The organism is Neolewinella agarilytica (assembly GCF_900110645.1).
Taxonomy (GTDB): Bacteria; Bacteroidota; Bacteroidia; order Chitinophagales; family Saprospiraceae; genus Neolewinella; species Neolewinella agarilytica.
This window is the reverse complement of record NZ_FOFB01000010.1, coordinates 115,343-207,107: the sequence shown is the minus strand read 5'-3', so window position 1 is coordinate 207,107 and position 91,765 is coordinate 115,343. Positions and strand designations below refer to the sequence as shown.

The following is a 91,765-nucleotide window of genomic DNA, read 5'->3' as shown; positions in this document are numbered from 1 at the left end:
AAAATTCGGCAGGATTCATTCTAGCGGCCAATATTCAGATGGTTCTTTCGTCGATCAGTAGAAACCGAGACTCAAATTTTTAGACATGCTCTAAGCTAAATTTGTCTACTACCCATCGAATTGGTTGAGTCGTTCCCTCTTGTTCCTGCTGTCACCAATAGTGTAAAAAGCCTCGGATAAACTACTTCTCCGCCTACGTTTTTTATCTTGCTGGTAACAACACGAGTTTCAGGTTGACGACTTAACCACTTCTTGCTGGGCGTAGCTGACAAACTTTAAATGAATATGAAATCTGCAGAAAAAGCTAATTGGAAATATCAGGTACTAGAAGGTGTCTGCTATATAATTGCGATAGTGTCTGTAATGGATAATTCAGTTTTCTCTTTTGTAGGGGAAGGGGTGGGAGTGTTGATAGCTATTGTATTTACTATTGCAGGTATTCACTTTAATCGGAAAAATGAGGCTTCATATAATGCAAATATACTGGTGGTTGGGATTGTAGTAATCTTGTCGTTTGTCGCTATGCTGCTGTATTCAAAATTTAAGTGAAAGCAGAACTGACCTGTTGTGTTATTCTGAGATTATTGTCATGAACGTAATTGCCCTGGAAGAGAAAACTTAAAGTGGCGGAAAGAGCTTTTTTGTGGAAATTTTCTCCCACTTCTCTGTAAAAAAGAGTAATGCCAGCATTTAACACTAATTGGATAGTCAAATACACGTGAGCGAAATCCCCACCAGCCGTGAAAGAAGTGTAATAAGGATTCGTAGATCAGCTGCGCTGGACGTTCGCTGCGCTTCCTTTTAGTTGCTACTGAAACGTCATCTAGCAAATCCCGTCAACCATTCATCCAGCTCCAGGCGAATGATTTCCACCCTGAGCCAAGCCTTGTAACTTTTGATGGCTAACTGGTCTGTCTCCGTTTTTTGTAACATCTCAACGAGTGGATAACTCAGGTCAATCGAACCTTCATTTTTGTATAGAACGGCGTGAGCAGGCACCAAAGGGACATCGTTTTCTGCCGTGAATTGGTGAATTCTTTTGGTGACGGCTAAGTTAACGATGGAGTCGAATGTGGGTTTAATATTATGGAGCAGGTAGTTGGCACCTTCCAGAAGGCGTTGCTCTTCGAGAGATCTCTTTTGAATCTTTTCGAGGTTTTCCTGCGAAAACGGCGAAAGACGGCATTCTTGCATAGATGTATACCATGCCTCTACCGCCTCAATTTTGTTTTTCCATAAATACTCAAGCTTAACGCGATCTTTTTCAGCCGATAACCCTGCTGGCCAATTGGCCACCAACGAATCAATTAGCTTCTCTTCGTCATAAACATAGAAATGTTGGCCCACGCAGTAGGAGGTCGTGGAAAAGGAGAAGAATAGCAAAGCAAGAAGTCTGTGTACCATCTTACAAGAATAGCGTAAGCACAGGAGAATGACGTAGTCAGGAGGACGGCTTAATGCTTCCTTAACCGAAAGAGATGGAGCAACTGCCCGCAAAGGCCGTGAAGCGGTGTGTCAATCCCGTACGGTAGCCTGCCAGACTACCTAGTTGCCAGACTACATTGTCACCTAAAAGCGAGGCACTCCATCGCCCGCTACGCGGCGATTCCGTACCGTCGCTAAGACGCTGGCCCGTCCTTATCAGGACTAGTGATTTGCCATGGCGTCAGGATTGGTCTTTAGCCCAAAATTAGTGAATCAAATAAGCGAACGTCCGCTTTTTCTCCAGCTGAGAAGCGGCGTGCCTACCTCATGCGGCAGCGACTACCAAACTACAATACTACCCGACTACAATACTACCTCACCACCAACTCCTCCCGATCCGGCCCCGTAGAGACCATACTCACGCGGGTGCCCAGCTTTTCTTCCAGGAACTGTACGTAGTCGATACAGGCTTTTGGCAGGTTGGCTTCTTCCTTGACGCTGGTCAGGTTACTGTTCCAACCGGGGACGTCGGTGTAAACCGCCTCGTAGTTTTCATGGACGAGGTCGAAAGGCAGCTCATGGCTAAGGCTTCCGTCAACCTTGTAGGCGTCAGCGACTTTCAGCGTTTCAAATTTGTTGAGTACGTCGACCTTCGTGACGACCAGCTGCGTCACGCCGCTAAGCATGATGGTGTAGCGGAGTTGTACAAGGTCGATCCAGCCACAACGGCGTGGCCGGCCGGTGGTGGCGCCGAACTCCCCGCCTTCGGCGCGGAGGAATTCACCCGTTTCGCCGGTAAGCTCTGTCGGGAACGGACCACCGCCCACCCGGGTACAGTAAGCTTTCGTAATACCGATCACTTCGCCGATCTGCTGTGGCGCGATGCCCAGCCCGGTACAAACCCCGGCGGTGATGGTGTTAGAGCTGGTGACGAAGGGATAGGTGCCAAAGTCGATGTCGAGCATCGAACCCTGAGCGCCTTCGGCCAAGATTTTGTCACCACGCTTAATGGCGTCGTTGATCCAGTATTCACCATCGACGAACTCCAGCGTCTGCAGTCGTTCCACGGCTTTGAACCAGGCTTCTTCTTCCTTGGCCAGCTCAAACTCCACGAAGGGGTAGAGGCCCACGAGTTGCTTGTGCTTTTCTTTGAGTTCTTCGTAGCGGTCCCGGAAGTCAGGGGCTTCGATGTTCCCTACGCGGAGGCCGTTACGGCCGGTCTTGTCCATGTAGGTAGGGCCGATACCTTTGAGCGTGGAGCCGATTTTGCGGTCGCCCTTGGCGTTTTCGCGGGCGGCATCCAGCAGGCGGTGGCTGGGCAGAATGAGGTGCGCTTTGCGGGCAACAAAGAGGCGCCCGGCATAATCGACACCGGCGGCGTCGAGCTGGTCGAGCTCCTTACTCAGCGTAATGGGGTCAATGACCACACCGTTGCCGATGATATTCTTCAGGCCCGGGCGGAAGATACCCGAAGGCACCGTGTGCAGCACGAATTTTTTGCCGTCAAAAATGAGGGTGTGCCCGGCATTGGGGCCGCCCTGGAAACGGGCGATGATATCATATTGAGGGGCGAGAACATCAACAATCTTGCCCTTTCCTTCGTCTCCCCACTGGAGACCTAATAGTACGTCTACGGCCATTTGAATAGTTGGCTTTAAGCGACTTTTTCCGGAGAATCCCGAACAGTAGCCGCTGGAACGTGCGCAAAGGTACGTTAGGTGGTTTGTAGAATGTCTGGTTTCAGACATTATTTATCCACGCTAAAGATTGAGCGCTGTCTTACATTGGCCATTGTTAACATTCATCGGGTCGTCAACTTACTCCATGGAGGACACAATATGACATTCCAATTAATCCACATCTACCCCTAAAGCGTTATCTTACCAGCATAAAAAAATAAACGTATGTCTGCTTCAACTCGCACCATTCCCCTTGTCAACCTGTCCGATTTTGAAAACGGAGACGCTGCCACTCGTGCAGCCTTCATCAAGAAACTGGGGGATGCCTTCCATGGTATCGGTTTCGTTGGGGTTACGGGGCATGGTATTCCTAAGTCACTCATCGATGACTTCTACGTAGCGGCGAAGAAGTTCTTTGCCATGGATACGGACGTAAAGCGGAACTACGAGATCGCTGGCGCCGCCGGCCAGCGGGGCTACACCAGCTTCGGAAAAGAAAAAGCCAAGCAGAGCAAAGTGGCTGACCTGAAGGAATTCTTCCAGATCGGTCAGGAAACGCCCGCTATGAGTGCGGATGAGCGTAACCCGGACGTAAAAGAGGTGCCCGAGTTTATGGCGCTTGGCCGCCGTCTTTACCGTCAGTTCGAAGAAAAAGGCAACAGCCTGCTGCAAGCCATTGCCATTCATCTGGAGTTGCCGGAAGATTACTTCTCCAACTTTACCAAAGACGGTGTAAGCATCCTCCGGGCCATCCACTATCCACCCATCACCAGCGAGCCAGCCAGTGCCATTCGCGCGGAACAGCACGAAGATATTAACCTCATCACCCTGTTGGTGGGCGCCAGTGCCGGCGGTCTTCAGCTACAGAACTCCGCTGGAGAATGGCTTGAAATCGTGCCGGAGAACGACGAAATCGTCATCAATGTAGGCGATATGTTGCAACGACTGACGAACAACTACCTCAAGTCCACCACTCACCGCGTAGTGAACCCGCCCCGTGATCAGTGGCACAAGCCACGCCTGAGTATCCCCTTCTTCCTGCACCCCCGCCCGGAAATGAGCCTCAACGTGCTGGACAGTTGCGTAACGGCGGACAATCCGCAGCACTACGAACCCATCACAGCGGGGGGCTACCTCGATCAACGACTGCGGGAAATTGGCCTGAAGAAGTAAAGAGGAAAAAGGATTAAAGGGGTGAAGGATTGAGATGGAAAGGACTGAAGGTGAAAATATTGTCAAGACTCCTTTTCCCCTTACTCCCTTTAATCCCTTACTCTTTTACCCCCTTTCTCTCTTCATATTCCCGTCAGAAAATGAGCATTCTGCAGTCAGAATAACAGAATGACCCGCCGAAACGTTATTTTTGTACTCTAACCCAATCATTCCGACTTTAGCAGCTGATGGCTGACTCATCGTCGACAACTGTATAAGGAAATGTATAATTCCACTCTTCTGTTTATCAATGCTATCGGGCCTGAGATGATTCTCATCTTTTTCGCCATCCTCCTTCTTTTTGGCGGTAAAAAAATTCCTGAGCTGATGCGTGGCATCGGTAAAGGCATCCGCGAATTCAATACGGCGAAGGGAACCATTGAAAAGGAACTCAAAGACGGCATGGCAGAAGAAGATCAGCGCGCCAAAGACGCCCGCGAACTCAAAGAACTCCGGGAGAGAGAAGCTCGCCGCCAGCGGGAAGAATCGTTCATTACCCGTGACGAAAAAAGCTAAAGCAGCCGTGGCCTGTTATCGTGTCCGGTTTTTGGGCGCGACCGCAGGATGCCATGTTTGTTGAACAAGCAAGGAAGCCCCCGGCCCTGACTTCAGGTTCGGGGGCTTGCTGTTTACCTATACCTTTATGGATATTCAATCCGTTATTTTCCTCGGCGCCACCGGCGCCGTCGGCTCAGAGGCCCTCCGCGAATTGCTGACCATCCCGTCGGCACAAAAAATTACGCTGCTTGGCCGGCGCGAAGTCGCCGGCATGCCCGCCGGCCGTGTCCACCAACATCGTATCGACATCTTTGAGCCTTCCTCTTACGCAGGCCTAATCTCCGGCCACGAGGCGGCCATCTGTACGCTGGGTGTTGGGCAGCCGTCAAAAATGTCAAGGGAAGAATTTCTCAAAATCGACAAACAAGCCGTTATTGATTTTGCCCGGGCTTGCCGCCAGGCAGGTGTCGCTCACTTTGAGCTCCTGTCTTCGGTAGGCGTTGATGCTTCGTCGTCCTCTTTTTTCCTGCGCTCAAAGGGAGAGCTGGTGGAGGAACTCAAAGCACTCGGATTTCCGAGGCTAAGCATTTTCCGACCCTCCATGATTCTCACCCCAACTAACCGATACGGCGTGATGCAGGGGATAACCCTGAAGGTCTGGCCTTTACTTAAACCTTTGCTCTTCGGCGGCCTGAAAAAATACCGCGGGGTGAAAGTCGCTGACCTGGGCGGAAGCATGGCCCGTAATCTCTTCACCTCCGGTTCGGGATATGAAGAACTGGAATGGGAAGATTTTCAAGCCTGACCCCGACTGTTCCCCAAGCATTTTACCTTTACGCTGAATATGACAAGCCGCTCTTATCAATTATCTGACTTGCCGGAGGTAGCTAAAGCCCTTCTGGAGGCGTTTGGCCGGCAGGCCGTCTTTGCCCTGATCGGCGATCTGGGCGCCGGCAAAACCACGCTGGTGGCGGAGATGTGCCGTCAGCTTGGGGTAGCGGAGCCGACGAGCAGCCCCACGTTCAGCATCGTCAACCAGTACAAGGGGGCGGATGGCCCCGTCTATCACCTGGATTGTTACCGACTGGAAAACACCGAAGAAGCGCTCAATGCTGGCCTGGAGGAGCTTTTTGAGGGCGAAGGCTACCCCATCTTTGTGGAATGGCCGGCTGTGATAGAACCTCTTTTGCCTCCGGGCGTTGTCTTCTTGCAACTACGGCATGCCTCCGAAGGTGAGTCGCGTAGTCTGACGATTTCCACCGGTCACCCACCCAACAATGAGTAGTAAGGATAAGAAGAAGGTCTCCCTCCCAGAGGAACTAACCTCCGGCTATGGCCAGACCCAAACGGAGACGCTCGCCGTGCAGCATAAGCAGGAGAGTCTTTTTATTGGTATTCCCAAGGAAATTACCCTGCAGGAGAAACGGGTGGCCCTGGTCCCAAGTGGTGTCGCTAACCTGACCAGCCGTGGCCACCGGGTATTGGTGGAAACGGGTGCCGGCATCCAGAGCAACTTTACCGATCATTCTTTTAGTGAGCAGGGCGGGGAGATTGCCTACTCCGCACAGGAGGTGTACGAAAAGGCAAAGGTTATCCTCAAAGTAGCACCGCCGACGCTGGATGAGATCGAGATGATGCAACCCGGGACGGTCCTCATCAGCCCGCTACAGCTACCTACCATCAGCGCCGAATATCTCTACCGGCTGAAGAACAAACGCATCATCGCCCTGGCGATGGAGTATATGCAAGACGAAGAGGGGAGCTTCCCCATCGTCCGGATCATGAGCGAAATGGCGGGGATCTCTGCCGTACAAACAGCCGCAGAATTACTGTCTACCACTACCGGCGGGCCTGGCGTTCTGTTGGGCGGCGTCTCCGGCGTGCCCAGCGCAAAGGTGGTTATTCTGGGCGGCGGAGTGGTCGCTGAATTTGCTACCCGTGCCGCCCTGGGCATGGGCGCAGAAGTGCGAATTTTCGACGATAACATCCACAAGCTGATGCGGCTGCAAAACAGCGTTGGCCGCCAGCTGTACACCAGTGCAATGAATCCCTACTACCTGCGCAAAGAGCTATTGAGTGCTGAGGTAGCCATCGGTGCCATCCACGCAGAGCATGGTCGTACGCCCATCGTGGTGAGCGAGGAAATGGTCCGTTCCATGCGGCCGGGCTCCGTCATTATTGACGTCAGTATCGATCAGGGGGGCTGCTTCGCTACCAGTGAAATGACCACGCTGCAGAAACCCACTTTCCGCAAACACGACGTGATTCATTACTGTGTGCCCAACCTAGCCAGCCGGGTGGGGCGGACGGCAAGCATCGCCGTCAATAACATCCTCGTCCCGCTACTCCTGCGCGCCGACGGTGCTCGTTCGTTCGAGCATTTTATCCTGCGGCAGGCCGGGCTGCGTCATGGCGTGTACACCTTCCGGGGCTGCCTGACGAACCCTTACCTCGGCAAACGATTCGATATGCGCTGTACGGATATTGATTTGTTGATGACCAGTGGGCTCTAGGGTAGACCGTAATGTTGTAGACGGTAGATTAGGCGGTATTTTTTTCTGCCGGCTACAATCTATAATTCTACCAGCTACCTCTCTACAGTCTGTAATTCTACCGTATCTTACCCCGAGAGAACCACTCAGAACATGAATGACTTTTTTGACCTCATCGGTACCTTTTTCGCACAACTGGCGAATGAAGAGAAAATATTGCTAGGTATACTGGCCCTGCTTTTATTTGCCTTTGGGGTGATTGTTGGTTGGATTGTGCAAGGAACTAAAACGCGGCGATACAAAAAAGAGCTGCTGCTCTTGCGCAAAGACCGGGATGAATATGAGGTGCGTTACCGCGCCGCGGATACCAAGCAAAAGGCCATGGCCAAAGAACTGGAAGCCATCAGCCGGGAGAAGGTTGATGCATTGGACCGGATTCAGGCATTAACAACCGAGGTAGGGCAGCGGGATGCTTCTCTGACGGAGCTGCAACAGCGCAACGAAGAGCTGGTAACAACGAATCAGAGTTACGCCACGACGATCGAATCCCTTAATGATCAGGTAATCGGGCTGAAAACACAGAATGAGCAGTTAATTGCGGGCGGAACAACGGGAAACACGGGAGAAGGACAGGATGTGCCGGAGGGTGAGGGAACTTCAAGAGGCGTGGCGGGGCCCGCAGGTGCAGGGGGGAGTTCTTCCGGCAGCAATGAATCGTTGAATGCTTATATCTCCGTCACGGAGTCTCGCTTTCAGACGCTGGAGAACCGGCTGCTGGCCTTAGCGGAGGAGAACGCCGCGCTGCGCGGCGCGGCGGCAACGACGTCCACGGCCACTCCAGGCTTTAGTTACCAGCCGCATCAGCCGGTTATTAACCAGGACCAGCCAACCGCCGCTCAGGCAGAGCCGCTCGTCATTCGGGCGGATACTACCGAGCCAGGCGTCCGTACCGGACTTAAGGGAGATACGGAAGTCATCGTGCAAACGACCCCTTCGGTACACATACCGGTTATGTCGGGCATAAGTGAAGACCATCACGATGATCTCACCCGCATCAAAGATATTGGTCCGTTTCTGCAGCAGAAGCTGAACGAAGCAGACATCTACAGCTACGAGCAAATTGCTAATTGGTCCGAAGCAGACGTGATGACCTACACCGAGCTGATCGGTTACCTTCCTGGTATTATTCAGCGAGACGATTGGATTGGCCAGGCGGCAGCCCTGGCCGCTGAGCCCGACCATGCGCCTGAAGCTTCCCCTGCACCCGCGGAAGCGCCCGCCCCGGAACCTGTTGAAAAACCGGCTAAAGAAGTTGCGGACGATAACCTGCGGATAGTAGAAGGCATTGGTCCTAAAATCGAGTCTGTTCTCAAAGCCGCCGGAGTTGACAGCTTGCATACGCTCGCGGCAACGCCCGCCGAACAACTACGGGAGATGCTCGATGCTGCGGGCTCTCGTTATAAATCTCATGACCCTCGCTCCTGGCCCGTCCAGGCAGGCCTGGCCGCCGACGGGAAGCTGGCGGAACTCAAAGCCTGGCAGCAAGAGCTTAAAGGAGGGAAATAGAGCCCTCCGGTTAACAACTGTGATACTTTTGTAATAATTTCAGGTCAACCCCTGCTTAGCCCTATTTGTCTGTAGACTACACAAACGAATTTTATTATGGCTGATCAACAATTATGGTTTGTAGAGAATATTGACCTTCAGAATATTTTTTGTCCTAAGAAAGTGGACATGGGGATGATAGAATCCAAGGACCACCTGTCTTTTGACGCGAACCAGTATGTGTATCTGCCGGAAGAGCCCGCCAAGAAAATTTTCCTGATCAACAGTGGCCGGATCAAGATCGGCACCTACGGTGCTGAGGGTAAGGAAGTCACTAAAGCTATCCTCACGCCCGGGGAAGTATTCGGAGAACTGGCGCTCGTGAATGATGGGAGCCGGCGAGACTTTGCCTACAGTCTTGAGCCTACTTCACTATGTGTTTTAGAAAAAGGAGATCTGGAGAATATGCTTCGGGAACGTAGTGAACTGCAACTCTTCTTTATGCGCCTCATCGGTAACCGGACGCTACAGCTCGAACAACGGCTGGAGAACCTGATGTTCAAAACCAGCCGCAGCCGAATTGTGGAGTTTTTGCACGAACTGGCGACCAGCCGTGGCCGCGCCGTCGGCTACGAGCGCGAGGTCCGCAACATGCTCACCCATAAAGAAATTGCCGACCTCACTGGCACCAGCCGACAGACGGTCAACGCCGTGCTCAATGATCTGCGCCGGCAAAACATCCTCACATTTGATCGGAAACGGATGCTGGTGCGGGATATGGAGAAGTTGGTGGCGGCGGCTTAGATTACAGCACCGAATACTGCAGAAAGTCCGCCTTCTCCGGGTAATCCGTTGTATAGTGCAGGCCCCGGCTTTCGTGGCGGAGGTTAGCCGCTTTGGTGACGAGGTGCCCGATCGTGATCAGATTGCGCAGCTCACAAAGTTGGGAACTGACGAGGCTGTTCTTGTAGAGGTCTTCCGTTTCGTTGGTGAGTAATTCCAGACGTTTGCGCGCGCGCTCCAGGCGCTTATTGCTGCGTACAATACCTACGTAGCTGGACATTACCTCCTTGAGTTCTTTAATACTCTGGGTGATGAGAACTTGCTCCTTCGGAGATTTTGTCGCCGTACGGTTCCAACTCGGGATGTCTTCCCGCACGACGTGCGTGTCTATGTTAGCCGCGATGGAGTGCGCAATCCGGTGACCGAACACGAGGGCTTCCAACAGGCTATTACTCGCTAGTCGGTTAGCGCCGTGCAGGCCGGTGCTGGTACACTCGCCGCAGGCGTAGAGCTGGTTGACGGAGGTTTTACCGTACTCGTCCACCTTCACGCCACCGCACATATAATGGCAGGCGGGCGTGACGGGTATCATGTCTTTGGCCGGGTTGATACCGATGCTCATACACTTCTCATGGATGGTGGGGAAGTGCTTAAGGAAGTGCTCTTCGTCGATGTGCGTACAGTCGAGGCACATGTATTCCGTTCCGCCGAGTTTCATCTCATTATCGATGGCGCGGGCAACGATGTCACGGGGAGCGAGGCTGCCTCGGGGATCGTAGTCTTGCATGAACTCGCTGCCGTCCGGCCGCTTCAGGATAGCTCCTTCTCCGCGAACGGCTTCGCTGACGAGGAAGGCCTGTGGGTCCCGGCCGGGATTGTAGAGGGCCGTAGGGTGAAACTGAACGAACTCCATGTTCTCCAGGTGGACCTTAGCCCGGTAGGCCATGGCGATACCGTCGCCGGTCGCAATCACCGGGTTGGTGGTACTGCGGTAGATCTGCCCGTTGCCACCGGCACAGAGAACGGTGGTGCGGGCGAGGATTTTGTCGATGGAGCCCGTCTTCCGGTTCAGGACGTAGGTGCCGTAGCACTCGATGCCCGAAGTGAGACGGGTAACGATGTGCCCCACATGGTGCTGTGTGAGGAGGTCGAGGGCGAAGAAATGTTCGTGAACGACGAGGTTGTCCAGCGTCGCTGCCTTCGCCGAAAGCGCGCGTTGAATCTCCCAACCGGTGAGGTCTTTGTAGTGGAGGATGCGGTTTTCGGAGTGGCCGCCTTCGCGGCCCAGGTCGTACTTCTTGAACTGGTCCGTGTCAAAGCGGGTACCCCATTCGATGATTTCCTCTACGCGGGTAGGGCCTTCTTCGACGACGATGCGGACGATGTGCTCGTCGCAGAGTCCCGCACCTGCGTCGAGGGTGTCGGCGATGTGTTTTTCGTAGTTGTCCGAGCCGTGGTCCCACACAGCGGCCACGCCGCCCTGGGCGTAGCTGGTGTTGCTCTCGCGCTCGTTCACTTTGGTGAGTACATCGATTTTCAGGTCAGGGCGCAATAACGCCAGTTTGATGCCGGTGCTGAGACCGGCGATTCCGGAGCCGATGATGAGAACGTCGGTTTGGAGCATGGTTGATTTTATTTACGGGCTAAGATATATGTTAGCGGGGGAATGGTTACACCCGTTCGTCGGAACGCTCGGAGACGCGGCCCAGCGGCTGGCGGAGGCGGTCGGACTTTTCTGGTGTGATGTACTCTGCTGTTCCGTAAACGTTTGGATAAGTATAGGAGTAAGATTCACGATGCCGTCCCAGATTCGTCCCGTCCGACCAAAATTTTTCTTTTCGGGCTGCCGCCCTATGAAAATTTATTGTTCCGACGAACGGGGACTAAATTTTCGGTACATTTCGAAATGTACTCACATGATTGTCTTTACCACTTCTATAATCAAGGTATTAACGGGCAGGCCATTTTTCGGATTGAGGAGAATTATGATTTCTTCCTCGGAAAGGTGAAAAAGCATTTGCTACCCAACGCTCATGTACTTGCTTTTTGCCTGATGTATAATCACTTCCATTTTCTACTAAGGCCGACAGAGTTTGGGGCTTCTCAGAGTAACAAGAAAGTTCCCGTACATGGTAAAAACATCGAGAATGAAATGTTGCCAATTTGTAATTTGAGCTACGGAGTCCAAATGTTGCTATCAACCTACACACGAGGATTTAACAAGGCTTACCATCGCTCTGGAAATTTATTCAGACAAGGAAGCAATATGAAACAATGTTGGGACCTCAGACCCTTGGAAGATGGAGGGCAGGGGACTATTCCCAATTCGTCTTATCCTCATACCGTGTTTAATTATTTGCACCAGAATCCAGTAAGTGCAGGAATATGTCTTGATACCGTGACTTGGGATTGGTCGTCAGCAAGAGAATATCAAGGGCCTTATGATAGAGGTATTTGTGATTTCGAAATGGCAGAATCCTTGTTAAGGGTTAGGAAATTCAGAGGATGAACGTTTATCCGAGCACCCGTTCGTCGGAACGCTCGGAGACGCCGCGCAGCGGCTGGCGGAGGCGGTCGGACGAATCTGGTGCGGACAGTATACTTAGTTCATGCAGATGCTGGCTCAAAGATTCAGTGTAGGCGGGTGCGGACTCGCCCCAGATTAGTCCGACCAAAAATTTAAATTCGGGCTATCGCCCTCAAAATTTATTGTTCCGACGAACGGGAGCTGGATTGATCCGTAACACTCCGCAGCACCTCCGCCACCTTCTCTGCCACCGCCTCCCAGCTGAAGTCCTGTAGGCGGCGCTTCCCGTTTTCGACCAGGCCGGAGGCCAGGAAGGGGGTGGTGACCAGGGAGACCATGCCCTCTGCAATGCTGTTTATGTCCTCCCCCTGCACCAGCGCTCCGGCGCCCCGTAGAATATCGTTGTCTGTATAAACTACCGGTACCTCGGCCGTCCAGGCATCCAGCACCGGGAGGGGGAAACGCGTGGAAAGGGAAGGGTAGAGAATGGCCCGGGCGGAGCTGAATATTTTTCGATACTCATGGTCAGAAAGTCGGGGGAGAAACTCGATGTCTTTCCGGTATTTAGCCTGCCTATGCGCCCTGCGTACCGCCTTGAGATGTTTACCCGTTTCTGGCTGGGCAACCAGTAGCCGAACTGGCTCCGGCACTCGCTGCCGAAAGCGATCATAGGCGGCAAATAAACGCTCCAGGTTGTCGCTTGTATGACCGATGGCCGGCGCAAAAAAGAAAGAATTTTCCTTGCCGTAGACTTCTTTGGTGATGCGGCGGGTGACTTCATCGGCAGGGTAAACAGGGGCTTCAGGAGGGCCGTAGCCTACTACCTTTATCTTGTCAGATTCAATATCGTAGAACTTCAGAATTTCTTCCTTCAGTGCTGAGTGCGATACGACAATTGATGCTGTCCCCTTTAGCGTCTCAGAGTAATATTCTCTGCTGTCAGGTGGAAGACGTTGCCACCAACGTTTCTTCTGAAAGAATTTCTTAAAATCGATATCTAAAACGCTAGTCACGCCGGGGTTGCGACCATACCGATAAAGGGGACATAAGGAGAAACAGAAATCTGGTTCACCGTCTCCAGGATTGTAAATATATTCTACGTTGCCAGTCAGCTGTTTGGGCAGACTGCTCTCACCATGAAGTATGAAAGTATGACCTTTCATGCTTTTTATAATTAAAGGAATGACGCACTGACCAAAAAGGCTTTCGGCTGGCCATTTTAAGTCCAGAGCAGTTGTCTCAATTTCAATACGCATGGTTAAAATAATGCTTATGGCTACTTATTTCTTTGACACCTCTACTCACTTTCCCCCTTTCATCCCTTCCCCCTTTAATACCTTACTACTCCCCTTAATCAGCTTCCTGAAATAATGCTTCTTCACCCCAAACTGCTTCCGTAATGCCCGGAATTCTTCCAGCGCTTTGGGCCGTTTTTTTGCCTTCACGGCGGTGATCATCACGTTCTTAGCTGTATGCTCCAGAGGGATGAATTCGAAGAGTTTTGTTTTATAGCCTTCGGCCTCGAGCAGCAGCGCACGCATGGAATCGGTGAGCATGGCGGCCTGCCGTTCGAGCAGGATACCGTGATCGAGCATGGGCTTGAGGCCGGCGGGTACCTCCATGTCCCGGCGGACCTGTTTCTGGCAGCAGGGGGCGACGACCATGATCTCGGCATCCGCCAGTAAGCCCTTGTGCAGCGCATCGTCAGTGGCCGTGTCACAGGCGTGCAGGGCGATGAGCATATCAATCCGGTCGGGGTTGTAATCGTCGATATAGCCTTCCACGAAATGCAGGCGTTGGAAATTGTTGCGGTTGGCGATATCGCGGCATTTTTCCACGAGTTTAGGCCGGAGTTCCACACCGGTTACGCTTACGTCGAGTGCCCGGGTGTTCACCAGGTGATCGTAGAGGGCAAAGGTCAGGTAGCCACTGCCGGAGCCCATGTCCACGATGCGGGCGCCGTTGGTCAGCGGGTGTTCCTTCAGCAGGGCATCGATGATCTCGACGAACTTATTGATCTGCTTAAATTTCCGTTTCCCGTCGCGCAGCACTTGCCCATGGGCGTTGGTAATACCCAGCGCTTGCAGGTAAGGCCGGTCAGCGGGGATGTCGCGGTGCTTCTCGCGGTTATGGTCGAGAACTGGCTTTTTTATTTTTAATGCGCCGGAGCGCGGGTTCAATGTTCTTCTTTGAAAGCGCGCGTTTCCCTTGCGGCTCAGGGAAAGGCTCAGCTGCTGGGTGGTGGTGAACAAATCTGCATTCCCGTAGTCTTCTCCGAGCGCGCTTTCCAGCAGGGAGATGCCCTGGCCCACCAGATGATTCTTTACTTCCTCCCGATCATCATAGCGGTGGGTGATCTGTAGCTGGGTGTTGTTCTTAATTTCCACCAGACGACCGTAGCGGTTCCGGGGCAGGTCCAACGCCTTATGGCGGGGTTTACTCAATGTAATTTTGATCAGCTCACCTGATGCAGCACTGGCTCGGGCGGTGGCCCAGAATTCTTTGAGGGAGGTAGCGGTAGTCATTGTATGGACGGTAGAGAGGTAGACGGTAAGACTGTAGTGTGAAGAACGGCAGAGTGGGGGATAAATTGGCTACTGGATTCTGCCGCAAAAATACGGCGGTAATCTGTAAGGCCTTATTATCAAAGGAAATGTAAGTGAGTTGACTGTTTGAAACAAATGTTGTTTTATTGATGGCGATCACTTATATTTGTTGTCACAACCAAAACACCCAATCATGACAGTACAAGAAATCGCTGACCGCCTGGTCGAACTTTGCCGTACGGGCCGCAACGACGAAGCCTACACGGAATTATTTGCCGAAAATGCCTCCGCCCATGAGATGCCGGGTTGGCCCGAAGCCGACACCCAGGGCCGCGCTGCCATGCTGGCTAAAAGCGCAGAATGGGCTAAAGACGTTAAGGAAGTCCACAAAATGGAAGTGACCGACCCGCTGGTCTACGCTGATTACTTCGCCATTGGGATGGGGATTGACCTGACAAAGAAGGACGGCGTGAGACGTTTCGAACAGGAAATGTGTGTCTACACCGTAAAGGATGGCAAAATCGTGAGTGAGCGATTTATTTATGCTATGCCGGGGTAGGGAAGTATGTTGGTCTTTTGGTTCTTTGGTCTTTTGGGCTGCCGCATTTGGGAGACGGAAAGGTATACCGTAGATATGGAGCTCCTTATGAAAGTGGGCAGTGCTCCAACGCCCATCCTGCCTCCAAAGCTCGGTAGCCCAAAAGACTAAAAGACCAACAAATCAAAAGACACTGTACTAGTACTTAATGTCCTTGTTCTTCACCTTCTCCACCGAAGCTTTTATTAACTTCTTTAGCACCTCCGTGTCCACATCGCTCAGGCGCTTGATGTAGAGGCAGCTTTTGCCCGTTTTGTATTTTCCGAGCCTGGCCAAAAGATCAGCTTCCCGTTCTACACCACTGATGAGGTAAATACTATGAGCCGCCTTGCGGGGGCTAAAGCCGGTGATCATCGTGTCACCTTCCCGGCCACTTTCATAGACGTAGTGGTAAGTACCGAAGCCGATAATGCTGGGTCCCCACATTTTAGGGGGCTCTCCCGTTATTTCCTGCATAGTGTCCATTAGCCATTGACCATCCGCCCGTTTCTTTTCGTCTTCGACTGCGGCCAGAAAATCTGCTGGTGCCACTGCCGTTGGTTTTGTCTTGTTTTCTTTTTTTGCCATTGCTAAGTATTTTCAATACAACAGCTTGCCCGGTCCTGGCCTGACAGCTTAATGCTAAAATTAGGCAAAGCAGCGGATATTCCGGAGCGTATGGCTTGCTTTACCAGCAAAGAAATTAGCTTGAGAGTAGGCTGCCATGTGTTAACGGCTGAACAAAAGCCTGGAAAAATTGCTATGTTTCCGTTCCTGTCCCGCCCGGATTCGGATATATGGGATTTTCAGCCTCACTAAAGACCAAATTCATACCATGAGAAGATTTCAGCAATGGGCCCTGTTGGCCATAATGCTTGCTTTGTGTACAAGTGCACTTACTGCGCAGCAAACCTACCCCTACAACGGGGTTTATGACCAACGCTCCGGTCATTTCGCCTTCACGGGGGCTACTGTACACGTTGGCCCTGACCGGATGGTGGACAATGCAACCCTCATTATCCGCAAAGGAAAAGTAGTGGAGGTAACTGCTGCTGGCAGTGTTCCTGCCGGCGCGGTAGAAGTAAAGATGGATGGTAAGCACATCTATCCCTCCTTCGTGGAGGCCTACGGGAGCTATGGGATGCCCGAGGCCAAGCGTGGAGGCGGAGGCTGGGGAGATCCTCCTCAAACGGACTCCAAGACGCCCGGTGCTTTCAGCTGGAACCAGGCCATGCGCTCAGAGACGGAAGCTGCCGCGATGTTCAAAGCGGACGCTAAGGCAGCCAAAAGCCTGCGCGACGCCGGCTTCGGTACGGTATCCACCCATCATCAGGATGGCATCAGCCGCGGCAGCGCCGCGGTTGTCAGCCTTGCCGATGGCAAGGAAAATGACCTCATTCTGAAGCGGCGCTCCGCCCACCACCTCAGCTTTAGCAAGGGGAGCAGCCGGCAGAACTACCCCAGCTCCCGGATGGGAACGATGGCTCTGCTGCGGCAGGCTTACCACGATGCAGCATGGTATAAAAAGCAAAACGGCGAAGAAACAAACCTCAGCATAGAAGCCTGGAACGACCTGCAGGCTTTGCCCCAGATCTTTGACGCCAGTGGCAACTGGCAGGACAACCTCCGCGCTGATATGATCGGCGATGAGTTCGGTAAGCAATACATCCTGCTTGGGGGCGGAGACGAATACCAGCGCCTCCAGGCGCTCAAGGAAAGTGGCGCTACCTTCATCCTGCCACTGAAGTTTCCTAAGACTTACGACGTGGCGGACCCCTTTGCTGCTGACCTGATCAACCTTGGCCAACTCCGCCACTGGGAACGGGCACCAGCGAATATGGCCGCCGTGGCTAAAGCGGGTATTCCCTTCGTGATTACCACTCACGGGCACAAAAAAATGAGTGATTTCACGGCCGCTCTGCGTAAAGCCATTAAGTCTGGTGCTGACGCAAAGGTCGCCTTTGCTGCACTCACTACCGGACCCGCTGAACTGCTTGGTATCGGAGACATGGTCGGTACCCTGGAAAAGGGTAAACTGGCCAGTTTTTTTGTAACGGACAAAGACTACTTTACCGACGAGGCGACGGTCTACCAGCACTGGGTGCAGGGAAAGCCCTACGTGCTGAAAGATCTGGATGTGGTCAGCCTCGCCGACGGTTATGAGTTGATGATCGACGGTAAATCCTTCAAGGGCGAAGTCAGTGGTAAAACCGGTAGCCAAAAGATGAAGATCATAGCCGCCGGTGACACTACGGGGGTGGAGGCTACAACTTCCACGGCGAATGGCCTGATGACGCTGCGCTTCAAGCCCGAGGATGCAGATGGTTTCTATCGCCTGGTTGGCGCGCCCACTACTGAAGGTGGCTATGCGGGCACTGGTCAGGACCCGACGGGAAAAACAATTAATTGGTCGGCCAAGGCGACCGACGGTGACGATGCTCCTGAGAAAAAGGATAAGCAGGAAAAGAAAGAAGAAGACGATAAGATGGAATTCGTCAGCCGGCTCACCTATCCCAATATCGCTTATGGCGCGGACGCGGGTGCAATGAAAGTTGGTAAATACCTGATCCGTAATGCTACTGTCTGGACGAACGAAAGCGAAGGTATTCTCGAAAACACCGACGTACTGATTGATAACGGCAAGATTGCCGCTGTTGGCAAGGGGCTCTCCGCCGGAGGGGCGACCGTGATCGACGGAGAAGGAATGCACGTTACGGCGGGCATCATCGATGAGCACAGCCACATCGCCCTGAGTAGTGTCAACGAAGGCAGCCAGGTCTCCAGTGCTGAAGTGCGGATGAACGACGTTATTGACGCCACGGACGAGAACATCTATCGTCAGCTCGCCGGCGGTGTAACCACCAGCCAGCTGTTGCACGGCTCGGCGAACCCGATCGGTGGACAGTCAGCCCTCATCAAGCTACGGTGGGGCAAAACACCGGAGGAAATGAAGTTTGCGGGAGCGGATGGCTTCATCAAGTTCGCCCTCGGTGAGAACGTGAAGCAGTCTAACTGGGGTGATCTCTACCGTAACCGCTACCCACAAACCCGGATGGGCGTGGAGCAAATTTTTGAGAGTTATTTCAGCCGTGCTAAAGAGTATGGTGAAGCGATGAAAGCCGGCAAACTGGTGCGCCGCGATCTCGACCTGGAAGCCCTGCTGGAAATTCTGAACGAAGAGCGCTTCATCACCTGCCACAGCTACCAGCAGGGAGAGATTAATATGCTGATGAAGGTGGCGGACCGCCATGGCTTCCGGGTTAACACCTTTACTCACATCCTGGAAGGCTATAAAGTGGCGGACCAGATGGCGGAGCACGGTGCGGCAGGCTCTACCTTCTCCGACTGGTGGGCGTATAAATATGAAGTGAATGAAGCCATCCCCTACAACGGTGCGATTATGCATAAGCAGGGCGTGCTGACGGGCTTCAACTCTGACGACGCCGAGATGGCCCGCCGCCTGAACCAGGAAGCGGGCAAGGCCGTCTTGTTCGGAGGCGTAAGCGAAGAGGATGCGCTGAAGTTTGTGACCCTCAACCCGGCGAAAATGCTGCACATTGACGATCGGGTAGGGAGTATCAAAGCTGGCAAAGATGCCGATGTGGTGGTTTGGAACAACCACCCGCTGAGCATTTACGCCCGCGCGGAGCACACCTTCGTGGACGGCATCGAGTACTTCAACCGGGCCAAGGATGCTGAGATGCGGAAAGCCGTACGGGAGGAGCGCAACGCCCTGATCCAAAAAAGTCTGGACGCTAAGAAGGGTGGGGCGAAAACCCAACGTCCCTCCGGCAAGAAGCGCCGGACGCTACACTGCAACTCGCTGGATCATATGCAGGAGAAGCATGCGCATTAAGCCTGTTTGTACCGCTGACTTCAGTCGGCGGATGAGATCAAATGACTAATCAACCACAAAACAATCCGCATAATGACTTGCGTAAATAATAAACAACGGAGCATTTTGACCTTGCTCTTTTTAACCTTTCTCTGCACCTGCGTCAGCGCCCAAAACCCAACGCCGGCGGCTGATCAGGATCGTCCTGTTGTGTTCCGTAAAGCCACCATCCACGTTGGTGACGGAACTGTATTGGAAGAGATGGACATTCTGTTCGACGAGGGTAAAATTGTAACGATAGAAAAAGACCTGCCCGCTCCGGCGAATGCAGACATCATGGATGCTACGGGGAAGCATATCTACCCCGGCATGATTGCCCTTAATACCCAACTTGGGCTGACCGAAATCGGTGCCGTTCGTTCTACTAATGATCAGCGGGAGACCGGCCGGATTAACCCGAACGCCCGTGCTTTAATTGCCTTCAACACGGACAGTCAGGTGATACCCACCGTACGTTCCCGGGGCGTTTTGCTGGCCCAGATTACGCCGGTTGGCGGCATGGTCAGCGGCCGTAGCAGTATGGTACAGCTCGATGGCTGGAACTTCGAAGATGCCGTAGTGGGTGAAGACGATGGTGTGCACATCAACTGGCCCCGGCGAAACTCCTGGAGCTGGCAAACGCGTACGATCAGTGAAAATAAGGAATACCCTAAACAAGTCGCAGGGCTGGAAAACTTCATGAAAGAAGCCGCCGCATACTGTGGAGCCGGCCGCACGGGCGAACGGTTGTTGAAGCTGGAAGCGATGTGCGAAGCCATCGCCGGCTCCAAGAATGTTTACCTGCATATGCATGGTCCGCGGGAAATGATGCACGCCGTACAGCTGGTGAAAAAAATGGGCGGAAAGCCGGTGATCGTTGGCGGCCACGAGTCTCACCTGATCGCTGATTTTCTGAAGCGGGAAAAGGTGCCCGTCATTCTGATGAGTACGCAGTCCTTGCCCGATTCTCAGGACGAAGGCGTTGACGGACCCTACGCCAAGCCGGCCTTGCTGGCTGAAGCCGGGGTGGAGTTTGCCATCAGTCACGGAGGGTACTGGGAGCAGCGTAACCTGCCCTTCGTGGCCGGGCAGGCCGTTGGCTTTGGGCTTGATTACGAGCAGGCCATTAAAGCTGTTACCCTGACGCCGGCAAGAATTGCGGGCATTGATAAAATGTACGGTAGCCTGGAAGAAGGGAAATCAGCTACCCTGATCGTTACCGCAGGCGATGTGCTGGATATGCGCACCAACAATATAGAGCTTGCTTTCATTGATGGCCGGAAGATCGATCTGGATAACAAGCAGGCGGAACTGAGCCGGAAGTTTATGGAGAAGTACCGGAGGGGGAAGTAGTCTTGTGGTTCGGTAGTCTGGTAGGCTGCCGCAAAAGGTAGATGTTACAGGCGTTACAGGAGCGATAATCTCGCTTTTGTAACGCCTTTGTTTTCAGGGGTGTCTCCAATATCTACCCCATGCAGCAGCCTGTAAGACCGCTGGAGGATAAGACTATCGAAAAGCCGCAACCGCAGGTGCAATGCGAAGTATTTGGAGCAATGTTTAGGGGCATTGTCGCAACTAAGCCATCACTCATGACCTCTTAACGGTATAAGGACAAACCCCACTGCCTATGTCCAGTTACCGAGAAAGCCTTCGAAATCTGTTCCGAAAGAACCCTTACAAGTTCCTGCTGGCTACCGCCTGGCGGTATGCAGAAGGCATGCGCGGGCGTTATCTGCTCATCTACCTGATGTTTACCGGGGTGAATCTGCTAGTATCGCTTCCTCCTCTGATTTTCGGTTTTTACATCAACTTTTTGCAGCAGGGTGAAGGAGATCCCCTGCGTGGAACCCTGATCTACGTAGCGATTTACATCGGCATTAACCTGGGCCTGTGGATGCTTCAATGGCCAGCGCGGCTAATGGAACGTCGGATGGCTTTTGATATCAGCCAGAAGCTGTTGATGGAGAGCTACGATAAGATCATCCACCTGCCCCTGGCCTGGCACCGGGAGCACCACAGTGGAGACACCATCAACCGTGCCCGGAAGGCCTACGAGGCGCTCAAGAATTTCTTTGATAACGGATTCGCCTATTTTCAGACGATCGCGCGGATGGTGTTTGCCATCGGGGCCATTGTCTGGTTTAGCCCCGTGTTTGGCCTGATTGCGCTGGTATTCGGAGTAATCATTCTGCTGACGGTACTTGGCTTTGATGAGCCGATCATCAAGGCCAATAAGGAGACTAACGACCGGGAGAACGAGCTGATGGCGGGCCTGTCCGATAACCTGGGGAACATCATCACCGTAACAACTCTGCGCCTGGGTAAGCGGACGGCGCAAGCCATCCGTAAACGCATCGGTAATGTGTGGCCACCCTTCCTGAAAAACACGAAAGTGAACGAAGCGAAATGGTTCTCCGTCTCGACGCTGGTGAGCCTGATGTACGCGGTTTTGGTAACCAGCTACGTTTGGAGTAACCGGGTGCCCGGTGAGGTATTCCTTGTGGGCGGACTGGTGACACTCATCGGTTATATCAACCAGTTCTCCGGCAGCCTGAGTAACCTGACGGCGCAGTACAACCAGATCATCCGGTTCCGGTCGGACCTGGCGGCCATTGAGCCCATTGACGAGGCACATGAGTTAGCGGCGCGGCCATCGGCCGCGGGGCCGATCCGACGCGACTGGACGGAGCTCACCGTCAGTAATCTCAACTTCCGCTACGCGGAGGATGGAGCCGGCATCCATGATCTGAGCCTGAACCTTGACCGGGGCCGGCGGGTCGCCCTCATCGGGCCCAGCGGAAGTGGTAAAACGACGACGCTGTACACGCTGCGGGGCTTATATCCACCGGAGGAGATTACACTGCACTTTAACGAAACCCAGCACCTGCGGCCTCGCCTGAGCTTGCCGAAGGACTCCGGCGCCCAGCTCTTTTCCCAAACGACCCTCATTCCCCAAAGCCCGGAAATATTTGAAGAAACCCTGCGCAACAACCTGACCATGGGCCTTGACCGCAGTGGCGAAGAACTCGAACGCGCCATCCACCTTTCTGTTCTCGAAGACGTGATCGAACAGGCAGACGATGGCCTGAACACCTTCCTCAGTGAAGGTGGTGCCAACCTGAGTGGTGGCCAACGCCAACGCCTGAGCATCGCCCGCGGCATCCTGGCGGCGGACACCTCCACGCTACTTCTGCTTGACGAACCGACGAGCAGCCTCGACCCCAATACGGAGATCATGGTCTATGAGCGCCTCTTCGCCGCCTTCCCCGACAAAACAATCGTCTCCACCCTCCACCGGCTGCACCTGCTGCGGTATTTCGACCATATCTACTACATGGAGAATGGTCGCATCCAGGCGGAGGGCACGCTGGAGGAACTGCTGGAGCGGAGTCAGGCGTTTAAGGCGATGTATCTGGAACAAGTGGGCGTGTAGCCGCGACTTTAGTCGCGTGCTAGCAAGCGAGCGCAACCTAGTCTCTTTTTGAGATGGCGTAGCTCAGGCCTAGGAGGGTCCAGCTGGGGTAATCAGGTACTTCGAACCTTTCTCCCCGTCGCATTGTGTAAGTGTGATATACTTTGGTTTCAAAAAAAGCTTGTTCTACGAATAAAGCCAATTTATTAGTTATTGAAAAAGCTAATTTTCCACTTAGAGTGAGATAAAAATTTTCAACGTTAGCAAGATCAATTCCATTCATTGGCGTATTGTCAATTTTTTCTTTACCTGAAACGAAAATGAAGGAACTGTTGAAACTAAACCTCATTTTTTTCCAATCTTGGCCTAATCCAAGGGTAAGTGCGAATTCATCAAGCTTTATTCTTTCGAAATTTGTAGTCCGATCTGTGTGGGTTTTACGGTAGTTTATAGAAGCAAGAATATATCCTTTGGAGGAGGGACTATTACGAACTTTTAGGCTTGACCCTAAAAAGTATCCCCAACGTTTAGAATATACAATTGAACCTCTAATAAACCCATCCCAATCCATCAGTGTAGCTCCTGACTGGACGTCTATACTCTTTACGCTGAACTGCGCACCACCCGTGAAAGAAAGGGAAAGTAGGAGGGAAAGGATCAGGAGTTTCATGTAGTAAAAATAGGGCTCAGGCTATTCTCTTTTTGAGATGGCGTAGCTCAGGCCTAGGAGGGTCCAGTTTGGGTAGCGAGGTACTTCGAAGCGCTCGCCTCTTTGAACCCAATAGTTGGTGTATATCTTTGTATTCAGAAGGGCTTGTTCTGTAACTATTGATAACCTTGGAGTTAGGTTAAAACCAATTTTTCCACTAAGTGAAGCATAAAAATTTTCAACACTATTTATGTCGCTTCCCTGGTTAGGAAAATTACTGATTTTCATTTTTTGAATAATAAAAATGGCTGACCCATTTAAGCTAAAATAGATCTTCTTCCAAGAAGAGCCTATGCCAATACTTGCAGCTATTTCATCTAGCTTGAATCGCTCGAAATTAGTCGTTCGGTCCGTATGAGTTTGGCGATATTTTAGAGCAATATTTAGAAAGCCGCGTTGTGCTTGATTGGGTTTTATTCGAAGAGTAATGCCACCAAAATACCCAGAACGCCTAGTGTAACTTCCAGGGATTCTTCTGTACAATCCATCCCAATCCATCAGTGTAGCCCCTGCTTGGAGGTTAATATTTTCAATACTGAGCTGCGCTTGACAAGTGAAAGACAGGCTGAGAAGTATTATGAGAACTAAAAATTTCATACGGGTAAATTGTAGTCTTAGTTCTTGATGATTGTGGTACTAACGGCCTGTTCTGTACCTGGAATTTTTGCAGAGAGATAATAGGTTTTTGGCTGAAGGGGAGTCACGGCTATTTCTCCTCTACCCGTTGACTTTTGAGTAGAAAGGACATTCCCATTGAAATCATAAAGAAAGACATCAACTTCGTTGTCCCTCGCGTACTCTTTCCCATCTTCATAGATGACGTAGCGGAGTAAATCAGTAACGGGATTGGTAATAGACTTGATGGTGAATTCTTTACAGCCCTGTACCCAATGAAAGCCTTCTTGCTGGGTGCGGCCGCATCGATTGGTGAGGGTCAGAATGTACCGGAAGCCATAAGAAGCGGTTGAGCTTAAATCGTCCGGATGTACCGCCAGCCAATTATCTCCCTGAGTAATATCGAGCGGAACGTTCTTGTCGGTGGGAAAAACCTGCCAATCGTAGGTTCCAATATCGGCAGGGTAGTCACCATATAGCACAAGCCCGCTGCATCCACGGTTTTCTGTTGTGAAGTTTTCCACGGTTGGGTTACCCACCCGTACGGTTCCTGCTACCCGGTAATCCATACAGCTTAGTCCGTTTTGGGTGGTCGCCTGGATGTCGAAAGAGTTCAAATCGTCATCTATCGACCATAAGCGGAGTGGGTTTTGGTTTAGACTTGAACGGGGTACAACACCTTCTTCTGAAAATGACCATTGAATGGGGCCTTGAATGACATCATCAAAGGTCATGGAATAATTGAAATCACCAAGGTTTTCTCCGGGGCAGAGTAATTCCGGTCCGTTGATGAGAGCATTGTCTGTTTTGTGTTCGAAACGGACCCAGTCGACTTCGAAGAATTCGTCTTCTTCAAAAACTTCATCTGCTCTGTTAAGGCCTGTAGAAATCACCAAGTCCATGAAAAAGGATCTCCACCGATTCCAGGTGACAATTTCCCAGACGTTATCCAATGGAACTCCGCTCGGGATTCTATCACAAGTCAGTGGAAATCGCTTGCACCCTTCCTCGTCAAAAGTCCAGTATCTGTGAAAAGTGAATACTTCTTCATTGTCGTATCTGATTATCATCTCGTACGGGGTCCATTCAAGTTGGTATTCTATAAATTTTCCACTATATTTTCCTTTGTCTTCAATTTTTTTCTGGTAGAACATGTGTTCGCCACTCTCTCCGGCATTAGGGCTTCTGTTTTGTAAATCGTAATGCTGTCCGACATTGCCGTCATCAACGGCCCATTGGTGAAAACTGGCCTTCATCACGTCGCAACTATTACCTAGGGACGAGTTATTGTTAAGGCATTGTTCGTAAAGGTCCACTTCTCCGGCCCAGCCGAAGAACCATACTGCACTTACGAAACTTTCATCAAGATGAACTTGAGGAGCTTTAGCCCTAATGGTGTATCTGCCCTTCGAAAGGCAGCCTCCTCGTAAATTTTGAGTTTCCCATTTTCTATTAGTATTAGTTGTTATAGTCCCAGTTCCGTTTCTAAAAGACCGCTCAACCTCAGAGCTGTCTGGCTGAATAAAAGTAACGGTGTTGTTCCCGGTGTTGTTGGTCCCAATACGAAGTCGTAGTAGGTCATCTTCAACGCTTACAAATTCGGGCAGTGCTAAGCTTTTGGCGTCCTCTTCATTAAGCGTGAGATTAAAAGGAGGGATGTCTCGATATCCGGTAATCCAATTATTGGTGTCAAGCTCCGTTCCTGCGAAGCCATCGAAGAAGGTGGTCACGTAAGGGCGTTCATCACACTCCATATCGAGCTGTTCTATTTTTAGGAAACTCCACTTCATTTGCCAGTCATCACTTGGCGAAGGGTCACTTAATCTGGTGTAGTGAATTTCTTTGCCATCCACTAATCCATCGTATTTATCTTCCTCAATAGGAACCGTGAATTCATGTGTCTGGCTTAGGGAACCGCAGTCAGTATGGTCGCTGTACACAAAGTTAGAGGAGGTGCTTTGCGCATCAATTGTCATTGAAAAAAATGAAAAAAGAATGGCAAGAAAACCTATTTTTGGTAGTTGGTAGTTGGTAGTTGGTAGGTGGTAACATAATGCGTGTTTTAGTACATTGCAATGATAATTAAAAGTTGGCTATTGGTGTGTGTTTATTCTGATTTTATTGTTCGAATAGATTAAAATATGGGTTGGGTGGCGAGTGGTCGTTTTTTATTTGGAGGTTGTTGCGCAAAGCAAAATACCTCGTCAACAGATAGGAGGAATATAGGTAGGCGGACTCTCCTGCTGACCCCAGCCCTGAAAGGGCGTCTGCTAGTAGCGATGGCTGACCAAGTCGGCGAAGCCGACGAGGGAACCCATCGCTCCAGGGGCATCGCCCCATGAGATATCTGGTGATACACACGATTCTCCCGCCGCAACCCCAATCCCCCAAACATTACCGACCTTTGCGCCGTCCTAAACGAAAAGGGCGCTTCAAGCTTATGAATATCGTCATTGCCGGAGCCGGAGACGTTGGCTTCCACCTTGCAGAACTATTGGTAACGGAAAACCAGAACATTACCCTGATCGACAACGATCAGGAGGTGCTGGATTATGCCGGTAGCCATCTGGACGTTATGACCATCCGCGGAGATGCCACCAGCATTGCCACCCTGGAGCAAGCCCGGGTAGGCGACTCTAATCTGATGCTGGCCGTGACCACTTCGGAGAAGACGAATATGATGGCCGCCATTATCGCCAAAAAATTGGGCAGTCGCCGCGTTATTGCCCGGGTCGACAATGAGGAGTACATGGAGCCGGAGCATGAGGAAACGATCTGCTCTTTGGGGATTGATCAGATCATCAGTCCGCGGCAGCTGGCCGCGATGGAGATTGAGCGCTTGATCAAGCAATGTTCCTTCACGGATATCTTTGAGTTTGAGGAGGGGAAGCTTTCGCTCCTTGGCATTACGCTGGAGGACGGGAGCCCTCTGGTAGGAGTTCGCCTGGCGGATATCAAACACCTGCGCTCTACGGTGGGTCTGCACCCCATTGCCATTTTGCGCGGGCACAAAACGATCATCCCCCGTGGATTCACACAGCTAAAGACCAACGACCATATTTACTTCATCACCAAGCCGGAAAAACAACATCTGGTGCAGGAGTTCGTGGGTAAAAAACAGCGAACCGTAAAGAACATCATGATTCTGGGCGGGACGAATCTGGCCATTTCCACCGCTAAGCGACTACAGGATAACTACAACATTACCATCGTAGAGAAGAAGAAAACGCGTTGCCAGGAAATCAATCAGCAGCTCAATAATGTCCTCGTCATTAAGGGAGACTACACTAATATTGACCTGTTGCAGGAAGAAGGGTTGGACAGCATGGACGCCTTCATATCTCTGACGGATAACAGCGAGACGAACATCATCAGCTGTCTGACTGCCCGTAACCATGGTGTCTATAAAACCATTGCTCAGGTGGAAAACAAAGAGTATATCCACATCAGCCAGAACATTGGCGTGGATACGCTGATTAACAAAAAACTGCTGGCAGCTAACAGTATTTTCCGTTTTGTGCGGAAGGGTAATATTGAGGCCATCACGAGCCTGCACGGCGTGGATGCGGAAGTCATTGAATACGTGATTACCAAGTCGAATCAAATGACCAAAAAGCAGCTCAAGGATCTCCATTTTCCGGATACTGCCCTCATTGGTGGTGTCATTCGCGGGGAGCAGACTCTGATTCCCAACGGAGAAACACAACTGCAACTCAACGATAAAGTCATCGTTTTTGCCCTGCCACAAGCGATTAAACGACTGGAGGAACTCTTTAGGTAGACTGATAGACGGTAGTTTTGTAGTCGGTAGACTATAGATCGCCTACAATACTACCGTCTACAATACTACCGACTACCGACTACCGATTACAACACTACCAACTAAAAATGATCAACTACCGTCCCATCGCCCGTGTCGTCAGCATCCTGCTTTGCATTGTGGGGGTGATGATGTGGACGGGGCTACCGTTCAGCTTATACTTCGGGGAAGATTCAAGGCCGTTGTTACTGGCGGGGCTTACATCCATTGCAATGGGCGGAGGTTTGTTTTTGGTGAAGAGCCCGAAAGGAATTCCGATTCGCAAGCGGGAAGGCTACCTGATTGTTGCCCTGAGCTGGGTGGCCATGACGCTATCGGGCATGTTGCCTTATCTGTACAGCGGGATGATTCCATCGGTGCCGGAGGCGATTTTCGAGACGGTCTCCGGTATGACGACAACGGGCGCTTCGGTATTAACGGATATTGAGGCGCAGCCCCGCGGGCTGCTCTACTGGCGTAGTCTCACTCAGTGGATCGGTGGGATGGGCATCATCGTCCTGACGGTAGCCGTTTTCCCCCTCCTCGGTATTGGTGGAATTGAGCTTTTTGCGGCCGAAGCACCGGGGCCGACGTCGGACAAGCTCCATCCCCGCATCAGTGAAACGGCCAAACGGCTGTGGTTCATTTACGTCGGGTTGACGGGCTTACTGACCGTCCTGTTGATGCTTTTTGGCATGAGTCCTTACGAATCCATTAATCATGCTCTGACGACCATGGCAACCGGTGGCTTCAGCACCCGCAACGCCAGCGCGGCGGCCTTTGGCCCGGCGATTCAATACTTGCTTATCCTGTTTATGTTCTTTGCCGGGGTGAACTATACTGTCTTATACCTGAGTCTGAAGCGCCGCTGGGCGGAAGTCTGGAAGAGTGACGAACTGAAGGCCTACATCGGTCTGGTGGTATTGCTGACCCTTATCGTGACGGCAAAGGTTTACTACGCTACGGGCGGAGCTGACTTTGAGCAAGCCTTTCGCGATAGCCTCTTCCAGATCGTGAGTTTGATCACGACGACGGGCTTCGTCTCGGCGGACTATACCAGTTGGTCTACCAGCCTGACGCTGATATTTTTCGTGTTGCTTTTTCTGGGGGCTTGTGCGGGCTCTACGTCTGGTGGGATTAAACTGATCCGCCACCTCGTTTTTTTCAAAAACAGTTACCTGGAGTTTAAACGAATTATTCACCCTTCGGCTATCGTGCCGCTGCGGGTAAATCGGGACGTTGTACCGGGGAAGATTATCACCCACGTGTTTAATTTCCTGCTGCTTTACCTGCTGTTGTTCGTTCTGGGTTCGGTCATTCTGGCAATGATGGGCCTTGACTTTATGACTTCCATCGGGGCCATGGCTACTTGCATTGGAAACGTTGGGCCAGGCATCGGGAGCGTTGGGCCAGTGGATAATTTCGCCTGGCTGCCCGCGCACATCAAATTGTTCCTCTCCTTCGTGATGATCGTCGGGAGATTGGAAATATTTACGGTGCTGGTGCTGTTTACGCCTTATTTCTGGCGGCTGAATTAGGGCGCGGACGCAGGTGCAAGGTGACGTTAAAGAGCAGTGTAATCATCCCCGGATGAGGACCTCCGGTCCGAAATACCCGAGCGCTTGCGCGAGTGTAACGTTAGCAGAGCTACATTCATGCACGCCGCGAGCGGCTGAGCTTTCGGAGCGGAGCTCCTCATCCGTGGACTGTCGGTGTCCTATTGCCATTCAAACGACCTGCGATCTTCCCCGGTTGAGGACCTCCGGTCCGAAATACCTGAGCGCTTGCGCGAGTGTAACGCTGGCAGAGTTACATTCATGCACGCCGCGAGCGGCTGAGCTTTCGGAGCGGAGCTCCTCATCCGTGGACTGTCGGTATCCTATTGCCATTCAAACGACCTGCGATCATCCCCGGCTGAGGACCTCTGGTCCTAAATACCCGAGCGCATGCGCGAGTATAACGCTGGCAGGGATGCATTCATGCACGCCACGAGCGGCTGTTTTTCCGGAGCAAAACTCCTCATCCGGGGAGCTACCCTCCAAACAAGTCATGAAAATCAGGATGAAGCCAAGTACCGGGCCAGTCTTTCCAGCTTTGCACCAGGCCAGCCTGAAAGGGGTTATTCAGGATGTACCAAACTACTCTGGTGAAAGTTCCTTCCCGCACATCGCGGTCAAAATAATTGGGCGCCCAGAAACTGCTCCCGCTGGTGCCAAGCAGCTTGTTGCATTGATTAGCCGTGAAGCTTTTATGTGTTTTCATAATGAGTGCGGGGTCAAGAGCAGACTCTCCTTCAGGGCCACGTAAAAGAACATGGACATGGTTTGACATGACGCAAATGGCATACACATACAAACCGTATTCCTTAACCAGCCAATGCCAGGAGTCGATTACTATTTTTGCAAGTTTCTCCTCTTTTAGGTGATACGGGCCATTGGATTTTTCGTGCAGGGCTTTTTCTAAAAGGTTTTCAATGCCTTCTCCAATTTCTTCAAGACATTGATCTGCAAAGTGTTTATAAACCTGATCCGGAAGCGCATTGATTTTTGCTTCTGCCTGGAGAAAGAGTGCCTCGCGCCCTCTCTTTAATTCCTGAATCACGGATACTGGAAGGCTGCCAGCTAATCGGTAAACAATATGAACGGGGACGTGACCGATAGGCCGGTGTTTCATCTGGCGATTTAAAGTGTACATATGAATAAAACTATGGTAGGTTTTGGACTTGAGCAAATATCCCTTTCTCGGCTTCCGCCTCGTGCTTTCGGAGCGGAGCTCCTCATCCGGGGATTATCGGTTTTCTATTGACATTCTAATTGTATGCGACGTTCCCAGGTTGAGGACCTCCGGTCCGAAATGCCCGAGCGCATGCGCGAGTGTGACGTTGGCATGGATACCTTCATGCACGCCGCAAGCGGCTGAGCTTTCGGAGCGGAGCTCCTCATCCGGGAACTTTCCCCTGCTCCTTTAAGCCTCTTCTTGCACCTGCGTCTGCGCCTGAAAAAGCAGGAATGAAATTTTTGCCTGTTTGATATTGTTAAGGTTGTACGAACTATTTGACTCCCTGACACCCTGACTCCCTGACTATAAACTTATCTTCGCACCCGCAAAAGATCAATATGGAACGCAGCGAACAAGAACTCGTCCGCAGAGACAACCTGGCAAAAATTCGTGAAATGGGCATCGAGCCCTTTCCCGCGCCTACCTTTCCCGTTACTCACCTCGCCGAGGAGATCAACGCAAAGGCGGAATTTGACGATGATAAGATGTCAACGAATTTTAAAGAAGTCACCATCGCCGGCCGCCTGATGGCCCGCCGCATTATGGGGAAGGCGGCTTTTGCCAGCATTCAGGACAGTTCCGGTCGCATCCAGATTTACGTTAGCCGAGACGACATCGCCCCCGGCGAAGACAAGGCCCTCTATAACACCCTGTTCAAGAAGCTGCTCGACCTGGGTGATTTCATCGGTGTTACCGGCCACGTGTTCCAGACCCGGACGGGAGAAACCTCCGTTCACGTCAAGGAATTTACCTTCCTGGGCAAGAGTCTGCGTCCGCTGCCAGTCGTTAAGACGGACGACGACGGTAATGTTTACGATGCTTTCTCCGACCCCGAGTTGCGCTACCGTCAACGCTACGTTGACCTGGTGGTGAATCCACACGTGAAGGAAGTTTTCCTGAAGCGTACCAAGCTCGTCACCGCCATCCGGACTTTCCTCGACGGTATGGGCATGGTAGAAGTGGAAACGCCGATCCTGCAGGCCATCCACGGCGGGGCGGCTGCCCGCCCTTTCGCAACTCACCACAATACGCTGGACATTCCGATGTACCTCCGTATCGCCAACGAGCTGTACCTGAAGCGCCTCATCGTCGGTGGCTTCGACGCAGTCTATGAGTTCAGTAAGAACTTCCGCAACGAGGGGATGGACCGGACGCACAACCCCGAGTTCACCGCCATTGAGTTCTACGTAGCCTACAAGGACTACAACTGGATGATGGATACCACGGAGAAGATGCTGGAGTACATCATCAAGACCGTCAACGGCGGTGACAACGCTACGGTGATGGCGGACGGGCACGAAATTAATTTTGCCGGCCCCTACCGTCGCCTGCCCATGGCCGAGGCCATCAAGGAATACACCGGGGAAGACATCAGCGGTGCTGACGAAGACGAACTACGCGCCATCGCCAAGCGCCTGCACGTGGAACTGGACAAGACGATGGGCCGCGGCAAGATCATCGATGAAATCTTCGGTGACCACGTAGAGGCCAAGCTCATCCAGCCTACTTTTATCACCGACTACCCCGTTGAGATGTCACCCCTGACGAAGAAGCACCGCAGCAAGCCCGGCCTGGTCGAGCGCTTCGAGCTCTTCGTGAACGGCAAGGAAATTGCTAACTCTTACTCCGAGCTCAACGACCCGATCGACCAGCGCGAACGCTTCGAAGAGCAGGTCGAACTCGCCAACCGGGGAGACGATGAAGCGATGCCCATCGACGAAGACTTCCTCCGTGCCCTCGAGTACGGTATGCCCCCGACGGCCGGTATCGGCTTCGGTATCGACCGCCTGGTGATGCTGGTAACGGGACAGAAGTCTATCCAGGAAGTGTTGTTCTTCCCGCAGATGAAGCCGGAAAAGGCGGAAGGCGGAGAGGAGTAGGGCGCGGACGCAGGTGCAAGGCGAACTCTCAAGCTCGAAGAGCTTCATAACACAGCCCCGGCTTTAGCCGGCCAATGAGTAATTAGCTCATTTTATGACAAAGGGATAGGCCTTCCTTCCCTTTTCGTACATTCGGCGCAAACTCCCCGCCCATGTCCCGCCCCTGGTATGCCCGCATCCCGTCCCCGCTGATTATGTTAATGCTCATCGTGCTGGCGGTCGGGGCTATGACCTGGCTATTGCCTGCAGGGCTGTATGAGCGGGTGGCCGTAGACGGCCGGATGCGCGTAGTGCCGGGCAGTTACCACGAGGTGGAGGCTTCACCACTTAACTTGTTCGACATTTTTCGGGCCTTCCCGGACGGGTACAAACGAGCGACACCGATCATTTTCATCTGTCTGGTCAGTGCCCTGATGTTTTCCATTCTGGAGGCAACGATGACGATTGAAAACGTTGTCGGCAAGGTGGTAAGCCGGATGGGCAGCAAGCACGCGGAGCTGCTGATTGTCCTGCTGACCTTCGTGTACGGTGCGCTGGGCATCATGGTCGGTTATGAGAATAATATTGCGACCATCCCGATTGCAGCGGTGGTGATGCTGGCACTGGGCGGAGACTTAATTCTGGCTGCCGGGGTGAGCATTGGCGGCATGACGGTTGCCTTCGGCCTCTCGCCCATCAATTTCTATACGGTGGGGAACGGGCACCTAATCGCGGATCTACCGCTCTTCAGCGGCTGGGCGCTGCGCTCGGTGGTCTGTGCCGGCGGCTTACTGCTGATGGCCTGGTATAACGTCCGCTATTACCGGCGGCTGAAGGCCGACCCGGAAAGTGGCATCGGCCGCGGGCTGGATGTCTCCGGCATGCAACTGAGTAAACCGCTGAACGAATACAGCATCACGCCGCGGAACTGGTGGCTGCTGACGGTGTTTTTGGCCGGACTGGGCATTGTCCTTTACGGTGTTTTCAAATGGGAGCTGCACATCAACGATACTTCGGCCATCTTCCTGATGGTGATGGTGGTGTGCGCCCTGACGAGTGGTCTCTCCGGCCGGGAGGTGACGGAGGCCGGCTTTAAATCCATCGCCCAGATGGCCCCGGCAACCTTCATCATCGGGATGGCAACTACCGTGAGCGTTATCATGGAGCAAGGGCAGATTCAGGACACCATTAGCCACGGGCTGGCGCAGGCACTGAGTGGTTTGCCGACCTATGCGTCTGCCGTAGGGATGTCCATCGGGCAGAGCGGCCTGAACCTGCTCATCCCTTCGGGGAGCGGACAGGCGATGGCGACGCTTCCGGTGATGATCCCGCTGGGGGAGGCGCTGGGGCTGAGCCCCCAGATCTCCATCCTCGCCTTCCAGATCGGAGACGGGGTGACGAACCTGTTCAATCCTTCCCTGGGCGGGCTGGTGGCCATGCTGTCGCTTTGCCGGGTACCTTTTGATCGCTGGCTGCGCTTCGCGCTGCCGCTGACGGGGATGTTGCTGGTCTGGGCCTGGGTAGGGCTGCTGGTGGCGGTGGCGATTGGGTATAGCTAGGGAGGGAGGAGTCAAGGAGTCAGATAGTCAAGCAGTCAGATAGTCAAGCAGTCAGATAGTTGGGGATAGGGCGCAAACGCAGGTGCAAAAGAGGGTTTGGAGAGCAAAGTGTCGCTGGCAAACGCCCACTTTTGTTTTAGGCTTGATGCGCACGAGACGGAAGCGTTTCATTAGCTTGAAATGGGCGGGTTATTTTTTTGGAATTAGCCGTTGGCTTTTCTAGTTGGCTGTTTTTCTTCACTGCTCCCAATCCAAACATGGCACCTGCGTCTGCGCCCGCCAAACAATACTGCTCCGGCTTACGCTTTAATTCAATAAAGCCCCTATGGAAAACTGGTTAATTGCCTCCCTGCCGATCATCCTTAAGACGGCCGCCTCGTGTATAATGATTATGGCTACGATCCTGATCATAGTGAGAATTTACGGTCTTCGTTCGTTTGCGAAAATGTCTAGTGTTGACTTTGCTTCCACCATTGCCGTTGGCTCCATTTTGGCTGCAGTAGCCATGAATACGGGGCAGAGCTGGTTGAAGGGCACGGTTGCGATGCTGTGCATTATTGGCTTTCAGCAATTGTTCTCTTACGGGAAACGTCACTTTGACTGGCTGGAAAACATCGGTGAAAACCAGCCCGTGCTGCTGATGCGAAAGGGCGAAATTTTTCAGGAGAACATGGCGAAATCCGGTGTTACGCACGCTGATTTGATGGCCAAGCTTCGCGAGGCTAATGTGCTCCGGCTCTCTGAAGTAAAAGCTGTTGTTTTCGAAACAACCGGTGATGTTTCGGTGCTTCACGGCGACGAAGATTCGGTAGTGGAAGAATGTTTGCTGGAAGGTATTCGGGGATAACCTTAACTTCCCCGGCTGTGCCTATATTTACCGCCCGATGATTCACCCATTCAACCGGACGGAAAAACTAGAGCGCGAGCTTCACCTGCGGCAGCTGCAGGTACGCCGTCTGCTGCAGATCACGCAGGCGATCAACAACAACGTTGCAGCCGAGGATCTTTTTGATATGTACCGGGCATTTCTGCGCAAGGAATTGGGTGTTACCCAAATGGTACTGTTGGTCCGCAACAGCCAAAAGGATACGGAATGGGTGCTGGCTACTCAGATCGGGCAATCCGAGGCACCGCTGCCGGGGATTGACCTGGGGGCCGCCCTCGGGAAATTTACCCGTCCGGGACTAATTGAAGGCAATAACCCCACCTTTATCGCACAGTTTGAGCACGTGGTGCCGGTCTTGCACAAAGAGCGGCCTATTGCCTACATCCTCATCGGTAGGTTTGAGGAAGAGGATGATATGTTCGAACGGGTGCAGATTATCACCACCATCACGAACGTAATTGCGGTAGCGATTGAAAATAAGCGCCTCTTCCGCCGACAACTGGAACAGGAACGGCTGGAGGCCGACCTTGATCTGGGCGCTACGGTGCAGAAAATGCTGATTCCGGAGTTATTCCCGATTACGGATCAATACGAGATCGATACTATTTACAAGCCGAAGCTCGGGGTAGGCGGGGACTACATCGATTTCCAGGAATTTGAGGACGGCAAACTCGTCTTTTGTATCGGAGACGTTACGGGTAAGGGGGTGTCCGCGGCCCTGCTCATGGCCAACTTTCAGGCGAATTTCCATACGCTGATCAAAAAGCGGTCCAGCCTTCGCGAGTTTGTCATTGACATCAATAAAGCGGTTTACGAAATTACCCAGGGGGAGCGGTTCATTACCTTCTTTGTGGCGGAGTACGATCTGGAAAGCCATAAACTCCGTTACGTAAACGCCGGACATCCGCCTGCTGTGCTGGTGCATGATCAGGGCATTAAGCTGCTTACCGAAGGCACACTGGTTTTGGGATCTATTGATGAGTTGCCGATGCTGGAGGTTGGCGAAATTGATTTGCCGAGTCAGGCGTTAGTGGTCACCTATACCGACGGTTTGACGGATTTGCAAAATGCCGCAGGAGAGACGCTGGATGAGGAAATACTTTACAACTTCGCGAAGCGGCAGCACGGGCGGTCAGCGGCTTCCTTCAACGGCGCGCTCAAAGTTATGCTGGACGACTTTCGTCAGAACTCCGAATATCCGGATGATCTGACGGTGCTGACCTGCCGGATTTTCCGGCCGGAGTAGTGTAAGGTTAACCCGTGAGGCGGGCCCGTTGACAGTCAGGAACGACCTGATTGTCGAAAAATGAGAATAAACAGAACGAAATTGATCCTTTAGCCGTTAATTCGTTGCACATGAAGGACAAAAATCTAGCGGCCGTACTTGCTTTCTTCGGAGGTCCCATGGGGCTCCACCGTTTCTATCTCGGGCAAATCGGCCTTGGCATACTATATATATTCGTTTTCCCCCTGGCTGCCGTCATCGGGGTGATTGACGCCATTGTGTTTCTGAGCATGGATCAGGAAGCCTTTGACCGGAAGTACAACAAAGAGCAGGTTCCGGCCAGTCTTGGTCATACTAACCGCAGGCGTGGTCAGGCACCCCGCCAGCAGCAAGCTCCGATGAATGACCGGGAGCGCCGCTACCGCCAGCGCCAACAGGAGCGTTCGCTGCGCGAGCAAAGCCGCCAACAGACGCGTGCTAACCGCACGAATACGCAAGCCCGCCGAAATGCGCCGGCGAGCCGACCCGTTCAAACAGGGGCGGCAGAGCGAAAGGCCGGTCTGCGCTACTTCAAAGACTTCGAATACGACCGGGCCATTATCGCTTTTGGAAAAGCATTGGAGAAAAACCCCCGGGACGTAGCCAGTCATTTCAACATCGCTTGCTCCTACAGTTGTGAAGAACAGGCTGATAAGGCTTTCTATCACCTTGACCGGGCCATTGCGCTTGGCTTTGACGACTTCGAGCGTATACGGGCGCACGACAGTCTGGCTTTCCTGCGGGTACAGCCAGGTTACACGGAGTTTGAACTAAACGGTTACCGCCTGGCACCCGACCGTAGCGCTGAAGAAACAGTTCTGGAAAACCCCATCCGTGAAGAAGAGATGGTGGAACTTCCCGAAATTAGTGAAGATCTGCTGGAGCAGCTCCAGCGGCTGGCTACCCTTAAGGAAAAGGGACTGTTGACGGAAAACGAATTCGTTACCCAGAAAAAGCGCTTACTCAGTTAGTCCGGTTTTTCGGGCAACAGTTACCCGTATTGTTAATTTTTCCTCTGTGAAACAAACGAGGAGTATTCCCCTTTATCTTCACGTCTTATCTTTCTATCCCAGATGACCGCAGAAGCTTTAATTACCGATGCCCTTGTTCCCCTCCGCCCAACCGATACCGGTGAAGAGGCGCTTGGGATAATGAATGAGTTTTACATCCGTCACCTACCCGTCGTTGATGATCAGGAGCTGAAGGCGGTAATCTCAGAAGATGACATTCTTAATGCGGATGCCCTGGAGCCCGTGAGCAGTTATCGCCTGCCCTCACAGCCACCTGCCGTGTTCCCGGATGATCACGTTTATGACGTCATGCGCCTGTTGGTTGAGTATAAGTTGACAGTTGTGCCTGTCATCAATCGGGAAGGCGATTATATCGGGATGGTTACCAATGAGGACCTCCTGCGCTTCTTTGCTGAAAGCAGCACTTTCCGCGACCCCGGCTCTATCGTTATCCTCGAGATGGGGCGCCACGATTACAGCCTGGCGGAAATCGCCCGCATCGTGGAAGGTGATGGAGCCGTCATCCTCAGCAGTTTCGTCAACACCTTTCAGGACACTAACCGTACGGAAGTAACCATCAAGGTTAACAGCCAGAACATTGGCGCTACGCTGGCCACTTTCGAACGATTCAACTACAAAGTGAAGGCAAGCTTCAATGAGAAGCAATTGCAGGATTCCCTGCGGGAGCGCTATGATAGTTTAATGAATTATTTGAACGTGTAGAGGGAGAGGGTGTTGGCTGTTTTTTTTAGTGTTTTGTCTGTATATTTGAGTAAAATTCTCAAATAACGTGCTAATATCGTTTTCTCTGGCTAATTTTCGTTCTATTAAGGAGAAGCAAACACTTTCCTTAGTGGCTGATGCGCTCAAGGAACAATTCGAGTTGCTGAATGAAAATCTCCTGACTGATACAGGTGGGGTTCCTCTGCTCAGGACGAAGGTTTTGTATGGAGCGAATTCAGGAGGAAAGACCAACGTGCTGCTTGGATTATTTACCTTTTTAAATTTGATCACAGCTTCAAGCTTAGAGGCAGACCTGACTACTGTCAGACCGTTTTTGTTAACGGATTATACTGCGGAAGAAGCTAGTGAGTTCGAAATCGTTCTTTCTGTCGAGCAAAAAATTTTTCGATATGGTTTGGCTGCGACGACGACTAGAGTTACAAAGGAGTGGCTATATGTAAGACAGGGTAGCGGTAAAGAGTCTATGGCCTTCACGAGGGAAGGGAACAACGTTAAGTTTGGTGCTAAACTCCGTACGCAGTGGTCTCCGTTGCCAACTTTGGTGAAAGATGAGCGACGTGGGCTTATTCGTGACCGTGGCTTGGTGTTATTGCAAGCGTTGAATCTGAGTATCCCTCAGGCGCAAAAATTTCGAACGGAACTAGGGAAAATATCGGTCATTTTGGGCCAGGGGTTTCCTGGTGCATTGCGAGCCCGCTTGATGAATACCTTTAAAGATCCACAGGTTTTGCTGAGGATTCAGGGTTTTCTCCATGGCTTAGGGATTGACGTGGAAGAACTACGTTATCTGGATAAAGATTCTGTTCTAGAAATAGGCGTTACAAATGGAGAAGCTAAAGAGCTGATTACTAAACTAAGCGAACCAACTATCCTGTTTGCGCATAGAAGCGTAGATAAGCAAGGCAAAGAGATAAAACCTATTGCATGGCCAATGGAGCACGGCGAATCTCTAGGTACCCAAAAAGTTTTCTGGCTAGCGGCCTTTATTATTTCTGCTGTAGAAAACGGTGAAGTTTTGGTCGTTGATGAATTTGAAGCAAGCCTGCACCCCCTCCTTTCAGAAGCGATTGTCGACACATTTCAAAACCCGCAAACAAACCCTGCTGGTGGGCAGCTGATCATAGCAACCCATGATACGAATTTACTCAGCCCTGGTTTACTAAGGAGAGACCAGGTCGCTTTTGTCGAGAAGGATAGCCAAGGAGCATCAGAATTGTATTCCCTTTCCGACCTAACGGGAGTACGCAATGATAGTACTTACGAGAAAGACTACTTGGCCGGAAAGTACGGCTCAGTACCAGCGCTAGACTTTCCACTATTAACTCCTGAAAAGAGCGAATAGATGGGCAGAGGAAAACAACGGAGAACCCGCTTTGCTTTATTGATTGTATGTGAAGGAGAGCAAACTGAAAAGCACTATTTTCAGTCTTTTAAATCGGATAAGCTTCACCTGGATGTCCGCCCATATGTAGGGCAGCCACGACAGATTGTACTCCGCGCTGAGTCATTGATGGCAAGAAAATCTTACGATGAAGTATGGGTTGTATTTGATCTGGATTATGATGCTTCACCTGGATCAGAACAGTATCAGGAGTTTGAAAAAGCAATCAAATTAGCTAAAGAAAAGGGCTGCGAAGTTGCTTATACAATTGATGCTTTCGAACTATGGTTTCGCTTACACTACGAACGGATTACCAGCTCATTGGATAGAAAAGCACTCTACAAAGATCTTTCAAAACGTTGGAGCATCAATTATGAAAAAGACGGGAAGCGGGCAGATTTTGCGAAAGCCATTCCGCAAAGATTGAGTGCTGATGAGGCTGCGGATGTAATGAAAGCCATTGACCGAGCTAAAGCGATGTTTCATAAGCGAGGAGGTTTGCCCCTAGTTGATCGCAACCCCATAACTACAGTACATTTACTAGTGGAAAGGTTGCTTTCATTTCAAGATTGATTACTCCCTGATTTTCAATGTTGACAAACCACTAGAGGTAGCCATCAGCCTCTAAAATAAATGTTGGTTAGCGCAGCTACCTACGCTAACCAACAAAACCTACATCACCTCCCGCCCCGCCATTTCCAGCAGTGCCTTCGTCTTACGGATGCCTTCATCAGCACTCAGGCTGCTGCCTTCGTACTCGATGCCGATCCAGCCGGTGTACCCGGCAGCTTTGACGGTTTTCAGAATTTTGGTGTAATCAGAGTGTGTCTCCCGGCCATCGGGGCCGAAGTCGTGAGATTTGGCGGAAACGGCTTTGGCGTAGGGCATGAGCTCCTTCACGCCCTGGTAGCGGTCGTACTCGGTTTTACAGCCGTCAGGACTGCGTTCGATGCAGAAGTTGCCGAAGTCAGGCAGGGTGCCGCAATTATCCATACCCGTAGCGGCGATGACACCGGAGAGCCAGCTGCCGTCCGAGCTCCAGCCGCCGTGGTTTTCCACGATGACGTTGAGGCCGGCAGTCTGGGCGTATTCGCTAAGTTTAGCGAGGCCTTCGGTGGCGGCCTTGGCGACTTCTTCGCGGCTGCCTTCACCGGCAGCGTTGACACGGATGCTATGGCAGCCGAGGAATTTGGCGGCGTCAACCCACTTGTGGTGATTCATGACGGCTTCCATCCGCTTTTTGGGGTCGGAGTCTCCGAGGTTACCCTCCCGATCAATCATGATGAGAACTGATTGTACGTCGTGATCCATCGCCCGCTGCTTCATCTGCTTCAGGTAGTCCATGTCCGTGGCCTTGTCCTTGAAGAACTGATTGACGTATTCGATGCCACCGATGCCGAAGTCTTCCCGGGCCTTTTGGGCAAAGTCCAGATTATCCATTTCTCCGGCGAAGAGGGCTTTGTTGAGGCTCCATTGGGCAAGGCTGATGTCAAACCAGAGGGGTGTTTCCGCAGAGGGGGCCATGTCTGCATCGGTTGTTTCTTCGGCCATCGCTTCCGGAGAGCTGCCACAGCCGAGGTAACCGACGGTGCCGAGGAGGCCGAGCCCAAGGCTGGCTTTCGTAGAGCGGGAAAGGAATGTTCTTCTTTGCATGATGTGTTTCGTTTAATTAGTACGTAGATACGGAATTCAGCACAATTAAAGTGCTTTTGGGCGGGGGACCGCAGGTGCAGGGGGAAGTCCTCCGTCGGCCGGCGCTCAGCGGTAACGGAGGCTGTTCGCTGGCTGGAGCTAATGAATTTCGTCTGAATCACTATCTCTACCCTCGTTTCCTGCGAACCGGTCAGCCGGCTTAAACAAAACCTGCAGCCCAAACCTTCCCTTCCCATGCTTCACTACAAAACCTTTGGCGAAGGCAACGATGGCCCGCCACTCGTCATTCTTCACGGCCTATTTGGCATGCTGGATAACTGGCAGACGCTCGCCCGCCGCTGGGCGGAGCAACACACCCTCGTCCTGGCGGATTTGCGCAACCACGGCCGCAGCCCCCATGAGCCCGACATGAACTACGATCTGATGGCTACTGACGTAGCCGAACTGCTGGAAGAACTGGGCCACGACCGCTGTTACCTCCTCGGGCACAGCATGGGCGGCAAAGTGGCCATGCGGACGGCTCTGAAGTTCCCCGGTTTAGTAGAAAAGTTAATCGTGGTGGACATCGCCCCCCGGGCCTACGCCCCGGGCCACGCGACCATCTTCGCCGCCCTGGAAGCGCTAGACCCCTCCACGGTGGCTGACCGTAAAGAAGCAGCAGCCCAGATGGCGAACTACGTCAATGACCCGGGAATTCAGCTCTTCCTGCTCAAGAACCTGGCCCGTGACCCCGCCGGTGGCTACCGCTGGCGGATGAACCTGCCGGTCATCGCCGCCAACTATGATGAGCTCATCAGTGGAGTAGCCGGCCCGGGAGAGCGATTCCCTCACCCCGCGCTCTTTCTGCGCGGAGGGAACTCCGGTTACGTCAAGGACGACGATCTCCCTTTGATTAAGACACACTTCCCCACCGCAGAGCTGGTCACGGTTGCTGATGCCGGCCACTGGGTCCACGCTGAACGCCCAACGGAACTGATGGCGGCGGTGGATGCCTTCCTGGCTGGCTAACTTACCCTTGCATCCTGCGGCCGCGCCCGGGAAATAGTAGTGATAGTAGAGGTAGTAGTGATAGTTTGATCGTAGGGCACTACTACCATACTATTACTACTACCACGACTACCATACTAAACTAATCCCTCCCGCACCAGATCATGCAAGTGCAGAAACCCTTCGTAGTCACCTACCTCGTCGATCACTACCAGCTGGCTGATGTTACGCGTCCGAAGCAGATCGAGTGCCCGGATGGCCAGCGTGTCTTTATGAACGGTAATGGGGCTGGCGGTCATAATGTCCTGCGCTTTGAAATCACTCACATCCTGGTGGGCAGACAGCATACGGCGGAGATCGCCGTCGGTGATGATGCCCCGTAATTTCCGGCTTCCGGTCTCCACCACGGCAGTAGCCCCCAGCCGCTTGCTGGTCATCTCCAGCAGCACTTCCCGAATACCGGCCTGTGGCCCAACGGCTGGTTTTTCGTTGGCGGGGTAGAGGTCGCATACCCGGAGGTAGAGTTGTTTGCCCAGCGAACCGCCGGGGTGAAAACGCGCGAAGTCTTCGGCTTTGAAACCGCGGAGGGAGAGCAACGACATAGCCAGAGCATCGCCCATGGCCATCTGTAAAGTAGTACTGGTCGTGGGGGCCAGATCGTTCGGGCCGGCCTCCCGCTCCAGTGGGGTAAGCAGTACGTGGTCAGCCATGTTAGCCAGCGAGCAGTCAGGGCGGGTAACCATGGCGATGATCGGGTTGCCGGATTGCCGGGCGAGGAGAGCGAGCATTTTTATCTCTGCCGTTTCACCACTTTTGCTGATGCATAACAGAATGTCATCGGGCTGCACCATCCCGATATCTCCATGAATTGCGTCGGCTGCGTGTAAAAAAAGGGACGCTGATCCCGTAGAGTTCAGTGTAGCTACAATCTTTTTGGCTACCAATGCTGTTTTCCCGATGCCCGTGACCACAAGGCGCCCTTTACTGTGAGAAATAAGGTTTACACAAGCCACGAACGGATCCCCGATACTTTCGGTGAGTCGGCGAAGAGCTTCAGCTTCGATCTCTAATGTCTTTCGGGCAATTCGGGTGATCAGACTTGCATTTTTCACGTAAAAGTGTATTTTTGGGCCCCCAAAGAAAAGCCGCCTTGGTGGTTTATCGTGACTTTAGCGAAAATTCGCGGTCAAAAGCAAAGAAATAAATCTCTATACCCTAACTTAACGGACGGGCTTTTCCTGCCCACTTGAATTATCGCCTAAGTTTTACCCATTTTGTATTTTACCACGCTCACTGGTTGACTTGTCACCAGTTTTGGGCTTTGTTTATTTAATCTTCCGTTGCGGGGAACAGCATCTGTAGAAAGCGCAGATGCCCGGCAAAAGTAACTGAAACGTTCGGAGCAAAGCGAATTAAAAAATGACTGCGAAACCAGCCGTTAGCCACCTTGAACAGGCTTTATTTGATTACTTCGGCTTTGACAAGTTCAAAGGCAATCAAAAGGTTATTATTGAATCACTCTTTGAAGGTAAAGATACTTTTGTCATTATGCCTACGGGTGGTGGTAAAAGCCTCTGCTATCAGCTGCCCGGTTTGATGATGGAAGGTTGTGCCCTCGTTATCTCCCCTCTGATCGCCCTGATGAAAAACCAGGTAGACTCTATCCGGTCTTACGGTGAGAACGATGCAGTGGCGCATTACCTGAACTCCTCGCTGTCCAAAACACAGATGCGGCAGGTTAAAGAAGATATTACTTCGGGCCAGACCAAGCTGCTGTTTGTCGCTCCCGAAACGTTGACAAAAGAAGAGAACATCGAGTTCTTCAAGCAATCAAAGATCTCCTTTGTAGCCATTGATGAGGCACACTGTATTTCTGAGTGGGGGCATGATTTCCGCCCGGAATATCGCCGGATTCGGGAAATGCTCGATATGATCGAGCATAAAATTCCGATCATTGCCCTGACGGCAACGGCCACCCCTAAAGTGCAGTCCGATATCGTGAAGAACCTCCGGATGGGGGACGACCACAAGGTGTTCGTTTCTTCCTTTAACCGGGATAACCTCTACTATGAGGTCCGGCCCAAAGGCAAGAAAGACTATACCATCAAGCAGATCATTAAGTGCGTGAAAGAAGTCCCCGGGGAATCAGGGATCGTTTACGTGCAAAGCCGGAAAGCGGCCGAGGAAATCGCCGAGGCCCTGCGCGTTAATGACGTCAGAGCGGCCCCTTATCACGCAGGTCTTGACCCTAAGACCCGCTCCCGGACACAAGACCAATTCCTGATGGAAGACGTCGATGTCATCTGCGCCACCATCGCCTTCGGTATGGGTATTGATAAGCCGGATGTGCGTTTTGTGATTCACTATGACATCCCCAAGTCAATTGAGAATTACTACCAGGAAACCGGCCGTGCCGGGCGGGATGGCCTCGCGGGCCGTTGCATCGCTTTCTACGCTTATAAGGACATTCTCCGGCTGGAAAAATTCTTACGGGATAAACCCCTCATGGAACGGGAAATGGGCGCACAGCTCATGCAGGAGGTTATGGCTTACTCCGAAACAACGGCCTGCCGCCGCCGTTTCCTTCTCCACTACTTCGGAGAGGAGTATAAAGAAGAGGACTGTAATAAGATGTGCGACAACTGTCGCTACCCCAAGGAGCGGGTTGAAGTGAAAGACAAGATGGTCCATGCACTAAAGGCCGTTAAAACCCTTGACGAAAATTACCCCCTGAAAACCCTCATCGAATTCGTGCTCGGAAAAGAAACGAAGCAGATGAAAGACTACGGCTTTACGGAACGCGCCGGCTTTGGCGTGGGTAAAGGCGAAGAAGAAGTGCTCTGGAGTTCCATCTTCCGGCAGGCATTGCTGAACAATCTGGTACGAAAAGACATCGAATCCTACGGCCTCATCAAAATGACCGAAGAGGGGGAAAGCTTCCTCAAAAAGCCCGTAAGCTTCGAAATCCCGATTGATCACAACTTTGAAGATGAGCTGGCCGCGGATATGCGTACGGCTGCGGATGATGCCCGGGCAGTAACGCTCGATAAAGCACTGCTGCTGGCGCTCAAAGACCTCCGTAAAAAGGAGTCTAAGCGGCTGGACATTCCGCCCTTCGTTATCTTCCAGGATCCTTCACTGATGGAGATGGCAACCCGCTATCCGATTTCCTTGGAAGAAATGAAGAACATCAATGGCGTTAGCATCGGTAAAGCCCGGCGCTATGCAACGCCCTTCCTGATGCTCATCGAGAAGTACGTCGAAGAAAACGATATTGACCGCCCGTCTGACTTTGTCGTCAAGCAGGTCGCTAATAAGTCCAAGAAGAAAGTCAACATCATTCAGGCGGTAGACCGCAAGATTCCGCTGGAAGATATTGCTTCCGGTAATCAACTCTCCATGGACGAGTTGATGGAGGAAATGGTATCTATCGTGCACTCCGGTACCAAGCTCAACATCGACTACTACGTTGAAGAGGAAGTAGATGAGTACAGCCTGGAAGAAACCTATGAGTACTTCATGAGTGCGGAAACGGATGACCCCGATATCGCCTTTCAGACCCTGAAAGAGGATGACGTAACCATTGAAGAAATTAAACTCATCCGGATCAAGTTTTTGTCTGAGATGGCCAACTGATCCCTTCATCATTTGATAACAAAGACGTTACCGAAAAGTGATTACAGGACGGCGGGAAAACGAAGTATCGTTTCCCGCCGTTTTTATGCCTGCTAACTGATCCTTACTCCTTAGTCATGAAATTCACTCCTGCCCTTCTTTCCTGCTGTTGCTTATTGCTACTCTCTTCCTGTGGTTTGTTTAAGCCGGTGGATACTACCCGAACGGGAGGCCAAACACGCGCAGGAGATCGGCCAAGCCCAACTTCTTTCATCCGGACGGATATCGTCTCTCACGCACAAGACTTAATGGGCATCCGCTACAAGTATGGGGGTAATCGCCCTGATCAGGGCTTTGACTGTTCGGGCTTCGTCCGTTATCTCTACCAGAATGCAGGGATGAATATTGAGCGGGTGGCCAGAGATCAGGCTACGCAGGGGAAACGGATCAACTCCGAACGGGCCCGGCCCGGGGATCTGGTATTTTATAAGCGTAAGGACGGGAAGCCGGTTTTTCACGTCTCCGTAGTCGTGCAGGCTACCCCGACGGAACTTTGGGTCATTCACGCTACGAGCAGCCGGGGAGTAATCCGGGAAAATGTGCTCTCTTCCAGTTACTGGCGTCCGCTGATCTATCAGGTGCGGGATGTGCTGAATTAGCTTGTTCTATAAGCCGCCCCGGTTAACCTGACTCTTATTACCGTAGCCTTGCCGTAGCTCCTGCCGCCGCATGGGCATCCCGTCAATTAATTCCAGCAGTACAGAAGGAGGCGTGAGCGTGTTCCGGGCACGGAATTTTTCTGTGCTGTCCAGACCCACCACGATCAATTCAAACTGCTTTTCATCGGGGCTGAAGTGTTGGTGGTATTGGCGGGCTAGAGACTCCTCCAGAAAACGCCCGGTATTTTCGTATTCACCATTGGGGGTGATGGAAATGAAGAGTACATCCCGTTCTTCGAAGGCCTCGGATTGCTCCGCAAGCAGACTCATCTGTTGAAGAAAGAGTGGATCGTCCGGACTGGGAGTAAATAGCAGGACGAGGCGCGATTTCCATTGATAGGTGTTCAGGAATTGGGCGTCCATCATGGCGGGGGTGGTGAGCAGCAAGGCCAGGCTTAATAGTAGCGGTTTCATATCGTTAATACGCAGATAGCCACGATTGTGTTTGCGCAGAGGCATAGGGCCTGTTTGGGCGGGAACCGCAGGTGCAGGGCAAGTTAGGAGCAGCAAGGGGGAAGGCCGAAGGCGAAAAGGCATCTCCGAAGGCTAAAGGTAACCGGACTCAATCATTGCCTTCCAGCGCTACCATCAGCGCCCGAAAGCTGGCGGCTTCCTCATACATCGAATCGTTATAGACCGTTGCCCGCAGGCGAAGGTTATGGACGAGGTCGTCGCGTATCTCCAGTTGGATGGTGATGTTCCCAAACTGCTGTTGAATGGGGTTTTCGTCGAGCTTAATGCGTGGCTTCAGGTAATGCCGCTCCTGCGTTTCGACCCAGTCTTTACGGGAGAAAAGCCGCCGGTCAGAAATGTCAGACCGGTAGTTGAGGCTCTGGATGCGCTCTTTGAGAAAATCAAAGAAGTGCACAATGTCAGCCTTGCTGTAATTGAGTTCCTGGAGATAAATGACGAAGCCCCTGGAACTGTCGGTGTCCAGAAAGCCCAGCCCCTTATCGATGGGCAGCCCTTCGAGGTGAAAGGTGAATTGCTGATTGAGCCAGTCCAACAGGCGGCGGCTGTTGTGGGTCCGCTTCCAGCGCTCAAAATCAGCGATCTCCTCCGGAGAACGAACGATGAGCTCATGGATGGCCGGCTTTGCTGGCGTACTCTCTTCCGCCTGGCGGAAGAGGTCGGCGATGTTGTCCCAGAAAGCCATATCAGAATAGTTGTAGCGTTGAAAAATGGTAGCGTCAGAAATCCAGCGGTGGCCGGTGCCGCCGGCCGCTGAAGTCGGTGATCTCACCACGGTAGGCCATTTCCCTTTCGGGGCTGTAGCCAAACTCTGCGGCGGGGAGTGCGCGATTGAGGGTTTTGGTAACGAGCTTGACCTCGTCCGGCTTCAGATCGAAGGCATGGATGTCTCCTTCACGGTCTACCATATAGAGGGTAGCGTTCGTGGTCGTTTTAAAACCGAAGGGCATCCGCTCGGTGATCAGGCTGTAGACCCAGACGATGGACTCGGGCTGATCTCTTAATCGGCGGCGGAAGCCGACGATAGGTTGGACGGTGAGCAGCCGGTAGAGCCACCACAGCGCAGCGACAGAAAGGGCACCCCCCACCAGCGGTAGCCAGGTGGCCCGCATCACGACCGATCCGATGGCCAGCAGGATGCCGCCAATCATCAGGCCGATAGCAACGACCTGCTGCTGGCGGCGCTCGCGCTCAAGACTTTCCCATAAAGGCTGGAGGCCGGGATGTTTTAGGATACGTGGATTAGACATCTGCCCGGTTAACGGTTTATGGCCCGAACTGGTTCCGTTATTTTCCTGGTACGGAAAACTATTTTCGGAGGCGTTTTATCCCCTTGCTCTTTTAGCCCTCCTGTGCACCTGCGTAATGCGCCCAAAAAAGTGCCTGCTACAGCAGTTTTATCCGGGGAATGGTTTTATGCCCGAATACCAGAACAATAACTGCCCTCCCGAACGTTAACCACCGTACCTACACGTAATCGTATGCACGACATTGAACCTCACTTCGGCTGGCGCGACCGCTACCGCGCTGAAGACGATGATGCCTCTCCGTTCTTCGGGCGGCAGTACAGCGAATTTGGCTTTAGCAACCGCGTTTATAACTACCTGCTACACCCGCAGTGGGATGAGTTCGGGGCGGAAACCCTGTACCTGAAGCTTCTCTTTGTTGACTACGACGAAGGCTACGCCATCATCGAATTCATCGGTGAATGGAACGATGCGGTACACAATGACATCATGCACCTCAAGCGCGAGTTCGTAGACCAATTGGTGGGCAACGGGATAAAATATTTTGTGCTCATTATGGAGGGTGTCCTCAACTTCCACGGAGACGAAGTGGATTATTACGAAGAGTGGAACGATGAAATTACCGACGAAGGCGGCTGGGTTGCTCTGCTGAATACCCACCCCCAGGTAGACGATGAGCTGACGCAGACACGCCTGGACGAATACCTCCACTTCGGTCAACACCTTAACGGACTGACCTGGCGGCCCCAGAAACCTCACCGGGTCTTCGAGGCAGTGGAGGGGCTGATCCAAACGGAGGTGAGGCGGGTGTATTAATACTTCGGGGTGTTCAGTCGGTGGAACTGAAGCTAACTTACCGCGACCTTTTTTTCTATTTCCATAGCCGGGCTTCCATTGGCCGGTTGCTTCTCCATTTCAACATTGGGGGCAGAGGAAATACCGTTGCGCATCACAAAAATGGCGGGAACAACAAGTAAGGCTGCACCCAGCGGCAGTATCGTCAGCGCACTGGTGAAAAACTCCCCGCAGGATAGGACCGTTAAGATGATCACCGTCGCAAAGGGCAGTGAACAAGCCAGGACGTTAAGCGCCAGGTCAACGTTAAAAACGGGCTTGTCCTTTTCGCCGCGCATTCCCTCTACGGCGGACATGTGGGCGAAGGGCCAGAAGCTAACGGCAGACTGGGGGAAAATGACCAGCAGCAATACCATGGCGGGCGCCATGGCCGGGAGTAGTAAAAGTGCAATTCCACTCACGAAGAAAGCAATGCCCGAGCGAAAGGCCAGTACTCTCAGAATCAGGGTCATTTCGCGCCGCTCGAAGCGAACGGCCATGCCAATAAAGAGCAGAACGATTGGGGTCATGAGTGCCGCGAGGCGAACAGCGGTTGTTTCCAGAAATCCGGGCAGAGAAGAGATGTTAAGCCCGAAGCTCAGCATCAGAATAGCGGCTACGATTACGAGATTGACCGGCTCGCGCAGAAGCGAGAGCCCGAGGTCTTTGAGTTTTTCCTTCCGGTCAGGGTTGCCGGAGAAGGCCTCAGTAGTTGCCCGCTGGCCATAATACCAGTTCATAGCGATCAGGTAGAGGATGATGAGCACGAAGACTTTGTTGCCTACATCCGCCAGTGCAGCTATGGCCAGGGGTTCGTCTCCCAGGTACTCCATGACAAAGGGAAAGCAGCTTAGCCCGGGAGCCAGGGAGGGAATGAGCATCACCATGGTCCGGAAATCGGAGGTGCCGGTAGTAAAGCCGAGCTGTGGTAAGGCTTTTTTTGCTGCGTAGAATAAAATGAAGTTGAGGGCTAATGCTCCGACGGGAAGCAAAAGCAGCTCTGCGGAAATTTTTATTTTCAGGAGTGCTACAAAGATGGTAGCGGGCAGAACAACGGAAAGTATGAGCACTTTGATGCCCTTGAGGTCTTGCTTGCCGTTAATCTTTTTTTGTAAAAAATAGCCGGCGGCAATAAGGAGCAGGAATACGAGTGTTTTTTGGAGTGCTGGATTCATGAGTGTAGGCTATTGGGCTAATTGTTGAAAAGATGGGGAGAGGCGAAATATCTTCCTCCCCCCAATCCCTCATGAAAAACTTAAACGAGTACTTCTTGGAGAGTAGACAGGAACAAGTCCATCTCTTCGGGCTTGCCCATACTGACGCGGCAATAATCATCACCAAAAATGTCGAAGGCTCTCACGCCAACGCCTTTGGAGAACATGGCATTGAGGAAGGCCTTCCCTTCCATTTCGATGGGGAAAATCATAAAACTGGTGTGGGATGGAACGGGAGAAAAGCCCATTTTTCTGAGCCCGGCGACCGTTTGGGCGCGAGCATCTGCTGTTCCCTTGACGCTCATTTTTTGGAATTCAGTGTCTCCCATGCTCGCCATGGCGCCCATCAGGCTGGTTTTACAGAGACTCATGTTCCCCCGCCAGATGCTGTTAACTTTTTTGAGCATTGACGGTAGCATAACGCCATAGCCGATGCGCAGACCAGCCATTCCATGTACCTTGCTGAAGGTGCGGGCAACCACCACGTTCTTCCCTTCTTTGATCATAGAAACCATGGACTTGCTCTTGTAGTCGGGCAAGAATTCCAAGTAGGCTTCGTCTACGAAAATGGTGGTATCGTCAGTAGCTACTTCCCGGATGAATTTTCGGATGTCGTCGGAGTCCGTCAGCGTTCCGGTAGGGTTGTTGGGGTTGCAGATGTAGACCATCTTCGTGTCCTTATCTACCGCCTTTTTCATCCCTTCAAGGTCGTGCGCCCAGCTGTCGGTTAGCCGGACTTTTTTCCATTCAGCCTTCATGGCCACCGCCGTCTTGATCAAAGACATGTAGGCGGGGTCAGCGGCAACGAGGTTACCTCCGTTCATGAAGTGCATGATGGCCATTTTTTCGAGTACATCCGAGGAGCCAGGGGCCAATAGAATATGATCTTCGGGTACGCCCTCGAAGTCAGCGATCATCTTGCGCAGGTTTCCCGCCGCTTCGTGTTGGTAGCGGTTACCGCTGACGGCAGCTTCCATGATGGCCAGTCGGGCATCCGGGCTGGGCCCCCAGGGGTTCTCGTTGGCCAGCAGGCGGGCCTTCAGTTCGGGCCTGGCCATAGTGTGAGCCCGTTCCCATTCCAGGCTGGGCATGATTTCCCGCACAGCAGCATGGCGGGGTAGCAGGCCAGGGGCGGCCTTCAGGGCGAAAGGAGCAGCGGCCAGACCCGCACCCGCGAGGGTTGCTTTGCGGAGCCAGTTACGACGGCTGAGGGAGGAATAATCAGACATGGATGTGTACGGTTTAAGTTTAAAAAAAGAACTTGAGTTAGTGGGTGCTCTAAGTCAACCAAATAGATTTTACAGGTTTTTCAGGATGCGGAAAATCTGGCCATCATAAGTGCCAGTCCATTCCAGCCGTGTTACTCCCTCCAGCTCAGTAGCGGGCATTTCAAAGAGGGTAGTACCGTCAGCTGCCGTGACGATGGTTTGCAGCAGGGCGCGGTTCTGACTTTCTACGCGAAGCTCAAGGCCCGCAACGGGGATGGAGTCAATACCGATGTTTTGATCAAGGATGCCGCTCTTGTCCAGCTCGTAAAAGGTGCCCGTAAAGGCCACCATGCCTTCAGCCGCAGACGTTTCGGAAATGAGGCCCAAAACGGGAGATTCAACAACGGTGAAGGCTAGTTTTTCCTCCACACAAGAGGTCGTGAAAAAGAAAAGTGCCGCAGCAAAAAGGTATAGTATGTTTCGTCTCATGACGCTTGTTTTTTAGTTTGATAAATTAAAGGGGAGGCTTAAATGGAGCGCAACCTGCAACTTGCAACTTGCAACCTGCAACCTGCAACCTGCAACTTGCACCCCACACCCCACCTACTCCACCCACCAAAGCGTGGTCAGCTTATTGTCCGGGCCGCCATTCATGCCTACGCCTTCTTTGACGTTAGCCAGGTTAAGGCTGTACTCGGATTCCGGGTACTGCAGGCGGGTGGGTACCTGCCCTTCGTTTTCGAAAACTGCGCGTGGATCAGGGGCGGGTAGTACGGGGAATCCGGTGCGGCGGTATTCCGTCCAGGCTTCGATACCCTGGCTAAAGAGTGCTTTCCATTTTTCTTCGATGATCATTTCCATATCTACGGCGGAGCGGCCCAGCATGTAGTCTTCGGGCATGTCCACTTCAAACTGCTCGAAGCTGGAGGCAATGGCTCTTTCGAGATAAGTCATGGCATCCTCGCCGGCGGTGTAGTCACCATCCATGGTCGCTTCAGCAAGAATGAAATTCATTTCAGCGAAAGTGATCAGCGGAACTGGCGTGGTCTCTCCGGTGAAGAAGCTTCCCGGACGGGAGGCGGTGGTGAAGTAGGCAACGGCGTCTCCTTCGGGCAGCCCGTTAGGGGCGCCGGCATATTTTCCGGCAAAATCTCCTGCCTGCGCCGGAGTGGCAAAACGCGTCAAACGAGGATCGGTGGCATTCCCTTCTCCGTCAGTCATGGCGGCGACGAGGGTAGTGGAGATGCTCCAGTCTTCGCGGCTGTCAAAGACCATCACTTCGTGCCAGGTGTTGTTGTTTTCATCGTTCTGGCGGGTGGTCGGGTTGAAAAAGGAAGCGTCTGCCGTACCCGTGAAAATGGGGTAGGTAGCGGGGTCTCCCATGATTTCAGCGAAGATGGCCCGGCTTTCAGCGGGCTTCACGGCTGCCTGCCGGTTGGCCAACCGTAGCCGCAGGACATTGGCAAACTTCTTCCACTTGATCACGTCGCCGTCAAAGAGAATATCTTTCAGGATCGGATCACCGGAAGGGTCGAGCGCCAGGGAGGCTTCTTTGAGCGTTGTTAACATTCCGGCATAGACGTCTTCCTGGCTGGTATAGGCCGGAGCCAGATTGCCTTCGGTAGACCCCGTGAGGGCAGAGGTATATGGAATTGCGCCGTAGGTGTCCGTCAGGACCGAGAAAATATATTCCCGCATGATGGTGGCTACTGCGGTGTAGTTTTCGTTGAAGAACGGACTTTCCGGATTACTGGTCAGGGAAATGGTCGTATTCAGGTTGATCAGGCTTTCGGTGTAAAAGCCATCCCAGGTATTGCCACGCAAGCTGGCATCAGGGTTGTAGGTGTCGCCTTCATTGACGTACTGGTTACGGGCGAAATACTGCATCCAGAGCATGCCGCCGTCCAGGTTGAGGCGCTGCAGGCGTGTTCGGTGGCCATGAATACGGTCTACGGCTTCCCGGACGGCCAGCGGGAAAACAGTACTTGGTGGGACGGCCTCTGGCTCGTTGGGGTTCGCATTGAGGTCCTCAAATCCGGCATCGCATGCCAGCAGCCCGATGGCCAGGCAGAAGAGCAACGTATGGCGAAATAAAGAAGAAAAAGTCATGATGTATTTTTTAGCGCCGGGGCCTTTGAGCGCCCGGGCGAAGTGTTAGGAATAGCAAGCACTGCTGCTTGGAAAAACCATTCCTTGCACCTGCGTTCTGCGCCCGGCTTCTGCAGCTCTTTTGGGCGCAAACGCAGGTGCAGGGAAGGTTAAAACGTAAGGTTTAGATTAACCCCGAAACTGCGGGTACTCGGTATGGTCGTGTAGTACAGGGCCCCCTGAAGGTTGCCTCCGTAGATGTTGAACTCTGGGTCGATATTGGAGTGGTTGCTGTACAGCATCGCCAGGTTACGACCGATGACGGATACAGATGCCGCGCGGATGAAGCCCAGCTTTTCAACCATTTTCGAAGGCAGGACGTAGCGAATACTTGCCTCGCGCAACTTCACGTAGCTGGCATCAAAGATGGCCCCTTCGTTAGCGTAGCGGACACTAAGCGCACCAAGTACGTTACGGGTAGGAGCCACCACGTCATTGGCTACGTATACCGGGTTTTCATCATCGCCGATGTTGACGGCGCCAACGCCAATGACGCCTTCTTCCCGGCCGAGTGCGGTGAGTGGATAAACGCCCGTCTGGTATCCCGTAGACGTGCTTTCTTCGGCAATATCACCCCCAATTTTTGCGTCAATAAGCGCACTGATGGATACCGGCCCAAGGCGGAATTCATTGCGGAAGCCGCCGATCCAGTCTGGGGTTACGTTACCCAATATTTTCAGGTCAGGGTCCTTTACCGCAATACCATCTTCGTAGATGACTTGTCCGTCGAACTCGCCCCCTTCTACCCGTGCGTAACCGCTACCGAAAAGCGTGCCGAAGGGCTGGCCAACCCGCGCCTCCAGGCTAAGGCCCCGACGGCTGGAGAGTACGATGGTTTCCAGCTCGTTACCATTGTCATCCGTAAAGAGTTCCAGCACAGAGTTGCGGTTGCGGGCGTAGTTAAGGCTGACATTCCAGCCGAAATTGGGATTGTCCACCACGGCACCATTCAGCACTACTTCTACGCCACGGTTACGGATCTTACCTGCATTGAGCAGCTTAGAGTCATAGCCCGTAGCGCGGGAAACGGCTACACTGATGATCTGGTCCGTTGTCGTCTGTTCGTAAAGGGTGACGTCGAGCCCGATGCGACCGCCCAGGAAGCGAAGGTCAGCCCCTACTTCTTTACCCGTTGTACGCTCCGGCCGCAGGCCGGTACTGGCGATGGTGCCTTGCTCCGTGAACAGTGGTGTGGTTGCGTCCCAGCCAGTGGTGGGGTCAAATACCTGCGTCAGGCGGTAGGGGTCTGTATCCGAGCCTACCTGTGCCCAACCCACTCTCACTTTGGCGAAAGAGAGGAATTTACTATTGATGTTCAGGGCATCGGTTAGGATGCCACTCAGGCTTAAAGAAGGGTAGAAGTAGCTGTTGTTCTCTACCGGCAGGGTGCTTGACCAGTCGTTACGCGCTGTCATGTCCAGGTAGAGGAAGCTTTTGTAGCCGAGACTAGCGGAACCGAAGAAACTGTTCACTTCCTTTTCTTCAATACGACTCACGTTAGTGTTCTGAGAGGCATTGTTGGCCACATTGTAGAGGCCGTTGATGGTGGCGTCGTTTACGCCAATGTAGTTGCGCTTGAAGTAATTAGTACGATGATTGCCACCTGCCTGGGCGGTAAGGCTGATGTTTTCCCCAAAGTAGTTGTTGTAGCTCAGAATGAAGTCGACGTTCGTCTCCTGGCGGCGCAGAACGTCCTCATTGAAAGACTGGGTACGTTCGGTGTTGGATTTGATTCGTTCGTTACGGGTGATGGAGCGGCGGGTGTCCGTCCACAGGTCCGTACCTCCCCGGACCATCAGGTTGAGATTAGGCAGGAACTCGTAGGTGAAGGCGATGTTACCCAGGAAGCGGTCCTTGTCGTTCGCCCGGGTGAGGGTTTCCTGTTCGTAGAAGCGGTTGAGGGCGAAGGAGTGTTGCCAGTTGGCGTATGGGTACTGATCACTCTCACGGGTGATGTGAACGTCCATGAATTGTTCATAGTCGCGTAGGAGTCCCCAGTCGTCGTGGCGATGATGCCAGGTGCCGAGCTCCCACAAAACGGGCTGTTGGCGGTTGTCGGAGCCGGATTTTATGTATTCGGTGCTGACACTGACTTTTAGCTTTGGGGCCAACTCCTGATCCAGGTTGAGGCGGAAGTTATTTCGCTTATAGTCATTGTTGTAGAGAATGCCCACCTGGTCCACATTGCCGAAGCTGAAGCGGAAGTTTCCGCTGCCGTAGTTGTTGGAAATACTCAGTGTGTTGTTCAGAGTCTGTCCGGTTACCCAAAAATTGTCCCAGCTATCTTCAACGGGTACAAGCGGAGCGGTTTCCTGGCCAGACCACCAGGTGCGGACGAGGCGGCCATCCATTGGTGCTCCCCAGCTTTCATCAACGCCAGCCGTCCCTACGAGCGGAGCGTCGGGATATGCGGCACGAAATTGTTCCAGTGCGAGCTCATCGATTTCCACGCCACCGTTGCGCCCGTCAGCGTACCAGCTGACGCGGCCGGTGCCTCCGCCGTAAATGTTCTGAAATTCAGGTGTGATGAAGGGGTTTTCAGTAGTGTAACTACCGGAGTAAGAAATGGTCAGCCCCTCAGCCCCCTTTCCACTTTTGGTCGTAACCAGAATGACACCGTTAGCGGCGCGACTCCCGTAGAGTGCTGCAGCGTTGGCACCTTTGAGTACCGTGATGGACTCAATGTTATCCGGGCTGACTTCTGAGATGCCGCCGCCGTAGACATTGTTGTTTGATGCACCTTCAATGGGGGCCGCAAAGTCTCCTTCCATCGGGACGCCATCAATCACGTAAAGCGGTTGGTTATTGCCCAGAATGGAGGAGTTGCCCCGGATGGTTACCTGGGAGCCTCCTCCGGGGACGTTACCAGCGGAGACCTGCAAGCCCGCTACTTTACCCGATAAGCCGTTGACGACGTTGGTACTGCGGGTTTCGGCGATCTCCTCGGATTTGATATCCTGTACGGCATAGCCTAGTGCTTTCTTTTCCCGTTTGACGCCGAGGGCGGTAACGACTACTTCGCCGAGTGCGACACTGGATTCTTTCAGGGTTATCTCGAAAATCCGGGTACTACCGACGGGCATAGTAACCGTCTCGTATCCGGTGTAACTGAACAGGAGAGCTTTCGCGTCATCTGGCACGGTCAATGAAAACTTCCCGTCGTAATCAGTGACGGTTCCGATGGTTGTTCCCTGAACAATGACGGAAGCTCCGATGAGTGGGTCATTTCCGTCGGTAAGAGAGCCCGTAAGCTCTTTCTGTCCCAAGAGAGTAGTCGTGAAAGCCAGTAGAAAAAGAAGTTGTAGAATGGGTAGTTTTTGTCTCATAATCTAGTGAAGTTTCATCAGTGAAATGGTTCTGAACAGTGTGCTTTGAATAGTCTGGTACCCTTCAATTCTTTAAAGCTGATATGTAACTTGGTATGTAGAAGCTATGCTAAAGGTGGCATGCCGGCAATAGTAAAATCAATTCATAATGGAGGGGATTTTGTGATGGGGTAAGTGGCCACTTACCCGGTTTTTTCGCTGCTGTGAGGAGGGGCGCAAACACCTTTTTTGAAAGTAAACCTTAGTAGTTACTTACCTTTGAGCCTGAGCTGACATACATTTCACAAATGCAATCACATTGTTATGGCTATTGCCAAACGAGAGCTGCTGTTGGCTTTAATAAATTCGCTGGACCGATCGGAAAAGCGTTTTTTTACTAATCACTACCAGCGTCGGGGTAAGGATGAAGACGATAAGTACTACCGTCTGTTTCAGCATTTGGCTGCGGGAAGAGATCTGGCAGATCCGGAGTTGCGCCGGGATCTTGGGATAACGGATACCGGCAAAATGGCCAATCTGCAAAGGCACCTTTACAGTTTGCTTTTAGAAAGTTTGCGCCGGCAACACCGCCGCCATGATCCGGTTATTCAGGTACAGGAGGACCTGGATTATGCTCACCTTCTTTATGATCGTGGGTTGTATCTGGAGGCTTTGGTTCTATTGAAACGGGCTAAGCAGCGGGCGAGGGCTTTGCACCTGGATTTACACCATATTCTCATCCTGGAGTTTGAGAAAATGATTGAAAGCAGGCATATTACCCGCTCCGAAGAGAAGCGGATGACGGAACTGACGGCGGAGTCCCGCCAACGTCAGGCGATTCAGGAAATGACTACGCGGCTGTCAAATCTTCAGCTTACGCTGCAGCGATACTTTATTGAAAAAGGCCATGTGCGTGGACTGGTGGAAGCTCAGCGGTTTCATCAAATGTTTTACCACAACTTCACGGGGCCATCTTTCGGCCGGTCAACGTTTCGGGAGCGGATTGGTCGGTGTCGGGCACTGTTTTGGTATCATTACTGTACGACACAACTCGACGAAGCGGCCATACATGCCCGTGCGTGGATGGAAGAGTTTGTGAGCGAGGAAACGCTGAGAATGAGAGATGTCAGTTTGTATCTGAAGGGGATGGACCGCTGCCTGATGCTGGCATTTTTCCGGGAGAATGAGCAGGAGCATCAGGAGTTCTACGAAAATTTACTGGCGTTTACGAACTCATTGCCAGCGAGCCGGCAGTCGCGGAATATTCTGCGCCAAAACAAATTTCTGCACCTGCGGTCGCGCCTCAATCAGCTTTTACTGGACGACTCGAGGCAGATGACTCTTGTGGAAAAAAAGGAGTTTCCTGATGAAATCAAGGAGTTGCGAGGCGTTGACCGTCATAAAAAGCAAGTGTTGTACTATAAGCTTGCTGCACTTTTTGCCATGGACGGGGATTATTCTTCAGCGCTTGATCAGTTATCTCCCGTTTTGGATGATCGCCAGCCCCTGCGGCGGGATACTGTAGTTTACAGCCGACTACTTTTTTTGCTGTGTCATTTTCAACTTGGGAACCGGGAACTTGTGGGATATGGTATTAATAACCTGGCCCGATATATTGGGCGAATCAATTATTCAAGTAGTTACCCCCGTCATATACTTACCCTGTTGAGGTCCTTACAGCGCGGGGTGAATGCCGGTGAAGCCCTGCATGTTCTGGAGCAGGAAACGGTTGCTTTAGCGGAAGATCCTTGCGAGCATAGAGACTTACGGTACCTGCCCGTAAAAAAGTTGCGCAGGGCCATTCATGCGATTACGGATCGGGAGACCCCCTAACTCTTGACGCTACTAAGCCAGCAAATCGCTTATATTGCCACGCTTTTAGCATACACTCTACACGACTTACTACCTCATATCATGCAATTACAAGGGATCGACCTGATCATTTTCGGTGTTTACATCGTCGGTGTTATACTTTTTGGCATTTGGATCGCCAATCGCGAAAAGGCCGCCACGGCCAGCGATTATTTTTTGGCAGGCCGCAGTCTTCCCTGGTGGGCGGTTGGAGGTTCACTCATTGCTTCTAACATTTCTGCGGAGCAGATTATCGGGATGAATGGCTCGGGCTTCGAGCTCGGACTTGCTATTGCTACCTATGAGCTGATGGCAGCGATTACGCTCATTATTGTCGCTAAATTTTTGTTGCCGGTCTTCCTGAAAAAGGAAATTTACACTATGCCACAGTTCCTGGAGGAACGCTATGACGGCACGGTGCGCACGATTATGTCGGTGATGTGGATCGCGCTCTTCGTCTTTGTCAACATCGCTACGGTAATATACCTGGGAGCGTTGGCCATAGAGCAACTACTCGATGTGCCACTGTATATGGGTATTATTGGTTTGGTACTTTATTCTGCCTGTTTTTCCATTTTTGGTGGCTTGAAAGCGGTAGTTTGGACGGATGTCGTTCAGGTTGTTGTACTCCTTCTTGGAGGAACGATTGCCGCCTGGGGAATTCTTAGTTTCGTGGGCGACGGCAGTGTTTTTGCTGGTATTTCGGAACTATACCGGGCCTTACCCGGACACTTCGAGATGCTCTTTGAACCCGATGATACGTTTATCAGCAAAGCTGCTACAACCGAGCTGGCCACGGGGGTCGACTTCGCTGGTAACCCAACGGAACTGGTTGCCGGAGATGAAATACAATCCAGTTTTAACCTGCTACCGGGTATGGCTCTGCTTTTGGGTGGAATGTGGATTGTGAATACCTATTACTGGGGCTTTAATCAGTACATCATTCAGCGGGCGCTGGCGGCCAAGAACCTGCCTGAAGCGCAAAAGGGTATTGCCTTTGCCGCCTTCATGAAGTTGTTTATTCCCTTCTTTGCCGTCTTGCCGGGCATTGCTGCTTACTATTTGCTTGTTGAAAAGGGCATTGATGTGGACATCGACAAAGCCGACCAGGCATTCCCGTGGGTATTGGGTAATTATGTAGGAGAAGGCTTCCGGGGACTTACTTTCGCGGCCCTGGTGGCTGCCATTGGCTCTTCAGTCAGCTCTATGGTGAACAGTGCTTCTACGATCTTTACCATCGACATTTACAACAAATTTATAAACCCGGGGGCCAGCCAGAAACGACAGGTGACAATGGGGCAGATTGCTGCTGCAGCCTCCCTGATTATCGGGGCTATTGTTGCCCCTCAGTTAGCAGGAGCCGGGCAGGTATTCCAGATTATCCAGGAATACACCGGCTTCCTGAGCCCGGGTGTACTGGTGGTGTTTATCTTCGGTATGTTCTACCGCCGGGGAACATCTAAAGCCGCATTGGTGGTCATCCTGCTGGGCGTACCACTTTCGCTTTTCTTTAAGTTTATCATGCCCGATCTGGCTTTCCTTGATCGGATGGCCCTGATGTTCCTCATCTCTTCCGCCCTGATGATTGGCCTGAGCGCCGTGACGAGCAAAGGTGGAGGCGTAGCTAAGAACACCGCAACTGCTGAAGGACTTGTGAGCGACATGAAAATTCGTAATGGTATTGCGTTGATCGTCATCGTTATTGGTCTCTGTACCGCCATTCGCCTCTTCATGCAGCCCGTACCTGGTGTGCCGGACTGGGCGGTTTACCTCTTCGGAATTCTTTCCGTAGCCGTTCTGGCTCTGATCTATACTGACAAGCAGGAGGACGATTACAAGGCTATCGACCTGGAACCTTCACTCTTCCGTACACGGATGGGCTTCAATATTGCTGCGCTGGCGGTAATCTTGATTTTGGCGTTGATTTATGGTTTCCTCGCGTAGGGAGTCAAGGGGGCAGAGAGTCAGATAGTCAAGCAGTAAGAAAGTCAAACAGTCATGGAGTCATTGCGTACTACTTGACTGTTTGACTTTCTTACTGTTTGACTTTTAAGACTGCTTGACTATATCTCCGTCAGCGCTTCCCCCACCTCTTCCATGAAGGTTTTGAATGAATCGGGGTACGTTCCCTTCTCGCTTAGCGTCCAGCCGCGGATGTTACCGTCTTTGACGATAATGAAGTAGGGACAAACACCATCGTAAGCCATCTCGGGGCACTGGAAACCCGGAGGCACTTCACTCATAACGTTCTCTTTGAAGTCTTCGGCCAGGCGCTGCATGGCCTGCAGGCCGGTAGCCGATTTAAGTGTTTTAAAGGTGTTATCATTTACCGTAGCATCAGCGTTGCCGGGGTTATGCTGGTTGACGGATTCGTAGAGCTTACCGTTTTCGAGTTTGTAGGCTGGCCCACCACCCCAGCCGCCGGTGTAGCCGATGAGGTAGGAGGTTGTGTTCTCCGTGTGAGCTGAGGTGCTTAGAGCCGTTGGCTTGGGAGTACAGTTGCAGAGGCCGATCGCCAGTAATAGAAAGAGTAGTTGTCTCATCGCTTTAGTTTTCTGGGAAACGTTGGACAGGGAGGGGATGTTGGTCAAGTGGCTCGTGCTATTCATACGGAGAATAATGAGGAAACGCAATCCGTCCAAATAAGTAACTTGCGCAGCATGATAACTCTGCCTGCATTACTTCAGGAGAACTTCTGTATTGCCCCGCCGAAAGCGGCTGAAGTAGCTGCTCTTTTTCGCGAAGATTACCTGGAAAAAGGAGACTACTTCCTCCGGCAGGGGCAAATGGTTCGCAAGCTCGCATTTCCCCGGATTGGCCACCTGCGTGGGTGGGCGCCAACGGCAGATAAAGACGTTACCCAATGGATTTTTACGCCCGGCTACTTCGTCGCCGATCTTAACCCACTCTTCTTTGCCACCCCCGCCCGCTGGAACATACAGGCGCTCGAAAACTGTCAGCTCTGGACGCTCCCCGAAGAGCATTACCTCCGGATGGGAGAGTTGATCCCCAACTGGGAAACGCTGGAAAAGGAATTTCTTGCCCGCTGCTTTATGACGCTGGAAGACCGGGTGTTCAGCCTGCTGTCCTTGTCCGCACGGGAGCGCTACGAAGCCCTTTTGGCTTTTAAGCCCGGGCTGTTTGAATCTGTCCCGCTGCACTATCTGGCGTCGATGCTGGGCATGACGCCGGAAACGATGAGTCGCATCAGAAAACGAGATAATTCCGGCACTTGACTTTTGTCAAGACGGAGTAGTGGGGTAGGGCTGCACCTTTGGGCTAACGAAAAAGATAGTCTTATGCTACAACTGACCACTACCATCGATCTGCCCGCCAGCCCGGACCGGGTATGGGCTGAACTAACCAACTTCGCGGCTTATCCGGACTGGAACCCGTTTATTACGCAAGCCAGTGGGGACTGGGCCAGGGGCAACATTGTCGCCATCACTGCCGGGGGAATGGATTTTAAGCCAAAGGTTTTAGCCTTTGCTTACGGGAAAGAACTCCGCTGGTCAGGGAGTCTTTTGTTCAAAGGGCTCTTTGATGGGGAGCACTATTTCCTGCTAAAAGATAATGGTGATGGAACAACCACCCTCACCCACGGGGAAAACTTCTCGGGCCTTCTGGTGCCGCTCTTTCGCACGAAATTGAATAAGGATACAAAAACTGGTTTTGAGGCCATGAACAATGCCTTGCTGGAACGACTGAAATAACGGGTGAGCCTTGTTTTTGCTTATTGACCTACATCAATGAAAAGCAATGTCGCTTAGCGACATCTTTGCGGCTAAGAAGTAGAGCTAAAAAAGAATGTTACAACTTGATACAGTAATTGAGCTGCCAGTCTCATCGCATGAGGTGTGGGCAGAACTAACGGATTTTTCCAAGTACCCATCCTGGAATCCGCTCATTACCTCCGTTTCCGGCAACTGGCAAGTTGGCAACACCGTGACCATTACGCAAAACGGTGTAGATTCCCTTTCGGAGGTTTTGGTGGTTAAGCCAGGAAAAGAACTCCGATGGGGAGGGCGAATTTGTAGCGGTTGGCTGTTCGACGGAGAACATTATTTTCTACTTACGCAGAATGGCGACGGAACCACCACCGTGGTACACGGCGAAAAATTTACGGGCGTGCTTGTCCCCTTGATGGAGGCGAAATTGATGAAAGCGGCCAAAAGCGGTCTCATGGCTATGAATGAAGCGTTCAGCAAGCGGTTTAGCTAGAACTAACGAGGAAGGCCATTTTCTTTAAACAACTCTTCCGGGCGTAAGCCTTTTTTAAATTTCTCCCCAAAGCCCGAATTGTTCGGTTGGTAACTCCCGATAATGGTTGGGTTAAAACCCTCGGCGGGGATGTCATCAGCACGATCCAGCGCCCAGGCAATACCATTAAGGGCCAGCCGGCGCATATTTTCATTTTGCCAGTCGTAAGGGTGGCCCAGGGTCGTGAAAAAGACACGGGCACCTTTATAGTCGTTCGTCCAGGCAACGGGATTGTTGAGCGGGAACTGATCAAGCCGACCGGCTTCCTCGTGCTTGGAGCGGAGGGACTTGCCGCGTAGCAGTTGCTTTGTCTTCGGGTTAATCTTCCACTCCCCGCCATCAACGTGATAGAGCCAGGAGTAAGCATCAAAGGGTTGTATACCATTAAGGATGGGGCTGTGAGCCTCTTCGACGAGACTAACGGCGGTGAGCGGGTCGTGTCCATCATCAAAATGGCCGTGGTGGGTGATCCACTGCTGGCCGAAGACGGCCGTTGGCCAGTCGTTGTTGAGGTGCTGGCGCAGGGAGTCGTCTTTATACATGAAAGCATGGGTGCTGGTCCGGAAACCAGCCATGGGTTTACCGCTTTCGGCGAAGTCGAGAATGTGCTGGGCCTGCGCGTCCGGCAGGGCGCGCCAGCGGGTGAAGAGGACCATCATGTCGGCATCGTCCAGGGCTTCCAGTCCCTCGATATTATCATTGACGTTTGGGTTGACAAACCCTGCTGAATCCAAGGCAAACAGCACCTGCGTACGCGCCCCCAATTCCCGTTCCACCAGTCTGGCCAGCATGGGCATCGACTCTTCTGACCTGTATTCTTCGTCGCCGGTCACGAACACGATTAGCGGCTTCTCCGCCTCTTTTTCGGGCGCGGACGCGGGTGCAGAGGAAGGATTGCAGGAGCAAAGGAGGGACAGCATGGCCCCGAGGGTAAGTAGGTTGTAGCGCATGATTCGTGGATGTTTGAACAATTTACAATTAAGCTTTTATTTTCTGACCGATTCCTTTTGCTGAATTAACCATCGCAGCTTTAAAAAATAAAATTACTTAAGCAGTGTTTAAGAAAGTATGAATAGAATAGCTGCTTTCCTTCTCTTCTTATCCTGTTCACTATCTGCTCAAAAGATAACAAAGGGCTTTCTGCACTCTCTTTCGGAAAGAATACCACATAAGGGTAAAGCATATCAAAATATTCAACACCTCAATTCCTGGCTGCAATTGGCTGGTGAACCGGATACTATCGTATACCAGCGATCTGGAGATACTATTGTTTATACCTTTCGAGGTAATGAAATAAACGTAGATGCGAACCTAAATGGAGAAAAGCGGCCCATTGTGACTTGGCATAATGGTGTACACGGCCATTGGCTTCTTGGGTGCCGTTATACGTCAAAAAAGGAAGAGGAGATTGGTCTAAAAGAGGAAGCAATAGTTGTACGAATAAGGGAATGTAATGCTAGGACAAAAAATGAAACTGTTACACTGGAGAACTATCGGAATGGTGTGCTAATGGGGCGTTCCGTAAAATTTAGCCGGCGTAGCCTAAGTGTTTTAGAAGAAGGGCAGTACAGGCAAATTGATAGCTTGTGGCAAGATACTGTCTTACACGTTGACCCAATGACCTATGAAATTGTGGATAGTTTGATTATTCGCAATAAGTACCCCGTTAAGTTCGGCGAATGGCTATACTTCAATGAAAAAGGGGATACGGTTAAGGTGGAATCGCATTACCCAAAATGATTTATACTAGTAGTCTGCCATTTGGGGGTGTGCTTTCAAGGCTAGATTATACTGATAATATTTTCCATTTCAAGCTGTAAAATATTGTGTTGGGAAAGCAATTCAATCAACTTCGGAGCGGACCGTTTAAAAAGCTCTACTATAACCTTTCTTGATTGATTAGGAACTTTGACGTACACCAATTTAGCAGGTTTCCCCCTTATTAAGGCAGAATGATAAAAATCTGAATCTTTTGAGACAATTACGATGTCAATATCTAGAATTTCTAAAATCTCCTCATCCTTGGTGTCATTTCCATCAGGTAGTTCTCGGGCATGTATTGCTTGGTGACCCAGTTCTGTAAAGGTTGCTGTAATTTGCCGGGGCAGCTGAGCATCGATAAAAAACTTCATGCTGCTATGGAATGAATAATGGCCGATTCTCCAACTTTTAGCATGGTATTAGCATAAGCAATACAGGCTAGGAAATCATCTCGTTCCAGATCGTCAAACTCTTCCAATAATTCATCAATGGTATCACCGCCCGCCAGATAGTCTAGCATCGATGTTACCATGTAACGTTTGTTACGAATGGTAGGCTTGCCATGGCAAACCTCCGGGTTAAGGGTAATGCGATCAAGTAAGGCTGAACGTTCCATATTGATAAGTTATGTCCTGTGAAGTTAACGATTATTCCCTTCACGAAGTTGCTTTAATTCACTTCTTCATCGCCTCCCGCAACTCCTCCACCTTATAATAGCCCTTCTTTCCGGAAGCCTTGATTTCAGCCCGGACGCCGGAGACAAATTCCGGCGTAACGACGGAGGAGCGATTACCAAAAGCGTTGCGGACGTAAGTCATCACCTGAGCAATTTCCTCATCGTTGAGCAGGTCTTCGTAGGGTGTCATGGGGACCTGGCCGGGGTAAACCTTGCCCTTGACTTCAATGGGCCCAATCAGGCCCTTGAGCAAGATTCTGGCTAATGTCTTCGGATCGCCGGTTACCCAGCTGGAGCCCATTAGCGGCGGGAAGCCGGAGGCACCGAGCCCTTTACCGTTTTTCTGGTGACAGGTCCGGCAGGAGCCGTCTTTATGGTAGATGTCCCAGCCGGCGGAGAACTGCTCCAGGTCGTCTCCCTTGAGGTGATTGACGATGATCTCGGAGCCTTTGGTGACTTTGAGGCCTTCTCCGGTAAGAAACTTAGGGGCGGCCTCATAGAAGGGTCTCATCCATTCCTCAATGGGTTGTTGTTCGGCGGTAGCGAGGACCATTCGGCCAGCGTCTTCCGGTAGCCAGGTGGCGGCTACCAAAGCGGCCATCCGGACCCGGGGGTGAGGGTCAGCGACGGCCGTGTTCAGCAGTGTGGTCTGGTAGTTGATCTGATGGCCACCGTAGCGGAGAACCATGACGGCAGCGGCGCGGATGCGGTAGTCTTTGGCCTGCAGTGCTGCTTCCAGAAACTCCTGATCAATACGGTTTTGCCCCCAGGTAACCCAAAGGCCCTCAAGCAGTAGCTCTTCGTAGTGATCGTTGTCTTTGTCTAGTGCGGCAACCCAGTCTTTAACGGCAGGTAATACCTCTTCCGGAGTCCGCCCCCGTAGCTCGCGGTGGCTGCGATAGCGGCTTCGGTATTCGGGCAGCTTAAGATTGTTCAGCAGGGTCATAACGGATGCTCCGGCTACTTCAGCAGGCTCTACTAAGGGACGGGAGGGGTAAGTTATCCGGTAGACCTTACCGTGTACATGATCGCGCAATGGATCACGGGCATTATGCTGCATATGGCCCACGAGAACATTGTGCCAGTCAATGAAGTAAAGGCTACCGTCAGGGGCAAACTCCATGTCTACGGGGCGGAAGTTGGGATCCGTTCCGCTTACCAGATCTTGTCGCCAGCGGGTAGTGTATTCACCGTCTTTCGTGTCGATCATCTGATGCTGTTTCATGCCCAGGAAACCAATGGTGTTGTTGATGAGCATATCGCCCTGTACCTCGTCAGGAAAGTGACGGCTGGAGACGAACTCCAGACCGGACGTTGGACGCACCATGTGGTCGTCTTCGATTAACTGGCTGCCCAGTGGTGCCTGGGTACCATATTGATTGCGAATGGTACTGGGTAACATCCATCGGACAGAAGGCCCCGAAGTATGAGCAAAAAACGGCTGGCCCCAACGATCAAAGGCGATGCCCCAGGGGTTGGGGATCGGGATCTGAGCGGTACGTTCCAACTGGCGACGTTGGGGGCTAAAACGGTAAAACCCACCGTTGGCGGCCCGAACAGTGCCGTGGGGGGTCTCAACGTTGGTATGAAGAAAAAGCCCTTCGCCCATATAGATGGCGCCGGAGGGGTCAGTGGTATAGGCGGAGATAGTATGGTGGGTGTCGTGATCATCGAAACCGGAGAAGATGATTTCCGCCTCATCATACTTATCGTCGCCGTCGGTGTCTTTTAATAGTTTGAGGTGAGTACCCTGAGAAACGTAAATTCCTTCTGGGGCAAATTCGAAACCAACGGGTACGTGGAGGTCATCGGCGAAGACGGTGGATTTATCGGCCTTGCCGTCTTTGTCCGTGTCTTCGAGGATGAGGAGTTTGTCGTTAGGCCGGGCATCGCCCGGGCGGTAATGGGGGTAAGTTGGCATGCAGGCTACCCACAGCCGGCCCTTGTTGTCAAAGCTCATCTGAACGGGGTTGGCCAGCTCAGGGAATTCCTGCTCGGAGGCGAATAGCTCCAGCTTATAGCCGGGGGCTACGGTGAAGGTGGATTGTAGCTCGTCGCCATAGAGGTAGTCTACCGTGCCGTCTTCGTTGGTCAGGGAGTAATTGGTTTTCACTGGTGGTAGCTCAAAGGTCTTGGCGTCAGCGGCAGCAATGTCCATCTCTTCGCCGCGGAGGGCCATCCAGATGGCCGTATCCCGGATGAGGGTCATCTCCCGTATTTTTTTGATTTCCATCGGGTAGTTGTCCGGGCCAAAAGGATTGTGCCGCCGGCCGTAGACGTGCACGCCGTTCGGGATCTTATAATCATTGTGCCAAAGCCAGTTTTTGTCCTTGACCAAAGCCTGCACCTGCGTGCGCGCCGCCTCTTTCGCATTCCCTCCGAAAAGACGGTCGGCCAGCCAGGGAGCCAGTTTTTTATAAGCGGCTCCTGAAAGCTGTAAACCGTCAGTGGTCATGCCATCATCCTCGGTCATCCATTCTGCGCTGGGGGTGAACAGGTCGATGAACGGCACACCCGCCTCCGTGGCGACTTCCCGGATGGCTTCGGTATAGATTTTCAGGTTTTCGTTCTCAAGCCTGCCGTCCGGCACGTCCATTTCCGCTGACTTATCCTGAAATGCTGTGGGGGAAACCAGTGCGATGCGGGGGGCGTCTTCGCCGTTGTAATCCGAAAAAGAGGTGTAGTCTATCCAGGCCTTCAACTCTGCCTTGAAGTTGTCAATTCCGGCGGCTCCGTTTTGGGATTCATTGTAACCAAAAAAGCCCAGAATGACATCTGCTTCCAGACTGGTCAGCCACTGGTCCGGAGTGGGGAAATCCCCTTGTGGATCGGAATCCCGGGAGAGGCCGCTGTCTTCGTAAAATTTTTCTGCACCCGGGAAGGCCCATGGATCATTCCGTGCTGAATGTGGCTGGAAGCCCGGGGTGTTGCCGGCATCACACATATTTCGAATGAACAGCTCATGCTCGGGAAAACGCAGCTGTAACTCTGTTTCAAAATGGCCGAACTCCAGCATTCGGGCGCAGAGGTTGTTACCCACCAAAACGAGATGGTCTCCCTTCTCTAAGGAAAGTACCGGGTCGGGCCTGGGCTCACTACAATAACTGAGAAGAAGGGTAAGACTAAGGAGAAGGTAAGGGCGCATGATCGACGATTATGGGCCTAAGATAGTGAGCAAACCTCTGGATTGCATGCAGGTTTTTACCTAATCGATTGACTATTCCTCCCGTAAATTACCCGAGAAATAATCGTAAGGTTCCCCAAGAAGTACGCGCCGAATGAGGCCCAGTTGTCCGAAGTGATAATGATTATGCAGGATGTTCCACTCCAGAGCTTCCCGCTTGATGTTGGCAACGGGATGAGGAAAGTCTGTTGGTACGAGTGGGCTTTTCAGCTCTTCTTCGGTGAGCGAGTCAATGATTTCCAGGGAACGGGTTTGCATTGTCGTCCAATGCGTTAACATTTCTTCCGGAGAAAATTTACCGACGGCTTCCCGGGCAGCGGTTCGGTGATAAAGCCGGGAATAATCCTTTATGGGGATGGCCTGAAGGATATCTGGCTGGTGGCCTTTTATCACGAGTACGGAGTGAAAGTATGCGCTCAGGGTTAAGTGGCCGAGCTGCCAGCTGACGTTGGAGTCTACGACGGGGGGCGTTTCATCCCAGCGATCAGTGGAGATACTGTTGAGATACTTATTAATCCAGTCGTACGCTTGTTGAGTGCGTTGGAGGAGCATAGATATGGAAGAATGGGGTTAGCTTGATGGAATCAGGATTCGGCTAACGAGTCCGCTAGACGGGCAATCATTGTCATACACCCATCCAACTGCTCTACGGCGCAGAATTCATTGGCGCGGTGCGCTTGTGCAATATCCCCCGGGCCGCAGATCACGGAGGGGAAACCTGCGTTGGAGAACTGCCCGGCTTCTGCAGCGTAGGCCACGGTACTGGTTTTGGAAGCCCCGGTGATCTTTTTGATGAGGTCCACGATGGGAGCGTCTTCAGCGGTGTCCAGAGGAGGAACGGGTGGATGCATGGCCACGTGCTCAATGGCGAAGCCGGGGAAGGTTTGGCGGCGCAGTGCGACGCGTTCCTGACAGTGTTTCTCAAAGGCATCGATGATGTCCTGTGCATCATCCATGGGAATGTTGCGAAAATCCCAGTCGAAGCTACACTCATTAGCGATGATGTTGAAGGCGGAGCCGCCTTTGATCGTGCCTACGTGGATGCTGGTATGGTTAGGGTGGAAGCGGTCGTCAGTGCGGCCGGCGGCGATGAGGCTGTCCATTTTGTCTTCGAGCCAGACCACGAGGCGGGCGGCTTCGTGGATGGCATCGACCTCTTCTTTGATACGGCTGCTGTGGCCCTGGCTACCGCGAACGGTGGTGGTGTAGACCATAATGCCCTTTTGGCCGACCATCGGGACGAGCATCGTCGGTTCACCAATGATGGCGCCGGCGGGCTTTTCATCGTAAAAGTCACGAATGGCTTCGGCGGTGATGTCACCAGCCATACAACCAATTTCCTCATCGTAGGAAAAAGCAAAGTAGACAGGTTTTTGGAGGCGTCCCGCAGTATTGCGGGACAGGAGCAGGGGAACGCTCGCCAGACAGCAGGCCAGAAAGCCCTTCATGTCGCAGCTGCCGCGACCGTAGAGTTTGTCTCCCTTCAGCGTGAGCTTAAACGGGTCCGTATCCCAGGGTTGCCCCACCGTGGGGACTACGTCCATATGCCCGCTCAGGATGATGCCTCCATCGACTGCCGGACCGATCCGACAGTGTAAAGCAGCCTTACTGCCATCTTCGTTCGGGACGGTCTGGTAGCTCACGCCGTAGCTGTCCAGGTAATTCGTAATCCAGTTCAGTACCGGAAGGTTAGAGTCTCCGCCCAAAACGGGGAAAGAGACGAGCTCGGTAAGGATCTGGGTGGCGGTGAGGGGTTGGGTTGTGGTCATGGCGGCAAGATACGGAGGCTATGCTACAGCTGAAACTCCTGTATTATGAAGTCCTTACGGACTGAGCCATGATAGTCCGGAAGGCTTTACAATTCAGCACCGGCTTCAGCCGGTGGTAGGCTGCCAGCCTAAAGAACCCAGTGAAAGTTACTGTATCTTATTTTTATATAAACTCTTTGTTCGACAGGCCTGCCGTTTACGGTAGCAGGTTTCCATGAGATACCATTTGCCTGCATCTCTCGAACTATGCGCAAAGCATCTGCTCCACGACCGTGACCGGGGTCTCGAAGTAAGCTGATTCTGCCAGTTTTTCCACTGGGTTTTATGACTATACATAATACTACCAGTCCCGCAGTGCCTTCATTATACTGGCTGGCGGGAAAAGTAACCTTGTCATAGAGGTAGTCTTCTAAATGTTGGGTAGCACATTCCTCATTGGCTGGTAAACTGGGACAGCCAGTAAAACGTGGAGATACATTAACCAGCTCGGCTATCACACCGGATGGAATATTGCCGTAGGAATACGGGCAATAATAGATCTCGTCGTCTAACCAACTCTCAACGTAAGGATTTACCAAGACCAACATCATCAAAGTTACACCTGTTATCCAGGAAACATACAAGTAGAGAAGTGTTGGAGAACGGCGCATGTTCTCAAGATGCTATTGAACATTTTTTTGGTGCGATAAGCAGATTTAAACTGTAGGCACCCCCGCCAACATCTTGTCCCGCAACTCCCGCAGCCGGGCATCATCTTTTTTCGAGCCCGAAAAACGCCCCGCCCAGAAGGCCCGGTAGGTCGTCCAGTATTTGAGGGCGAAGAGGCCGGAGACAGGCAGGCTGAGCAGGTAAAGCCAGCCCCAGCCCGCTGGCCAGACCCAATTAAAGATCAATACCTGGATGAGGTAGGTAATGGGCATCACGAACCAGCTGCCCAGCGTTTGGAAGGTAGCTTTATAGCCACGGTCAATGCCCAGCGCTTTCCAGATAGCATTGATCAGGATGAGCCAGAGGCCATGGTTGAGCAGGCCATAGAGGAAGAAGGGGAGGGCCAGAATGGTGCCCGCGTGTAACTTCCGCTCAGGGTGGTTGCTGAACTCAATGTCTAACTGGCCGTTTTTGCGCAATAACTGGTCGTAGGTGGTGGCCGTCTCCCGCAGGGCTTCGCGTTCTTCTTCGGGCATTTCCCGGAGGGCGGCGAGGATGTCTTGCGTTCGGTAATGATGTTTGCTGACCGTGAGGGGACGCTCATTCTGTATGGCCCGCTCAATGGGGCGAAGGAGATGCTCTTCGGCTTTGTTTTTAGTCTGAATGAGTAGCCCTTGCATACTGGCGGTCAGCTCGTTGGTCAGCGCGCGGATGGCGCGCATGGGGCTGGTCTCATACTGCTCACGGAAAGGCAGTATATCGATGGGCTCTCCGTAGCGGACAAAGGCGCGGCTGAAGCAGGTCGTCGGACTTTCGTAGTTGGCCCCTACGGGCTGAACGGAGAGGCCGAGCTTCCAGTCATTCCGTTTTTCGGCTTCGAGGGCCATGCTGGCGGCACCTCCCTTCAGACGGCGGAGCTTACGCTCCAGCTCACTGGCACCCTCCGGTGCGATGTAAACCACGCTGCCGTTCTCCAGTCCACGAAAAGTGCGGTTGAAAATTTCATCGGTGTCTACGCCCTTGGTGGCTCCTTTTTCCCGGTCCTGTGGACGGGCAACGGGGATACAGAAAGGGTCGATGGCGAAGGCCATTACGGGGTTCATCCACATGCTGGCGTTGGCCAGGAAGTAGGTCTGATAATCCAGGTGAATACCCGCAATTAATGGATCAATCAACGTATTTGGGTGATTTCCACACAGGAGCGTTGGCCCGGGATGGTTGGCACGCTCGCGCCCTTCTACCTCCATGCCGGGGTAGTAAAGACGTATCATCCAGCGGCTCATGAAATGGAAAATCCAGAATACTATTTTTGACATGGGGGCAAGATACACAAAGCTTGCTTTGTTGGTAGATGTTCGCTTCGCTCACTTTCAGACGCTTCGCTTGTGGACTCAAGGCGCAGCGTCTACAAGGCAGAAGACCGTCTAAAAGAAAAGCGCAGCGATTTTTTCGTCTAAGCGCAAAGCGTCTACCTCAAGCCTTAAACTCCAGCAAATAATCCCGCACCAAGGTGTCAAAGTCCGGCCCTTCCTCGAAGTGAAAGCGTACCGCGAGGGGAAGCACAAAAATGGGAAGCTTCTCTTTAGCGATGTACTGCCGGTGTAGCTCGAGCCGCATCGCGTCTTTTTCAGTGGTAATGATGGCTTTGTGTTTACCGGGCATTTCCTTGAAGCGGAGCTGGAGGTTGGCCAGGTCGCGGCGGTCAAAGTAATGGTGATCTTCGTAGTCGAGAGTTTGCACGTGGGGGCTTTCGCGGCGGAGGTGCTCCAGGAGGTAGTCCGTCCGGGCAATGCCGGAAATAAGCAACAGGCTGACGTCTTCTTCCGTCTTCAGGCGGTAGCGATGGTCGAGCATATAATAGGGTGCGGCGTAGTCGTAGTAGGTGAAAAATACCCGCTGGTGGGGTAGGGGGTCGATTTCCTCAATGAGTTGGTCGGCCGCAGCCCGGTCGAGCTCTTTGGGGCATTTACTAACGATGATGATATCGGCCCGGGTATAACCGGAGCGCCATTCGCGCAGGCGGCCACTGGGCAGGAGGTAGTCGCGGGTAAAGGGACGGTCGAACTCCGTCAGCAGGATGTTCAGGCCTGGTTTCACGGAGCGATGCTGGTAGGCATCATCGAGCAGCACCAGCTGAGTTGATGGCTTCTGGGCCATGATCTTCGGGATGGCAAAGGCGCGTTCTTCGGCAACGGTGACCAACACCTCCGGAAATTTCCGGGCGAACTGCAGCGGTTCATCGCCTACCTGCTCTGCATTCATGTTGGGGCGAACGTGGAGATATCCCTTGGTTTTTCGGCGGTAACCACGACTTAAGGTAGCAATCTCCAGGTAGGGGTCTAAACCTCGAATGAGATATTCAATGTGGGGCGTTTTGCCGGCACCGCCAACACTGAGGTTACCCACACTGATGACGGGAACGGAGAAGGAAATGCTTTTCTGCAGACCGCGCCGGTAGGTCCAGTTACGAAAACTCACCCCCAGCCCGTAGAGCAGAGAAAAGGGAGAGAGGAGAGCCTTGGCGAGTTTGGTCTGTACCACTGGAGGAAGATATGCGATATTTGATTGGCGATATTTGATTGGGCTACCGCAGGAGGAGTACAAGCGGGGAGGGGGTTGGGTTGCTATCTGTTACAATTCTTCGATGAACACAGCTGAGTTGGAGACAAAACTGATGTTCTTTGACATCCTTGCTTTTAATAAACCGACGTTGCACCTGCGTCCGCGCCAACTCCTTTTGCTGTTTCTCAAATTTTGATTGCACTCCCCAGGGTTTTATGCGATGATGCGCACTTTCTCTGCCCGGGTTATGCGAAAGGTGCAATTCAGGCGCTACACGCAGGTGCGATGCTGGGTTCCGGGGAAGACGCTGTCTTCTGCTCCTTTCCTCAGACCTTCTTACGCTCCCAATAATTCTGCTCTTCGGTTTCAGCCAGCAGGGTGAGGTAGCTGTGATAGCGAAGGTCGGTCACCCGGTCATCTTCTGCTTCCACGGAGGCGATGACGGCGCAGCCGGGCTCATTCTTATGCAGACAAGTGCCGCCAAAGCGGCACTCCGGGCTGAGGGCAAAAATTTCCCGGTAGTAATAAGCGATCTCGATCGGCTTCAGGTAGTTGAACGATAAGTTTTTGATGCCCGGCGGGTCAATGATTTCACCTCCAAAGGGAAGGTTGAAGAGTTCGGCAAAGGTTGTAGTGTGGGTTCCTTTGCCCGTGTAATCTGAAATTTCTCCCGTCCGCAGATCTAGCTCAGGGGCAACAGCATTGACCAAAGTTGATTTCCCTACGCCCGATTGCCCGCTAAGGAGGCTTCGCTTGTCCTTCAGCAAATTTCGGAACTGGTCAATATTTGTTCCCTCTTCTGCGGAAACGAGCAATACGTCGTAACCAATGTCTTTGTAGATGGACGCGATGACTTCGTAGGTCTCCAGATCTTCTGCTTCCAGAAGGTCGGCCTTGTTGAAAACGATGGTAGTTGGGATGCCGAAAGGCTCTGTCATCAGTAGAAACCGATCAATGAAGCCCAGCTTTACGTCAGGGTAAATTAACGTTACAATGAGTACTGCCTGGTCAATGTTAGACGCCAGCAGGTGTAGTTCGTGTTTTTTGCGGGGGCTTTGGCGAACTACGTAGTTGCTACGGTCTTCTATCTGGCGGATGGCACCTGTTTCTTCGTCTCCCGTACCTTCAATAACCACGGCTACCCGGTCTCCAACGGCAATCGGGTTGGTGAGTTGCTTGTCTTCCAGGCGAAACCTGCCCGCCACCCGGCAACGGAGATCAATATTCCCGTCCGGGCTGGGCTGGTCAAGCTTTACGTTATACCAGGACCCGGTGGATTTGGTGACGGTACCTTTGTGCATATAGAGAAAGTAAGTTAAACCGAAGGTAGAGTGATAAAAAGCAAGTTAGCACTTTAGTTCTCTCTCAATGTCTTATTCTGTTGGCTTTGCTTACGGAACTAATGGTTTTATTCCCCGATTTAAACGTGTCAAATGCTGAAAATGAGCATCTTGTGTTCAATTCTAGTCATTTTGTATACTGCCAGTTATAATCTAAGTATCTTTGTTTGCAGTTAAGCCCTTTTCTAACAAGCGAATTCTAAATTTCAACGCCCAAACTCTCGGATTGAATAAACCTTGTCTTAGCATACCGTTTTTTTGAATTCAGTTTCTCAAAATCATAATTTCATGAGGTTTATGTCTGTCCCCCAAAACTCCCTGAGAGTATTAGGCTTGTGTTTTTTTGTTTTCCTGTTGTCAGGAGGTCTGATGGCACAGGATCTTGATATTGAAATCATAACTCCCGACTTCTCTAGTATTTGTGGCCCTGTTAGTTCCTTAGGAATAACGATCACCAATAATGATGATGAAGACGCTGAAGATGTTTTAGCGGAATTTGAAGCGGTTGCCGGTATTACTTTCCTCTCGGCATCTGCTCCGGTAACTCTTAATGGAAATGAGCTGGATATTGGAGACATTGATGAAGGTGAGTCTGTAACGTTCACGGTTGACTATCAGATGGGCTGTGACTTTACGGGAGATGATCTGGAGCTAATCCTGAATATAACTGACGGAGGAGACGGCTCCTTAGAGAGTGATGCCATTCAGATACTGACAGCTGATCTTTCGATTCCTACCAGCACGCCTAATATTTTGGGGGTATACCTCGGGCTTGAATCCTCAGTGACCCCCAGAGTCGTTAATAATGGATTTGGGTCATTGTCTGAGGTGACTTACTGTGTAAGCAACAATCTCGGATACATAGAAGTACAATCCATTCTGGTGGGGACAGTAGATATCACGGCTGGAGGCCCTGCTTTTTCAGCAAACGGTCAGGATTGTTACACGATCACATCCGCAGCACTGCTGAGTGCAGGGCTAGGAGAAACATTTGACCAGGCAGAATCTATTTTTCCACAGGAAAATTGGTTAACGGTTGACTGCTCTCTAGACCCGGATGATATTATGCGTCGGGCACAATTTGGTTGTCAGGGTGATCTGGATTGTCAGGAAAAGCCTCAGGGTGACTACTTAGATACGGGAGTTAGCTTTGACCTGCTGGCACCAAGAATAGAAGCAGAAGTTGTTTCTTCTACCCGGCCAGGCTGTTATGCTGATGAGCCATCGGAAGTGACGCTGAGGCTGACCAATGAAGGAACGGCACCAGCCCTCAATATTGATTACCGGATTTTCACTGATGGAAACGGCGGTAGAGGTATGGTGGTAGACCTCAACTCTATTATGATAGTACGGGAGAGTGACAATTCTGTAGTGAGCAGTACTACAAGGTTCTCAACGTTAGCTACCGATTGTCGTGCTCCGGGTGTTCGGGATGCCGGGCTAACGATGGACAATGCTGATCTTCTTCCTGGCGAAAGCTTACTGATTACCTATCAGGTTACGGCCAGTTGTGATTGTAACTCCTGTGACATCCGAAATAAGTACTGGCACCAATTCCGTATAGAGCAGGTTTTTGACCGCTGTCTTGAAACATTGGGTAATCGTAGAGATTATGTTCCCAACGGTCGTTTTGATGCTTTCATTACCGGGTTTCCGGAAGGCCCGACGTCACTCTTTGCTGATGAAGAAGGCTGTGCCACTTACTACATCACTAATATGCAACTGGACTGGCTGACAGGCAGCTATCCTGATTCAGAGCTGGAGGCGATTTTTATCTTGCCTTGTGGTATTGATTACGTTCCTGGTACTTTTGTCTGGTCGGATCGCGATGGTCAGACCTTTACAGCAGAGAGTGTAGAGTATGTAGACAATAATACACTAGGAGCAGAAGACGAATTACGCGTAACCTTTGCTCCTACGGGAAGGCCGAGCGGTTTTAATTATGCAGGTGGTGGACAATTTGATTTTTGCTTTACCGTAGATTGTAGCGAGAAGCCTGAGCCCGCTTGTGGCAATGCTTATTTTGATGAAGTAATTGACGCACAATTTGATTTTACGGTAGACCCTACCTGTGCAGCATCCTGTTCGACGCAGAAGATCTGGGACCCCCAGGACCTTGGTTTGCGCCTTGTCTGTCCTCCAACCATCACAGGGTGTGAATGTGACGGTATCACATTCACTGATTTTAACATCGAGCGGATTAATTTTGGAATTGCCGATGATAACAACGATCAAATCCCCAGTGGTACGGTTGACCCCACTACGATTGAAACAGACCGCTTCCTTCCGGGAGATACTATTAAAGCTACTCTGGAAGGTATCGTTCGTGATGTCGATGATGATCAGGACTTTACCCATGGTTTTGTTACCTACCCGTTCATTCACCAAAACTTCACGCCACTTTCCGCCCGCGTAGCTATCTATGACGCGAGCGACAATAATACTCTTTATGAGTGTACGGCAGTTCCGGTTACTCCGGATTATGCCAACATGAGGGTCATCGTTGACTACTCCAGGGATGCTCTAAATAACTTTGGATGTGGATTGCCAACGGATTTCCTTTTTGAAGAAGGAGATAGTATTGCCGTTTGCCTGGTGTATACAGAAAAAGATGCCATCACAGATCAGTTCAGGATCATTCGCTATGCACCTAGGTTTTACGTGTCTGATGATGAATTTGGCGTAGGAGGTGTTTTTCAGTGTAACCCTTTGATTGGTCAAATGACTCAGATTGGGTTTACAACCGTTTTTGGAAATACGGAGAGTGACTTTGGCGCTTGTGATCTGCCTGGATGGAGAATGCGCTACGATCGAAATATCGGTGGTGCTTCCGTTGATGAGTTTCCCTATGAAATCAGGCCATTGGGCTTACCGGATAGATTAGTCTTTACCAAGCCGAGTGAGTTTGCCTTCCGTCTTGATGAATGGGATATTTTGATCCAACAGGTCATAACTCCTGCCAATAGTATTGTGGACACAAGAAACCTGGCTAGCCCTTCTATTCCTGTTCAGTACTTTGTTGTTAACGGAGATGAAGTAACCTTCCTGGTGGGCGACTATTTGCGTAGCCTCGGCCTCGCTGAAGTCCCACCGGATGAGGGCTACCGGATTTATTTTTACCCAAGAGTTCAGGGTAACTGTGAGTCTGTTGAAGGAGAGTACGATTATTCCTATCAGTTCTTTGAGTCTGTAGAAGAGAATATCTTCTGTACGGATGAAATTGCGAACGATCTTCGGGAGTATGATTTTGAATACCTGGGAGCCGCTCGTTTGACGGTGGTCTCAGATCAGGACGTTATTCGCCTGTGTAGCGGCAACGACGTCGCTTCTATCCGAATTCTCAACCTGGAAACTCCTTCAGCACAAAATGCTTTCCTGTATCCCCAGGCAACGGGTGATGTATTGATCACCAGAATTGAGGATGCGAATACAGGGAACGAAATTCTGCCGAACGAATTTGGGATCTACGAGCTGGGTAATATTCCAGGTGTCACTGCCCGACCGTTGAACGTCTATTTCACCAAGAACAGTTGTGAAGATGAAACTATAGACTTTGTGGCCGGCTGGGATTGTGAAGGCTATCCGGAGACTATAAATGATGCTACTTGTACGGACCCGTCTACCGTTACACTTTCGAGTGCTAATTCAAACGTAGCCTTGGTTGTAAATGAGCCTGCTCCTTCTGTGAGGAGGTTGATTGATCTTTGTGATCCAGTGCCCTATGAAACGCAGATATTGAGCTCCGACCTGGGCTACGTAAGGGATATGAAGCTGATCATCACTCTACCCGTAGGGCAGTCCTATGAACTGGGGTCTTTGATGTTTTCCAACCCTAGCCCTTCTATTGGTTCTTTTGTCAATGTAATGGATCCATTCGTTATCAGTCCAAGAAAAATCATTATTCTTCTTTCTCGTTATGACGATGTTCTTGCAACTGAAGGTCTAGTAGGTTCCAAAGATCCTGAAAATAGTACCCTTTCTTTTAAATTTAATGCGCTCACGGATTGTGGGGGGGTCTCAGGAGGCAGAGCAACATTCATCCTAACTTCTAAAAACAGTTGTGGAAACGGCATCCGCCCCATACGACGCAGGTCTGGCCGGGTTTTCCTGCGACCATCTGAGCCGACGCTTGATGTCTCTGTTGGACCGACGACACTTAACCTGAATGCCTGTAATGGAGACAGTGAAACGTCGGACGTATCTATTGGTATTAATTCAGGAGATATATCTGATCTTGATTCTATCAGAATGATTTTGCCAGAAGGCATTAACTACGTTCCGGGAAGTTATGTACCTGGTCAAAACGCCGTCCCGGGAACGGATCCAACATTGATCCGGAATCTCCAGGGGGAAACCATTCTTGCCTGGCCTTTCACCAGTGGGTTAAGTGAAGGCGATCAGGTAGATTTTTCTGTGGATGTTATTGCTTCTGATGTAGGTCAGGTTTGTGGCGAAGAAGAAATTCTCGTGCAAGCGTTTGCTACGTTTGAGGACGATTGTGATGGTATGATCTGTAGTGTCTCAGAAGCGAAAGGCGAAGATTCCCAAACTGTCATTATTGAAAAAGCAGATCTTGATTTTAACCTGATTAATGGTTCTATTACGCTCAATCCGGGTGACGGAACGGCTACCGCAGACTTTACGGCAAAACTGACCAATTTCGGGTTCCTGTTGTCTGAAGGAAATACGATCACAGTAGATATTTATGAAGATGTAAATACCAATGGGTCATTTGATGATGGGACTGACACTTACCTTTTTTCCATTGATACAATGATTACTGACCCCGTTGGTCCAGGCCAAATGATTGTTATCAATGATATGGCTACTTTCCCGGCGAGTAATATCTGTACGGTTATTGGCGTCCTTAATCCGGAAACTACTTGTACCTGTACTGAGCTACCTTCCAGCAGCTTCCGACCCGAGATTATCTTCGATTATGAAACGGAGTTTGATGTTTGTAGCGGAGAAGATGTAGTGATCGGACCAATGTCTGTTGCTGGCTATGAATTTGAATGGCTGTCGGTTAACGGCTCTGATTTAGGCAACTTGTCAGACACAGAGAGTACGCCTACACTTTTCACCGCACCGGCGAATAACTCTGGTGCTCCGATAACATTGCAGTATACGCTGCGTACTTCAAATGCTCCTTGTTTTGATGATCAGGTGGTAAGTGTAACCATCGCACCAGCAGTAATGGACGTATTAAACGTTCAGGCGTGTATGGATGCTCCATACGATCTGCCAACGGTTAACGATCCTAATGCCACTAATTTCGTTTGGTCGCCTTCGGCAGGACTTACTATCTCTGCTGACGGTAAATTCGCTACGGTGAATAACGTTAGCACTTCTCAGGTATATACGTTGTCCTATGATATCGGTGGAGGAGGCTGCCCGGCAACATTCTCGGTCAATCTCACCGCCATAAATTGTGGAGGTGCCAACACTGCTCTGGGGGATACAGTTTGGTTCGATTTTAATGAGGATGGATTGCAAGACCCAACAGAGCCCGGAATTGGAATGGTTACTGTCAACTTACTCGATGCCAATACAGGAGCTGTTATCAGTACTACAATGACTGGCCCTGACGGAATGTATCTTTTCGATATGCTCCCCCCTGGTAACTATGCCGTAGAATTTGTTTTGCCTGACGGCTTTGTCTTTACGATGAACGATGCCGCGGGAGATGATGAGAACGACAGCGATGCTGACCCCGTGACGGGGATAACTCCTGCCACTTTCCTTCCTCTTGATGAACAAGACTTTACCATTGATGCAGGCTTCATTCCGGATTGCTCTTTGGAGTTAGAACTGCTTGTTGGTGAGTGCGTACCTGATGGGACGGGGGGTCTGGCCCGCCGTATACAGGTAATTGCTACCTGGGATGGTAACCCCTATACCTATGATCAGTTTGGTGATGGTAATGACATCCTTGAAATTGACTTCAACGGTACGATTACAATGGTAACCATCAGTGAACTGGCCGGTACCCAAACCGTTATAGACGAGTTTTTGGATGCCAGTACACCTGTTACTTATAATGTATCCGCCGCTTTTCAGGAAGCTACGGCTTGTACGGCAACAGTGATGTCCGGTCCTTTTGACCCCTGTCTGGTAGACTTGGCCTTGACGAAGACCGCAAGTACCGTTATGCCAACACCAGGGCCCTATGAATACGGAGACTTGATTTGCATGGATATTACCGTATTCAATCAGGGAGAACAGACGGTTGACAACATTCAGGTACAGGATTCCTTGCCTGCTGGTTTTGCGTTCGACCCGACGAACAGTGTTGATTGGTTTGACATTAGCCCCTACCAATTATTTATCTTCCCTGACCCACTCGCACCAGGAGAATCTGCTGTAGCGACTATCTGTGTTACGCTGGAGATGGTAAGTGGTGACGTTGAATCTTATACCAATGTTGCGGAGATTACATCCTTCACGGATACGATGGGAGTAGACCTTTCAGACTTTGATGAAGACAGTACTCCGGATACAGAGTTTGGCAACGACGCCGGTGGCGAACCGAATACAGGGTCAGACGATTCTGTAATTGGGGATGGCTCCGGTGCACCAGGTGATGGAGATGCTGCAACGGATGAAGATGATAATGACCCCTTCTTTGTTGGCGTCTTTGACCTAGCCTTGGTCAAAATGATTGAAACGGATCCATTCTACGCCATCGGTGATACCATTGAGTATAGCTTTATGGTGGTTAACCAGGGTAATATTCCGGCTGAGAATATTCAGGTGGTTGATTATGTCCCTGATGGCCTGGCTTGGGTGTCCACAAATGAAACTGCTACACCATCATGGTCAGAACCAGGCGCACCCATTGGAATGTTCACTCCTTCCACACTTACGATTCCAGGTACCCTGGCACCAGGGGATACTTTCGAGTTTACGATTCAGTTACAGCTTGCTCCGCAGGGAATGAGAGAAACCTTCCTTCGTACGAACATCGCAGAAATATCTTCCGCAACCGGACCTGGAGGTGTTGCCGTTGTAGATATCGATAGTACGCCTAACAGTGACCCTACGGATGATGCAGGTGGCGTGCCTCTCTCCGATTCTGACAATACTTTTGAAGGTGACGGTACCGGTGACCCTGGTGATACAGATGCAGTCACCGACGAAGACGATGCGGACCCCGAATTGGTCGCTACCGATAGTGTTTCCATTGGTAGCACGGTCTACATAGATCCCAACAATAACGGTATGCAGGAGATGGGTGAATCGGGTATTCCGGGAGTAACTCTGGAACTGTTCCTGGATGCTAACGGCAACATGATGATCGATGCTGGCGAAATGACACCCTTTGCCACAACAGTGACTGATGCTAACGGCGATTATTACTTCGGTATGCTCGTTCCCGGAAACTATCAGGTACAGGTGGCTTCTTCCAACTTTGGAGCGACGGGAGCCCTCTTCGACTATGGAACATCCTCTGGCCCCACCAGTGTAACCGACGACGATGTTGACGGTAACGACGATGGATCACAACCAGGTGGCTCATTCACTACCGTAAGCTCACCGGTGATCAGGCTTATTCCAACGATGGAGCCTACCGTAGCTGACATGGAGGAAACATTCCAGGGCAATACACAGGATGTTGATGCTGGCCAGGACGATTTCAACGGTAACATGACCGTTGACTTTGGATTTGCTGAGAATGTGTCCATCGGTAGTACGGTCTTTGCTGATTACAACAATAACGCGATGCAAGACTCTGGTGAGTCAGGAGTGCCGTTAGTGACTTTAGTTTTGTACTACGATGCTGATAACGATGGTGTAATCAACGGTGCTGAAACCACACCAATTGCAACCACTCAAGCGGATGGTTTAGGAGATTACTTCTTCGGAGGTTTAGCTCCGGGGACCTACCAGGTAGGCATTCTGGCGTCTGAGTTTGCGGGAGGTAGTAGCCTGGAATTCTTACCCATGTCCTCGACCGACATCTCTACTACCGATGAGGACAACAGAGTGGAAGGAGATGATAACGGAGAACAGGATGGCGGTGACGGAACCATTGTTCTTTCTCCTTTAATTGACCTGCAGCCCGGCGAAGAGCTAACTGATGCAATGGGAGAGGACGGACAAGGAACCGAAAAAGACGATGAGGCAGACGCAAGTGGCGATATGACCATCGACTTCGGTTTCGTCTGTAACCTTGAAATCATCTCTGAGGCCGGCCCGTTCCCAATTTGTTCCAACCGATCTCTCCCGCTGGGAGATTTGGCTACCATTAGCCCGTCGAACGTCAACGGAACCTGGTCGACAGCTGGAGATGGCATGTTTCTGGACGCCAATGGTGATGAGGTAGATCCTGCTCGTTACGATGAAGTCGTTTCCTACATGCCAGGCCCGAATGACATCATTGCTGGCCTCGTTGATCTTACCCTAACCACGGATATGGCTGGCGTTTGTCCTCCCGTATCCGCAACTATTCAGGTTCAGGTACTGAACGTGGATTGTGGAGATGTACCATGGGATGGTGATAAGTAATTCGCCAACCTGATATTTTGGCAATAAAAATGCCTTTAGGCCCCGAATGAGCAAGCTGCTCGTTCGGGGCCTTTTTGATTGCTCTTAATTCTCAAAACATTAACTTGTCAGTAAAAACGATCATGTCTAAACAGCACCACTACCAAATCAAAAACGAATGGACGGGGAACCTCGGCTCCGGCACCCTGGATTATCGTGCCTACAAGCGTAATCACCTCATTTCTGCAGAAGGCAAAAACGCAGCGATCGAAGGTTCTTCAGATCCCGGGTTTCGTGGAGACGAAAAGAGATACAACCCCGAAGAGTTATTTGTCTCCAGCCTGTCGGCCTGCCACATGCTCTGGTATCTGCACCTGGCTTCCGTGAACGGCGTTACGGTGCTGGAATATGTCGACCTGGCCGAAGGAACAATGGTAGAGGATGCCGACGGAGCTGGCCGCTTCACCTCCGTTACCCTGCGGCCGAAGATCAGGATTGCCCAGGCGGACAAAGTCGACCTGGCCCGCGAACTCCACCATGAAGCCGGAAAGAAGTGTTTCATTGCAAATTCAGTTAATGTGCCAATCGCCTATGAAGGGGAAATTGCTGTCGCGGAGTGATGGGGATTTAAACGCAGGGGGCGTCCCGGTTTTATTACCCTTCCGCAGGAACCACAAGTGACCAAGAGGGGGAATCGCAGGGACAAGGCACGCTTTGTCCCTGCAAACAATGCCTGTTCGGGCTGTGATTCCTGCGGAACCATTGGCGAAACACCCTTCAGGATTTGATGGACGAGTGCTGAAACCTTGCTCTTGCAAGCTCCCTTCCGCACCTGCGTTCGCGCCAAAATTCTCTTAGAAAGCTACCTGCGTGCGTTGACTGGATGCTTAGGTCAGGAAATGCCATATAGCCCTTTCTGAGGTGTGTACACAAAAAAAGAGGCAACGCTGTTGCCTCCCAATAACCCCAAAAAACCAAATGAAAACTAATTCTTACAATTTAAGACGGTATATTCTACGGCCTGATTGTAGTCCCAAGGTATAATTTATTCTTTTAGAAACAAGCTTTCTATTAACTTTTTTTTAGGATTTGCGAATTTTCGCGAATTATGGCACGGGTATAACCCCATTTTATCCTTCACGCTTTCTCTCTGTCAACCCAATTCATCCCTGCTTGTTACCTTTGTCCTATGTTGATGGCAACTCGAATTATTGACGGCATAATTATTATCGGCGCTTCGCGTCCGTAGGTTGCCGCTGTTGCCACACAGCATGAAAGCTCCGACGGACCCGCTTCCGACGGAGCTTTTTTTTTAGCAGGTAACCAGTTGCAGGTTGCAGGTTGCCCGCTCATCCTATTTCAATCTGCACCTCGCAACCTGCAACCTGCAACTTGAAACCTGCACCCCGCAACCTGCAACTTGAATCTTATACCATGTTCCCCACTTACGATCAGTTAAATCTTCCCGAAGTAGACAAGCAAATCCTGGAATTCTGGGAGAAGCACGATGTGTTTAACCGCAGTATTGAAGAGCGGGATGTGGAGAACTCTTTTGTCTTCTACGAAGGACCGCCGTCCGCCAACGGTATGCCCGGTATCCACCATGTAATGGCCCGGACGATCAAGGATATTTTCTGCCGCTACCAAACCCTGACCGGAAAGCGGGTAGAACGCAAAGGAGGATGGGACACCCACGGCCTGCCCATCGAGCTGAAGGTGGAGTCCGAACTCGGTATCACGAAGGAAGACATCGGTACGAAGATCTCCGTCGACGATTACAACAAGGCTTGTAAGGAAACCGTCATGCGCTTTAAGGGCGTGTGGGATGACATCACCAAAAAGATGGGCTACTGGGTTGATCTGGAAAACCCCTACGTGACCTACGAGAAGGAGTACATGGAGTCCGTCTGGTGGCTGCTCAAGCAGATCTACGACAAGGGCCTCATGTATAAAGGCTACACCATCCAGCCCTACTCTCCGGCGGCGGGTACGGGCCTGAGCTCGCACGAGCTGAATATGCCAGGGGCCTATCAGGACGTAAGCGACACCACGGTGGTCGCTATGTTCAAAACAAAGAAGGAGGCGGCATCGAGCTGGCTGTTTAGCCTGCCGGTAATGGCTCCGCCAGTCGAGGATGAAGATGGTGGCGCTGCCGCAGGTGCCATGGGGAGTCAGGACAGCAATGAGGTACACATCATCGCCTGGACCACCACGCCCTGGACCCTGCCCAGTAACACCGCCCTGACCGTAGGCCCAAAGATCGAATACGTCAAGGTGCGTACCAAAAACCAATATACCGGTGAGGCTAACGACGTCGTGCTGGCCAAAGAGCTCGTCTCCAAATGGTTCGGCGGGCACAACCAGCCAACCATCGAGGCCATCTCGGAGCCCTTCCCCGGAGAAAAACTCGTCGGCATCAGCTACGAGCAACTCCTCGAAGGACCAAGCCCGACGGACGGCGACGCCTTCCGCGTCATCCCAGGAAACTTCGTTACCACCGATGCCGGTACCGGCATCGTCCACACGGCTCCCAGCTTCGGACAAGACGACATGGCCGTCGGCAAAGCCAACGGCATCGGCTCCCTTACCCTGGTGGATAAGCAGGGTAAGTTTACGGACGACGCCGGGCAGTTCGCCGGCCGCTACGTCAAGGATTACAAAAATGATCCGGATTACAAAGACGTCAACGTTGATATCGCCATCCACCTCAAAACGGTAGGCCTGGCCTTCAACGTCGCCAAATACAACCACAGTTACCCGCACTGCTGGCGGACGGACAAGCCCGTGCTCTACTATCCGCTCGACAGCTGGTTCATCAAAGCCAGCGCCGTCAAGGAGCGCATGAGCGCGCTCAACGACACCATCAACTGGCAACCCGAAAGCACCGGTACCGGCCGCTTCGGCAAGTGGCTCGAAAACCTCAACGACTGGAACCTGAGCCGCTCGCGCTATTGGGGCATTCCGCTGCCGATCTGGCGCAGTGAATGTGGGACGGAGGAAGTTTGCATCGGTTCCATCGCTGAGCTACAGACCGCCATCGACCTGGCGAACAAAGAACTGGGCCTGGATCAAAGCGTGCCTAAAGACCTGCACCGTCCCTACATCGACGAGGTGGTGCTATTCCAGAACGGAAAAAAGCTTGTGCGTGAACTTGACCTCATTGACGTCTGGTTTGATTCGGGCTCCATGCCCTACGCCCAGTGGCACTACCCCTTCGAGAACAAGGACAAATTCGACCGGGTGTTCCCGGCTGATTTCATCGCCGAAGGCGTAGATCAAACCCGGGGCTGGTTCTACACCCTGCACGCCATCGGTACGATGGTGTTTGACTCGGTGGCCTATAAAAATGTCGTCTCTAACGGCCTCGTGCTGGACAAAAACGGCAAGAAGATGTCGAAGCGCCTCGGCAACGCCGTCGATCCGTTTGAGACTATCGACACCTACGGCGCAGACGCTACCCGCTGGTACATGATCAGCAACGCCAACCCCTGGGATAACCTGAAATTCAATGAAGAAGGTATCCAGGAAGTCCGCCGTGTCTTCTTCGGCACGCTGCACAATACGTACAGCTTCCTGGCGCTTTACGCCAACATCGACAATTACGACCCCGCAGATTCGGCGAACAGCCTGAAGTGGAAAGACTACCCGGAGATTGACCGTTGGATTCTCTCACGACTCAATACTCTGACCAAGGAGGTGACCGCGCTCTACGAAGCCTATGACGCCACGCCCGCCTGCCGGGCGATTGAGAACTTCGTGAACGCGGAGCTGTCCAACTGGTACGTGCGGCAGTGCCGCCGCCGCTTCTGGAAGGGCGAGATGACGACGGACAAGCGTGCGGCCTACAACACGCTCTATGGCTGTTTGCTGCAGGTGGCACGCTTGATGTCGCCGGTGGCTCCTTTCTATGCGGAGCAGTTGTACCAGAATTTGAAGGGCGCAGCCGCAGGTGCAAGCAATGTTGAAGGAGCCATGGCCAACTCCGTCCACCTTGACATCCTGCCGGGCGTAGACGAGAGCCAGATCGACAAAGACCTGGAAACCCGGATGAGCTACGCTCAGCGCATCAGCTCGCTGACGCTGAGCTTGCGTAAGGCCGATAATCTCCGCGTCCGCCAGCCGCTACAGAAAATCCTGGTGCCGGCGACCGATGCCGATTTCCAGAACCACGTTACGGCCGTGGCGGACATCATCAAGAGCGAAACGAACATCAAGGAAGTCGAATTCCTGACGGATGGCGACTTCCTTAAAAAGAGCCTCAAGCCTAACTTCCGTGTCCTCGGTAAAAAGGTGGGTAAGCGGATGAAGGACGTTGCCGCCCTGATTGGCGCCAATGCGGACGCCGTGATCAAAGGCATCGAATCTGCTGGCGAGGCGACTTTGTCATTGGATGGCGAGGATCTCATCCTCACCGCCGAAGACGTCCTGATCGCTACCGAAGACATCCCCGGCTGGAAGGTTGCTTCCGACGGTGAGATCACCGTCGCGCTCGACGTTACGGTCACTCCGGAGCTTGCTAAAGAAGGCTTGGCCCGCGAGCTCGTCAACCGCATCCAGAACATCCGTAAGGACCTCGACTTTGAGGTGACGGACCGCATCCGCGTCCGACTCCAGGGCTCCTCTGCCGTTGAGGAAGCCGCTACGGCCTTCAAAGCTTACATCTCCACGGAAGTACTGGCTGACAGCCTGGTACTGGACGGTGACGTTGACGGTGAGGCGTTGGAGTTGCCGGGGGAGGAGACGGCTACGCTGGCGGTGAGTAGGGTGTAAGCTTTCTGGTTGAGACGCTGTGCGTCGAAAACGGCCTTCGACGCATAGCGTCTCAACCAAAGAATAAACATCTTCGGTATGAATTTTCTTCCCTACTGCCTGACTACGTTAAGCACCATCATTTTTGGATTAGTAGCAGCCTACTTTATGCCAGTTTTTGGCTGGTTGATATTTTGTTGGCAATGCGGAACGAAGGAGACCAATCAATGGCTCTTCTGGCCAATGGCCTTTCTGCTGGCTTTAGGGCCCTGCTATTTATTTTCGAAGCTTCCAGGTAAATTCGGAGGAGAAAATTTAAAGTTGTCTGCTGGCGTCCTTCTTGTTTTAATGATTGGTCTTAGCTTAGTGGTCACGCTTAATTAGCATATTTCATGCTCCTCCTCCAATCCTCCGCCCGCCCGCAGGGCGACACCTTCCACGTTGCCCAAAAACTGGCCGCAGAGTTGGAGGCGGAGCACATTGACCTGCTCGATTACAAGATCTATCCCTTCAGCTACGAGCAGGAGTATCCGGCAGATGATGACTTTCTGCGGCTGATCGAGACAAAGGTGCTGCTTCACGAGCAAATCATTTTCGCCAGCCCTGTCTACTGGTACAGCATGTCCGGACCGCTGAAGATATTTTTTGACCGTCTGAGTGATCTGCTCAAGAGCCGGAAGGAGTTGGGCCGGCAGCTACGGGGCAAGCAAATGTCCGTCCTCTCCGTTGGTAACGACGAGGAAATTAATGCATCCTTTTACGAGGCCTTTCGTCTTTCAGCTGAATACCTGGGCATGGACTACGGACCCGTCTGGCACGGCTGGCTGGACACCACGGGCTCCGCCCGTGTACGGACGCAGCAGATTCCACCTGCTGAGGAACTATGAGGAAGAGTCGTGGTTTAATAACCAATTGAGAGAATGATGTATTCTCATCGAGCGGAGCGCGTGGTGGCCGGCAGACACTGCTCCTACAACCCTATCTTGCACCTGCGTACGCGCCCACTAAAGACCAAATCACACCACCATGTTACTAAGATGTTCCACCTTTTTTCTGTTGCTGGCCCTTTTCGCCTGCAACGCTGACACCGATTCCGTAGCCCAAAGCAAATTCTCCATCCCCTTCGAGAAGTTTGAGCTGGACAACGGCCTCGACGTCATTTTTCACATCGACCGCTCGGATCCGGTAGTGGCCGTAGCTCTCACGGCCCACGTAGGCTCCGCCCGCGAGAAACAGGGCCGAACGGGTTTTGCCCACCTCTTCGAACACCTCCTCTTTCTGGAGTCCGAGAACCTCGGTAAGGGCGGCCTGGACGCCATGAGCGCCCGCATCGGTGGCTCCGGTGCCAACGGCAGCACGAGCCGCGACCGGACAAACTACTTCCAGACCGTCCCGAAGGATGCACTGGAAAAAATGATCTGGGCGGAAGCTGATAAGCTCGGCTGGTTCATCAATACCGTTACCGAGCCGGTACTTGCTAAGGAGAAACAAGTCGTGAAAAATGAAAAGCGGCAGAGTGTGGACAATCGCCCCTACGGCCACAACAGCTACGCGATCGGTAAAAATCTTTACCCCAAAGACCATCCCTACAACTGGCAGGTGATCGGTTCTCTGGAAGACCTTGACGCCGCTACGCTCGACGATGTAAAGGAGTTCTTCCGCCGCTGGTACGTACCCAATAACGTGACGCTGACGATTGCGGGTGACTTTGATCCCGGACAGGCAAGAGAATGGGTGGAGAAATATTTTAACGAAATTCCGGAAGGAGAGGAAGTAAAACAGATGGAAAAACGCCCCGGCCAGTTGACCGAAGTCATCAGCGTTTATCACGAAGACAACTTTGCGCGTGTACCGCAACTGACGATGGTGTGGCCCACTGTAGAGCAGTACCACCCGGATGCTTATGCGCTTGACGTACTGTTTGAATCAATGGCTGATGGTAAAGAAGCTCCGCTGAATGAAATACTGGTGGACGAAAAGAAGATAGCCTCCGGCGCTACCTTCTACGGGGATAACAGTGAGCTGGCCGGTACGGCCTACCTTCAGGTGCGTGCCTTCGCCGGCACGCCGTTGGATTCCGTCCGCTCCGCCATCGAAACGGCTTTCGCCCGCTTTGAGGCCGAAGGTATCTCGGAAGCAGCCCTCGCCCGGATCAAAGCCGGGCAGGAAACGGGGTTCTACAACGGCCTTTCCAGCGTTTTGGGCAAGGGCTTTAACCTGGCGCAGTACAACATCTTTGCCGGAGACCCGGGCTTTGTGGAGAAAGACATCGAAAACATTCTGGCGGTGACTACGGCGGATGTACGTCGGGTTTACGATCAGTACATCAAGGGGAAGCCTTACGTTGCCACTAGCTTCGTGCCAAAGGGTAAGCAGGCGCTGGCTTTAGCCGGAGCTACCAAAGCCGAAGTGGTAGAGGAAAAGATTGAGATCGGTGCTGAAGAAGAATTTGACGCCAGTATCGTGGCGGAGTACGAGCCAACGCCCTCTTCCTTTGACCGTTCTTCGGAGCCGGAGTATGGCGCAGCAATCAAGACGGCCACGCCGGAAATCTGGAAAGAGGTATTGCCCAACGGGCTGAAAGTGTCCGGGATTGAGAATACGGAAGTGCCGCTGGTGCGCTTCAACCTGGTAATAGACGGCGGCCAGCTGCTGGAGAGCCTCGATAAGCCCGGGGTGGCCAATCTGCTGGGAGACCTGATGACCCGGGGAACAAAAAACGAGACCACGGCGGAATTGGAATCCGCCATCCAGCAACTGGGCGCCAGGGTCAATGTTTTTGCTACTACGGAGGGCATTCGGGTGAGCGGAAATACGCTGGCCCGTAATTATGAGGCGACGATGGACCTGGTCACCGAAATTATGCTAGAACCCCGTTGGGATGAGGAAGAGTTGGAGATCCTCCGGCAGGCTACCCTTAGCCAGATCGATCAGCAGGCGGCCCAACCCAATGTCATTGCCAGTATGGCTTACAACCGTTTGATCTATGGTGAAGACAACATCCGGGGGCAGCCGTTTATCGGTACGAAAGAATCGGTAGCGTCCATTACGATGGACGACCTGAAAGCTTATTACGAGAACTACCTCTCCCCGTCGGTAGCCAGCATCTACGTAGTGGGGGATTTAAACCAGGCGCAGGTGCTGGCAGGTATGGAGGAACTGAAGACCGGATGGGCTGCCAAAGCGGTTACCTTCCCCGAATGGCCGATACCTTCTCCGCCGGATGCGGCAAAAGTTTATTTCTATGACGTTCCCGGGGCTAAGCAGTCCGTCCTTCGCATCGGTGCACCCTCCCTGACGGCGGTAGATGCGGATTACTACCCGGCGGAAGTAATGAACTATATCCTGGGGGGCGGGAGCTTCGCCTCCCGCCTGACCCAGGAACTACGCGAAGGGAAAGGGTATACCTACGGCATTGGTTCTGGCTTTGATGGCAGTAAGGACGTAGGTGATTTCATGATCAGCAGTGGTGTGCGCAGCAACGTTACCCTGGAGGCTACGCAGGCCATAAAAAAAATCCTGGAGGACTATCCGGAAACCTTCTCTGAGACGGACCTGGAGACTACCCGAAGCTACATGATCAAGAGTAACGCCCGTGCCTTTGAAACCTCGGGCGCTAAGCTGAATCTGCTGGAGAACGTCGGTAGCTATGGCTGGTCACCTGATTACGTGAAGGAACGGGAAGACGTTGTCCGAAACATGAGTGTGGGAGATATCCGTAAACTGGCAGAGCAGTACGTGCGGCCCGGCGAGATGATCTGGTTGGTCGTTGGCGATGCCGCCACGCAGCTGGATCGCATGAAGGAGCTGGGGTATGGAGAGGCGGTGAAGTTGAACTAAGAACTTCACTCACGATGAGCACCCGTGTTTATAATAACAAACATGGCTCATCCCGGAGTTTGG

Annotated in this window: 69 protein-coding genes; 38 read left to right on the top strand and 31 right to left on the bottom strand. The window is 52.0% G+C overall.

Translation table 11 applies throughout. The annotated features are described in order from the left end of the window. Nucleotides 1-285 precede the first annotated feature (285 nt). A complete protein-coding gene (locus BM123_RS10950; RefSeq protein ID WP_090168224.1) occupies nucleotides 286-549 on the top strand; it encodes a hypothetical protein in 264 nt (87 codons plus the stop codon). 270 nt (nucleotides 550-819) lie between these two features. Here BM123_RS10950 and BM123_RS10945 read toward each other — a convergent pair whose 3' ends face one another. Both BM123_RS10945 and BM123_RS10940 read right to left on the bottom strand, forming a co-directional pair. Then, nucleotides 820-1,404, bottom strand: a complete 585-nt coding sequence (locus tag BM123_RS10945) for a hypothetical protein (protein ID WP_090168222.1) — start codon at nucleotides 1,402-1,404, stop codon at nucleotides 820-822. A gap of 392 nt (nucleotides 1,405-1,796) precedes the next feature. Beyond that, complete coding sequence (locus BM123_RS10940) at nucleotides 1,797-3,065, bottom strand: adenylosuccinate synthase (RefSeq protein ID WP_090168220.1); 1,269 nt, start codon at nucleotides 3,063-3,065, stop codon at nucleotides 1,797-1,799. 264 nt (nucleotides 3,066-3,329) lie between these two features. Here BM123_RS10940 and BM123_RS10935 point away from each other — a divergent pair, with 264 nt between their 5' ends. The 7 genes from BM123_RS10935 to BM123_RS10905 all read left to right on the top strand — a co-directional run bounded on the left by BM123_RS10935 (nucleotide 3,330) and on the right by BM123_RS10905 (nucleotide 9,655). Further along, on the top strand, nucleotides 3,330-4,277 hold the full coding sequence (locus BM123_RS10935) for an isopenicillin N synthase family dioxygenase (protein WP_090168219.1): 948 nt from the start codon (nucleotides 3,330-3,332) through the stop codon (nucleotides 4,275-4,277). A gap of 261 nt (nucleotides 4,278-4,538) precedes the next feature. After that, entirely contained in the window at nucleotides 4,539-4,832 is a 294-nt protein-coding gene (locus BM123_RS10930; RefSeq protein ID WP_090168217.1) for a Sec-independent protein translocase subunit TatA/TatB, read from the top strand. A gap of 127 nt (nucleotides 4,833-4,959) precedes the next feature. Beyond that, a complete protein-coding gene (locus BM123_RS10925; protein ID WP_090168240.1) occupies nucleotides 4,960-5,619 on the top strand; it encodes an NAD(P)H-binding protein in 660 nt (219 codons plus the stop codon). A gap of 39 nt (nucleotides 5,620-5,658) precedes the next feature. After that, nucleotides 5,659-6,099 (top strand): tRNA (adenosine(37)-N6)-threonylcarbamoyltransferase complex ATPase subunit type 1 TsaE, encoded by a 441-nt coding sequence (tsaE, locus tag BM123_RS10920; RefSeq protein ID WP_090168215.1) that lies wholly within the window; start codon nucleotides 5,659-5,661, stop codon nucleotides 6,097-6,099. After that, nucleotides 6,092-7,327 (top strand): alanine dehydrogenase, encoded by a 1,236-nt coding sequence (locus tag BM123_RS10915; protein ID WP_090168213.1) that lies wholly within the window; start codon nucleotides 6,092-6,094, stop codon nucleotides 7,325-7,327. Before tsaE ends, BM123_RS10915 begins: the two co-directional genes overlap by 8 nt. Before the next feature lie 132 nt (nucleotides 7,328-7,459). Further along, a complete protein-coding gene (locus BM123_RS10910; protein WP_090168211.1) occupies nucleotides 7,460-8,872 on the top strand; it encodes a hypothetical protein in 1,413 nt (470 codons plus the stop codon). Between the two features lie 96 nt (nucleotides 8,873-8,968). After that, nucleotides 8,969-9,655, top strand: a complete 687-nt coding sequence (locus BM123_RS10905; protein WP_090168208.1) for a Crp/Fnr family transcriptional regulator — start codon at nucleotides 8,969-8,971, stop codon at nucleotides 9,653-9,655. 1 nt (nucleotide 9,656) lies between these two features. Here BM123_RS10905 and nadB read toward each other — a convergent pair whose 3' ends face one another. The 3 genes from nadB to BM123_RS10885 form a co-directional block, all read right to left on the bottom strand. Further along, on the bottom strand, nucleotides 9,657-11,258 hold the full coding sequence (gene nadB / locus BM123_RS10900) for an L-aspartate oxidase (RefSeq protein ID WP_090168206.1): 1,602 nt from the start codon (nucleotides 11,256-11,258) through the stop codon (nucleotides 9,657-9,659). A 1,082-nt stretch (nucleotides 11,259-12,340) separates the two neighbouring features. Then, nucleotides 12,341-13,324, bottom strand: a complete 984-nt coding sequence (locus BM123_RS10890) for a glycosyltransferase (RefSeq protein WP_175489329.1) — start codon at nucleotides 13,322-13,324, stop codon at nucleotides 12,341-12,343. A gap of 138 nt (nucleotides 13,325-13,462) precedes the next feature. Next, nucleotides 13,463-14,686, bottom strand: a complete 1,224-nt coding sequence (locus tag BM123_RS10885) for a class I SAM-dependent methyltransferase (RefSeq protein WP_090168201.1) — start codon at nucleotides 14,684-14,686, stop codon at nucleotides 13,463-13,465. Between the two features lie 214 nt (nucleotides 14,687-14,900). Between BM123_RS10885 and BM123_RS10880 the strand changes: the two genes are divergently transcribed. Then, on the top strand, nucleotides 14,901-15,266 hold the full coding sequence (locus BM123_RS10880; RefSeq protein WP_090168199.1) for a SnoaL-like domain-containing protein: 366 nt from the start codon (nucleotides 14,901-14,903) through the stop codon (nucleotides 15,264-15,266). A 177-nt stretch (nucleotides 15,267-15,443) separates the two neighbouring features. Here the strand turns inward: BM123_RS10880 and BM123_RS10875 are convergent, their stop codons facing one another. Further along, nucleotides 15,444-15,872, bottom strand: a complete 429-nt coding sequence (locus tag BM123_RS10875) for a DUF1801 domain-containing protein (protein WP_090168196.1) — start codon at nucleotides 15,870-15,872, stop codon at nucleotides 15,444-15,446. A gap of 247 nt (nucleotides 15,873-16,119) precedes the next feature. On the opposite strand from BM123_RS10875, the gene BM123_RS10870 reads away from it, so the two are divergent. From BM123_RS10870 to BM123_RS10860, 3 genes are all read left to right on the top strand, one after another. Beyond that, nucleotides 16,120-19,140: an amidohydrolase family protein gene (locus BM123_RS10870; protein ID WP_175489328.1), complete on the top strand. Its 3,021-nt coding sequence runs from the start codon at nucleotides 16,120-16,122 to the stop codon at nucleotides 19,138-19,140. 105 nt (nucleotides 19,141-19,245) lie between these two features. Then, nucleotides 19,246-20,511 carry an amidohydrolase family protein gene (locus BM123_RS10865; protein ID WP_245748508.1) on the top strand — a complete coding sequence of 422 codons (1,266 nt, stop codon included), beginning with the start codon at nucleotides 19,246-19,248 and terminating at the stop codon, nucleotides 20,509-20,511. Between the two features lie 274 nt (nucleotides 20,512-20,785). Beyond that, nucleotides 20,786-22,591 (top strand): ABC transporter ATP-binding protein, encoded by a 1,806-nt coding sequence (locus BM123_RS10860; RefSeq protein ID WP_090168192.1) that lies wholly within the window; start codon nucleotides 20,786-20,788, stop codon nucleotides 22,589-22,591. Nucleotides 22,592-22,628: 37 nt separating this feature from the next. On the opposite strand, the gene BM123_RS10855 is transcribed toward BM123_RS10860, so the two are convergent. Genes BM123_RS10855 through BM123_RS10845 form a run of 3 tightly spaced genes read right to left on the bottom strand, consistent with a single transcriptional unit; the run spans nucleotide 22,629 to nucleotide 25,870 of the window. Then, nucleotides 22,629-23,240, bottom strand: a complete 612-nt coding sequence (locus BM123_RS10855) for a hypothetical protein (protein ID WP_090168190.1) — start codon at nucleotides 23,238-23,240, stop codon at nucleotides 22,629-22,631. Nucleotides 23,241-23,261: 21 nt separating this feature from the next. Next, entirely contained in the window at nucleotides 23,262-23,876 is a 615-nt protein-coding gene (locus BM123_RS10850) for a hypothetical protein (RefSeq protein ID WP_090168188.1), read from the bottom strand. 17 nt (nucleotides 23,877-23,893) lie between these two features. Beyond that, nucleotides 23,894-25,870 carry a T9SS type A sorting domain-containing protein gene (locus BM123_RS10845; protein WP_139211844.1) on the bottom strand — a complete coding sequence of 659 codons (1,977 nt, stop codon included), beginning with the start codon at nucleotides 25,868-25,870 and terminating at the stop codon, nucleotides 23,894-23,896. Between the two features lie 464 nt (nucleotides 25,871-26,334). Between BM123_RS10845 and trkA the strand changes: the two genes are divergently transcribed. Next, entirely contained in the window at nucleotides 26,335-27,675 is a 1,341-nt protein-coding gene (gene trkA / locus BM123_RS10840; RefSeq protein ID WP_090168185.1) for a Trk system potassium transporter TrkA, read from the top strand. A 107-nt stretch (nucleotides 27,676-27,782) separates the two neighbouring features. Then, a complete protein-coding gene (locus BM123_RS10835; RefSeq protein WP_090168183.1) occupies nucleotides 27,783-29,231 on the top strand; it encodes a TrkH family potassium uptake protein in 1,449 nt (482 codons plus the stop codon). A gap of 493 nt (nucleotides 29,232-29,724) precedes the next feature. Here BM123_RS10835 and BM123_RS10830 read toward each other — a convergent pair whose 3' ends face one another. After that, nucleotides 29,725-30,423, bottom strand: a complete 699-nt coding sequence (locus BM123_RS10830; protein ID WP_139211843.1) for a transposase — start codon at nucleotides 30,421-30,423, stop codon at nucleotides 29,725-29,727. A 386-nt stretch (nucleotides 30,424-30,809) separates the two neighbouring features. Here BM123_RS10830 and lysS point away from each other — a divergent pair, with 386 nt between their 5' ends. From lysS to BM123_RS10790, 8 genes are all read left to right on the top strand, one after another. Next, a complete protein-coding gene (lysS, locus tag BM123_RS10825; RefSeq protein ID WP_090168180.1) occupies nucleotides 30,810-32,351 on the top strand; it encodes a lysine--tRNA ligase in 1,542 nt (513 codons plus the stop codon). Nucleotides 32,352-32,503: 152 nt separating this feature from the next. Then, the gene (locus BM123_RS10820; protein WP_090168178.1) at nucleotides 32,504-33,889 is read left to right on the top strand and encodes a YfcC family protein; all 1,386 of its coding nucleotides are present in this window, start codon (nucleotides 32,504-32,506) and stop codon (nucleotides 33,887-33,889) included. A gap of 325 nt (nucleotides 33,890-34,214) precedes the next feature. Then, a complete protein-coding gene (locus BM123_RS10815) occupies nucleotides 34,215-34,736 on the top strand; it encodes a DUF421 domain-containing protein (RefSeq protein WP_090168176.1) in 522 nt (173 codons plus the stop codon). A gap of 37 nt (nucleotides 34,737-34,773) precedes the next feature. Further along, nucleotides 34,774-36,021 carry a PP2C family protein-serine/threonine phosphatase gene (locus BM123_RS10810; protein WP_090168174.1) on the top strand — a complete coding sequence of 416 codons (1,248 nt, stop codon included), beginning with the start codon at nucleotides 34,774-34,776 and terminating at the stop codon, nucleotides 36,019-36,021. 110 nt (nucleotides 36,022-36,131) lie between these two features. Next, nucleotides 36,132-37,010, top strand: coding sequence for an NINE protein (locus BM123_RS24435; RefSeq protein ID WP_090168172.1), 879 nt, complete (start codon nucleotides 36,132-36,134; stop codon nucleotides 37,008-37,010). Nucleotides 37,011-37,112: 102 nt separating this feature from the next. After that, nucleotides 37,113-37,772, top strand: coding sequence for a CBS domain-containing protein (locus tag BM123_RS10800; protein ID WP_090168169.1), 660 nt, complete (start codon nucleotides 37,113-37,115; stop codon nucleotides 37,770-37,772). A 67-nt stretch (nucleotides 37,773-37,839) separates the two neighbouring features. Further along, entirely contained in the window at nucleotides 37,840-39,135 is a 1,296-nt protein-coding gene (locus tag BM123_RS10795; protein WP_090168168.1) for an AAA family ATPase, read from the top strand. Then, nucleotides 39,136-39,747 (top strand): RloB family protein, encoded by a 612-nt coding sequence (locus tag BM123_RS10790; RefSeq protein ID WP_090168166.1) that lies wholly within the window; start codon nucleotides 39,136-39,138, stop codon nucleotides 39,745-39,747. It abuts the gene before it with no gap. A gap of 99 nt (nucleotides 39,748-39,846) precedes the next feature. On the opposite strand, the gene BM123_RS10785 is transcribed toward BM123_RS10790, so the two are convergent. Next, nucleotides 39,847-40,827, bottom strand: a complete 981-nt coding sequence (locus BM123_RS10785) for a sugar phosphate isomerase/epimerase family protein (protein ID WP_090168164.1) — start codon at nucleotides 40,825-40,827, stop codon at nucleotides 39,847-39,849. A 234-nt stretch (nucleotides 40,828-41,061) separates the two neighbouring features. Here BM123_RS10785 and BM123_RS10780 point away from each other — a divergent pair, with 234 nt between their 5' ends. After that, nucleotides 41,062-41,835 (top strand): alpha/beta fold hydrolase, encoded by a 774-nt coding sequence (locus BM123_RS10780; RefSeq protein ID WP_090168162.1) that lies wholly within the window; start codon nucleotides 41,062-41,064, stop codon nucleotides 41,833-41,835. 116 nt (nucleotides 41,836-41,951) lie between these two features. Here the strand turns inward: BM123_RS10780 and BM123_RS10775 are convergent, their stop codons facing one another. Continuing rightward, the gene (locus BM123_RS10775) at nucleotides 41,952-42,926 is read right to left on the bottom strand and encodes a KpsF/GutQ family sugar-phosphate isomerase (protein ID WP_090168160.1); all 975 of its coding nucleotides are present in this window, start codon (nucleotides 42,924-42,926) and stop codon (nucleotides 41,952-41,954) included. A gap of 307 nt (nucleotides 42,927-43,233) precedes the next feature. Between BM123_RS10775 and BM123_RS10770 the strand changes: the two genes are divergently transcribed. Together BM123_RS10770 and BM123_RS10765 are read left to right on the top strand one after the other, a co-directional pair. After that, a complete protein-coding gene (locus tag BM123_RS10770; RefSeq protein WP_090168158.1) occupies nucleotides 43,234-45,450 on the top strand; it encodes a RecQ family ATP-dependent DNA helicase in 2,217 nt (738 codons plus the stop codon). Between the two features lie 116 nt (nucleotides 45,451-45,566). Then, nucleotides 45,567-46,088, top strand: coding sequence for a C40 family peptidase (locus tag BM123_RS10765; protein WP_090168156.1), 522 nt, complete (start codon nucleotides 45,567-45,569; stop codon nucleotides 46,086-46,088). Nucleotides 46,089-46,094: 6 nt separating this feature from the next. Here the strand turns inward: BM123_RS10765 and BM123_RS10760 are convergent, their stop codons facing one another. The 3 genes from BM123_RS10760 to BM123_RS10750 form a co-directional block, all read right to left on the bottom strand. Then, the gene (locus BM123_RS10760) at nucleotides 46,095-46,607 is read right to left on the bottom strand and encodes a DUF4174 domain-containing protein (RefSeq protein WP_217642155.1); all 513 of its coding nucleotides are present in this window, start codon (nucleotides 46,605-46,607) and stop codon (nucleotides 46,095-46,097) included. Nucleotides 46,608-46,710: 103 nt separating this feature from the next. Continuing rightward, on the bottom strand, nucleotides 46,711-47,391 hold the full coding sequence (locus BM123_RS10755; RefSeq protein WP_245748505.1) for a hypothetical protein: 681 nt from the start codon (nucleotides 47,389-47,391) through the stop codon (nucleotides 46,711-46,713). After that, nucleotides 47,339-47,869 carry a hypothetical protein gene (locus BM123_RS10750; protein WP_090168151.1) on the bottom strand — a complete coding sequence of 177 codons (531 nt, stop codon included), beginning with the start codon at nucleotides 47,867-47,869 and terminating at the stop codon, nucleotides 47,339-47,341. Before BM123_RS10750 ends, BM123_RS10755 begins: the two co-directional genes overlap by 53 nt. Nucleotides 47,870-48,100: 231 nt before the next feature. Here BM123_RS10750 and BM123_RS10745 point away from each other — a divergent pair, with 231 nt between their 5' ends. Beyond that, nucleotides 48,101-48,682 (top strand): hypothetical protein, encoded by a 582-nt coding sequence (locus BM123_RS10745; RefSeq protein ID WP_090168148.1) that lies wholly within the window; start codon nucleotides 48,101-48,103, stop codon nucleotides 48,680-48,682. A 32-nt stretch (nucleotides 48,683-48,714) separates the two neighbouring features. Here BM123_RS10745 and BM123_RS10740 read toward each other — a convergent pair whose 3' ends face one another. From BM123_RS10740 to BM123_RS10720, 5 genes are all read right to left on the bottom strand, one after another. Continuing rightward, nucleotides 48,715-49,875, bottom strand: a complete 1,161-nt coding sequence (locus tag BM123_RS10740; RefSeq protein WP_175489326.1) for an AEC family transporter — start codon at nucleotides 49,873-49,875, stop codon at nucleotides 48,715-48,717. Between the two features lie 80 nt (nucleotides 49,876-49,955). Then, on the bottom strand, nucleotides 49,956-51,143 hold the full coding sequence (locus BM123_RS10735) for a pyridoxal phosphate-dependent aminotransferase (protein WP_090168146.1): 1,188 nt from the start codon (nucleotides 51,141-51,143) through the stop codon (nucleotides 49,956-49,958). Between the two features lie 69 nt (nucleotides 51,144-51,212). Further along, the gene (locus BM123_RS10730) at nucleotides 51,213-51,611 is read right to left on the bottom strand and encodes a hypothetical protein (RefSeq protein ID WP_090168144.1); all 399 of its coding nucleotides are present in this window, start codon (nucleotides 51,609-51,611) and stop codon (nucleotides 51,213-51,215) included. A 114-nt stretch (nucleotides 51,612-51,725) separates the two neighbouring features. Beyond that, on the bottom strand, nucleotides 51,726-53,231 hold the full coding sequence (locus BM123_RS10725) for a SusD/RagB family nutrient-binding outer membrane lipoprotein (RefSeq protein ID WP_090168142.1): 1,506 nt from the start codon (nucleotides 53,229-53,231) through the stop codon (nucleotides 51,726-51,728). Nucleotides 53,232-53,380: 149 nt separating this feature from the next. Next, nucleotides 53,381-56,596, bottom strand: coding sequence for a SusC/RagA family TonB-linked outer membrane protein (locus BM123_RS10720; RefSeq protein WP_090168140.1), 3,216 nt, complete (start codon nucleotides 56,594-56,596; stop codon nucleotides 53,381-53,383). Between the two features lie 303 nt (nucleotides 56,597-56,899). Between BM123_RS10720 and BM123_RS10715 the strand changes: the two genes are divergently transcribed. Continuing rightward, the gene (locus tag BM123_RS10715; RefSeq protein WP_090168137.1) at nucleotides 56,900-58,408 is read left to right on the top strand and encodes a hypothetical protein; all 1,509 of its coding nucleotides are present in this window, start codon (nucleotides 56,900-56,902) and stop codon (nucleotides 58,406-58,408) included. An 81-nt stretch (nucleotides 58,409-58,489) separates the two neighbouring features. Then, nucleotides 58,490-60,370, top strand: a complete 1,881-nt coding sequence (locus tag BM123_RS10710) for a sodium:solute symporter family transporter (protein ID WP_090168134.1) — start codon at nucleotides 58,490-58,492, stop codon at nucleotides 60,368-60,370. Between the two features lie 119 nt (nucleotides 60,371-60,489). Here the strand turns inward: BM123_RS10710 and BM123_RS10705 are convergent, their stop codons facing one another. After that, entirely contained in the window at nucleotides 60,490-60,969 is a 480-nt protein-coding gene (locus tag BM123_RS10705) for a hypothetical protein (RefSeq protein WP_090168132.1), read from the bottom strand. 117 nt (nucleotides 60,970-61,086) lie between these two features. Here BM123_RS10705 and BM123_RS10700 point away from each other — a divergent pair, with 117 nt between their 5' ends. From BM123_RS10700 to BM123_RS10690, 3 genes are all read left to right on the top strand, one after another. Then, nucleotides 61,087-61,662 (top strand): Crp/Fnr family transcriptional regulator, encoded by a 576-nt coding sequence (locus BM123_RS10700; protein ID WP_245748503.1) that lies wholly within the window; start codon nucleotides 61,087-61,089, stop codon nucleotides 61,660-61,662. A 63-nt stretch (nucleotides 61,663-61,725) separates the two neighbouring features. Beyond that, nucleotides 61,726-62,139: an SRPBCC domain-containing protein gene (locus BM123_RS10695; RefSeq protein ID WP_090168130.1), complete on the top strand. Its 414-nt coding sequence runs from the start codon at nucleotides 61,726-61,728 to the stop codon at nucleotides 62,137-62,139. A 94-nt stretch (nucleotides 62,140-62,233) separates the two neighbouring features. Continuing rightward, nucleotides 62,234-62,647: an SRPBCC domain-containing protein gene (locus tag BM123_RS10690; RefSeq protein WP_090168128.1), complete on the top strand. Its 414-nt coding sequence runs from the start codon at nucleotides 62,234-62,236 to the stop codon at nucleotides 62,645-62,647. Nucleotides 62,648-62,649: 2 nt separating this feature from the next. Here BM123_RS10690 and BM123_RS10685 read toward each other — a convergent pair whose 3' ends face one another. Continuing rightward, nucleotides 62,650-63,636, bottom strand: coding sequence for a ThuA domain-containing protein (locus BM123_RS10685; protein ID WP_245748501.1), 987 nt, complete (start codon nucleotides 63,634-63,636; stop codon nucleotides 62,650-62,652). A gap of 118 nt (nucleotides 63,637-63,754) precedes the next feature. Between BM123_RS10685 and BM123_RS10680 the strand changes: the two genes are divergently transcribed. After that, nucleotides 63,755-64,426 (top strand): hypothetical protein, encoded by a 672-nt coding sequence (locus tag BM123_RS10680; RefSeq protein WP_090168125.1) that lies wholly within the window; start codon nucleotides 63,755-63,757, stop codon nucleotides 64,424-64,426. A gap of 41 nt (nucleotides 64,427-64,467) precedes the next feature. Here the strand turns inward: BM123_RS10680 and BM123_RS10675 are convergent, their stop codons facing one another. From BM123_RS10675 to rsgA, 9 genes are all read right to left on the bottom strand, one after another. Next, nucleotides 64,468-64,818 (bottom strand): DUF5615 family PIN-like protein, encoded by a 351-nt coding sequence (locus BM123_RS10675; RefSeq protein ID WP_090168123.1) that lies wholly within the window; start codon nucleotides 64,816-64,818, stop codon nucleotides 64,468-64,470. Next, complete coding sequence (locus BM123_RS10670; RefSeq protein WP_090168122.1) at nucleotides 64,815-65,063, bottom strand: DUF433 domain-containing protein; 249 nt, start codon at nucleotides 65,061-65,063, stop codon at nucleotides 64,815-64,817. Before BM123_RS10670 ends, BM123_RS10675 begins: the two co-directional genes overlap by 4 nt. Before the next feature lie 58 nt (nucleotides 65,064-65,121). Continuing rightward, entirely contained in the window at nucleotides 65,122-68,268 is a 3,147-nt protein-coding gene (locus BM123_RS10665) for a PVC-type heme-binding CxxCH protein (protein ID WP_090168120.1), read from the bottom strand. Between the two features lie 72 nt (nucleotides 68,269-68,340). Beyond that, nucleotides 68,341-68,859, bottom strand: coding sequence for a DinB family protein (locus BM123_RS10660; protein ID WP_090168119.1), 519 nt, complete (start codon nucleotides 68,857-68,859; stop codon nucleotides 68,341-68,343). A gap of 32 nt (nucleotides 68,860-68,891) precedes the next feature. Then, a complete protein-coding gene (gene argE, locus BM123_RS10655) occupies nucleotides 68,892-70,076 on the bottom strand; it encodes an acetylornithine deacetylase (protein WP_090168117.1) in 1,185 nt (394 codons plus the stop codon). Nucleotides 70,077-70,204: 128 nt separating this feature from the next. Beyond that, complete coding sequence (locus tag BM123_RS10650; RefSeq protein ID WP_090168115.1) at nucleotides 70,205-70,726, bottom strand: energy transducer TonB; 522 nt, start codon at nucleotides 70,724-70,726, stop codon at nucleotides 70,205-70,207. Between the two features lie 45 nt (nucleotides 70,727-70,771). Further along, complete coding sequence (locus tag BM123_RS10645) at nucleotides 70,772-72,040, bottom strand: 1-acyl-sn-glycerol-3-phosphate acyltransferase (protein ID WP_090168112.1); 1,269 nt, start codon at nucleotides 72,038-72,040, stop codon at nucleotides 70,772-70,774. Between the two features lie 157 nt (nucleotides 72,041-72,197). Next, nucleotides 72,198-73,265 carry a tetraacyldisaccharide 4'-kinase gene (gene lpxK, locus BM123_RS10640; RefSeq protein ID WP_090168109.1) on the bottom strand — a complete coding sequence of 356 codons (1,068 nt, stop codon included), beginning with the start codon at nucleotides 73,263-73,265 and terminating at the stop codon, nucleotides 72,198-72,200. Between the two features lie 347 nt (nucleotides 73,266-73,612). Further along, nucleotides 73,613-74,587 carry a ribosome small subunit-dependent GTPase A gene (rsgA, locus tag BM123_RS10630; protein WP_090168106.1) on the bottom strand — a complete coding sequence of 325 codons (975 nt, stop codon included), beginning with the start codon at nucleotides 74,585-74,587 and terminating at the stop codon, nucleotides 73,613-73,615. 336 nt (nucleotides 74,588-74,923) lie between these two features. Between rsgA and BM123_RS10625 the strand changes: the two genes are divergently transcribed. The 6 genes from BM123_RS10625 (at nucleotide 74,924) to BM123_RS10600 (ending at nucleotide 91,702) form a co-directional block, all read left to right on the top strand. Next, a complete protein-coding gene (locus tag BM123_RS10625; RefSeq protein ID WP_175489325.1) occupies nucleotides 74,924-83,134 on the top strand; it encodes an SdrD B-like domain-containing protein in 8,211 nt (2,736 codons plus the stop codon). 122 nt (nucleotides 83,135-83,256) lie between these two features. Further along, the gene (locus tag BM123_RS10620; protein WP_090168103.1) at nucleotides 83,257-83,733 is read left to right on the top strand and encodes an OsmC family protein; all 477 of its coding nucleotides are present in this window, start codon (nucleotides 83,257-83,259) and stop codon (nucleotides 83,731-83,733) included. An 814-nt stretch (nucleotides 83,734-84,547) separates the two neighbouring features. Then, the gene (gene ileS / locus BM123_RS10615) at nucleotides 84,548-87,883 is read left to right on the top strand and encodes an isoleucine--tRNA ligase (protein ID WP_090168101.1); all 3,336 of its coding nucleotides are present in this window, start codon (nucleotides 84,548-84,550) and stop codon (nucleotides 87,881-87,883) included. A 78-nt stretch (nucleotides 87,884-87,961) separates the two neighbouring features. Then, complete coding sequence (locus BM123_RS10610; protein WP_090168099.1) at nucleotides 87,962-88,246, top strand: hypothetical protein; 285 nt, start codon at nucleotides 87,962-87,964, stop codon at nucleotides 88,244-88,246. Nucleotides 88,247-88,254: 8 nt separating this feature from the next. After that, nucleotides 88,255-88,749 (top strand): flavodoxin family protein, encoded by a 495-nt coding sequence (locus BM123_RS10605; RefSeq protein ID WP_090168097.1) that lies wholly within the window; start codon nucleotides 88,255-88,257, stop codon nucleotides 88,747-88,749. Nucleotides 88,750-88,888: 139 nt separating this feature from the next. Further along, nucleotides 88,889-91,702: a M16 family metallopeptidase gene (locus tag BM123_RS10600; protein WP_090168095.1), complete on the top strand. Its 2,814-nt coding sequence runs from the start codon at nucleotides 88,889-88,891 to the stop codon at nucleotides 91,700-91,702. The last annotated feature ends 63 nt before the right edge of the window (nucleotides 91,703-91,765 follow it).

Bases quoted from the DNA above. Each gene is read 5' to 3' on its own strand.
- BM123_RS10950 (WP_090168224.1), top strand. From the start codon at position 286: ATGAAATCTGCAGAAAAAGCTAATTGGAAATATCAGGTACTAGAAGGT.
- BM123_RS10945 (WP_090168222.1), bottom strand. From the start codon at position 1,404: ATGGTACACAGACTTCTTGCTTTGCTATTCTTCTCCTTTTCCACGACC.
- BM123_RS10940 (WP_090168220.1), bottom strand. From the start codon at position 3,065: ATGGCCGTAGACGTACTATTAGGTCTCCAGTGGGGAGACGAAGGAAAG.
- BM123_RS10935 (WP_090168219.1), top strand. From the start codon at position 3,330: ATGTCTGCTTCAACTCGCACCATTCCCCTTGTCAACCTGTCCGATTTT.
- BM123_RS10930 (WP_090168217.1), top strand. From the start codon at position 4,539: ATGTATAATTCCACTCTTCTGTTTATCAATGCTATCGGGCCTGAGATG.
- BM123_RS10925 (WP_090168240.1), top strand. From the start codon at position 4,960: ATGGATATTCAATCCGTTATTTTCCTCGGCGCCACCGGCGCCGTCGGC.
- tsaE (WP_090168215.1), top strand. From the start codon at position 5,659: ATGACAAGCCGCTCTTATCAATTATCTGACTTGCCGGAGGTAGCTAAA.
- BM123_RS10915 (WP_090168213.1), top strand. From the start codon at position 6,092: ATGAGTAGTAAGGATAAGAAGAAGGTCTCCCTCCCAGAGGAACTAACC.
- BM123_RS10910 (WP_090168211.1), top strand. From the start codon at position 7,460: ATGAATGACTTTTTTGACCTCATCGGTACCTTTTTCGCACAACTGGCG.
- BM123_RS10905 (WP_090168208.1), top strand. From the start codon at position 8,969: ATGGCTGATCAACAATTATGGTTTGTAGAGAATATTGACCTTCAGAAT.
- nadB (WP_090168206.1), bottom strand. From the start codon at position 11,258: ATGCTCCAAACCGACGTTCTCATCATCGGCTCCGGAATCGCCGGTCTC.
- BM123_RS10890 (WP_175489329.1), bottom strand. From the start codon at position 13,324: ATGAAAGGTCATACTTTCATACTTCATGGTGAGAGCAGTCTGCCCAAA.
- BM123_RS10885 (WP_090168201.1), bottom strand. From the start codon at position 14,686: ATGACTACCGCTACCTCCCTCAAAGAATTCTGGGCCACCGCCCGAGCC.
- BM123_RS10880 (WP_090168199.1), top strand. From the start codon at position 14,901: ATGACAGTACAAGAAATCGCTGACCGCCTGGTCGAACTTTGCCGTACG.
- BM123_RS10875 (WP_090168196.1), bottom strand. From the start codon at position 15,872: ATGGCAAAAAAAGAAAACAAGACAAAACCAACGGCAGTGGCACCAGCA.
- BM123_RS10870 (WP_175489328.1), top strand. From the start codon at position 16,120: ATGAGAAGATTTCAGCAATGGGCCCTGTTGGCCATAATGCTTGCTTTG.
- BM123_RS10860 (WP_090168192.1), top strand. From the start codon at position 20,786: ATGTCCAGTTACCGAGAAAGCCTTCGAAATCTGTTCCGAAAGAACCCT.
- BM123_RS10855 (WP_090168190.1), bottom strand. From the start codon at position 23,240: ATGAAACTCCTGATCCTTTCCCTCCTACTTTCCCTTTCTTTCACGGGT.
- BM123_RS10850 (WP_090168188.1), bottom strand. From the start codon at position 23,876: ATGAAATTTTTAGTTCTCATAATACTTCTCAGCCTGTCTTTCACTTGT.
- BM123_RS10845 (WP_139211844.1), bottom strand. From the start codon at position 25,870: ATGACAATTGATGCGCAAAGCACCTCCTCTAACTTTGTGTACAGCGAC.
- trkA (WP_090168185.1), top strand. From the start codon at position 26,335: ATGAATATCGTCATTGCCGGAGCCGGAGACGTTGGCTTCCACCTTGCA.
- BM123_RS10835 (WP_090168183.1), top strand. From the start codon at position 27,783: ATGATCAACTACCGTCCCATCGCCCGTGTCGTCAGCATCCTGCTTTGC.
- lysS (WP_090168180.1), top strand. From the start codon at position 30,810: ATGGAACGCAGCGAACAAGAACTCGTCCGCAGAGACAACCTGGCAAAA.
- BM123_RS10820 (WP_090168178.1), top strand. From the start codon at position 32,504: ATGTCCCGCCCCTGGTATGCCCGCATCCCGTCCCCGCTGATTATGTTA.
- BM123_RS10815 (WP_090168176.1), top strand. From the start codon at position 34,215: ATGGAAAACTGGTTAATTGCCTCCCTGCCGATCATCCTTAAGACGGCC.
- BM123_RS10810 (WP_090168174.1), top strand. From the start codon at position 34,774: ATGATTCACCCATTCAACCGGACGGAAAAACTAGAGCGCGAGCTTCAC.
- BM123_RS24435 (WP_090168172.1), top strand. From the start codon at position 36,132: ATGAAGGACAAAAATCTAGCGGCCGTACTTGCTTTCTTCGGAGGTCCC.
- BM123_RS10800 (WP_090168169.1), top strand. From the start codon at position 37,113: ATGACCGCAGAAGCTTTAATTACCGATGCCCTTGTTCCCCTCCGCCCA.
- BM123_RS10790 (WP_090168166.1), top strand. From the start codon at position 39,136: ATGGGCAGAGGAAAACAACGGAGAACCCGCTTTGCTTTATTGATTGTA.
- BM123_RS10785 (WP_090168164.1), bottom strand. From the start codon at position 40,827: ATGCAAAGAAGAACATTCCTTTCCCGCTCTACGAAAGCCAGCCTTGGG.
- BM123_RS10780 (WP_090168162.1), top strand. From the start codon at position 41,062: ATGCTTCACTACAAAACCTTTGGCGAAGGCAACGATGGCCCGCCACTC.
- BM123_RS10770 (WP_090168158.1), top strand. From the start codon at position 43,234: ATGACTGCGAAACCAGCCGTTAGCCACCTTGAACAGGCTTTATTTGAT.
- BM123_RS10765 (WP_090168156.1), top strand. From the start codon at position 45,567: ATGAAATTCACTCCTGCCCTTCTTTCCTGCTGTTGCTTATTGCTACTC.
- BM123_RS10760 (WP_217642155.1), bottom strand. From the start codon at position 46,607: ATGCCTCTGCGCAAACACAATCGTGGCTATCTGCGTATTAACGATATG.
- BM123_RS10750 (WP_090168151.1), bottom strand. From the start codon at position 47,869: ATGTCTAATCCACGTATCCTAAAACATCCCGGCCTCCAGCCTTTATGG.
- BM123_RS10745 (WP_090168148.1), top strand. From the start codon at position 48,101: ATGCACGACATTGAACCTCACTTCGGCTGGCGCGACCGCTACCGCGCT.
- BM123_RS10740 (WP_175489326.1), bottom strand. From the start codon at position 49,875: ATGAATCCAGCACTCCAAAAAACACTCGTATTCCTGCTCCTTATTGCC.
- BM123_RS10735 (WP_090168146.1), bottom strand. From the start codon at position 51,143: ATGTCTGATTATTCCTCCCTCAGCCGTCGTAACTGGCTCCGCAAAGCA.
- BM123_RS10730 (WP_090168144.1), bottom strand. From the start codon at position 51,611: ATGAGACGAAACATACTATACCTTTTTGCTGCGGCACTTTTCTTTTTC.
- BM123_RS10725 (WP_090168142.1), bottom strand. From the start codon at position 53,231: ATGACTTTTTCTTCTTTATTTCGCCATACGTTGCTCTTCTGCCTGGCC.
- BM123_RS10720 (WP_090168140.1), bottom strand. From the start codon at position 56,596: ATGAGACAAAAACTACCCATTCTACAACTTCTTTTTCTACTGGCTTTC.
- BM123_RS10715 (WP_090168137.1), top strand. From the start codon at position 56,900: ATGGCTATTGCCAAACGAGAGCTGCTGTTGGCTTTAATAAATTCGCTG.
- BM123_RS10710 (WP_090168134.1), top strand. From the start codon at position 58,490: ATGCAATTACAAGGGATCGACCTGATCATTTTCGGTGTTTACATCGTC.
- BM123_RS10705 (WP_090168132.1), bottom strand. From the start codon at position 60,969: ATGAGACAACTACTCTTTCTATTACTGGCGATCGGCCTCTGCAACTGT.
- BM123_RS10700 (WP_245748503.1), top strand. From the start codon at position 61,087: ATGATAACTCTGCCTGCATTACTTCAGGAGAACTTCTGTATTGCCCCG.
- BM123_RS10695 (WP_090168130.1), top strand. From the start codon at position 61,726: ATGCTACAACTGACCACTACCATCGATCTGCCCGCCAGCCCGGACCGG.
- BM123_RS10690 (WP_090168128.1), top strand. From the start codon at position 62,234: ATGTTACAACTTGATACAGTAATTGAGCTGCCAGTCTCATCGCATGAG.
- BM123_RS10685 (WP_245748501.1), bottom strand. From the start codon at position 63,636: ATGCGCTACAACCTACTTACCCTCGGGGCCATGCTGTCCCTCCTTTGC.
- BM123_RS10680 (WP_090168125.1), top strand. From the start codon at position 63,755: ATGAATAGAATAGCTGCTTTCCTTCTCTTCTTATCCTGTTCACTATCT.
- BM123_RS10675 (WP_090168123.1), bottom strand. From the start codon at position 64,818: ATGAAGTTTTTTATCGATGCTCAGCTGCCCCGGCAAATTACAGCAACC.
- BM123_RS10670 (WP_090168122.1), bottom strand. From the start codon at position 65,063: ATGGAACGTTCAGCCTTACTTGATCGCATTACCCTTAACCCGGAGGTT.
- BM123_RS10665 (WP_090168120.1), bottom strand. From the start codon at position 68,268: ATGCGCCCTTACCTTCTCCTTAGTCTTACCCTTCTTCTCAGTTATTGT.
- BM123_RS10660 (WP_090168119.1), bottom strand. From the start codon at position 68,859: ATGCTCCTCCAACGCACTCAACAAGCGTACGACTGGATTAATAAGTAT.
- argE (WP_090168117.1), bottom strand. From the start codon at position 70,076: ATGACCACAACCCAACCCCTCACCGCCACCCAGATCCTTACCGAGCTC.
- BM123_RS10650 (WP_090168115.1), bottom strand. From the start codon at position 70,726: ATGCGCCGTTCTCCAACACTTCTCTACTTGTATGTTTCCTGGATAACA.
- BM123_RS10645 (WP_090168112.1), bottom strand. From the start codon at position 72,040: ATGTCAAAAATAGTATTCTGGATTTTCCATTTCATGAGCCGCTGGATG.
- rsgA (WP_090168106.1), bottom strand. From the start codon at position 74,587: ATGCACAAAGGTACCGTCACCAAATCCACCGGGTCCTGGTATAACGTA.
- BM123_RS10625 (WP_175489325.1), top strand. From the start codon at position 74,924: ATGTCTGTCCCCCAAAACTCCCTGAGAGTATTAGGCTTGTGTTTTTTT.
- BM123_RS10620 (WP_090168103.1), top strand. From the start codon at position 83,257: ATGTCTAAACAGCACCACTACCAAATCAAAAACGAATGGACGGGGAAC.
- ileS (WP_090168101.1), top strand. From the start codon at position 84,548: ATGTTCCCCACTTACGATCAGTTAAATCTTCCCGAAGTAGACAAGCAA.
- BM123_RS10610 (WP_090168099.1), top strand. From the start codon at position 87,962: ATGAATTTTCTTCCCTACTGCCTGACTACGTTAAGCACCATCATTTTT.
- BM123_RS10605 (WP_090168097.1), top strand. From the start codon at position 88,255: ATGCTCCTCCTCCAATCCTCCGCCCGCCCGCAGGGCGACACCTTCCAC.
- BM123_RS10600 (WP_090168095.1), top strand. From the start codon at position 88,889: ATGTTACTAAGATGTTCCACCTTTTTTCTGTTGCTGGCCCTTTTCGCC.